Below are 83,643 nucleotides of genomic sequence, written 5' to 3'. Positions count from 1 at the left end.
GCGATTGACAACTTCTTTGCGAAGTTCTTCCGAAAAGATCAGCTGAACTCTAAATGATGTTTTTTTCATGTTTCTTCTTGTTTAAAAAGAAGAAAGATGTGTCAACTTTTTTCAGGCACCGTCAGTATTAGGTAAGAGGTTAGGAAAAAGTTAAAATAGCATTCAACTTTAAAGACAATTTTCAACTTTAAAGACAAAACAAGCAATTAAAGTTTAATTTTTTATCAAAAAAGTTATATTTTTAATAAGTTGGTATATAAAATTTGTTTTTAAAAATTGGTTTTTAAATATTGGAAGAGATTTTAACTCTAACCAACTATTCCTATGAAAACCAAACACCTTTTCTCCACCGTTTTAATTAAATCACGCCAATCATTACAATTAACACAACAACAAGTTGCGAGTGCAATAGGAGTAAGTCAAAGTGCTTATAATTACTGGGAATCTGGCAAACATTATCCAAACGCAACGAAAATATTCCAATTGGTTGAGGTTTTAAAAATACCCATAGAAGAAGTTTTCTATAAATAACCAAGAAGGAAATGAAGTATTAAAGCAAGAGTTAGCGTAGGATGTGAAAACATTCTGACTAACTCTTGGTTTTGAATTCAATCAATTATTACCTTTGGTTTTCAAACATTCAACTATGATTCAACAAATTATACAATACTTCGAACACATACCTAGTAGTCATCGGGCTCTGATTTTAGCAGGTGGCATTTCTATTTTCTGGATTATTGAAGGTGCTATACCACTTGTTAATTTTCGATACAAAAAATGGAAACATGCTAAACTGAATTTTATTTTTACATTTTCCACCTTGATCATCAACTTTCTATTTGCAACCTTAATCGTTATGGCGAGCGATTATACTACTGCCAACCATTTTGGATTGTTGCATATAGTAGTCCTTCCTGATTGGGCATTTTTATTGATAGGTTTGATGCTGTTAGATTTAGTCGGCGCTTGGTTCATCCATTTTATCGAACATAAAATAAAGGTTTTATGGAAATTTCATATCATTCATCATGCCGATACACAAGTTGACACAACCACCGCCAACAGACATCATCCAGGCGAAAGTGTTTTCAGAGCTATTTTCACCATTTTAGGTGTTTTAATCTGTGGAGCACCCATTTGGTTAGTGATGCTTTATCAAAGTTTAAGCGCCGCATTTTCCCAATTCAATCACGCCAATATTCGTCTGCCTAAAAAATTGGATCAATTGATCAGTTTTTTGATCGTATCACCCGATATGCATAAAATACATCATCATTTTGAACGACCACAAACAGATACCAATTTTGGAAATATCTTCTCCATCTGGGATCGATTATTTGGTACATTTGATGCAACTCCCATTGAACAAATTCAATATGGTTTGGATGTTATCGATAATTCAAAGGATGAAGATTTATCTTACCAAATTCAAATACCTTTTGACAAATCCGTAAAAACAGATTATTAAGTCCATGTTGTTGATTTCCATTCTTACATTTTTGGGACTTTTTACTGAAAAACCGAAGCAACAACTTTTGGTAGGTTCTTATACAAAAGATAACCCAGGCATTGAAATTTTCGATATTAGCCATTTGGACAATATCCAAAAAATCTATTCACTGTCGGTTCAAAACGCCTCCTATCAGACATTGTCCGAAGATGGCAAATACTTGTTTTCAGTCACAGAAAAAGGTTTGGAGCAATCGAGCGTTTCCGCCTTTCGAAAAAATTCCAAAGGAAGATATGAGTTCATCAATCGTCAATCAACTCAATCCGCTGACCCTTGTTATGTTTTGTATCGAAAAGCTAGCCAAACCATTTATACGGCTAATTATTCAGGTGGAAGCGTGAGTGTTTTTAAAACAAAAAATGGCACAATATTGCCGCTTGCTCAAAAAATTCAATACGAAGGATCCGGACCTATCAAAGACAGACAAGCATCCTCTCATGCGCACAAGGTTGTCTTATCTCCCAATCAAAAGGAATTATTTGTCACTGACCTTGGAACTGATAAAATATATCAACACCAAATTTTATCAGATGGGACATTGAGCCCGACTTACAAAACCTTCATCGTTAAACCCGGAAAAGGCCCACGACATCTTATTTTTCATCCCAATGGGCAATTCGTTTATGTTATCAACGAATTAAATGGTACGGTGGACGTCTTTCGATATTTAAACCATCAACTGACAGAAATTCAAAGCATTCAAGCAGATTTCAGTCAAGCGGAGGTAAAAGCAAGTGCAGACATTCATCTCTCAAAAGATGCTAAATGGCTAATTTCATCAAATAGAATCACAAGCAATAGTCTTTCTATTTTTAAGGTTGAACAAGACGGGAAACTATTGTTTGATCATGAGGTGCAGGTGGGTTCTAAACCCAGAAATTTCTCGTTTGACCCAAGTGGAAAATATGTGTTTGTTGCGAGTAGCGGTGACAATCAAGTACAAATATTTTCCTTTAATCAGGTAACGGGTCAACTGATTGATACAGGGGAAATCATTGAGGTACAAAATCCAGTTTGTTTGACATTCATTCCTTAAAGGTGTAAAAAAGATATCCTAAAAAATCGTGAACTTTGTGATTTAACCCATCAAATACCAAAAATTCTCAAAAGGAAAATGAATGTATATTTTATGACAAATTCTTGGAAGGTATTTTCTGCATGATAAATGCCGATACTAATAAAGGAAGTGAAAATACAACAAAGCGAGTGAGAATGCTGTAATCTTCATCCGCCATGATACCAAAAAGCGTAGGTCCAACAATTGCCCCGAAACGTCCGATTCCCATTGCTAAACCAACACCTGTAGAACGGACATTATCTGCATAAATACGAGTCGAGGCTGGGTAAAAAATATTGAATCCTCCTTGGACAAAAAAACCGATAAAAAAGGTCAAAATGAATCGAGAAGTATAATTCAAATCCAAACTTCCATACAAAACCATCAAGGAAAAGGCCAAAAGCATAAAAATCAACATTACTTTCCGGATACCCCATTTACCGATACTTATTCCCATGACAAATACGCCAATAAAAGCACCTAGATTCAATGTTGCGCCCACGTAAGTTGATAACTCATAAGGCATTCCCGCTGATTTCGCTAAGGTGGGAACCCAACTTAATACCGTATATAAGGTTAAAAAACCAAAAAATATTCCTGTCCAAAGCAAAATAGTCGACGTTCGATATTCTCTCGAGAGTACTATTTTTAATGGTTTTTGGCTTATTTCCTTGTTGATTTTTTTTGATAAATAGGCCGGAGACTCGCTCAAAAATAATAAAACTACGATGAACATTACCGCAGAAAAAATACCTGCACACAAAAAGGCAAATCGCCAGCCAAATTCAGGAACTACCCAAGCTGCTACAAAACCGGTGAGTATAGCTCCCAAAGGCCAACCCGCCTGCACAATACCTACATTGAAATCTTTGTTTTTTTGATTGGAAAACTCAGAGGCAACTGTCGCTAAATTGGGTAAAATACCACCAATTCCGAAACCCGTGATAAAACGAAACAGTAACATTTGAGAGAAATTTTGAACAAAATAGACCAAAATCATTCCCAAGCTAATTAAAAACAAGGATATCAAAAACGTTTTTCTTCTGCCAATGGAATCACCATAAGGTGCTAACAAAAAACAGCCGATGGTCATACCTGCTAAACCGGAACTAAACACATAGCCCATTTCAGCATTCGTTAATTGCCATTCTGCCGTTATTTCAGATGCCGCAAAAGACACTAAAAAAACATCGATTCCATCATTGAAATTTAAAATAAAACAAATGGCAACAATCATCATTTGACGCCAAGACATGGCTTGCCCATCTCCTATTTCAACTCCTTTATTTAGTGTCTGAGACATTTTTCATTATTTTGGTTCGATGATGATTTTACCAGCATGTCCAGAAGAAGCTAATTCCAAGGCTTCTTGTAAACTAGACAATGGCATTCGTTGACTAATAATTAAACTCGGGTTAATCACATGGGATTTCAATAATTCTATCACTCGAAGAAAATCAAAAGGATGATCGTAAATGATTGAACCTTTGATTTGAATTCCTTCCCGCGTAATTTTCAAAGGTTGGTAAGTGGCTAATTTTTCTGATAATCCCAGTAATATAATTTCTGATCCTCTAGGAGCTATTTCTGCCGCAAAACTTGCTGTCTTTTCATTTCCTGCACATTCAAATATAACTTGGATATCCTTTTGAGTTAAAAAAGCATTAACTTTTTCATAATCTGTATCATAAAATCTTTGTGCACCTAAATCACAAGCCTTGTTCAGAAGAATAGCATTAAGTTCATGCACAAATACTTGATAACCTAAATTAATGGCCAAATGAGTTAATAACATACCGATTGAGCCTAAACCAATTACGGCAATCGAGTCGCCCGGTTTAGCTTGAGAAGAAAAAAGGGCATGATAGGCCACTGCCATGGGTTCAATGCAAACCGCATCATCATCCGAAATTTGATCTGGAAGGTTAAAAACAGCAGAATTTGAAACACAGACATACGCTGCAAAACAACCAGGTTCAGTTTGACCTATGATTCGTTTATTTACACAGATATTCCCCTTTCCTCGTTTACAATAATTGCATTTTCCACATATAATATTCGGATCAATCACGACACGTTGACCCAATTTCCTATTTTCTACACCCTCACCTATTTTATCAATGTAACCGATCGCTTCATGCCCCAGGATGGTTGCTTGGCTCAACTTCCGATGCCCCTGAAAAAAGTGCACATCTGAACCACAAATACCTGCTTGTTTAATCTTTATTCTGACTTCACCCAACCTAGGTTCAGGCAAGTTCAATTCCTGAATTTCAATATGTTGTGGACTATTTAAAATCGCAATTTGCATGGTTGTGTTCATTAATTTAGGTCAGAAACATCATCTAAATAATAACAATGTTCATGTCTTTTCATCCCAATTTTAGGATAATATCTCTCTGCTGCGGGAGCCGCCAATAAAATCACTTTGGTTCGAGGAAGAAATTGCTTTACCTCCAAAATTAATTTTTTTCCAATCCCTTGGTGTTGATATTCCTCATCTACTGCTAAATCCGCTAAATAAGTCGTGTACGTAAAGTCAGTCATACAACGAGCCAAACCCACCAATTTATCTGCATCATACGCACCAATATAAACATTGGCATGGTCTAACATGGATTGCATGGCTTCCAAATCTGCCAAAGGACGACGTAGTCCCAAAGTGGAACGGTCTAAAATGGAAATCAGATCTTCGACGGTTAAACTTGGATTGATTTGATAGGACAGATTCATGAAGAAAAAATAAATAGGACTTAAAGGATTAGAATTATCAAAATTAAAAGGATTTTTTGCTTTTTAAAGCAATCTGGGCATTTTCATTCATTGAAAGTTTATCTTTGCAGGCTCAATTTTACCCATGACATGCACAATTTAGAAGCTATTTTTTCCAACATCATTTCCCATTCAGACACACATGCTAAGTTTTTGAATACACTTTCATTGATGGAAAATGTAGGCGCTAGAAAAATTTCCAAATTTGAGCCGAAATTAGACGTCGGATTAATGGTGTTGAAACATGCCGCGGAAGAACATCGCCATGCTTTTTATTTGAAGAAACAAATTACCAAATTAATAGATGGTGGATTCGAATCTTATCAAGATGAATTTCTGTTAAGCCCGAAGACTTCCAAATTTTATTTAGATTTTCTAGATGTAAAGGTTTGTCAGTATGCTCAAAAGTCCTTAGGTTTAAAAGGTGCAGATGTTAAATGGGCCGCTTATTTATTAGTTACTTATGCCATTGAAGTACGCGCAGACGAATTATATCCCATTTACCAAAAGGCATTGAGTGCTCAAAAATCTAAAGTTCAGGTTAAATCCATCATATTGGAGGAGGAAGGCCATTTGGAAGAAATGATTAAACAATTAAAAGCATTTTCGCCAGATTGGGAAATACATGCTCAAAAAGCCATCGAATTCGAAAGGGAATTATTTAATGACTGGATTCAATCTATACAGGATTTAGTTGTTTGTTGAGATGATCGATTAGAGGATAAGAGGTTGCAGAAATTGATATTATTTTGATTAAATTCACTTCTTCAACACCTTATCGACATGAAAAAACTTTTATTCCTATTATTTTTCCCCCTTTCATTATTTGCGCAAGACAGACCCAGTGGTAAATTATGGGCAACAAGATCTGAGGTTATTGCTCAAAATGGAATGGCTTGCACATCCCATCCTTTGTCTACCCAAGCTGCATTAGACGTATTAAAAGCAGGAGGAAACGCCATTGACGCAGCCATTGCGGCAAATGCGATGGAAGGCGTTGTGGAGCCTCATGTAAATGGAATCGGAGGCGATTTGTTCGCAATCGTTTGGGATGCCAAAACAAAAAAATTATATGGTTTAAATGGTTCAGGAAGATCGCCTAAATCCTTAACATTGGATGAATTCAAAAAGCGTGGATTAAAACATATTCCAAGCACAGGCCCACTTCCTATAAGTGTTCCGGGCTGTGTTGATGCTTGGTTTGAGCTACATCAAAAATTTGGCAGTATGCCGATGAATAAAGTATTGGAAAAAGCGATTAGCTATGCTAGAAACGGATTTCCTGTGCATGAAGAATTGGCCTCCGCCTTACAAAAAGTTCAGGCGAATTATGGGAAATTTCCCAATGTTGCTGAACATTATTATCCCAATGGAACCGTACCTGTTCGTGGAGATATATTCAAAAATCCACATTTGGCCAACACTTTAGAAAAAATTGCTAAAGGAGGTAGAGATGCATTTTATAAAGGAGAAATCGCTAAAACGATGGATGCTTTTATGAAAAAAAATGGTGGATTTCTTTCGTATGAAGATTTATCCAGTCATACTTCTACTTGGATTGAACCCGTTTCCGTTAATTACCGTGGTTTTGATGTGTGGGAACTTCCTCCCAATGGTCAAGGTATTGCAGCATTGCAGATGTTGAATATTTTGGAAGCCTATGACTTCTCTAAAATTAAATTTGGCTCTGCGGAACACATCCATTTGTTTACGGAAGCTAAAAAATTAGTCTTTGAGGATCGAGCTAAATTTTATGCAGATATGGATTTTGCTAAAGTTCCAGTAGCCAATTTAATCTCTAAAGAATATGCCAATGAACGTAGAAAATTGATTAAAGATAGAGCTTCCAGACATTATGATGCAGGTAATCCAGCGCTGAAGGATGGTGATACGATTTACTTAACTATTGCTGATAAAGAAGGCAACATGGTTTCGTTGATACAAAGCAATTATCGTGGTTTTGGAAGTGGAATGTTACCAGATGGTCTAGGATTTATGTTTCAAGATCGAGGAGAACTATATAGCTTGAAAGAAGGTGAAAACAATACCTATGCGCCAGGAAAAAGACCATTTCACACCATTATTCCAGCATTTATGACGAAGAATGGCGAACCGATCATGAGTTTTGGTGTGATGGGTGGTGGTTTTCAACCCATGGGACATGTCCAAATAGTGATGGATGTAGTGGATTTCGGAATGAATATCCAAGAAGCAGGCGATGCACCACGAATCAATCATGAAGGCTCTTCTGAACCTACAGGCGAAGGTATGGAATTAACAGGTGGAACCATCACCTTAGAAAGTGGATATCCTTACGAAGTTATTCGGGAATTAATGCAGAAAGGGCATCAAGTAGGATACATGAATGGCGTTTATGGTGGTTACCAAGCCATTCGTTGGGACCCTGTTCGAAAGGTCTATTTTGGAGCCTCCGAATCCAGAAAAGATGGACAAGCGGCAGGTTGGTAATTTTTTCATGACAAATTCAATTCCTTATGCAAATTATTTCAGCCAATAAAATATTCACCGGCCATGAATGGCTCTATGAACAAGAAATCCATGTGGATCAAGGTCGGATTATTGCGATACAACCCATAACAGCAAATTCAAAGGTTCAATATTCAGACGGATTTATTTGTCCAGGCTTCATCGATTTACAAGTTTATGGCGGAGGAGGCATTTTGTTTTCCAACCATCAAACTGCGGAATCCATTCAAAAAACCTATCAGGAGCACGTAGAAACTGGTACGCATTTTTTTCAAATAACCCTCAATTGCTCTTCCAAAGAATCCATGTGGAAAGCCATTGATGCCTGCCAAGAATATATCAATAAAGGAGGAAAGGGATTGATTGGACTACACTTGGAAGGACCTTTTTTCAACCCCATCCGCAGAGGAGCCCACAAAGAAGAATTTGTTCAAAAACCCACCATCCCATTTATCCAAGAAATCATTGATCGAGCCAAATCATTACCCATTTATATGACCATAGCTCCTGAGATGTTCGAAGAAGATGTATTGAATTTTATCATTCAAAGTCCAATTATGCTTTCTATTGGACATTCGGATGCCACACAGGAACAAGTTCAACAAGCATTTGACCTAGGAATCAATAAAGTAACTCATTTGTTCAATGCACAATCGCAATGGCAAAGTAGGGCCTTAGGGATTGTAGGGACAACGTTTATCAATGACGCATGGGCGAGCATCATTGTTGATGGATTGCATTGCGATTTTCAGTCAGTTCGTTTGGCAAAAGAATTAAAAGGTAAGAAATTATTTTTGATTACAGATGCTGTTACGGAAGACAAATCCGGTCCATATTACTTTTCCAAAAAAGATCAAAAATTCACCAATGACCAAGGTGTTTTATCAGGTTCGGCACTGACGATGCGAGAAGCCATTGAAAATTGCGTGAATCAAGCGGGCATTCCTTTGGAAGAAGCCATTCGTATGGCCACGGTTTACCCAGCGGAAGTAGTTCATTTATCCCATGAGATAGGCAGCATAGAGGTGGGGAAAAAGGCATCTTTCTTTCATTTTAGAAATTTTTAATCTTTTTGTACTTAGTGTTAAAAACAAATTCAAATATTTTAACACTAAGAACACAAAGATATCTATCTGCCAAAATCATCTTGCAACCTAACAATGTCCTCTTCATCGGAAGGATGATTCACATCCGTATGTTGCCAAATTTCGGCGACTAGTCCCCAATTAGCTAAACCGATGAGGCGATGTCTTTTTCCGATATCCAATTTCACAAAATCACCATCTTCATACATTCCAGGTTCATTTTGTTCATCAGTATCAGACATAGCAACTCCAACGGGCCCTGAAACCACCTTCCAAATCTCTGCACGGCGAAAATGATATTGCCAGGATAGTCGCTGATTAGGTGCTACCAATAAAAATTTAGGGCTTAATTTTTGAGTAATTTGAATTTGCTCAAAACTCAATTCAGGAAAAAATTCCTCTGCAAATTTGGATGCCTGCTCTTCTGACAATACAAAGAAAGCACCCCAAGGTCTATCCAAATCTTTTGTTACAATCTCATATCCTTTGGAAAGAATATAGGCTTCAACTTCGGAAAAAATGGATGAGGGATTCTTTGAATGATTGAGCATGTTGATTTTTTTACAAAAATAAAAAAAGACGGGATAACCTCCCGTCTTTTAATGTTAAAACGTATTATTTAATTATGTAGTGTGAATTAAGTATTGAACAAAAATTCACCAATCATAATTCTATAGCTTCCATCCTGCTCTGTATTCTCTACGAACAAATTGATTAGCGGGGTCAAAGTTCGTGATACGCATATTGGCAGCATCCCATGTCAACTTCTGACGACCAATGTATTTAGCTGTTCTTCCTTCGCCTTCACGCAACATGTAGGAACGGATAGCAAGGTTTCCCATTAATACCGATTCCGTAAACGGCCCTGCATAATCAAAAGGAGAACTAACTTCCATTTTACCGAAACCAGCTTTACAAGCCTCTACCCATTGCGTATTATGACCCGCGTCTCCTCTTTCGACACGTGGAATACTTGCTTTTGGTAATTCTTCTTCTGGAACTTGTTTGCCATTTTTGAATACTTTTGGATACATACCGTAGGTTCCACAAGTCATGATTCCTTTGGTTCCGATCAATATAACACCATTTGAACCATCTGGATCACCGATTACTTCAGTGGATGGAATGCCATCTGGATGTGGAGCACGAAGACCACCATCATACCAAGTTAATTTCACTGGAGAGTTATTTTTCTTCGAAGGACCATAATTCAGCGTAACCATAGACGATGGTGGACATCCTTCTGGAATCCACTCTGGAGTCCAATCTTTTAAGAAAACTGATCCAACCGAGCATTCAACATCTATGGCATCACGAATACCTAACACTTTGAAAGGAGGATCTAATAAATGGCATCCCATATCTCCTAATGCGCCTGTACCATAATCCCACCAGCCTCTCCATTTAAATGGAACGAATGCTGGATTAAACTCGCGGTATTTAGCAGGTCCTAACCATAAATCCCAATCCAATTCTTTAGGCACTTCAAAGCCAGCAGAAGGATATGCTATTCCTTGTGGCCAAACTGGACGATTTGTCCAAACTTGAACTGTATGAACTTTTCCGATGACACCACCTTCAAACCACTCAACCATTTTACGTACGCCATCTCCAGAAGAACCTTGGTTTCCCATTTGAGTAACCACTTTCATCTCTCTTGCTTTTTCAGCTAGGATTCGAGCCTCATAAATATCATGAGTTAAAGGTTTTTGAACATACACGTGCTTGCTACGGCGCATCGCTTCCATGGCAATTGTAGCATGGGTATGATCTGGAGTAGAAACAATAACCGCATCTACGTTATTTCCTTCTTTTTCTAATGCCTCACGGAAATCTCTGTAATAATTTGCTTTAGGGTGATCTGCTCTGGCTTTAACCGCCTGACGATCATCCACATCTACAATGGCTACAATATTTTCAGCCCCTTTGTTAAATGAATTTGTGATATCACTGTAGCCTTTACCGCCACCACCAATACCCATGATGTTCAATTTGTCTGAAGGAGCTTTGTAACCTTTGCCTAGGACATGGCGAGGAACAATGTAGAAACTGGCAGCTGCCACTGAAGCGCTTTTGATAAAATCGCGCCTAGAATTATTACTCATAGTATTTTAGTTTAGAAATGTTTACTACCAAAGATGACTTTAAAAAAGACAAAAGTAAATTTGGTCAAAATTCTCCAAAACACAAATCAATTTCTTGAAATTTTAATAAATGATATGGAGCAAATTTCCGATTATCGTTTTTTTGTCAACAATAAATAAGGTACCTCCTCTTTGTTATACAAATTCAAACAACGAAGGTCTGGATAAGCATGGTCTCCCACAAATAAAATGCTATCATACAAGCCTGGTTCCTTTTCCAAACGTTTTAAGGCATATTTGATCGTACTGGCAATTCGATAAAATTGATCAAAAGCATGTTCATTATCATTAAAATCTTTGAGAAGGATTTTTTTTGTGATTAAATACTCTTTTCGATTAACCCTGGACATATCCAAATTAAAAGGGGTATGCGTATTAATCGTTAAACCATAGGCAAATACCTTAACATAATTCCTGCTTTCATTCATTAATGTATCAATCATATCTTCATCAAATACAGAAGTATAACCATTTTCATAATTTACTTTTGCCGTTTTGTTTTTAATCAATTCTTCATAATAAGACCTGCTATCAAATTGAAGTTTTTTTCGAAATCCTTCCGCATTACTATGGTTACTCCCATATTGTTTAGACGCAGGAAAAGAAGCAATAGTATGATAACCTGATTTTAATTTACTGGCGACGATATTGTATTTGGAGGTGTGAGAAAATTCAAGAAAGGCCCTGTAAGACTCCTCATTATTCATATTTAATAATTCCCTGGCTTCTGCTGAAGAAGTATTTCCATGAAAACAAGTTTGTCCAAATTGAATATCGTATTGCGATGAAAGTATCTTTGAGTCTTGAATGTATTGATTCAAATATTCCATACATTCCTTCTGATTGATGGGATTAAAAAGTTCTCCCCAACTTTCCATAATCAATAACAATTCTTTGTTATGTGAATTATCTCCCATAAATCGAATGGTAGGACTAATAGCAGCTTGATTGTTACAGGTAAAGTTTTGAATAGCATTAGCACCTTGCCGATAAAGGTCGTAATCATCTCTAAACATATCCAACTTGTTTTCATTCACCCCCTTAACATAAAAGGCAAACCCCATTCGGTCAACAATTTTCAAATGGACAACCAATCGAAAGCAAACTAAAAAAACAAATAAACAAGTGATTTCATATGAGTAATTTAAATGATCTTTTACCAAATTAAATTGTGCTTTGGCTAATACATAAACCACAAACAAAGCAAAAATGAAATAGATAAATATTAAGGAAAACTCTTTAGGTTTTAGCCAGACATAATTAATCCTACCCAAAAAACTATATATATTAAAAAAGTAAAAATGAGGTAAAAGTGCTACCAAAAAAACAATAATACTCAAAACTTGAAATAAATAGAATAGCTTAAAATTTGCTTTCCAAAATAGTAAAGAGGTATTAATTAAAAAAAGAAACGATAATGACAAATGGACATTACCATCAAACAAGGGCATTTTAATGGAATTTTCAATCAATAATTGGATTGAAAAAAATAATGCCCAATGTAGCCAAGCTTTGTATAGATTCATTGAAAATTGAGAGTGAACACAAGTTCAAGTTCGTATAATTCTCGAATAAAACCTATGAATTAACAATTAGGATATTAAATTAATCGACAAATCAAGTAATCATATTTATATAATTCAACTTTTTGTCCATGAATTCAATTGGCGTTTGAAAAAATCCATGACAAAACATATTTCGAAAAATTGCAGATGTCATTTTTTAAAGATAATTTAGAACAAATTGAAAATTTACCAATAAACCTAGCATGAAACTCGGATTAGAAACCCTCGATTACACCATATTTTTTATCTATTTTGTTGTGGTAGCCTCTTACGGTTATTGGATTTATAAAAACAAAGGAAGCAAATCAGACAGCAGTAAAGATTTCTTCTTGGCAGAAGGTTCATTGACTTGGTGGGCCATCGGAGCATCCATCATAGCTTCTAATATTTCCGCGGAACAATTTATTGGCATGAGTGGCCAAGCATTTCAATTAGGAATCGCCATTTCGGTATATGAAATTTTTGGTGGTGTGGTTTTATTAATTGTTGCAACCTATTTCTTGCCCATGTATCTCAATAACAAGATATACACGATGCCACAATTTCTATCCAAACGATATAATGACCAATTAGCCACCATGATGGCCATTTTTTGGCTGTTTTTATACATCTTCGTTAACCTTACTTCCATTATATATTTAGGGGGATTAAGTTTAGAAAAAATGACGGGATTCTCCTTCATGAGCTGTGCTATTTTCCTAACCATATTTGCGGTAATCATTACCCTCGGTGGCATGAAAGTCATAGGATATACCGATGTCATTCAAGTAGTTTGCCTTATTTTCGGCGGATTAGCCACCACCTATTTGGCTTTGGAATTATTGTCGAATCGAGTTGGAACAGGTGCCGGCATTTGGGAAGGAATTTCATTGATTAAGGAAAAAGCTGATAGTCATTTACACATGATGTTCAGTCCAAATCAATACCAAGTATATGATGGAAAAGGAGGTTTTATTGACGCTTACAAACAATTACCTGGGATAATGATGTTTGTCATCGGGGGCCAATGGATCAATAATTTGAATTATTTTGGCTGTAATCAATACATGACCCAAAGAGCATTGGGAGCAGATATCAAAACGGCTAGAAATGGGGTTATGTTCGCTGGATTTTTGAAAATGTTGATGCCTATTATTGTGGTACTACCCGGACTTGCTGCTTACGTTATTTTTCAAGAAAATGCAGAGCCAGCCATCGTGAATGGAATTACGCAAAATGGAATCATCAAGCCGGATAATGCCTACCCCGTTCTCTTAAATCTACTACCAGTTGGCTTAAAGGGATTGGCCTTTGCTGCACTTACGGCTGCTATTGTCGCAAGTTTAGCTGGTAAAGCCAATAGTATTTCGACTATTTATATGTTAGATATTCACAAGAAATTTTTCAACCCTAATTTATCCGAAAAAAATACTGTTTGGGTAGGCAGAATTGCCATTGTGGTTGCCTTTGCTATTGCTTTAGTGATTAGCCCACAATTGAAAAACCTTGGACAAGCCTACGAATACATTCAAAAATACACGGGATACATCTCGCCAGGTATTTTATCTATCTTCTTATTAGGATTCTTTTGGAAGAAAAATAGTACGCAAGGTGCCATTGTAGCAGCTATTTTAAGCATTATTCTTTCCACTTATTTGGAAATTGGCTTCCCAGAAATGCCATTTTTAAATCGAATGGGAATTGCTTTTTGGATTTGCGTATTGGTTCAAGTGATTATTAGTTATTTAGTTCTAAAAGGAGAAGATCATCCCAATGCATTTGAAGTAAAAAGAGAATGGTTCAACGTATCTAAATCATTTAGAATTGGATCCATTGCCATTATTAGCTTCTTTATTTTAATCTATGTTATTTTTTGGTAAAATGAAAACAAAGACACTTTTAGGAATCTTAAGCATTATTTCTGTAATATTTTCTTGTTCTGACAATCAGAAACCTGCCGCACAAATTAGTAAGGAAGCTTGGGGTCAATTGGCGAATGGACAACAGGTGGATTTGTACACGTTGACCAATCAAAACGGCATGACCGTGAAAATAAGCAACTATGGAGGAACCATTGTTTATTGGACAGCAATTGATAAGAATGGAACATATGACGACATAACTCTTGGCTGCGATTCCTTATCCGACTATATCAAAGGAGTACCCTATTTTGGGGCTTTGGTAGGAAGGTACGGAAATCGAATTGCAAAAGGAAAATTCATTTTGGAAGGTCAACGTTACACGTTAGCCGTGAACAATGGAGAAAATTCTTTACATGGAGGCTTAAAAGGTTTCGACAAGGTAATTTGGAAGGCAAAAACAGTGGAAGGTGAAGAACCCAAATTGGTATTAAATTATTTGTCGAAAGATGGAGAAGAAGGTTATCCAGGGAATTTAAATGTTCAGGTTGTTTATACCCTAAAAAAAGATGATGCATTAGAAATTGCTTATACGGCCACAACGGATAAATCCACTGTCGTCAATTTAACCAATCATGCCTACTTCAATCTTTCCGGGAATTTTAAGCTGCCTATTTTGAATCACGAATTGACTATCAAGGCAGATAAATTTTTACCCATCGACAAAGGCTTAATTCCAACGGGCTCCGCAAAAGAGGTAAAGGACACTCCATTTGATTTCACCAAAACACATAAAATCGGTGAACGGATCAATCTTAAAGATACTCAACTGGAATACGGAAAAGGATATGACCATTGTTGGATTGCCAAAGATACGAGTTCATTGCATTCCATTGCGGAAGTATATGAGCCAAACTCGGGTAGGTTTATGGAAGTCATAACGACTGAACCTGCTGTGCAATTTTATTCCGGAAATTTTCTAGATGGAACAGTCAAAGGAAAATCAGGAAACAAGTTTCAACATCGGACAGGTTTTTGTTTAGAAACGGAACATTATCCTGATTCTCCCAATCATTCTCGTTTCCCCAAAACGGTTTTAAAGCCCGGAGAAACCTATCGCTCAAAAACCATTTACAAATTCAGTGTTTTATAATTCAATTGTTGACAAATTCAATCATGCAAATTTCTTCCCAAGCATTTGGCACAAGTCGTAACGGCGAATCCGTCGAACTTTATACACTAAGCAACTCACATGGCCTTGAAGTACAAATCATGACCTATGGCTGTATTATCACTAAAATACTTGCACCAGATAAAAATGGCTTAATAGAAGATGTCGTTTTGGGATTTGACACCTTGGAAGAATATGAAAAAGATAGTCCATTTTTCGGAGCAGCAGTAGGCCGATATGCCAATCGAATTGCAAAGGGTAAATTCACTTTAGAGGGGCAAGAATATCAATTAGTTGCACAAAACAAAGGAAATCATTTACATGGTGGCTTAAAAGGATTCGACAAAGTGGTTTGGAAAGTACTAGAAGCGAGTAGCGATGAAAGAGAAGCGAAGTTAGTTTTGACCTATCTTTCCAAAGATGGAGAAGAAGGATATCCAGGGAATTTAGACGTTCAGCTAACCTACACCTTGAAAGAAAATAATGAATTCGATATTCATTATGAGGCGAAGACTGACAAGACAACCATTCTCAATTTAACACAACATACCTATTTCAATTTAACTGGGAATATCAAAGGAGGTATTATGGATCATGAAGTACAAATTCATGCCAAACATTTTGTACCTGTGGATGAAACAGTCATTCCAACCGGAGAACTAATGCCCGTTGAAGGGAATGCCTTTGATTTCACTCTGCCGAAAAAAATCGGTTTAGAAATAGACGCAGACCATGATCAAATAGCCAAAGGTGGTGGTTATGATCATTGCTATGCTTTTGAAAAATCCCTAAATGCATTTGAATTAGTAGCGAGTGCCTATGAACCAATATCTGGGAGAACCTTGGAGGTTCGAACCACCGAACCAGGGATGCAATTTTATACGGGAAACAACCTAGATGGCCGTTTAACTGGCAAAATGGGCATCAATTATGCTCGTAGAATTGCTTTTTGTTTTGAAACCCAACATTTCCCAGACTCCCCTAATCAACCTCAATTTCCAACAACTGTTTTACGCGCTGGGGAGAAATTTGATTCCATCACCAGCTACTCATTTAGTATTCAAAATATCTAATTCCTGATTTTAAATATCAGTTTTTATCATCAATAAATACTAGTATTTATCTTTTTTTGCAAAATCAAATTAATCAAAGAAGGATAAAAAATGTATGAAAATGATATTGTAAAAAAGGTCATAGACCTTTCATTTAAAATTCATAAAACTTTAGGACCCGGTTTATTGGAAAATGTGTAACAAAACTGTTTGGTCTATGAACTACAAAAATTAGGGTACATAGTAGAGAAAGAAAAAACACTGCCTGTCATCTACGAAACAATCAAAATGGAATGTGGATATCGGGTAGATATATTGATTGAAAATAAAGTAGTGATTGAAGTAAAATCTACTAGTAGTATTCTGGACATTCACCTAGCCCAGTTATTGACTTATCTAAAAATCGGGAAATTCAAATTGGGTCTATTAATCAATTTCAATAGTCCTCTTTTAAAGGATGGAATAAAAAGAGTTATTAATTAGTAAACACAAAGGCACAAAGTTTGAAACAATATTTTGTGTTCTTGTTTCAAACTTTGTGCCCTTTGTGTTTTGAGGATTGATTACTCAGCTTTCTTAGATTTTTTCTCTAATTTTTTGATCGCTTGTTCTCTTTCAGCGCCTTCCATTTGCTCTTTTAAAGCAGATAGTGCACCGATATCTCCCATCGTAGATTTTTCAGCTGCAACAGTTACTTTTTCAGTAGCTTTAGCCGCTTTTTTCTTCTCTGGTTTTGCAGCAGCAGTAGCAGCAGCAGTTTCTTCTGCAGTTGCTTCTGTGAACGTACGAGTGTGTGAAAGAATAATCTTACGATCATCTTTTTGGAATTCAGTTACCACGAAATCCAATGACTCACCTACTTCCGCAGTCGACTCATCTGCTTTCACTAATTGTTTGAATGGAGATAATCCTTCAATACCGTAAGGTAACTCTAAAACAGCCATCTTGTCATTTTTAGAAATAACAGTTGCTTTGTGAGTTGATCCTACTGTGAAAACGCTTTCGAAAGTATCCCAAGGATTCTCTTCTAATTGCTTATGTCCAAGAGCTAAACGACGATTCTCAGCATCTAATTCGATAACGATAACGTCTAAAGCATCTCCAACTTTAACAAACTCAGATGGATGTTTGATTTTCTTCGTCCATGATAAATCAGAAACGTGTACTAAACCATCAATTCCTTCTTCTAATTCTAAGAATAAACCGAAGTTCGTTAAGTTACGAACGGTTCCTTTATGTTTTGTTCCAACTGCATACTTAGAAAGTAAGTCAGTTTTAGTCCAAGGATCTTCTGTTAATTGTTTAACACCCAATGACATCTTACGCTCAGCACGATCCAATGTTAATACAACAGCTTCCATTTCATCACCTACTTTTAAGAAATCTTGTGGATTACGTAAATGTTGTGACCAAGACATTTCTGAAACGTGAATCAAACCTTCAACGCCAGGCAATACTTCTAAGAAAGCACCGTAATCTGCAACGTTAACAATTTTACCTTTCACTTTAGATCCAACTTCAACATCAGTAGCTAATGCTTCCCAAGGATGAGCTTGTAATTGCTTCATGCCTAAAGAAATACGCTTCTTGTTTTCGTCGAAATCTAAAACTACTACTTGGATTTTTTGATCTAACTTCAACACCTCTTGTGGATGGTTGATACGTCCCCACGAGATATCTGTAATATGAAGTAAACCATCTACACCACCCAAATCGATGAACACACCGAAATTAGTCATGTTTTTGATTACACCTTCTAATACTTGACCTTTGTCTAAGTTAGTTAAGATAGTTTGACGTTGAGCCTCAAGATCTTTTTCGATCAATACTTTATGAGAAACAACTACGTTATCATTTGTGTGGTTGATTTTAACCACTTTAACTTCCATATTTTTACCAACAAAAATATCGAAATCACGGATAGGCTTAACATCGATTTGTGAACCTGGCAAGAATGCCTCGATTCCAAAAATATCAACAATTAAACCACCTTTTGTACGACGTTTAACGAAACCATTGATGATTGTATCTTCTTCTAACGCTCTTTCGATGTTAGTCCAAGCTCCCATTACCTTCGCTAATTTACGAGAAAGAATCAATTGTCCATTTGAATCTTCTTGATTCTCAATGTACACTTCAACTTCGTCTCCTGCTTTCAAATCCGGCATATCGCGGAATTCAGAAGCAGATACTAAACCGTCAGACTTAAATCCGATGTTTACGATAACTTCGCGGTCTGTTTTACTTACAACAATACCTTTTACTACTTCTTTTTCAGTAACTGAATTCAATGTAGCCTCAATTGCGGCTTCCATTTGTGCTTTTTGATCAGCAGAGTAATTTCCACCGAATCCTTTTCCTTCAACTAAATCCCAGTCGAAATCTTTTGGTTGTTTTGACATATTTGTCGCCCGAATTACATCAACATGTTGGGCTAACATGCTGAACTTTAGTTAATAATCAATTTTTATTTGGGGTGCAAAATTAAGAAGAAAATAGGAAAGAGAAAAGAGAAAAGTGAAAAAAGATAATGAAAAGAGAGAAGTAAGAAAATTTTCTAATGAATTAAAGTTCTATTCATAGTGCACAATCGGCACATCCGAGCGCTTTTTCTCTTTTCTCTCTGCTCTTTTCCAGTTTTCTCTCTTCTATCTTCTTCAGCGGTGCCTTCGAGAGCCTCAGGCACCGGTTGGTAGGGTGATTTTTATTATATTCTTCAATTTTTCTCTTTCCTAGTTTTCTATCTTCTATTCCACTTTCATCACCCCGTTCATAATTCTCCAGTGACCCGGGAAAGTACATAAATAAGGATAATTGCCTTTAGTAGAAGGAGCTTTGAATACCACTTTTACCACCCCATCCGATTCCACCAAGGTGGTGTAAGCCAACACTTCTGGCATTTCAGGAACATAATTTTTCGCTAAACCATCCGCCGAAGTAATCATCTTGTCTGCAGCTGCACCAATTTTTTCCATGCTTCCCATTGCTCCCAACACCCAGTTGTGTTGCATTGCATCCACATTTTCAAAAATTATTTCCACTTTTGATCCTGCTGGCACGGAAAATTCTTTTAAATCGTATTTCATTGCCTCACGAACCGTTTTTAAATGAATACGAACTACATTGACATCCAATTTCTTCGTTTCAATCTTCCAAACAGATGCCAAACGATCCAAATGCTCCGCATCTACCGGACGAACTTTTTCGACCAATTGCTGAATGAATTCTTTAGAACTAGTAGACAAGCCTGGATCTTTTTTATTATTCCAAACTGCAGCGCCTTTCAAAGCAGCTCCAAAAACTGGACTTCCTACTTCTTGGATGCGCTTTAAATTTGCTACCATCTCCTCACCCGACCAAGCGTTCGCACCACCTCTGAAAATCTTTTCCACTGCATAAACATTCAAACTAGGACCTTTCGCAACTTCAATTGCTAAATGATATTTGTTGTTGGATAAATCCGATTCGCCTAATACCGCACTTCTATCCAATTGGACTTCCAATTCATATTTTCCAGGCGCATCAGCTGTCCATCCCAAATTCCCTACCCAAGGTCCATTATTATTTCGAGTCACAGAAACCGTTTCTCCTGAAGCAATTCCATCCACAAATGTATATGACTCATAATCCATTCTTCTGCCTTGACCTTCAATTTTCACCACTAATGGAACAGGAGTTCCTTTCGCAATAGCCACCTTTCCTCTATTCTTCACACGGATGACAAAAGTGCTATATTCTCTTAATTTGAAACTTCCTCTTTGAATCTGCACTTCCTCAACAACTAAATCTATGCCTTCAACCAATCCATCTATCTTCGGATTGTTACCTGCTTTCGCTAACCTTTCTGCTACTACAGCACCTTTTTTTGCACCTTCTTTTGCCAAAAATGCCATTTTACGAGTCTCACCATGTGCCATCAAATAAGCAGTATAGGCTTCTGGTAACCAACGATCCTTGTTTTCTTGCTCTTTGATAATTTTCGCCATAACGGCTGTTTCAATGGCTGAACTGTTAGGCATTTCGATGAAGGCTAATACCGTATTCAATACGACCAAAGAATCTTTGTCTGCCAACAAATTTTTGCTCAATAATACATTCGCCCAAGCCGCGGTTCTTGGCAACACCTGCACGGCATTTTTACGAACGGCAGCAGATTTATGCGTCAATGCTGCAGTTAAAGCTACTTTCACTCTTATATCCTCCAAAGCACCCAAGCCTTCTAAGGTTCTTAAAGCATGAATCGCAGCTGGAGCTAGTCCAATTTCATCTATTTTGGAATTTTGCAACACTGAAATCAAGGCAGGAACAATATCCTTTTGGCCTCTTTCTACCAATAAGCGTTGGGCTTGTAATCTCCAAAACAAATTCGAATTACCTAACGCAGCGATACAGCCCTCTGGAGTAGATAAATTCGGCGCGGTGTATTTCGGTGCTTCGTTGTAGGCCACTCGATAAATTCTACCATGGGTAAAATCTCTTAAATCGGTTTCATAGGCATTTCCTGACCCATTGTCGTATCCTTTAGGTACTGGATTGTGCTGAATAATAAAGGAATACCAATCCGCAATCCAAAGTGCTCCATCTGGTCCTACCTGAGCAAATACAGGCGAAACCCATTCATCAGCACTTGCCAAGAAATTAAATCCTTCTTTATCATTGAAATCCGTACCTGTCGCCACCATGTTATTTTGGTGAACTACGTGGCCTGTTGGTTCTGTTACGAAAGCCATTTTATTCCAATATTTTTTTGGGAAAGCTCTCGCCGAATAAAAATTATGTCCAGCTGCAGCTGTATAACCACCAAAAACATCCACCTGACGCACTCGCTTTGTAATGGTTTTCATGTCTTTGTGCGTATCTGTACTTTTACTGCCACTTAAAGTAAATGGTGCTTGCCAAATATTTCTATTAGGAATTGGCATGTACCAACCATGTGAATTATTGGCAGTTGATCCAAAAACATCTCCAGCTTCGTTGAAATCAAAACCCCAAGTATTATTGGATGTATTGGTCATGAATTCCAATTTGGAACCATCGGCTTTGAATCTAAAAAAGCCTTGAGAGAATTTCAAACTGTCTTCTCCTACTTTTCCAACAAATCCCGAATAACCCACTGAGCCCCAAATCCAGTTATCAAATCCATAATGCAAATTGGATGGACCCGCATGTGTGTCAAATGTTCCAAAGCCCGTAATGATTTTCTTTTTCTCATCTGCCACCCCATCTCCATTGGTATCTTTCAATAACAAAATGTGAGGCGCTTGTGAAACCACTAAACCTCCATTGGCAAAAACCATTCCAGTTGGAATACTTAATCCATCCGCAAATCGGGTAAATTTATCAGCTTTCCCATCACCATTGGTGTCTTCGCATCGTAAGATATAATCGCTTCCACCCGTTTCCTTGCGTTCATTCGGATAATCTTTGGTAATCAACACATACAATAATCCTTTTTCATCCCACGTCATAGCGATCGGGTGCATGACATTGGGTTCTGCCGCAAAAACCTCTAAACTAAAGTCGACAGGCACTTGCGTAAATTTAACCGATTCTTCAGGACTCAACGGAAGTTGCTGCAATTGTGGACCCTGTCTTTTTTCGTAATTCGGTAGTTTAGCTTCACGGAAATTCAAGTTGACTAAATTTAATTTTTCAACCAATGCTCTTTTTTCAGCACCAACTGCATGTAGAATACCTTGGGTAATCAAATGCTGAAAAGATTCCGTTTCCCAGGTTCTTTCATCATGTCCATAAGCCGTGTAAAATACATTTCCTTTACCATAGTTTCTCACCCAAGTATAAGGCTCAAGGCTTTGACCAGGTTTGTCTTTCGATTGCTCTTTTCCAATGATTCTCGACTGAAGAACCACATTATCCGCTTGTAATTGACTATGCAAATAGGTTTCATCTACGGTTTTGATTTCTTGATAACCTTTTAACACTGGATGATTAGGCAAATCATTTTTGACACGAATGGAATCCATTTTATGGCGCCAAAACTGTCCACCCACCATTTTAACAAACTCTTTGGAGTTTCTAAAGCAAAAAGATGCGCAGTGAATCGCTACCAAACCATGGCCGGATGCTACATAATTCAATAAAGCCTTTTCTTGAATGGCTGGAATAGAATCATGGTTGGCAAAAATGATCAAAGCATCAAATTTGTTTAAATATTTTTCGTTCAAATCTCTCAAAGATTCGGTATAGGTAACGTTCATTCCTTTTACACCCACAGCAGATTGCAAAGCAGGGTAGCGGTCAAATGGTTTGTGATGACCATTGTCGCCCAAAAACAACAATTCTAAACGACGTTGAGAAAAAGCCAAAGTTGGCAAAAGAAGCAAAAATAATGCAAGTTTTTTCATAGGTTTAGTATATAAAATGCTCCTCATTTGTCATAAGGAGCATTTATTAAATTTAAAATTTAGGAATTTCAATCAAAGCGCCACCTTGTAAAGCCGACTCATGGGCTAAAATACCCACTGACGTCCAGTTAGCAGATTGTGGTGCATTTGGGAAAGGATCACGATCAGCAGCCAATGCTTGTAGAAATTCATTCACTAAATGCGGGTGAGAACCACCGTGGCCTCCACCTTGGGTAAATGACAAGTGTGTATTATCCGATTCGTCATAAACACCTTTGGTAGTAAAACGTTGAATTTCTTCTGGTAAGTAATGGGCAAAATCAGGGGTTGGCACCTTTTCTGGAATTTCAGGTTCTGGTTTTTTGGCTGTATGTACAACTAATTCTTCGCCTTCAATCAGTGGCCATTCCACCGATTTTTTGGAACCATATACCTCAAAACTTTCTCTATATTGACGAGCCACATCAAATAATGAGCGATACACATGGGCGCTCAAATCGGAATCGCGGAATTTAATATGTGCTGATTCGATGGCAAAAGGTGAGTTATAATGTGAAATTAATTCTTCTCGGATAGTCCCTGAACCAAAGCAAGAAACATATTCTGCTTCTAAGCGTAATAATCCAGCCACAGGTCCCACGCAGTGTGTAGCATAATGCATCGGAGGTAAACCCGGCCAATAATCTGGCCATCCATCCATGTCTTGTTGGTGGGTAGCTTTCAGGAATTGCACTTTCCCTAATTCGCCTTTTTCGTATAATTCTTTGATGTACAAAAATTCGCGGGAATAGACCACGGTTTCCATCATCATGTATTTTTTGCCCATTTTTTTACTTGCTTCCACAATAGCCTTGCATTCTTCCACGGAGGTAGCCATCGGAACGGTACAAGCCACGTGTTTTCCGGCTAAAAGTGCAGCAATAGTTTGTTGAGCATGTAAATGTATCGGGGAATTGATGTGCACCACATCCACCAAAGGATCTTGAATTAGCTCATCAAAGTCGGAATATCTTTTATCAATTCCATAGGCATCACCAATGGAATGTAGTTTTTCTTCGTTTCTTTGGCAGATAGCATACATATTTGCCAAAGGGTGTTTCAAGTAAATAGGAATAAATTCGGCACCAAAACCTAGGCCCACAATGGCCACATTGTATTTTTTCATCGTTTAAATAGGAATTAAAATTCTAATTTAGGAAGAAAAGAGAAGAGAGAAAAGAGAAAAGAGAAGAAAAGAGAAAAGAGAAGAAAAGAGAAAACAAGAAGAGAGGAAACTAGAAAAGAGAAAACTAGAAAAGAGAAAAGAGAAGAAAAGAGAAAAGAGAAGAAAAGAGAAAACAAGAAGAGAGGAAACTAGAAAAGAGAAAACTAGAAAAGAGAAAAGAGAAGAAAAGAGAAAAGAGAAGAAAAGAGAAGAAAAGAGAAAACAAGAAGAGAGGAAACTAGAAAAGAGAATACTAGAAAAGAGAAAAGTGAAGTGAGAAAAAAACCATTGATTATCTATCCCGAATCTCATTGGATAAAATCTAAAAGGAACAATGCAAAAAAGCTTACCTTTATCAAGCGTTTTATTTCATTAAACATTGGGGTAAATTAAACAACCGATGGACATTGATATAATGGGTCATTAGATATTGAAAAGTTCTAAATTAAAGCAGATGAAAAATGTAATTGTTCTAGGCGGAGGTGGTTTCATTGGGGGGCATTTAGCTAAAAAATTAAAAGAAAACGGATGTCACGTTCGAATTGCTGACATTAAAAATCACGAATTCTTCCTTCATGATGAAATTTGTCATGAATTCATTCAATGCGACTTAACTGATCCAAAATCTGTTGAATTGGTCATAACCGAAGATTGTGATGAGGTGTATCAATTAGCAGCCGATATGGGTGGAGCGGGGTATTTGTTTACAGGCTTTAATGATGCCAATGTCATGCATAATTCTGTTTTAATCAATTTGAATGTTATACATGAAAGTGTCAAGAAAAAAGTAAAAAAAATCTTTTATTCTTCTTCCGCTTGTATCTATCCAGAACATAATCAATTAGATCCGGATAATCCCAATTGCAAAGAATCAACGGCTTATCCAGCAAGTCCCGACTCTGAATATGGTTGGGAAAAACTATTTAGTGAACGCTTGTATTTTGCCTATCAAAAAAATTATCAGCTGAATGTCCGAGTGGCTCGATTTCACAATATTTTTGGCCCTCATGGAACTTGGAGAGGTGGTAAAGAAAAAGTACCTGCAGCATTGTGCAGAAAGGTTGCAGAAGCGAATAATGGAGAATCCATAGAAGTATGGGGAGATGGCTTACAAACTCGAAGCTTTTTGTACATTGATGAATGCGTTGAAGCAGTTTTGAGATTGATGGAAAGTGATTTTGCCGGACCTGTCAATATTGGATCAGAAGAATTACAATCGATTAATCAATTAGCTCAAATGTCGATTGATATTTCGGGCAAACAAATTAAGATCCAAAATATCTGCGGGGAGGATTTTATCCAAAAATACGGCTTCCCTTGCCCGATGGGAGTTCGTGGCAGAAATTCGGACAATACATTGTATGCAGAGAAAATGGGCTGGTCGGTTTCGCACCCCTTGGTGATTGGTTTAAAGCAAACCTATGATTGGGTAAAGTTGCAGGTGGAGGGGAGTGGTTTTTTTAGTTATTAGTTGTTAGTGTTTAGTTATTAGAAAAGAGAAAACGGGAAAAGAGAAAACAGGAAAAGTGAAAACTGGAAAAGAGAAAACTGGAAAAGAGAAAAGTGAAAAGAAGAAACATAACTAAACACTAATAACTAATACCTAAATACTAATCCCTTTTCCCTAAAAACTCCCCCATGGTAGCATGGTCTTTGGAGTTAATGTCTTTTCGTTGGATAACATTCAAAAGGGTTTTGAGCAGTATTTGACAATCCAAGAGAAAGGATTGTTGTTCCACATATTCCACATCGAATTCAAATTTCTGTTCCCAAGTGATGGCATTTCGTCCATTAACTTGTGCTAGGCCAGTTATCCCTGGACGAACATTATGTCTTTTTGATTGTTTTTCTGAATACCTCGGTAAATATTTCATCAACAAAGGTCTAGGCCCCACCAAACTCATGTCGCCCTTCAAGACATTCACCAATTGCAACAGCTCATCCAAAGATAAAGCGCGCACCTTTTGACCGATCCAAGTTAGTCGTTCTGAATCTGGCAATAAATTTCCATTTGTATCTTTTGCATCCGTCATGGTTTTTAACTTAATGATCCGAAAAGGCTTACCATGTAAACCTGGCCTCATTTGAGTAAAAAATACCTGCCCCTTGTTAGTGATGAATAAAATGAATATGGTTACCCCAATAAATGGCGATAGCACGATAAGTAGAACTAGTGAAATAAGAAAATCGAAAGAAGGCTTAAATAATAGCTTATACACTATGGATGAATCTGCGTTTTTTGTTCAAAATATCTGCCAAATTTAACATGAAAAGAAAAGAACAAATTTCTTAACTTGAAAAATGCTTTTGACTGCACAAAACTAGGAATTAATAAAAGGATATAAAACTTTCTTGTTATACTGATGTTCGATAACAATAATTTCAGATAACCTTTCCGGTACTTGTCCATCAAGATTTTAAAAAGTACATCTTCTTCAGGAAAATGGAGTTTCAGTTTAATAGAATCGCTTATGAGAAGTTTTAAATAGGCAAACATTGTTTCGTTGACCAATTTTGAATCCTTTACATGTTGAAAATAATCGATTCTAATTTCAAATACCTCATGTTTCTTAAAATTTTTCAAGGAAAACGGCTTATTGGATTCGCTACCCATTCGAATCAAATAAAAATAAAGTGGTTTTGTCAAATAAACAATTTTATCTGCCCGATAGGCCAGAAGATAATTAATAGATTCATCTTCAAACATTTGCCTCACAGGAAATCTTAGTCCTTCGAATATTTCTTGTGCGTATAATTTTCCGTTTACCGTAACAAATGTATTTAGATTATTTGTTTGATAAAAATTCAATATCACTTCTTGAGGGCTGAACACAATTTCACTATTTGGGAGATCATAAGTGTTTTCCGAAATAATTTCATCACTTGCAAATGTTTTATAATTCACGAAGGAAATCTGCGATTTCGTTTCCAATAAGGCTGCAACAGAAAGAGAAACAAAATCAGTGTGTATAAAATCATCCGCATCAACAAAAGCAATAAAGGCACCTTTAGCAATGTCCAATGCTACATTTCTGGCCGAAGATATTCCCCCATTTTCTTGATTAATGATAACAATTCGGTCATCTATTTTGGCAAAAGATTCACATATTTCCAAGCAGTTATCTGAGGAACCATCATTTACTAAAATAATTTCCAAATGCGGATACGACTGTCCTACTAAACTTGACAAACATTTAGGTAAATACGCTGCTACATTATAAATGGGAACAATAATGGTTACAAATAATGGGGATTTCATAGAAAAAACATAAATTCAGAACAGTCAAAAATAAAATAAAAAAGCGTTTAAAACACTTTATCCAAAGCTGATTCAATTCTTTGCCATTCATCCTCGGTCAAGTTAGAACCACTTGGCAAACAAAGTCCCATTTCGAATAATTGATCTGAAACTCCTGTCAAAAAACGAGGTGCATCCTGAAATACAGGTTGTTGGTGCATAGGTTTCCAAAGTGGGCGGCTTTCGATCTGATCTTTTTCCAAACTAAGACGCAAATGCTCCCTTGTTATTCCATTGTTCCTTACAGGATCAATAAGAATACAGGTCAACCAGCGATTGGAAAAATATCCATGTGGTTCCATTTGAAATTCAATATGAAATCCTTGTTGATTTTTCTTTTCAAAAAAAGATTGGTATCTGTCAAAATTAGCTCTTCTAGCCTTCACACGATCATCCAATACTTCCAATTGGCCTACACCAATACCTGCACAAATATTGGACATGCGGTAATTATAACCGATGTGAGAATGTTCATAATGCGGTGCTGCATCACGGGCTTGCGTCGCTAAAAAGCGAGCTTTTTCAATAACTTCTTTTTTATTGGATAACAACGCTCCTCCACCCGATGTAGTAATAATTTTGTTTCCATTGAAACTATAAATCCCAAAATCTCCAAAAGACCCGCAGGACTTTCCTTGAATGTTAGACCCTAATGCTTCTGCAGCATCTTCAATGACAGCTATGTTATATTCAAGTGCAATACGCATGATTTCAGGCATATTGGCAGGCATACCATACAGGTGAACAGGGATGATGGCTTTGGGCTTCTTACCGATGGACAAATAATGCACAATGGCTTTTTCTAAAGCGATGGGACACATATTCCAAGTATCTTTCTCTGAGTCAATAAAAACAGGAATGGCTTTTTGATAAGCGATGGGATTGGCAGAGGCCGAAAAAGTAAAACTTTGGCAAAGGACAATGTCACTTTGTTCCACTCCAGCTAAAATGAGTGCCAAATGAATGGCAGATGTTCCGCTAGACAATGCCGCTACATGACTAACTCCACTATATTTAGCTAGGTTTTCTTCTAATAAATTTACCCAAGGCCCCAAAGGAGCCACCCAATTACTTGAAAAAGCTTCTTGAACATATACTAATTCACTTGAACCGAGATGAGGAGAAGAAAGCCAAATTTTATTCTGAACCATAACAAAATACATATTAAATCAGCTATAAATTTCTGACTCACAAAAATAAAAAATAAAGACGCATTATTTTGATGAATGTAGGTAATTCTTAATTTCTAAGATTAAATCTTTATCAACCTTTTCATCAATTTTTCTAGCAAATAGAAATGGAGAATTTTTCATATACTCCCAATCCGTTAACCTCCATGTATACGGACTACTCCCATCCCTTCTAGACCAATCAATTAAGCGCATATTTTGTGAATCAGGAAATTCAATTTCTATTTCATTGCCTTTAAATGAAGAATATTTTAACTCTGTTTGAATGAAAACCTCCGTACAACAAAGTGTGTATTTATATGAATTTTCAATTGACTGCTTTTTAGATAAAATATAGGAAGCAAATTTGGAAGTAATGGAAACCCATTGAGCCCCATGATAATAAGTTTGAAATTCTCTTTTTCTTTCAAAGCCAAGCCATTTTTGTGTTAACATCAAGCCCAACCTCAACATCTTATAAATTCTATTCCCTCTGTAATTATAGCCTTCTACAAAAAAATGGTAATATTTCGACTTCCAATCGGCGTAAAATAAATTTTCTTGATTGTATCCAACATATTCTAAATCAGTATGTTTAAAAAAATCATGAATTTCATCTTGAGTTTTAATTGGTAAATCTAAACCCGACAATAAATGCAAATAATGGTAGTTATCTTCCTTTAAGGCACATTCAAATAAAATCAATTCCGCTTGAATCTCGCTCAATCCACCCCAAAACAAGTGTTTTTTTTCTTGATTAGATATAATGAACTTTGATTTTTTTGGAATATACGTTAATTGCTCAACTGACAGATTAGATTTACCATCGATAAATAGAAAAATATCATTTCTTTCATCGTCGATTAATTCTAACAAGATAGATAGCTGCCAAGGATTCATGTGAGCCATCAACAGATAGGCATGTTTTTTGGTTAACATTCAATCCTAACTTTTATTTGTTAAGTGATTTTTAATTTCCGTGATTAAACTTTTATCAACCCTTTCGTCAATCTTTCTAGCAAATAGAAATGGCGAATTTTTCATGTATTCCCAATCAGATATCCTCCAAGTATAAGGACTACCTCCATCAGCTCTAGACCAATCAATTAATCGCATATTTTGCGAATCAGGAAATTCGATTTCTATTTCATTGCCTTTGAATGAGGAATATTTCAATTCCGTTTGCGCAAAAATTTCATCAGCACACTTAGTGTATTGGTAAGTCTTTATTAGAGATTCTTTTCTCGATAAAAGATATGACGCAAATTTTGAGGTAATGGAAATCCATTGTGCCCCATGGTAGTAGGTTTCGAATTCTCTTGTTCTGGCATACCCAATCCATTTTTGAATGAACATGAAAATCAATCTACACCTTCTAGCAAACTTATTGGCTCTATAATCAAACCCTTCCACAAAAAAATGGTAATATTGGGTCTTCCATTCAGCTTGGTCTAATTTCCCATAATCATAACCAATATATTCTAGATCGGTATTTTCAAAAAATTGGTGGATTTCATCTTGTGTTTTAATGGGCATATCTAAACCTGATAAAACATGTAAATAATGATACTCACCTTCTACCAAAGCTCTTTCAAACAATTTCAATTCTGCAAGCATTAAACTAATCCCAGCCCAATACAAGTATTTTGATTCCTCATTCGCCAAAATGAATTTTGATTTTTTAGGAATATACGTCAATTGATCAACTGACAAACTGGATTTACCATCAATAAAAAGAAAAATATCATTTCTTTCATCATCTAATAATTCCAACAAGATAGATAGTTGCCAAGGATTAATGTGAGCTATCAATAGATAGGCATGTTTTTTGCTTACCATTCAAAACTAACTTTTATCTGTTAAGTGATTTTTAATTTCGGTGATTAACCTTTTATCAACACTTTCATCAATCTTTCTAGCAAATAGAAATGGCGAATTTTTCATGTATTCCCAATCTGACATCCTCCAGGTATATGGACTATTACCTTCACGTCTAAACCAATCAATCAATCGCATATTTTGTGAATCGGGATCACCAATTTGGGTTTCATTTCCTTTGTATGAAGAATATTTCAATTCCGTTTGAATAAATATTTCGTCAGCACATATCGTATATTGGTAAGTCTTTAAAATAGCTTCTTTCCTTGATACGATATAAGAAGCAAATTTTGAAGTGATAGATACCCAATTAGATCCATGGTAATAAGTTCCAAATTCTCTTTTTCTCTCAAATCCAAGAATTTTTTGAGTATACATCAGAACTACCCTTAAGACCTTAAAAAGAATATTTCTTCTATAATCGAACCCTTCTACAAAAAAATGATAATATTTAGTCTTCCAGTCAGCAAAAACTAAATTTTCATCATTATATCCAACATATTCTATATTCGAATGTTCAAAAAAATCATGAATCTCGTCTTGCGATTTAATAGGCAAATCCAATCCTGACAATAAATGAAAATAATGATATTGATCTTCTGCCAATGCTCTTTCAAATAAAATCAATTCTGCAAGTATACCGCTAACCCCTCCCCAGGAAATATGCAAGGAATTTGTATTGGCCAAAATGAATTTTGATTTTTGGGGAATATAGGTCAGTTGATCCTCTGACAAATTTGATTTACCATCAATGAAAAGGAAAATATCATTTCTTTCATCATCAAGTAATTCAAGTAAGACAGATAACTGCCAAGGATTGATGTGCGCTATCAAGAGATAGGCATGCTTTTTTGTCATAATTCAGAACGGGTTCTGCAAATATAACAGAAAAAAACATGCTACTTACCCTTTAACAAAGGCAATAAGATCATTTAGAACAGAAATTGTGTGATTAGGCAAATTATTTTTGGGGACATGCCAATCTTGTGGATGCACATTTTTACCGTTGTCTTTCAAACAGATTGTTTTCCAACCCAACTGATTTGGGCTGATAAAATCTTTCTTGATATTATCAGCAATGTAAAAAAATTGAAAATCAGGATATTTTTCTGTGAAATACAGATAGTTATCAGGGTTTGGCTTTTCACTTCCAAATTCCTCTGATATGATAATTTCTTGAAAATAATGCTCTATTCCCAAGGCCTTTATTTTATTTCGTTGGGTCTTAGAACGGCCATCGGTTAACAAAGCCAATGTTACATTTTCTAGTTGAAAAAAGGCTTCCAAAGTATTTTTAGTAACACTATCAAGTGAGATTTTTGGTACATGCAACCGATACATTTCAATTAAATCGGTTAATTGGATCGGTAAAGCATATTGATCTATAAGTTCTTGAAAGACGTTTTTTTTCTCAAAATAGCTTTTTACCATATCTTGATAAACCGTATGGTCTAATTGGAAAGTATCACAAATAAATTGATATCCCGATTGAAGAAAATCCACTTCCTTATACAATGTATCATCCAAATCAAAAACCAATAATACCTTGTTATTAACCATCATAATCGCGCACAATAACTTCATCATCGTAGCGAAGCATCAAGGTGTTTTCATCCCACGCTTCAGAATATACGAAAGATTTATTTTCTACATATTCCTCTAAAATCAATTTAGCAAAATTCGCCCCTGCCTGATAACTCAATGGATATCCCCCTCCAAATCTAGGATTGATTTCAATTCCAAAAATCTCTCTGCTTTGAAGATTCAAAAATACTTGGATCGTCAAACAACCTCTTGCTCCTTCCAAATAAGAAAGCTTATTTTTCATCCAATCCAATACTTCATTTTTCCTCGTTACCCCTTTACTTATTTCTCCTGCGCGAACCTGAATTCTTTCTCTGGGAACTGCCATCACTAATTGATAGCTTTGATCATAATAGGCATCTATGGTGAATTCCTGATAATGCGCCTTGTCAAAATATTCCATGAAAACAAAGTTCTCCTCTGAAAAGTCAGTTGGATTAAAATCATCGGATTGATGAAAAACATGTAAATTTTGACTTAAACTTCCAGAGATAGGCTTAACAAATAATGGAAATTGCACGTCATGTTTTGAAAATTGTTTAGGATAATTTATCCCCAATTGATCAAATAGTCCGATGGTCCATTTTTTATTTCTGCAACTTTCAATCAGTAAATCATCTGAAAGAATTAATTGAATACCATGTTGCACAAAAAGCGCTATATTTTTGGATAAAACCAGCAGTTCCGTATCGATCGTTGGAACAATTATTCCGACATTATTTTGGGTACATATGTCGATCAACTGAGAAATATAATCTTTATCTAGAACACTTAATACTTGAAATGCCCGGTCTGAAATCTCACACGCAGGAGAAAGTTTGGGTTGCATATCCGTTGTAAAAACGAGTGTTTTATACCCTTTTGCTTTGAACGATTTTTGAAAAATTCTGACCAAAGAAACTCGCTGACCTGCAGAAGTTATGAGTAAATTTCGATGCATAGGAAACGCTTTATTTATTCAATTAGGTAATTTTTTACTATTACCAATTTCTAATTTTTTCATGATTAATTGAAACGAATGTCCAACTAAATATTTCGACTCTAATAATTTCCTAGCATTTTGACCTAAAACCTCTATTTCATCATGTTGAATAATTTTTTCAATGGCCGAATTCATTTGATTTATATCCCCTGAAAATACCTTATATCCACATTTTGCTAATTCTAATTCATCACCAACATCCGAGTTTACATCAGTTGCGGCAATGACAGGCTTTGATTTTTCCAAATAGGATAACAAACGTGATGGGAAATTAGGGATAAGAAAGTTTTTGTTCAAAAAAATCAAACCCACATCGCAGCTCTCTAAAATGATGTCATAATCCGCCTTGGGCAGCCCATGGATTAACTTAGCATTTAGGGGTTGATGTATTTCAAACCAATTTTTCAACATCCCATATTCCGTTCCATTCCCAATGACTAAAAAATATGCCTTCCCCGACTGATTAGTTGATATTGTATCAATCAAAAATTCAATTCCCTGCGGTTTCCCCAAGTTTCCTCCATAAATAAAAATGGTTTTATCCAATGGCAAGGAATATTTTTTTCGAATTTCTAATTTATCTAAAGTGGAAAAATTGGAAAATATGGGATCTATCGAGTTGGGGTTAACTTCAACTTTTGCGGAATCAAGATAAGGATGAACCGTTAAAAGATAATTTACATTGGCATTCGACATACATCCAATCCAATCAGAGACTTGATATAAACGCTTTTCTTTCTTTTTAAAAAATTTGTGCAAAATTCCATCTTTTTTAAACATGTTCAAATCAATGGCATTTTGAGGAAATATATCTTTTAATAGCAAATAGGATATAGCATTATCCCGTTTTTTAAAATAATGTATGACTTTTTCAAAAGTGATGGGAGGTGTTGAATAAAGTATTAAATCAAAATGAGTATTTTTTAAATATTTTTTTGCCGCACGTAAATATTGGTATTCCACCGCTAACGTGCCTATACCTTTTTCAACTATAGACGTTTTTTGAATATTAAACGTTTTTACCTGTAATATAGTAGCACCATTACTGTAAAGTATTCTAGTTGGGATTTTCTTTCTTCTTTCGACGGACGTTATTATGGTTACCTGATGACCATGATGGATAAACTCTCGAATTAAATCTTGATATATCCCTCTCTGGTCAAGGTCATTTATTTCCACTAATGTCAAAAAAAGTAAATTCATTACTTAACTTCTTTTTTCCAAACTATACGGTTCACATAATCTGTATAACTAATAATGATTCTAACTACTTTTTCTGAAACGTTCGGCATGGAATAATCAGCAACCTTTCTAAAATTTCTATCATTTCCTGTTTTTTGAAGGGTCAATTGTTCCAAACCTTGCATAATGCGAGTGGGATTCAAACCTACCATCATAACAGATGCTTCTTCCATTGCTTCTGGTCGCTCATGGGCCTCTCTTATATTTAAAGCCCTAAAATTCAAGGTGGAAGATTCTTCTGAAATAGTACCGCTATCGGATAATACAGCAAATGAATTTACTTGTAATGCATTGTAATCATTGAATCCCAAGGGTTTTAAAAATTGAATTTCAGGCCTCATCGAAACTTTTTTCGCTTCAATGACATTTCGCGTTCTAGGATGCGTACTGACGATAATAGGCAATTGGTACTTTTCTGCAATTAAATTTAAACTTTCCAAAAAAGAACTAAAGTTTTTATCATTGTTTACATTTTCCTCTCGGTGACAAGAAACCACAAAATATTGGCCTTTTGTCAAATGTAGTTTTTCTAAAACAGTTGATTCATTGATGCTATCTGCATAATGAGTCAATACCTCAAACATGGGCGAACCTGTCTTTATAATACGGTCAGCAGGCAATCCTTCTCTCAACAAATATTCCCTAGCAATGTCACTATAAGTTAAATTGATATCTGAAATATGATCGACTATTTTTCGATTTGTTTCTTCAGGCACACGTTGATCGAAACATCGATTCCCTGCTTCCATATGGAAAATCGGGATTTGACGTTTTTTGGCCGGAATTGCGCATAAACAGCTATTGGTATCACCTAAAACCAAAAATGCATCTGGTTTAATTTGCTCCAACAAAACATCTATTTTAATTAAAATATTACCGATGGTCTCAGTAGCCGTTTTACCAGCAGCTTCTAAAAAATAGTCGGGTTTACGGATTCCCAAGTCTTCAAAGAAAATCTGATTTAATTCGTAATCGTAATTTTGACCTGTATGAACAATGATATGCTCTATAGCTGGTGAGGCATCCAATGCTGCTAATACTCTAGACAATCGAATGATTTCTGGCCTTGTTCCAACGACGGTTGTTACTTTTAATTTCATGTTATTATAATATAAATATACCTATATTTCTCGCAGATTAACGCAGATTTATTTCTCGCAGATTTACGCTGATTAATAATCGCAGATGTTCGCTGATTTATTTCTGCGTTAATCAGCGCTTTAAAAATCTGCGCAAATCTGCGAGAAACATCTGTGCAAATCAGGGAGAAAAAAATCTCCGTATATCTGCGAGAAAAAAATCATTCGAGAAATATCAACTACTTGGCAATTTACTTCATTACCAACTTAATTTCAAAAAGGAATTCTATTTTTGGAAAATTCATTACAATGACCGAAAACGAAATTTCCTATATTGTCCGCGGAGCGATCTTTAATGTCCACAATAATCTTGGTCCAGGTTTATTAGAATCCGCTTACGAAGCTGCCCTAGTGTATGAACTTGAAAAAGCCAAATTATCCGTCCAACCCCAAAAAGGACTGCCTTTTAAATATGAAAGCGTTTATCTACCTACGGGTTATCGAGTCGATTTACTTGTAGAAAATAAGGTTATCATTGAATTAAAATCTGTAGAACATTTAATCGATGTGCATTACAAGCAACTTCTTACTTATTTAAAATTGTCTGGATTGAAACTGGGTTTATTGGTTAATTTCAATTGCTCTAATATCAATGAAAATATCAAAAGGGTGGTTTATCATTTGTAAAAATTTATTTCTCGCAGAATTAATTTCTCGCAGATTAAAAAGCGCAGATGGTCCCAGATAGTAATTGAAAAAAATCAGCGTAAATCTGCGAGAAAAATCTGCGAAAATCTGCGAGTAACATCCCCGAAAATCTGCGAGAAAAATCTGCGCTAATCTGCGAGAAACATCTGCGAGTAACATCCCCGAAAATCTGCGAGAACCATCTGCGCTAATCTGCGAGAAATAAAATCTGCGAGAAATAGAAAAAACTTTACACCACCTCAAAATACGTATCCGGATCACTTTCATCATAAAACTCATTGATCCAAAAATTCGTATACAACACCTCTTCCCCTATATTTTTGATATTATGCGTGTACCATACCGGCATGTCCACATAGGATGGATTCTCCCCATCTAAATAAAAATCCAAAACTTCGGCACTTCCAATTTTTCTCAACTGAATCAAAGCCTTCCCCTTGATCACCGAAAAACGTTCAATCTTTCTCGTATGAAAATGATTCCCTCGTGTGATGCCCGGAACAGTCGTGGAAAATGAAACCTGCCCCCCCACTTCCAAACGAATAATTTCCACAAAAGTGCCTCTAGGATCCGTATGCTGAATGTAATTCTTTGGAAAATAAGCCTCCAAATCCATGAAACTTCTATAGGTATTAAACAGCTGAACCTCAAATGTATTAACAAGTGAAGGAATTTGGCCACTTTCTAAATAAACCATTTTAAAATACTCCAACTTACTCAAAACCTCTGACACCTTTATTTTAACAGATGCAGGTACTATATGCAAATGATCATTTAAGTCCCGATCAATAACATCTATCATCGAATGGACCAAATCCCCAACATAAATCAATTCTACTTCACTATCGGTTAAAATACTTGGATTCTCATTGTGTGTTAACTTATAACAAAAAGTAGAGATGAATGAATTGTAATTGGGTTTCCCAAAGGGCCCAAAAACATTCGGAACCACCATTCCAACCAATTTGCCACCCGTATTTGCCGCCCAATTCGCTAATTTTTCTCGACTCAATTTTTTTGACAAACCATAATCACTCCCATTTTCCTCCTGGGTAGAAGAAGAAAAAACAATTTGAGCTTTGGACTTGGTCGCAAGCAATGCCTCGATCAATTTATCCGTTAATTCAATATTGGTATCATGAACTACTCTGGTATCTGAATGTCGGTTCATCGCGGCTAAATGCACAATGACATCACATTGAGAAACGAATTTATTCAGTAAATCCTCCTCCGAAAAAAATGATTTTTCAAATTCAATGCATTGATATTTTTCTGGCGACAATTTCAGCGTTTGATAAAGGTGATTACCCACAAATCCATGCTGCCCTGTTATTCCTATTTTAATCATTTCAGTCAGATTATTATACCAACAACTCTTTGACGTCTTCACCAAATACCTCTTTTTTGATATAAGGCAAATTAGATAGCAAAGCAATCATTTTTTCTGCATCCAATTGTTCGGTGTTGGATGAATGATAATCTTCTATCTGAGCCATTTGGGTAGCCCCTTCCGAAAAATATTGGTTGTAATTCAAATCTCGGTTGTCGGCAGGAATACGATAAAAATCTCCCATATCTTCTGCTTTTAACATTTCTTCTCTCGTACAAAGTGTTTCATACACTTTTTCACCATGCCTAGTTCCAATGATTTGGATAGGATTGTCTGCTTGGCAAATTGTCAGCAAGGCTTTGGCTAAGTCACTAATTGTCCCAGCGGGAGCTTTATTGACAAACAAATCACCCGCATTTCCATGCTCAAAGGCAAATAATACCAGCTCCACCGCATCCTTTAATGACATCAAAAAACGCGTCATGTTGGGATCTGTAATAGTTAATGCTTGACCAGATTTAATTTGATTGACAAACAAAGGAATAACAGATCCTCTGGAAGCCATCACATTTCCATAACGAGTTAAACAAACAGTTGTGTCCCCAGCATTCCGAGAAGCCGCCACCGCCACTTTTTCCATCAACGCTTTGGATATACCCATGGCATTAATGGGATAAGCCGCCTTATCAGTACTTAAACATATCACTTTTTTCACTTGATGTTTGATAGCAGAATCAATCACATTCTGCGTACCAAATACATTGGTTTTTGTGGCTTCCAAAGGAAAAAATTCACAAGAAGGCACTTGTTTCAATGCCGCTGCATGAAATACAAAATCCACTCCTTGCATAGCTTTATCCACACTAGCAATGTCCCTAACATCTCCAATATAAAATTTCAGTTTCTCATTTTTCAAGGAGATCCGCATATCATCCTGCTTCTTCTCATCTCTACTAAAAATACGAATCTCTTTGAAATGATCCGTATCCAAAAATCGATTTAAAACGGCGTTTCCGAAAGAGCCTGTTCCGCCGGTTATAAGGAGTATTTTATTTTTCATTATTAACTTGTTTCATTAAATCAATTAATTCTTCAACTTTGTTATATATTTTTTTTGTCGTCAATTTACCCTTTTTTTGTATTGCCATATCTAGAGCAAGGCTAATACTTTCGCTAGAAAAAGGGTCAAATAAATAACTTGGATTACAAACTTCATGCGTATAAGGCAAGTCAGCCGCAATCACTTGACATCCGCAATTAATAGCCTCTAGAAGCCCCAAGCCGAAGCTTTCCTCTAAAGAAGGGTAAACCAAATATTCTGCTTTATAATAATGTTTAAACAACTCATCCCTGTCACTAACATATCCTAAATTTAAAATTGGATATCCTTTTTCTTTTAGATTATCAATTTTTTCTAAAAGCTGGGTATAATACTTTTCATCAAGCGTAATAATCAATTTTCCTAATTTAAATTTATCATAAAAATCACAAAATGCATGTATCAATCGAATATGATTTTTATGAGGAGAACCGCTGCTCACATACAAGAATGTATTTGCCTCTCTTAATAAATTAAATTTGTCTGTATTATCTTCATAAATTGGTAACACTAATGTTCGAGAACTTGAAAGTTTGAATTTATCCATCAAACTCGACTTGATCAAATTCGTTTGAACTAAAAAATAATCAGAATTTTTTAGCAAAAATTTAAAGATGTTTTTTTTTAAAAAAAATCTTAGTTTATTAAAATTATCCAAATATAATGCCCCATTTAAATACATAGATTGATGAAAATAGGTATAAACAGGAATATTTAATCTTATAGAAGGAGCCAAATTCGCAAAACATAAAACTGCAGAAAATTTATTTTGATTTTTCAGATAAAATAAATGTCTACTAATTATTGAAGAATCTACATATATTTTTCTTTCGTTAGGAATAAAATCATAATTAACCCTTGAATCAAATAAATAATAAACATTTAAATTTTCTGATTCAAATTTAGAAATCACATAGTCTAACAAGATTTTGCCACCTCCATTATTCGTAATAAACATACTGTCTAGTAAAATCATAATCAATTATTAAATAATTTCGACAAATTCTCTAAAACCTTTGAGGTTTGGTTAATTGCCGTTTTGTTATTAAAAATAAATTTTCTTGCCGAAGAACCCTTTTGAATCAACTCATTTTTGGGAGAATTGGATAAATTGAAAATTGCCTCGTGTAAATCTTCTATCGCATCTCCCTCGATTACATAACAATAATCAAAATATACGGCAGGCACACCTGGCAATCTATACATCAATGTTGCGGTACCCGATGCAAAATACTCCATTGTTTTAGAAGGAAAAGAATACTTTGTGAATTCCTCATTACCTTTCCTAGGATTAATTAATAAATCAGCATTCGCTTGTAACTCACGTACTTCACTTACTTCTAAATTGCCTAAATAAATAATTCTATCGTCAACATTTGAGGCACTTTCTACGACATTAGAATTAGTACCTGATCCACATATCACTAATTTCACCTTTTCTTTTTTCAACAATGAAAATGCCTCTAGTAATTCAACTATTCCACTTCTATTATCCAAAGATCCTGTATATAATATTGTAAAAAAATCATTTGAATTAGTTGATTTCTCTACCGGCTTTTGATTATCATCATATAATCCCTCAATAACAACATATGGCTTATTCAGTTTATTCAACTTTTGATTCATCATCTCAGTTAAAAAAACAAATCCATCAACAGATTTCAATAGTTTATTCACCCGATTATTTTCAAATAGCCGAATATACAATCGATATAAATAAGTTGAATCAGAAGGGAATTCAGGTAGATCAGGAACAATTAAACATATCTTAACTGATTTATGTTTTTTTTGAATTTCAATGGCAGCCTTTAAATAAACCCAATTGAGCGAATATATAATGATGGTAGAATTGGGTTCGCTTTTGACCAACTTATTAAGTTGCTTAAACAAATTGACATATTTTGCAAAATTTTTAATGATGGGTAAATTGATAAAACCAACACATATCCCATTTTTTTCATTTAAAAATTCAAAATATCGAGCTTTGAAAAATAATTTTTTATAGAAAAAAGGATAATATCCTATAAATGGAGCTGTTATTAAAAATAAGTTGTTTTTCAAATGAAATTCCAATCCTTTTATGAAAGCCAATTGGAAATTATTGGCGGCAACTTGAATAATATTTTTTGAATTGTCTATTATTTCCCGTTCTAATTCTCTTGGAAAAAATCCTCCCAAAAATATCACTTTATTCATACTTGTATGGTTGATTAAAAATCATCAACTATTTTAATTTTTGAAATAAATAATTCTTTCTTTCCAGTTGAAAAATAGAATCTACTATAGAAATTGAGGTTTAAACTATGGCGCGTCCGAATGTCTTTTTTTGTTTTATCATTAAACCAGCTATGAAGCAATGAACTAAAAAAAACAAGTACATACCGTCTAAGATAGGCTCAACCATAAATACCACTGAAATAGATACCCAAAATACGATGAAATAATCTCGAAGAAAACTAGGCAATTTGAAGTAAATGGATTTCAAAAAAAATAAGGTTAATAAAAATGAAAAAATGACCAAGATTAAAAACGGTATTAACCCGCCCACTCTAGCTACGTCTAACCATAAATTATGAGCATAGCCGTATCTCGCTAATGGCCATCCAAAAGGGTCAGTGAAAAGAGAGCCAATACTCCCTGTCCAACGGCCTATTCTTCCTCCAGCAGTTGCAAACCCATTTTCATCAGAATCCATTCTGTCTGAGAAAAAAAATAAAATTTCTTCGTTATTGGAAATGAATTGAGAAATCAGTCCTATGGAGAAAATCAAACCAACAACGATGATCAAACGATTTATTTGCTTGTAATACTTGAAATTCTTTAAAATAATGACCCCTACACAAACAAAACTAATGAATAATTGCGTGCGACTTCCCAGACGTAGAACGCAAGCCAAAGAAATTAAAAAATGGATAAATATCCCAAATGAAATAAACTTCTCAATCTTACTTTTTCTATAGGAAAATATAAGAGCAAAAGAAGCCATACTAAAGGTAAAATATGATCCTAAACCTGTGGCTGAAACTACTAAATCCTCATTCCATATTAAGTTCATATTTCTTGATCCCACCAAAAAAGAATTATCTGAAATTTGCTTTAGTATTGAAATAATAGGGATAATAGAAAATGATAGAGAAATTATAAAGAGAAGAAATACAAATGCTGAAGGGGAATAATTTTTTGATGTTAGGACTTTTGCCGCCGCATATACAATAACAGGCGAAACCAAATTAAACATAGAGGTAATTAGGCTGGTTTGGTCTGCTTCCTGTGAATTAAAATACCCCATGAACTCAAAAAACAAACTAAATATTCCTAGCAAAATCATGTAAATATCAACAGATTGCAAACTTTTTTTCAAGTTTAAAATCAAATAAATACTCATTAATACAATAATTCTGTACCCATAAAAATAGGGATTGATTAAAGCGGCAATAATAACAAACAAAAGGAAAAATTCCTTTTTAATAAAATCCTTAATTTCCTTCATTCCATATTTGGGAATAAATTTTCATCATATTTTGCAAATTTTCAGACCGATTGTGCCTGAAGGAAGCAATTTCAATCCCACCCTCGGATAATTTCGATGAAAGAGCTTGATCATTAAATATTCTACGTATACAATCTGCCAACATTTCTACTTCTTCAAAACGATACAAAAGTCCACTTTCCCCATCTTTTATCATATCAGGTACACCACCACTATAAGATGCTATTGTTGGCACCCCTAACAATTGCGCTTCACCTACAGAATTTGGACTATTTTCTATAGATGATGGACATATAAATACATTGGCATTTTGGTAGGCTTTTACCATATTATCTGTATCTAAAATTCCTAAGAATGACAAATGATTTTCCAACCCATGTTGTCTAACTAATTTGCCAATGTATTTCCCATAACCCGTGAACTTAATTTTTTCTAAGAAGCTTTTTCGTTGAATAATATTTGATCCTGCAACATTTATTTTGATCAGTGGAAACTCCTCCTTTAATAAAGCAATAGCTTTTATGACTTGATGAAGACCTTTTATTGGGTAACTGGCTTGGCTCAAAAAAATAGAATATCTGAAGCAACTTGAATTTGACCACTTTTCTGCCTGATAAAATGGAACTCGTAGGGACTCATTGCAAAAATGATAATGAACTAATGGATTCAAAGTTTTAACATGCACGGCATCCCAATTGGTTCGACCTATGACATGTTTGGATTTGCGTATTAATTCTTTTTCTATCTGCCCCTTTTTTTCAAATAACTTGCGACCTTGGAAGATGGATGCATTCCTAACAATATCGTAAAAACTAATATTGAATAGTATTTCTAAATTAGACAAACCCGATTTATAATACTTTTCATAAACACTGACTAAACCTTGAATAGAGACAACAAATTTTGCTTCAGGAAAAACAGAGGTAAATACATAACCATGCGGATATTCTGATCCATGAAGATGTACCAAATCAGGCCTAAAGTGATGGTATACTTTTTTCCACATTTCTTCTAATTCTGGCGAATTTGGCTTGTTAATATGGTTGGGAATTAAATAATAATCAACTTGATCTATAGTCATGGATCGAAATTCCTTACCATGATAAATAGAAGCCACAGCTATTTCAATTTGGCTATTTTGCAAATCTTGAAACAAACTAAACATCCAACCACCAAAACTAGGTATAGGAATACCCAATTCTTTGGAAGGAGCGGGAAAAATCAAATTTGTTATCCAAAGTACTTTCATTTCAATTATAATACCTTTTTCAGGACGGAAAGTTGATAATTAGGATTATAATATTGATCAATTTTAGCATAAGCCCTGTCTCGAACTGCTTCTCTTCGTCCCTTTTCAAGTCCTAACCATTTTTCCATTTTAAGTGCCAAATCTATAGCGTCGTTTTCAATAAAAAAATCACCCGTTTCCCCTTCTTCGATTACTTCAAATTCTGGCATTTGAAATTTAAAATTGTTATGTGTAATACATGGAGTACCATAGGATAATGAATGGACAGAGGTTAAGCCTATATTTCCAGGAGAAACACAAACATCGGAATTGTAAATTAAATCACCCAATATATTTTCGTCGTAACAAGGGCCATATTCCCAAAGGCATGCTTCTAAATTTACTCCTGCAGAAAAATCCAACCTAAAATCTTCCATTTTTTCACCTAAAAGGACCAAATTACAAAATACATTGCGTGTATGTAATAAGTTCATGGCCTCTAAAATTAAATCAATTTTTTTGACTCTTTGCAATCTCCCAACATAGATAATGACTGGAAAATTGTTCCCAAAATGTGAAGAATAAACATCGGACTCATTCAATTTAGAACGAACCTTTAATTGAAGCTCATGGTGCAAGGAATTATAAATAACCTCTAATTTCTCTACCTTAAATCCTTCTGAAATCATCAACTTTTTACCATAATTGCCATACAATAAGATTTTATTTGACAAATAATAAAGTGGATAGTTTATTAATTTCCCCGTGAAAGTTAAAGGTTGTTGCATTCCATGGGTCCAAATTATGACTTTTTTATTGAGTAATCTGGCAAAAATGGCAATCAGCCAATTAGATAAAATACTGGAATCACCGGTCAATAGGAATGTTTTATATGATGGTTTAAAAACCAGTTTTAAGACATTTTTTTGCCAGATAAAAAATGTATTTCCCAAATAACAATTTTCAATCTCTTGTTTAAAGCCTTTTAGTTCGCCATAATTTAATTTTTTAATAGGCGTAGATGATTTATCCCCAAAATAAAAATCACAATCTAGTTCCTTCCCCATTAATTCATAAATGGAGGACCGATAATGAGGTGCAAAATTGAAAATACAACAAATTTTACTCACTCCACCTTTCATTTTTCGATTGAGAAATAAAATCCAAGGCCTTATCTTTTAGGAGATACAACTCTGGTATTTTCAAGTAGTGAACAGCAGGAAAATAAATCAACATCCCAACAATCAAACTAACAATAATCTTTAAATAATTATTTTCGATATAAAATATTGCGGCAAAGATCGATAAAGCCATCAGAATGGAAGCAAATAAAATGGGCAAACAATCTCTGATTTGCTTCAAAGGGCCATAACTTAAAAATTTACCTGGGTAATAGGTGTTAATAAAAAAATGTACCATAGTTGAAAGAACCTCAGCAATAGCTACCGCAATGATACCATGTCGAATCGCAATTAAGATAAAAAGTACCCGAACTGTTAATTTAACGTATTGCTGTTTTAAAATTAAGTCACTTCTTCCAATGGAATAAATCAAATTAACGTTCACTCCTGATATCAAAGTAATCAATCGCGCAAAACAAAATAATTGAAGAATCGGGACAGCCTCCAACCATTTTTCTGTCAACAATGTTACCACAATGGGTTTTGCTAATAGGGCCAAACCGAAAAAAAATGGCATGGTAATCAAGGAAACTGACTTTATCGTCGATTTTGTCAAAAAAATTAATCGACTTTTTTCTGTTTGAATGGAAGAAAAGGAAGGGAATAATACACCATCAATTACGGAACTAAACGTTCCATACAAGATATCTACAAACTGAGTACCGCGGGTATAAAAACCCAAATTTTTGGTACTAAAATATTTGGCAATGTATAAATTCGAAACGTTATTAATGAAAATATTTAATACTGCTCCTATCAAAATTTTAGACCCGTACCCAAACATAGATTTTAATGAAAGTAAAGAAAATTCCAACAAAGGTTTCCATCGGACATAATACCACATCAACATCAATAATGAAACAGATTTGATAATGGTTTGAAACACTAGCGCCCACACTCCATATCCTTCATAAGCGAAATAAACTCCACAAGCACCACTCAATGTAATGGATATTAAATTGACTTTCGTTATCGTTTTAAATTCAAATTTCAGCGACAATAAGGTTTGTGGAATTGAAAAAAAAGCATTGATAGGCATGATGATTGCTAGCACCCGTATCAAATTGACGATTTCGACATTTTGATAAAATTCGGCTATAAGAGGAGCAGCGAAATAGATGATTCCATAGAGTAAAACTCCAACCCCTAAATTAAAATAGAAAATGGAAGAAATGTCTACTTGGGTTCTGTCTTGCTTTTGAACCAATGCTTTTGAATACCCAAAATCAACAAACACTTGCAAGAATGCAATGATAACCAATAATATTCCCATTAATCCATATTCGGAAGGAGATAATATCCTAGCCAAAACCACACCAAATGAAAATTGAACCGCCTGAGATAAGACTCTTTCAAGCATGCTCCAAATCATTCCATGAAAAATTTTATGGGTTAAACTCAAAACAATATAAAATTATGTAAGGACTTACGCCATTTCTATTCTAAAAGTGGGCAAGCATTTAATATAACCGATGCTGTTTAAACAGCTAAGGATAGTTCTACTAGACTCAAAGGTCCAATATTGGACCCCTAATTAATTTTATGGCATCTTTTTTAAAAAAGGATATTTCTTCAAACGAGTCAGAAATTGCAAATATTTCATAACCATTACGTTTGAATGAACTGATAGCTTGCTTAGATTTCAGATTCCCATTTTCGAAAAATCTATCATGAAACTCTATCAGTATTTGAGTAATCGAAATTTTCGCGTTTAAAATATTTTCAATTACGTCGTATTCAGAACCTTCGATATCCATTTTTAAAACATCAATATGAGAATGCCCCATCTCAGTCATAATCTCTTCTAAACACTTCATTTCGACACTGACTTTTTTCATTGTGTCAACATTTTTTTGAGAGATGACACTACCTGATACGTATTCAGGGTTAATAGGAAGATAAAAATCAACGTTACCACTTTTATCACTAATTCCAAATTCATAAAAATGAAATTCCTTCGGCAAATTCTGACCTTTAATCCAACTTATTGATTTTGGAGTTGGGTCAAAACCAAAGACTTGACAATTATGATTTTGAATTACAGCCTTATCAAATGATATATCTTCTCCTATACCAAAAGAGTAAACAATAGAGTTTTGATCAAGTAAATCAGGACAAATGTAAAATCCCCCATATGTGTTACCATACCAAGTGTGATTCAATTTTACATTCTTTTTTATGTGATGAAATTTTCTGATTAATTTTAAAACTAAAGGTCTAATTTTTGATACTAGTGACATAATGATTTTGGTTTATTTAACTTATAAAGATAATTAATAATTACTTTATCTTAACAAATACCTATAACCCTCTGTGTTATTATAACAATGCATTAACACTAGGTTTTTATAATCTAGCATCAACCAGTTCCCTATCCAACACCGATTTGATATCATAAATCACCGCTTCTCGGGTGTTTTTCAACTGATCAAAGTTTAACTTTAAAAATTCATCATGATATACATCTAAAATGATGCTATCATAACGCTCCAACGCGGGGGCCATGACTATACCATATTCATGAAAAACTTCTTCTGCATTTACATGGGGATCATAGACATCTACTTCTAATCCAAATTGGTTTAACTCGGTGTAAATATCCACTACCTTGGAATTACGGATATCTGGACAATTTTCCTTGAAGATAACGCCTAATATCAATGCTTTAGCACCTTTAATGGGCAATCCTTTATTGATCATCAACTTAAATACTTTATTGGCAACAAACATCCCCATGTTATCATTGACCCTTCTTCCAGATAAAATTACTTGAGGGTGATAGCCCAAACTTTCAGCTTTGTGTGCCAAATAATAGGGATCTACCCCAATGCAATGGCCACCTACTAAACCTGGCTTATATTTCAAAAAATTCCATTTGGTCCCAGCCGCTTCCAACACATCTTGGGTATCTATTCCAATACGGTCAAAAATCAAAGCCAACTCATTTACAAAAGAAATATTCACATCTCTTTAGGCATTTTCAATGGCTTTACTCGCCTCCGCCACTTTCATATTGGGAGCATTGTGTGTACCCGCCGTAATAATGCTCGTATATAAATTATCCACCTCTGTGGCAATTTCGGGAGTAGAGCCTGAAGTTACCTTTTTGATTTTCGTTAAAGTATTCACCTTATCTCCCGGATTAATTCGCTCTGGTGAATAACCACAAATGAAGTCGATATTAAAACGCAATCCGCTTTACTTTTCCAAAACTGGCACACATTCTTCCTCTGTACAACCCGGATAAACCGTCGATTCATATATAACGATATCTCCCTTTTTCAGTACTTTGCCCAAAATGGCCGATGCCTTTTTTAAGGGGATTAAATCAGGAGCTTTGAATTGATCGATGGGAGTAGGAACGGTATCAACATAAATCTGGCAAGCTTGAATATCTTGCAATTGATTCGTGAAAGTTAAATGGGTAGAAGATTTTATTTCAGCTTCATTGGATTCCAAGGTACGATCTATGCTAAGGCTTAACTGCTGAATCCTTTCTTGATTAATATCAAAACCAACTGTCGGATATTTCTTTCCAAATTCCACGGCCAATGGTAAACCTACATATCCAAGACCAATAATGGCCAGTCTTTTTTGTTCCATTTTTTAAATTAAATCTTGCTAAACTAAGTAAATTATACCTCTAATCGGACTAAAAATAGATGGTATTAAGCAAATTTAAAAACCAATAAAACCCGCTCCACCGGTAATTAAAATGTTCATCATCTAGTTAAAATCTTTCGTTTTTAGAAAAGAAAAGGTAGTAAGCATTCAAGCAATATTCAATCCATTTCGATTGATAGTGAACCCATTGTCCATTGTATAATTGCGGGGTTCCTCCAGAATGGCTTTTTGATTGGTAAATATGATCTAATTCAGCATTGGAAGGAGTAATTGTACCATAATCAAAAAATGAGACTCCTTTATTTTTCAAATAATCCATGATACTATCAATAATAAAATAGGCCGCTCCTACACTTCTAGATTCATCGCTGTTGGCGGCATATACATCATAAGCTAAATCAGCATGTACGTAAATAATACGACCGGAAACAGGCACCTGCTCTTCGTTATACACAAAAAAAAGCTTATAACTATTGGATTGAAAAAGTTTTATCAAGGAGGAAGATGAAATGGTATAAGGTAATTTTTTATTCACTTTCAAGTCTTGGAACAATTCACAAAATATGTCTAATTCATGATTGGTCGGTTTTTCAACAACACAAAACGACAATTTTGCCTGAGTCGCTAAACGAATGTTTCGATTCCAAGTTTTGTCTTTTTGATTAAAATGGTTGGCGGAAATGACCAAGGTTAATGGACTTAGAATCTTAATCATTGGTCTTAAAAAACCCGCTCTACGAATTCCAATTTCAAAGTCAATATTATAAAAAGAATAATTATTGATTTTAACAAAATTAAACCCCAACCGATAGATCTCTGAATAAAACTTTCTAATTTGATGCGAGCTCACATTGTTATTCATAGACTCGCCCGCAATAATTAAGTAATCTCCTAATAAAATGTTTTTATGTACAACTCCCCAACATCCCAGCTGCGGATATCCAATATCATCTAGTACAAAAACACACTGCGATTCTTTCAAATTTCGACTATCTAACCATGCTTCAGTTTGATTAAATGATACGTTGTCTATTCTTGCTTGTGCCTTAAAAAATTCTTGTCGTGTTGTAATCAAAATTTAATCAAAAAATCAGTAAACAAAAGATTGAAAATATCACACAATCTTTACTGCCACCTGCTCATCTAAGCGATTATAGGTCAAATAGGTATATTTCAGTTGACTTTCTTCTATAAACTCCTTAAATGCTTTGAATTCATCATTTTCCCAACCTGGAAAATTAAAGTATTCATCAAAGACATTCACGGTACCGGGTAATATTCTGCCCTTTAAATAGTGAAAAATGGTTTTTGTCGAACTATACAAATCGCAATCGATATGCAAATAAGCGACAGGTGCATCCCCAATTTTTTGAAGAAATTCGGGCAATGTTTGATCAAAATATCCTTTGACTAAAACGACATTTTGCTCCACCTTAGGTAAAGTATCCATGGCAAAAATACCTTTGTCAAAACCATCGCGCCAAAATTCAGGTAAGCCTTCAAAGGAATCAAATCCATAAACTATTTCGGAAGTACGCTTGGCAATATAATTCACCGTTTGCCCTTGATATACTCCAAATTCAAGAAAAAGACCGTTTAAACTTACTTCGGATAATGCATATTAATGTACGTTCCATTTTGAATCCTTTGAAACAACATCAGATATGTATTCTTCCACATAATCAACGGTGGTTTTTAAAGCTCTAACTTGTCGTTGAAATTGAATATTTTTAGCAAAGCGTTTTTCTATCCCTTTAGACAAGATATCAAATAATTGATTGGCAATTGAAAGGAATGTTTTTCTTAACATCATTTACGCTTTTCAAAAATTGCTTTAAAACTCAACTTGCCATTTTGTCTGAACTATGATTTTTCTGATTAAATGATTACAGTGATTTAAAAGTAAATAGTATGATTAAAAACAAAGAGTTATAATCATACAATCATATAAATCATAAAAATCATAGTTCAGACAATGGATGATGATTTATTTGATTTTCCCTCTTCCCGTTTTCTCTCTTCTCTTTTCTCTTTTCTAAAGCAGCTGCATTTTCTTATCCACGTCATCCAACATACCCAAAGAATATTCCAGAGGACTAATCAATGCCACACGGATTTTCTTTTGAATAAGAGGTTCTATTTTTTCTATCAATTGGTACAAATAGCTTTTATCAACATCACCCACCAAAACCAAATCTACAAAGGACGTATTTTTGCCTTCTGCCAAATCGCCAGTCAGGTAAACCTTTTCTAAGTCACCTACTTTATTCAGAATGTTTTCTATGATTTGATCCAAACCCACAAATTGAAGAATAATGCCTCTCAAAGATTGAAAGAGCGGGTGGGATTGGTTGATGGAATAATTCTTCACTTTGGAATTGTCCGGATCCTCGCTGGATTCTATCAATTTCAAATCGGACAATTTATTCAGCTCTAAGCGTACCGTATTGGAACTAACACCTAAATCCCGCTCCAAGCCACGCAAATAAACCTTGCTGGCAGGATTTAATAACAACTTGGTTAAAAGTTGTATGCGTATTTTACCGGTAAAGAGTTGTTCTAACATTAGGAGAGAGAGGAGAGAAAAGAGAAGAGAGAAAAGTGATGAGAGAAAACTCTTTTACCTTTTACCTATTACCTCTTACCTTTCTACGGCTTCGCCACTCTGACTCACAATAATAATTGAGCAGAGTGATACAATATTGAGTAGTAAATATACAAGATTTAACAGAATTTATGATTATTTGATTTGTCATTATATGTGAAAATGGGTGAATACAAATGAGCTTCATCTGAAAAAAATACCCTAAATTTCATTTTATTATGAAAAAATTGCAATTTGTCGGAATAGAATTATATAACCAATATGATCCAACGCAGAACATTTATCCAAAAATCCATTTTAGGTTCTACTGCTCTATTTACAAGCCCTCTATTATCCTTCCGTGGTTCTCCCAACGAAAAAGTTCTGATTGGTATCATGGGAACCAACAGTCGTGGAGCCTTTTTATCCAAATCCTTTTCCAAACTTCCCAACGTCGAAGTGGCTTTTGTTTGTGATCCTGATGCACAAGTTTTAGCCAAAACCATCGCAGATATTGAGAAGCAAACGGGAAAAAAACCGAAAGGTTACAGTGATATTCGGAAAATGTTGGAAGAAAAAGACATGGATGGATTAGCCATTTCCGCCCCGGATCATTGGCATACGCCAGCTGCGATCATGGGTTTACAAGCTGGTAAGAATGTTTATGTAGAAAAACCTTGTAGCCACAATCCTAGAGAAGGTGAACTGTTGGTAGAAGCTACTCAGAAATACCAAAAACTGGTTCAAATGGGAAGTCAACGACGTACCTTTGACAATGTACAAGACATGATTCAAAAATTGCATTCGGGAATCATCGGAAGAGTGTATTTCGCAAGAGCCTGGTACGTCAATAATCGTAAATCCATCGGAAAAGGACAAACCATTGCGCCACCTTCACATTTGAATTTTGATTTATGGCAAGGCCCTGCTCCAAGGAGAGAATTCAAAGATAATTTAGTGCATTATAATTGGCATTGGCGATGGCATTGGGGAACCGGAGAAGCGTTGAACAATGGAACACACGAATTAGATGTGGTTCGCTGGGGTTTAGGAGTAGATTATCCAAGTCAGGTCGTTTCCGCAGGTGGACGTTTCCATTTTCAAGATGATTGGGAAACACCAGATACCCAAACCATCACAATCAATTTTCCAAACAATACAGCTTGTACTTGGGAAGGTAGAAGTTGCAATGGCCATAATTCCGAAGGAAGCGGCAGAGGTGTGATTTTTTATGGAGAAAAAGGCACTGTGGAATATGGTGGAGCCAATGGATATCAAGTCTTTGATGCCGATAATAAATTAATTCTTGAGGTAAAAGACAACACGCCATTTGACCCTAAGAACGCTGTTAGCCCAACCGAATTACTGGATGGTTTACATTTGAAAAACTTCTGCGAAGCCATTCGCGGTAAAGAGAAAATCAATGCTCCCATTCTGGAAGGACATAAATCAACATTATTGCCACAACTGGGTAATATTGCTTATCGCGTAGGTCGAGTTCTAAAATGCAACCCTCAAAATGGACATATTTTAAACGACCCAGAGGCGATGGCATTGTGGTCAAGAGAGTATGCCAAAGGCTGGGAAATTAAACTATAAGTTATAACACATGAAAAAAGGACTACTTACCCTATTCATCCTAGGTTTTTTGACAAATATAATCTTTGCACAAAATTCAGGAAGTAAAATGCTAAAAGAAACACCTGGTGTCGTCTCATTTACTTTTAGAAAAGAATTTGCCAAAGATATGCCTGGTACATTGGATCTTATACAATCCATGGGCATCAAGAATATCGAATTTTCTAATTTGTTCGGAAAAACGGCCAAAGAAATTCGAGGCATGTTGGATGAACGAGGAATGGTTTGTACGAGTTATGGAGTCACTTACGATGCCCTAAGTAATAAAATGAACACGGTTATCGAAGATGCAAAAATACTCGGTGCACAATTTGTCCGAGTAGGCATGATACCGCACAAGTCTCCCTTTAACTTGGAAGCAGCTCAAAAGGCAGTGAATGATTTCAATAGCTTTGGAAAAACACTGAGACAAAATGGATTGGAATTTTGTTACCACAACCATGGATATGAATTTTTACCCTATGAAAATGGCACCTATTTTGACTACCTCGTTCAACAAACTGATCCCAAGTACGTATCCTATGAAATAGACATTTTATGGGTCCATCATTTTGGACAATCGCCAGCAGAATTACTCAAAAAATACTCGAAAAGATTCCGTCTGATGCATGTTAAAGATTTAAAAAAGGGGGTTTCCATTGGAATCGGTGTCGCCACCTCATCTGAAAACGATGTAGCCTTGGGGACAGGCCAATTAAATATCCCTGAAATACTTCAGTTAGCTAAAAAAAGTAAAATCAAATATTATTACTTGGAAGATGAAAGTTCTAATGCCCAAAAACAAGTTCCGGAGGGGTTGAGATTTTTGAAATAGGTAATAGGTCAGAGGTAATAGGTAAAAGGTAATAGGTAATAGGTAATAGGTAATAGGTAATAGGTAAAAGGTAAAAGGTAATAGGTATAACTTCTACATTCTTAATTCTACATTCTTAATTTCCTTTGGCTGAGCAGAAGCCAAAAGCGGAATGATTTCGTTTAGTAGTCTTCCGATAATAAAAAATCATGCACCTGAAAATGCTTTACGCCTTGTAGATCCTCTTTCCAAAAATCATCCATGGTAACCACATATTTGGGATATTGATCTGAAATTGCTAACAAAGGATTAAATTCTCGGTTCACTGTTGCATCACTATCAAGCTTATATGCTACTTGAACATAGATACGTTTTCCTTGTTTTTCGGCCATAAAATCTATTTCTCTTGTGTCTAACTTTCCAATGTAAACCTGATAATTTCTTCTTTTAAGTTCTAAAAACACTATATTTTCTAAAATGCCAGCTATCTGACGATCTCTGTACCCCATTGTTGCATACAAGAGGGACACATCACTTACAAAAAACTTCTCTTGTGTTTTGAGAATTTCTTTGCCCTTGATGTCGAAACGCGATACACGATACAAAATAAACGCACCTACTAATGCCGTCAAATAATTGTAAATGGTATTGACATCCGTTTTTCGGGATTGACTTTTAAAATAGTCTGCTATATTTTTCCCCGAAAATGTATTACCAATATTATCAAACGCAAAACGTAAAACGCGTTCAAGTAATTCGATATCTCTAATCTTGTAGCGCTGTATGGTATCGCGTAACAGGACGGATGCATAAATGTCTCTAATTACTTTGTAGGTAGCATCTTCATCATAATTGGCAATATGCACCACTGGAAATCCTCCTTTACGCAGATAGCTTACAAAATGGTCTTTTGTCGATAATATTGATTTTTGAACGACAGAATTAAAATCTAAATACTCCTTAAAAGACAAGGTATAAATGGGAATTTCGATATATCTCCCAGCTAAGTAAGTTGCCAATTCAGACGACAACAGATGTGAATTAGAACCCGTTAGATATATATCTACATCATAATCTACTAATAAAGAATTGACAACTTTTTCCCACTCATGTACCTCTTGAATTTCATCCAGCAATACATAAAACTTTTGTCCTTTAGTAATTATCGATGCTAAATGCGTATATAAGGATGTGGCATTTTTCAAGTGTTCTGTTGTAAAACTTTCAAAATTAATTGTAATAATATTCTTTTCCAGTATCCTTTTTTGTAACAATACTTCTTTTAATAACAATAACACAGTGGATTTACCGGACCTACGAATACCAGTTAAAATTTTAACAAGCGGTTGATCTATCCACTGTTGTAATTCTTTCAAATAGGAGGGTCGCAAAATCATTTTTATGTTTTAAAGCACAAATATATTATAATTTAAAGAGTTTTTACGTACATATCCATAAAAATTATTAATTCAGAATACTTCAACCGCGATGGTTGAGCACGGTTACTGAGCCTGTCGAAGTATCGAAGCCAAAAGCGGCGTTGATGTGTAATAGGTAATAGGTAAGAGGTAAGAGGTAAGAGGTAAATTTTACATTCTACATTCTTTAAAACACGAAGACACAAATAAAAAACTGTGTCTTAGTGTTAAAACATAGAACACAAAGACACAAAGACTTCTCTATTTAAGACTATCTTGCACAATCGGAAACACCACTTTCGTGCCGTTGTCGATGTGTAAATTGGGGCGGAGTTTTTTCAATCGAGCTACGCCAGCGTCTGTGACTTTGCTTTGCCAAACATATAAATTACGCAAGGTTTTTAGCTTGGCTAGTTGCAGAATTCCAGCATCCGTAACGGCAGTTCCATACACATTCAAGGTTTCTAAATGGGCTGCGTTTTGCAAGGCATCCAAACTTTTATCTGTAATTTTGGTATGCCCCAATTGCAAATTGATTAATCTGGGATAAGCTGCCAAGTCGGACACAAAGGCATCTGTAACTTGGGTATTGGTCAATTTTAAGGTGATCAATTGTTCTTTGATGGAATTGATTTCTTTCAAATCATTTTCACTTATTTTCTTGGCATTGATTGCATTGACCTCTAAAAAAGCTTGGTCTTTAAAAACAGGTAAAACCAATAATTTTAGCTGTAACAAAGTTTGAATATCCGACTCGTCGGCCACATCTATTTCTTCCTTCAAAACTGGTGAAATATAAGGCCCTCCTTCACTCGTTCCAGCACTGTATTTAGCCAAAATACTTTTCACTTTGGCGTCGGAAGTCAATGTTTTCACCTTCTTTTTGAAATCGGCGCCACCTTGTATCCACCAATGCAAAATAGCAATTTCATCTTCAGTCATGCCCGTTTTCCCTTTTGGCGGCATGTGGTGTTCATCGCTTTCTTCCAACAATAAACGCTTGATCATTTCACTTTTTGCAGGATCTCCCGCTTGTACAATTGCGCCATTTTCACCGCCTTTCAGTAAAAAATCGGGACTATCCATTCTTAGTTTACCTTTTTGCTTTTCCGCATTGTGGCAAGACCAACATTTTTGTTTCAACATGGGTTGAACCAAATCTTGGTACACCAAAGCTTCATTGATATTGGCAATTTTAACGACAGCGTTCTTCCCTTCGGTGGAACTTTGCTTTTCAGGCAATCCGAACCATTCTCTAAAAGGGGATGGTAAATTCTGAGTTAAATAATCAGAACCGTGGGTTAAATTTCCTCCCAAATGTCCTGTAAGCGTAAGCAAGAGTAATGCAAGTGTTAATGTAGGAGTAAACAACTTCCGCATATTGGCATCTTTGGACCAATATTGAGAAGTATAAGCCAAGAGAAATGAAATAACGGCAACTGATATCCCTAAATATTGATGAAAAAGCAAGGTTTCCTCATCGTATTCCCCTGATTGCGAAAGCGCAAAACCCATTGCGCAAGAGAATGTTGCGGTAATCCCAGCCCAAAAGAAAAAAGGAGCAAAGGACTTTTGTTTCGCCTCTACATCCTCCGTTTTAGAGAAAAAATACATCAATCCCACCAACACCAGCATTCCAATAGGCAAGTGAACCAACACTGGGTGAAAGTGGCCGAAAAATAGAAACCAAGTAGACATAAAAATGATGAATTATGAATGATGAATTATGAGTTGAATTATCAGTATTCATAATTCATAACTCATAATTCATCATTCAATTAAATTCTCTCCAATTTAATCGGATAAGTCTTTTGACTAGCCCATTGAGCTACATATAAGTTGTGATCGGAATCTGCGTAAACGTCATGAGGATGGATGAACACTTTATTTTCATCATCCTTGTATTGCCTTTGTAATACACCGTTCTTGTATATTGGCTCCGAACCACCTAAAGTAGAAACCGCTTTCATGTCCTTATCTAAAATTTGAACATAACCTGAACCAGCCCAACCTGCGTCGGTGCTGCGGTAACATGCTGCAACGATGTTTTCACCGTGCAAAACTGGGCGACAAATAAAAGAACCAGGATAATGATAGCGAGTGATGAATTTACCATCCAACGTATATCGTTTTAAACTGTTATTCATTCGGTCAGTCACCAACAATGTCCAATTATTTGCATCGCGGGTATCCACTAAGACACCATGACAGCAATTGAATTTATCGTCTGCATATTCAGAGGTTTTTCCTCCAAAATGGCGGATATATCTTCCTTTGGAATCGTATTGAATCACATAATTGGCACCATACCCATCGGCAACATAGATATCACCATTTTTGGGATTCACTGCTGTTTCTGTTGGTACAAATTGATTCGGAGAATCGTAGACCCCTGTTTCTTTAGGGTATTCAATTTTAAAGATTTCTTTGCCTTTCAAGTCGGTTTTAATGACTTGATGGCGAGCATTGTCGCAAATTAATAAAAATTGTTCCCCACCTTCATTCAAAATGCTTAATCCATGAGCACCTGGATAAGTATGTCCCCAAGAATCCAATAATTTTCCAGATTTATCGTAAATCAAGATGTTGTTTTTGGTTTCATTGGTGGCCAAAAACAAACGTCCTTTGGCATCTTCTACCATTTCATGGCAATCGTTCACTGGATTTTTCCCAGCATCCAAAACACCCCAATTAGGGACCACTTTATATTTGAAATTATTATGTCCTAAGACAATTTCACCTGGTTTGGGGGCTATTTTTTTCATGGAATTATTCGGTAAAAGGCTTGCTCCCAATAAAATAGAGCTGGATTTAATAAAGTCTCGCCTTGGTAAATGCTCGTTCATAGTTTAGGTTTTTTTTGGAGAGAAGAGAGAGAAAAGAGAAAAGAGAAGAGAGAAAATTTTCTACCTTTTTCTTTATCTCTGTTAATATTTTCCCATTATATTATCATTCATCCATTTCAATTTCTTTTCTCCTATTCGTTTTTTATTTTTTTCTTAACAAATTACTTTTCTCTCTCCCCTCTTTTCTATCTTCTATTTTCTCTTTCCTCTTTTCTCTTTTCTATCTTCTCTTTTCTCTTTCCTCTTTTCTATCTTCTCTTTTCTCTTTCCTCTCTCCTCTTTTCTATCTTCTCTTTTCTCTTTCCTCTCTTCTCTCTCCTCTTTCCTCTTTTCCTTTAATCCATAATCGCTCTCCCCTTCGTTTCTGGAAGATAAATTACCCCCACGATAACCGTGATAGCAGCTAAGGTTATGGGATAAAAAATTCCGGAAAAATTGGAATGTGTAATAGCACCCAACCAAGTAGCTACAAATGGTGCACATCCTCCGAAAACGCCATTTGCGAAATGGTAGGGAATCGACAAGGAGGTATATCTAATTTTGGTAGGAAATAATTCCACTAAAAATGCGGCGATGGGACCATAGGCCATGGCTGCAAAAGTCACCAATAACATGCAAATAAAGGCCAATTGGCATTGACCATAGAAAGTCAAATGAACGGCGTCATTGATGAGTGTACCCTCTTGCTCAACAATAATTGACATCCAAGAAAACAAAGGATAATAAAAAATAGCGGCTAATGCCATTCCTCCCAACATAATAACCTTTCTACCCAAACGGTCTGACAATGCCCCAAAAACGACAAAAAGAGGTGTCCCAACAACCAATGAAACTGCAATGACCAGATTAGTCGTGGTAAAATCCACTTTCAATATTTTATTGATGAAAATTTGGGCATAAAATTGGCCAGTATGCCAAACAACCCCTTGTCCAACAATTGCTCCAAACATGGCAATCAACATCAAACGGCGATTGGCCTTGCTGGCAAAAGCTTCTCGAAGCGGATTTTCGGATAAACGCCCTTCGCTTTTCAATTTGGCAAACAATGGAGATTCATGCATATTTCGTCGGATGAAATAGGATACAATTACCAAAATACCCGAAAGAGCAAAGGGTACTCGCCAACCCCACTCCTTGAACTCTGCATCTCCAATTAATTTTTGACAAACCAATACCACAATAATGGAAACAAAAAAGCCCAAAGTAGCAGTTGTTTGAATATAAGCTGTGTATTTTCCACGGTGTTGATCTGGTGCATATTCTGCCACATACGTAGCTGCACCACCGTATTCACCACCCAAAGCCAAGCCTTGAATAATTCTCAACAATAGTAAGATAGCAGGAGCCACCAAGCCAATTTTGGAATAACTAGGTATAAAGGCAATGGCGAACGTTGATCCTCCCATTAAAAGCAGAGTTAATAAAAAGGTGTATTTTCGACCGATTCGATCACCTAATCGACCGAAAATGACTCCACCAAAAGGCCGTGCCACAAAACCAGCTCCAAAGGCAGCTAAAGTAGAAATAAAAGCGGCAGTCGGATCGTCTTTGGGGAAAAAAGACAAGGAAATAATGGCTGAAAGACTACCAAATATGTAAAAATCATACCATTCAATGACTGTCCCAACGGAAGAAGCCATGATCACTTGCCAAAGTTTTTTAACAGGAATCTTATTATTATCGAATTCAGGATTCGAAGTATTCATAGAAATATAGATTAAGCTTGAAATTAATAACAGGATTTAAAAAATCCTAATTTATATCAAAATTAGCTAAATTAGTAGAAATTTACCTCTAAATCTCTTACAAGATGCAATCAAGTTTACTATCAACCGTCATATTACCTATAGCACTTGCTGTTATCATGATGGGCTTGGGCTTATCATTGAAAGTCGAAGATTTCCAACGCATAGCCAAGTACCCCAAAGCAATGATTATTGGATTATTGTGCCAAATGATTTTATTACCTGCCATTTGTTTTTTAATTGCTAAGAGCATGCTCGCTAGCCCCGAATTGGCGGTGGGACTCATGTTAATCGCTGCGGCACCGGGAGGACCATCGGCGAATTTATATAGTCATATTGCCAAAGGTGATGTTGCCCTAAATGTATCACTAACAGCATTAAATAGTGTTTTGTCCATATTTTCCATTGCCATCATCACCAATTTTGCGATGAATCAATTTTTACAAACAGACCAAGTTGTACCCCTACAATTTGGGAAAGTAATGGAGGTTTGCATGATTGTCATTATCCCGATATCCATTGGAATGATTATCCGAAATAAAGCTACCCAATTGGCAGAACAATTAAGTAAACCGGTCAAAATTGGTTCAGCTATATTTTTAGCAACAGCGATTATTTTAACAGGTTTGCAAGAAAAAGACCATTTATTCAATGATTTCAAACAGGTAGGAATGGCAGCCTTCATTTTCAATCTTTTATGTTTAGGATTGGGCTATTACATCCCCCGCTTGTTCAATCTTTCTAAACCTCAAGCGATTGCGATTGGAATGGAAATTGGTATTCACAACGGAACCCTGGCTATTTTCATTGCCTTGACTGTCATTGGCAACAGCTCCATGGCTATCCCTGCCGTTATTTACAGTTTTATTATGTTCATTACCGCTGGGCTATTTGGCTGGCTGGTGAACTCAAAGAGGAATTAATTTATGTGAGGAAAGAAGAAAACTAGAAGAGAGTTGAGATGCTTCGACAGGCTCAGCAACCAAAGAAGAGCAAAAATCGTTGGCTGAGGCTCTCGAAGCCAAAAACAGAAAAGAGTCATTACCTAATTTTATCAAACAACTGAATTTTTAAACCATTAAATTGCAGGGGGTAAGGGGCCCCATTCCCCATAAAAAATGGACATCGTTTTTGCTAATTGAAAACTTATATTTTTTATCAATTGACTGATTATTCTCTATTTGAAATATTAAGGAGCAAGGTGGGATGAGAAGAGGTAATAATGTGAATTAACTGTTAAAACTTCTAATTAATTTTTTCTTGCTGCTCTTTGTAACAATCATTATAAACATGGCTTCGATAATTCGCTAAGCTCATTAACCATACTTTGACAAGGTCAGCAACCGCTTACAGCCACAGTTCGTAATCACAAAGAGGTTTGCCCTTAAAGCTAATTATATCTCGATACTAACGGTTAATCCGCCGAAAGAAACGAAATAAATTAGGAGGTATGAATTATGAGTTATGAATTTCAAAAAACGCTCATAATTCATCATTAAATTGATTCGTTTTGGATTAACTGGCAGAAAATGAGTTTTTTTGTTTCTTTTTTTCTAAAAAAAGAAATGCCTTAGAAAATGAATTAGCCAATAAATTGCATTGATAGGTAATAGATATTAGTCTTTAGTTATTAGTGTTTAGTGAAAATTCCTATTACCTATTACCTTTTACCTATTACCTTTTACCTAATACCTAATACCTACTTTCTATTACTGATAAAAAATTTCTTCAAAGTCAGCGGGCTGATTTTTTTGTCTTCTAGTAATCCGAATCGATTAACTAAATAAAAGGTTGGATTAGAAAAAGCATCATAAGTAGTACGAATTTCATTATTATCTGCCATGTTAACATGTGCATAATTCTCTGTCAATTTATATTTTTTGGTAAAATTGACCCATTCTGATTTAGGTAATCCACTTTCATTACAAATAGCATAACGACCAATTTTCAATTTAAAGGATTTCTCTAATTGCTTGATAGTACTATCCATCAAGGGCACCTCAACCTGACAATGATCGCAAGTAGGCGCATAGAATATAACGACCGTGTAATCATATTTTTTTGCAAAGTCGTGCAAATCCTGTACTTTATCTGTTGAATCTTTTAAACTAATTTTCGGACTTAGTTGGCCTATGATTAATTGTTTTGCACTTGAATTAAGGGTTTTTAACAGCTCAGCTTTTTTGTCTTTTTTCAAAAAATCGCATTTAGCATTTGCCACATATTTTGTCAGGTAGCGGCTATATCCATCCGCATTATTTTGAATATTCCTATTTCGTAAAATACTACCAAAATAATCAAAAACATAAGAGTAAGCTTTTGACTTACAGTCTAATTTACTCATAACATGATCAACGCCCACTTGCAAAGAATCTGAATTCAATGGGAAATAGGACAAATATTCGTACAGAATATTCTTCATTTCAGGCGTAAATAATAGCTTGGGATTTGTTAAATCAAAAGGCTTAAGAAATTCTTTTCGTTTAACGATATCCCTTCTAGAAGGAATGGACTGATCCAACAGATTAAGTGATTTAAAATACGTATACAGAACATCCTCGGGCTTCAAAGAAATCAATGCATTTGTTCTAAATTCAACCAAAGCTGCTGTTTTTGTTCTAAAAAATTCAGCCTTTTGAGCGAAGTTAAATTTTCTGCCATATTTAACCTGTTCATTGAAATTGGAATCTAGGTCGGCAAATTGAGTAATCAACCGCTGATAATTTAGAAAAATAATATTTTTGGGAGAGGTAATTTCAATGGTTTTTAAATAATCTTTTTCGGGTATATTGATATCAAATACATCATTATCTTCTAAGCTCAGATAAACTTTTTCTTTTGTTTTAGGGAAATACAAATAATATATCCCACCCACGATGGATTTTTTTGACCGAATGAATTTAACTTTTCCATTCAACTTAATGGTATCTTTAGGTATGTAATTTTTGTCGTCAAAAAGAGTCGATCGTAAAAATACCTCGTTATTAGTTGAAGAAATTTGTGTGCTGACTTTGATCGTGTATTGGGCAAAAGTTATTAGCGGAAAAATAAAAAAGCTAATTATTGAAAATAATTTTTTCATTTGGTTATTGTATGATATAATTTAAAATTGGTCCGTAAAAATAGCTTGGCTAAGTCGTAAAATTATTAATTAATTAGTACATTTTTAAAAAAATCAGTTCACTATTGGAATTTGTATTCATAAATTTGATAAAGATAAAACAGTTGACGTTTCAACCACCAAAGTTTAATTTGGTCTATAAAGCTTCTATAATGGTCTCAAAACTTCGAGCTTCCATCCTAAACTTACAAACTTGAATAAATTTCAGAATCGTCTGTGCTCAAAGCTTTCCATATATCTAAGGAATATGACTTCAGAGGATTTGAAAAAAGTATTAAACCCTAAAAATATATATTGAAATGAAAAAAAAACTATTACTTGGACTGATTGTGGTACTGATTGCCATTCAATTTGTACCTACGGAGAAAAATGAGTCGAATGATATGCAATATGACATATCTACCAAGTACACGATTCCAGCAGATGTCAATGTCGTTTTGAAAAATGCTTGTAACGACTGCCATACCAATACTACTACCTATCCTTGGTATTCGAACATTCAACCTGTAGGTTTTTGGTTAGATCATCACGTGAATGATGGAAAAAAACATTTGAATTTTTCTACTTTTACCAAAATGCCCATCGCTGTTCAAAATCATAAATTAGAAGAAGTTATTGAGCAAACAGAAGCAAAAGAAATGCCAATGCCTTCTTACACTTATTTCGGTTTACATTCAAATGCCAATTTAAGTGAAGAACAAAGAGCTTTAATTATCAATTGGGCGAAAGGTGAAATGGCTAAATTGAAAGCTGCCTACCCGGCGGATAGCTTAAAAATGAAGCCTAGAAAAAAAGCATAAGTAATTAGCATCTTCAATCATGAGTCTCCCCTATTTAGTTGATCAAGTATTTGAAAAATATTCTACTGCTACCCAAGTTTTAGCCATAGGTGAATATGAATCTTGTACTTTTAAAAATTGCGATTTGGGATCTCAAGATTTATCCTCTTTTATTTTTACAGATTGCACCTTTTTGAATTGCAATTTGAGTTTAGCAAAAATTCATAAAACAGCATTCAGAAAGGTGCATTTCAAAGAATGTAAACTACAAGGTTTGCATTTTGAATTAGCTAATGATTTTCTCTTCGAAGTTAGCTTTGACTATTGTAGTTTGAACTTATCTTCGTTCTATCAAATGAGCCTAAAAAAAGGCATTTTCTCTCATTCTCAATTACACGAAGTGGATTTTACAGAGGCAAATTTAAGTCAAAGCAAATTTGCCAATTGCGATTTAATGAACGCCATTTTCCAACAATGTAACTTAGAAAAAGCCGATTTTTCAGAAGCCTATCATTATTCCATTGACCCTAGAAATAATAAAATCAAGCAAGCCATATTTTCAAAAGAAGGGCTCAGTGGCTTATTGGATTCTTTCGGAATTAAAATCGTATAATGACACCAATTGTTCTATTTTAAGGCAAAAGCCACGTATTGATTTCCTTTGGGGGTCCCTAATTTTGTGCCTCCGCAGGCAATGACCACATATTGTTTTCCATTGGCCATATACGTTGAAGGGGTGGCAAATCCTGCAGCTGGCAATTTCTTTTTCCACAATAATTGGCCATTGTTCACATCAAATATTCGGAAAAATCCATCCTTCGCAGCAGCAATAAAAAGTAATCCGTTGGAGGTTATGAGTGGTCCTCCGTAATTTTCAGCACCAGTATTAACTATGCCCTTTTTAGCCAATTCTGGTTCAACTCCAAATGGAATTTTCCAAAGATATTTACCAGTATTCAAATCTATGGCACTCAATGTTCCCCAAGGTGGACTAATAGCAGGTAAGCCTTTATTGTCCAAAAATTTATTATACCCTGTCATTCGATAAGGGATGAAAGGTCCTTTGACACCTTCATTTGTGGCAACCTCTTTGGGAACTTCGTTCATGATAAAGGAGGCAATATTCTCTTGTTCCTCCTTGCTTAGGTGAGAAAAACCGGGCATCATTCCTTTGCCTTGAGCAATTATTTGCTTAACAAATATTTTGCTTCGCTTTTGATGTAGCTCCAATAAACTTGGATAACCACTCGCCACATTCCCTTTACGATCTTCTTTATGACAAGTCATGCAATTTCGTTGATACGCTTTTTCTCCACTACTTGCCAACAGATTTTTCGTCTCCGTCGCGACCATGGTTTGTACCCAAGCCATTTCATTAGAATTGACATACAATAAGCCTTTTTCCGGATTTGCTCCAGCACCACCCCATTCGGCGCCGCCATCAAATCCAGGTAAAATCAGAGTTCCCTCTAAGCTAGGAGCATCATACCAGCCTTTCCTCATTTTGCTTAATTGGGTTTTCAACTCTTCTCGATTTTCAGCATAAGGACTTATGTCATTTTCTGTCAATTCATCGGATTGTCGGGCATAAGGTTTTGGTAAAAGAGGATATGGTTGCGTTGGCCAAGCAGATTCACCGATTAAGGTTGATTTCCCAACTAGGCGCTCTTGAATGGGAAATAATGGTTTGCCTGTTACTCGATCAAATACAAAAACAAAACCTTGTTTCGTGACTTGGGCAACCGCATCGATCATTTTGCCATTTTTCTTTATTTGTATCAAATTGGGCGGTGCCGGCAAATCGCGATCCCAAATATCATGGTGAGTCATTTGAAAATGCCATAATCGTTTCCCCGTTCTGGCATCTAAGGCAATTAAACAATTGGCAAATAAGTTCGTTCCTTTACGATTACCTCCCCAAAAGTCGAAACCAGCCGAACCTGTTGGAACAAATAAAATTCCACGTTTAAGATCTACTGACATACCTGCCCAATTATTGGCAGCTCCAACAAATTCATTCTTGTAGGCATTTTTTGAAAAAGTTTGATAGCCAAATTCACCGGGATAAGGAATGGTATGGAATGTCCAAGCTAATTTTCCAGTGATTACATTAAATGCCCGTATATCTCCTGGTGCGGCATCGGCACCCTCTGATAAGCGCAAAGGCATGATAATCAAATCCTTATAAATTGTGCCTGGAGTATTCGAAATCACAAATTTATTTTGAGCAATTGCGGGTAATCCTGTATGTAAATCTACTTTTCCATGGTTTCCAAAGGTTTCAATGGGTTTTCCATTTTTCGCATCTAAAGCCCAAAGATTAGGACCTGCTGTAAATAATATTCGTTCCTCCGAACCATTGGTCCAATAAGACACCCCTCGACTGGTACTTGCCCAATTTTTAAGAGGATCACCAAAGTGCCAACGTTCTTGTCCTGTGGCTGCATCCAAAGCAAACGCTTGCACAGAAGAGCTTATTCCATATAAAATTCCATTGATAATAATCGGGTTGGATTGCATTTGGCCAGAGTCTGGCATGGCATATGTCCAAGCTACTTCTAAATTTTGAAGATTCTCCTTGGTTATTTGGTTCAACTTGGAGAAATGATTTCGATCTGCACCACCCAAGTATTCAGGCCAATCGTTTGAAGAAAAATGGAAAGCCGCAATGGCAAAAAAACCAAAAAGTAGAGCTGTTTTCTTCATGGGTTCACATGGATTGATACTTTAAATTAGTCGCTGAAGTTCTGTCCAAACTTCCTCCAAAGATAAACCATTTGCAGGGCCGGATTGATTAAAAAGAACTTTTGTTTTTACTTGATCTTGATAAAAACCAGAATAAGGCATGTAATTTTTAAAAAATGAAAACTCGCCGCATATAATTACCCCTTGAATTTGAAAGGCATTTGCCATATGAGTGGGACCAGAATCCAATCCAATGAAAAATTGAGATGATTGAATAATTTTCATCATATCCATCAAACTTGTTTTTCCAACTAGGCTTTTAAAATTCGGATGCTGATAATTCAAAGGATTAATTCGACCAATTTCTACCATTTTTATATCATAGCGATCCATGATTAAATCAAGTAATTGTATCCATTTTTCATCTGTCCAATCGCGCCAACCCTTATTTGATTTGGTATGAATCACCCAATAAGGCTCTTTCCAAGGCAAATTGAAATTATGGGAATCCAAATACAGATGCGGTTGTCCTTTCAACTTTCCAAGATCGGCTAATTGAGATGATACTTCCAATAAATTGTTTTGAAAATAATAATTAGACAAAGTCAAACCCAATTCGTCTGCCCGAGGATTATGGATTCGCGTATTTGTTACAAAATCTTTACGAAAACCACTTAAATGCAAGGAATAATGAACATGAAAAGGGTTGGAATGAATCAATAAATGACTCAATAAGGTATATTTTAGATCTAAAAATAGGTTAATCAATGGGTGATGCTGAAGCAAAGGCTGATATTGTTGAGAAGCAATCCAAGTAATATGTACCTCGCCGAACTTTTCCTTTAAAGCCCCTAATACAGGCTCAGAGGCAATAATATCTCCATAATCGCCATCCATAGAAATACCTATAAAGGTTTTCTTTGGCGTCAAAACCCTTAAAAAAAGGATATGCGCAAAAAGTCGAATAAAGTACGCAAGCACTTTTAGTCGATACAAGAAAATTTTCAAGGTAATAGGTTTAAATCGACCTAAAGATAGAAATAAAAATGATAGAAAGGAGAATCAGGGGAAGAGAGAGAAAAAAGAGAAAAGAGGAAAGAGAAGAATAAAAATCAGGAAATTATAAATTAAAAAAAGCTTTCATCAAGGGGACATTTCTTCTTGAAATTCCAATAGCAAAATCATCTTGCATGATGATGGATTTTCTTGATTTCAATTCGACCGATTTTATGTAAGCGGTATGAACTAAATAAGATTTAGATGGGCGGATAATTTGTATGTCTTTTAAAAGTGCTTCATAATATTTTAACGTACGGCAAGAAAGTTTTTTTTCGCCATTGATGAAATGGATAATGGAATAATTACCCTCTCCTGCAATATATTTGATCTTTGAGGCATCATAAAACTCACCCCCTAATTTGAATGATTTTGCATTTTTAGGAAGAGGTTTCTTAAGTTTGATCATAGAGTGAAATAGATTTAGAAATAATCCAATATAAAGCTATCATTGAAAAAACTGTTACTATAATTAAATTGAGTTAATTGCGTGAGAAACGTATTTTTACACATTTTTCACTGATTTGGAACTAGATTTTGTGTGACAGATTTTACAAAATCCTTGTAAATAATTTACACGATTATTAGATTAATGAGCCAACAGATAGATTAAAAAAAAAGATTTGATACATTTGGAAATTAATGCAAAAAATAAAATGGAAAAAAGAGTATTTGGAAAAACAAATTGGGAAATAAGTGAGATTGGGTATGGAATGTGGGGTTTAGCAGGATGGACAGGATCAGATCAGGATGAAGTAAGTAAATCATTGGAATTGTCGGTTGAATTAGGTTGTAATTTCTTTGATACCGCTTGGGGTTATGGGGCTGGATTAAGTGAGCAAATTTTGGGTGATTTGTTAAAAAGACATGCCAACAAAAAATTGTATGCTGCCACAAAAATCCCTCCTAAAAATTTCATTTGGCCTTCCAAATCTCATTTTACTTTAGAAGAGTGTTTTCCTGCAGATCATATTATTGAATACACCGAAAAAAGCTTAAAAAATTTAGGGGTAGAACAAATAGATTTACAGCAATTTCATGTTTGGGAAGATGCATGGGCAGAACATGATGAATGGAAAAGAGCCGTTGAAAAACTAACCCAAGAGGGCAAAGTGGCGCATTGGGGAATCTCTGTGAATCGCTGGGAACCTAATAACTGTTTAAATTCCTTGAAAACAAATTTGTTTTCATCTGTTCAAGTGATTTATAATATTTTTGATCAAAATCCAGAAGATCAATTATTCCCATTGTGCAAAGAATTAAATGTAGGGATTATAGCCCGTGTTCCATTTGACGAAGGTAGTTTAACTGGTTTATTGACCAAAGAAACCGTATTCCCTGCAGATGATTGGCGTTCTACTTATTTTGTGCCTGAAAATTTACATTCAAGTGTTGAACATGCAGACGCCTTAAAACCGATGGTACCTTCGAACATGGATATGCCTGAAATGGCTTTACGTTTTATCTTATCGAATCCAAATGTAGGAACTATAATCCCAGGGATGCGCAAAATCAAACATGTTCAAAGCAATATTGCTACCTCAGATGGAAAGGGGCTTGAAAAATCTTTGGTTGAAAAGTTAAATCAACATCGTTGGGAAAGACAACCGACCGTTTGGTCACAATAAAATTTGAAATAATCAACCATGGAATATCGAAAATTAGGAAAAACCAATGAAATGGTTTCGATTCTAGGATTTGGGGCATCACCGCTTGGTAATGTTTTTGATGAGGTAGATGAGCAAGAAGGTATTAACTCCGTTCATTATGCAATCGATCATGGCGTTAATTTCTTTGATGTTTCTCCTTTTTATGGAATTACCCTAGCTGAAACCCGTTTAGGAAAAGCATTAATTGGTAAAAGAAAAGAAGTATTTCTAGCTACCAAATGTGGGCGCTATGATTTGCGTTCTTTTGATTTTTCTGCCAAACGCATCGAAGCAAGTATTGATGAATCGCTTCATCGCTTGCAAACAGATTATGTAGATTTGTTTCAATTGCACGACATCGAGTTTGTTTCAAAAGAGCAAATTTTACAAGAAGCCATGCCGGCGATTGAAAAAATAAAAGCTTCCGGGAAAGCAAGATTCATTGGAATTACGGGATTACCTGTTCGTTATCTAGCTGAAATTGCCCGACAAGTGGAACTTGACACCGTTCTTTCGTGGGCACATTACAATTTATTGCAAGATGAATTGAACGATGAACTCGTTCCTTTATCGAAAGAAAAAGGATTTGGATTAATGAACGCTGCGCCCTTAATGCAACGAATCTTATCCGATGCAGCACTTCCTGAATGGCACAATGCCCCTAAAGAAATGTTGGCCATTCAGCCTGTTTTGTTGAATATTTGTCAAAAATATGGTGTGCGATTAAGTGATGTCGCCATGCGATTTGCCATGGATCATCCAGCGATAGCAACAACCATTGTCGGCATGTGCCGAATGACTTCCATTCAAAAAAACATCGCCTCTTTGGATTTTAAAATACCTGCAGGCCTATTGGAAGAGTTAACTGCAGCCATAGAACCTGTTAAAAATTTAATGTGGTTCGAAGGAGAAGAAGTCAATAATATACCTCGTTCAAAAGCCTGATATGAAAGCACTATTTCTGACAAAAATTGGAGAAACGGAAATTCGAGAAGTAGAAAAACCCATTCCTGGCCCGGAAGAGGTTTTGGTTAAAATTGGCATGGTTGGGTTTTGCGGTGGCGACTTAAATGGCTTCAAAGGTCTTTTTGAACTTCAAGAATATCCCAATATTTTGGGCCATGAAGTAGGTGGAACAATTGAATCCTTGGGTTCATCGGTTCCAAATGAATTTCATATAGGTCAAAAAGTCACTATATATCCTTATCAAAATTGCGGAAAATGTATTTCTTGTCGGAAAGGACGCCGAAATGCATGCCAGGACAACAAAACCATGGGAGTCCGACGCCCTGGAGCCATGACCCGCTACATTGCCATTCATTACCAAGATTTGCACCTTTCTACCCAACTTTCTTTAAAAGAATTGGCATTGGTAGAACCCTTAACTGTTGGATTCCATGCAGTTACCAGAGGCCGAGTTAGTCAAAATGATACCGTGGCGGTCATTGGTTGCGGAATAGTAGGTTTTGGGGCGATTGCTTCTGCAGTAAACAGAGGGGCAAAAGTGATTGCCATTGATATTGATGAGTCGAAAATGGAAATTGCAAAAGCAATTGGTGTGGCACATACCATCAATACTTCCAAAGAAAATTTACATGAAGCTCTTTCTAACATTACCGACGGTGATGGTCCAGATGTGATTATTGAAGCTGTGGGAAATGCCATAACCTATCGTGCAGCCGTTGAGGAAGTGGCATATACAGGTAGAGTCGTTTGCATTGGTTATGCCAAATCTCCCGTAGAATTCAATACAGGTGTATTTGTTCGAAAAGAAATTGAAATTTTAGGGTCCAGAAATTGTACGGACGAATTTCCAGAAGTAATTAGCTATTTGGAAACCGGGAAATTCCCAGTAGACCAAGTAGTTTCCAAAGTTGTTTCTTTGGAAAAAGCGGGAGAAGCTTTGGCAGATTGGGCAAAAAACCCACAAGGAATAACCAAAATTATGGTTGATTTAGAAACTAGCTTATGATAAAATCTTGCGCGACCATTGCCTTGGTTCCGGAAATCACTTCAGGTCCATGGATTTATTGGAATGATTTGGAAAAAAGCATGGCCCATGCCTCTGCTTTAGGATTTGATGGCGTTGAATTATTTACCGCATCACCGGATGCCATAGAACTCGCTCAGCTAACAGATTTAATAGACAAATACGATTTGCAATTAGCAGCGGTGGGGACTGGTGCAGGGAAGGTTATTCATGGATTGACATTAGCAAATCCTGATGAAAATATCCGAAAAAAAGCAATCGAATTTATCATGCAAATGATGAATTTTGGGGCAAAATTGAACGCGCCAGCTATTATCGGTTCGATGCAAGGACAAGTGTTAGCTGGTGAAAACCGCGAACAAGCCCTTGAATATTTAGCCGAAGGTTTAAGCGTTTTAGGAAAACACGCTGGTTCATTGGGTGTAAAATTGATTTATGAACCATTGAATCGGTATGAAACCAATTTAATGAATACCTTGGGTGACGCTTCTTTATTTTTGACAAAACATCGTATTCAGAACGTTGGTTTATTAGCGGATTTGTTTCACATGAACATTGAAGAAACCGATTTAGCGGCAAGTATTTTAGAAAATAAAGATTCCATTATACATGTACATTTTGCGGATAGTAATCGGCGACCTGTAGGAAATGGGCATTCTGCATTAACGAATGTGGCCAAAACCTTACAAGAAATCAATTATCAAGGTTTTGTTTCAGCGGAAGCCTTTCCTTGGCCAAATTCAGAAGCAGCTGCAGAACAAACCATTACTTCTTTTCAACACTATTTTACTAATTAATATGCAACGATTTTGTTTAGCCCTTGATTTGATTGATGATCCCGAATTGATCAAAGAATATGAGCAGTACCATGCAGAAGGAAGTGCATGGCCAGAAGTAACCCAACATGACATTGATGCGGGAGTATTAAACATCGAAATTTTCCGAACTGGCAATCGAATGTTCATGATTTTAGAAACGGTAGATGATTTTACTTTTGAGAAAAAAGCAGCATTTGATGCAACCAATCCTAAAATTGCAGAGTGGGAAAAACTCATGTGGAAATTTCAATTACCTCTTCCTTGGGCCAAAGATGGGGAAAAATGGATGCTCATGAATCGAATATTTAAATCCTAATGAATCATTAACATGTTAAAAAACTATCTATTGAAAACCTTATTAACGTTTATCCTATTTTTATCTATCCCACCATTGGTGTGGAGCCAATCAATTGATAAAATCATTCAAAAATCTGAAACAGAACGCATTGAGCGGTATCTGTCTTCAGATGAATTAGCAGGAAGAAAACCATTTACACCAGGAATTGAAAAAGCAGCTCAGTTTATATCCGACGAATTTGCTAAAAATAAATTGACTTTTTTAGCGCCAAATAAGTCGTATTTACAAACCTTTAACCTTTACCAGCCTAAATTACTATCCTCTCAAATCACATTGGATCATCAGGAATTGGATGCTAAAAAAGTAGCCATTTTTACCAAAGAAGAAAATCTACAAATTGATGAAAAATCAGGTTATCAACTTGCAGAAATCAAAAAAGGAGAAAATCTCTTTCGTTCTGTTTATCAATTTCTATCATCCAAAACACCTCAAATCGTTTTAGTAGATGAAAGTTTTGCTAATAATTTTGGCCGATTGGTCAATAGAAATCCCTTAAGTGAAAAGCAAGTAAATGTCATTTTCATATTGACCAATAAAATTCCAAGTAGCTACAATATCCAAGCAAAACATTCCATTCAAGCATTGAATTTATCGAATGTAGTTGCCATGATTCCTGGCAAATCCTTAGCAAATGAATACGTCATTTTTTCTGGACATTATGATCATTTGGGAATCGGAAAACCCATCAAAGGCGATTCGATTTATAACGGCGCCAACGATGATGCCGCCGGCACCACTGCCATGATGATGTTGGCCCATTATTTTAAGAAGAAAAAAAACAATGAAAGATCCTTGATTTTTGTGGCCTTTACGGCAGAGGAAAGCGGAGGATTTGGCTCTAAATATTTTTCCGAACAATTGAATCCGGAAGAAGTGAAAGCCATGTTCAATTTAGAAATGATTGGCACCGAAAGTAAATGGGGTAAAAATAGTGCCTACATTACTGGTTTTGAGAAGTCGAGTATGGGGGAAATTTTACAGAAAAATTTGAAGGGAAGTGCATTCAGCTTTTACCCAGATCCTTACACGGAACAAAATTTATTTTATCGATCGGACAATGCGACTTTAGCACGCTTAGGTGTACCTGCTCATACGATTTCCACGTCAAAAATGGATGATGAACCCAATTATCATCAAGCAAGTGATCAAATTGAAACACTCGACTTGGACAATATGAATGAAATTATAAAAGCAATTGCCAAAAGCGCGGAATCCATCATTTCAGGGAAAGATACCCCTTCGCGTGTCGACACAAGTCAATTAAAATAATTTTATTCCATAATTTTTTATACATTGAGGCGTTTTGCAACAATTAAACCCTTAAAAAAGCCTAATAAAATGGAAAACAAGATCAAAAGAAATGAATTTTTAAAATCACTTGGTTTAAAAGGAGCCTCCTTAATGGCGGTTTATTGCGGTGTTAGCACCTTAAGTTCTTGCTCCAAAGATGAAGAAAGTATTACTCCAGCATCTTCTGTTGATTTTACGCTAGACTTAAGTCAGGCATCTAATTCAGCTCTTTCAAAAGATGGCGGATATGTAATCAGCAACCGAGTGGTGGTAGCTAGAATCTCTGCTTCCAAATATGTAGCAGTAACCCAAATTTGTTCTCATGAAAATAAAGCATCCGTCATTTATTCAAACAGTGGATTTTACTGCCCAGAACATGGTGCTACTTTTGACACAACAGGTAAAGGAACGAATGAAAATGGGTCAAGGGGATTAACTGCCTACAAAACTACTTTGACTGGGACGAGTTTGAGAGTGCAATCTTAAGAAAGTAATAGGTAATAGGTAAAAGGTAAGAGGTAAAAGGTAAGAGGTAATAAGGTAAAAGGTAAGAGGTAAAAGGTAATAGGTAAAAGGTAAGAGGTAATAAGGTAATAGGTAAAAGGTAGGAGGTAAAGAAAAATGAAAACAAAAACTGCTTTGATGCTGGAATTGTGGATTGAAGCGAGGACTCGTTTGACTAAATTATTACCCCTGATTAAGCCGGAGGATGTTGGAAAAAAATTAGGTGACTCTCCCAATACCATTGGATTTTTGATTCGACATATCGGAGAGGTAGAACTATTATTTGCCAAAAATGTTTTTGGATCAACTGATGTAAAAGTCATTGCCAAAACAGTCATTGCACAAAAAGATTCTGGAGAATGGACAGATTTACCAGAGCTACTCCAGTATGTTGATGAATCCTTTTCGGCACTTCATAAAATCGTATCAGCCCAAAGCGATGAAGATTGGGAGACAATCGTTACCACCAAGGAATTTGGCTCAAAAACAAAAGCTGAAGCATTTGGTCGCATTGTATCTCATACCTCCTATCATGCAGGCCAATTGGCCTTGTGTGTAATATACGGAAGATGAAAAAAATTATACTCTTCATATTCATCTCTTTTCAATTATTTTCACAAAAGCCATTAAACTTTCAATGGCTTTCGCATCCAAGTTCCATCCAATCATTAGATAGTTTGATTCAACATTCAACTCGAATGGGTTTGAATAATTCAGATTATCCTCATCGTCTGCTACAATTAGCACACAAAATCAATACACAATCGGATTCCATACAGGTTGAAAAACAAATCCAACAAGTAGCATCTCGATTTTTTAAACACCTAGCCTACGGCAATCGAGTGCCCCATTTTGATTTCAATGGTATACCAAATCAATTATTTAATTATCAAATTGACCGTCAAATCACTTTCCATATTACCCAAAATTCATTAGGAGAATTAGCCCAAAACCTCCTTACATCAACCAAAGAAGTTGATATACTGCATCAATCTTTAAATAAATTGATGGATTCTACTCCACATCAAACAAAAAAAATTGCTTTGTTAAAAAAGGCTCTCAATGAATATCGTTGGCTATCGGCCTTGAAAAAAAAATATTCGAAATTTATATTGGTTAACATTCCATCAACTCAATTAAGAACCTATACATTTGGAAAAGAGGAGCTCCGAATGAAAGTGATTGTAGGTCGTGCTAAAAGACCCACAAGAACCCTTGTGAGCAAGATTGACCAAATTATCTGCAATCCCTATTGGCATTTACCCAAAAAAATATCGGTTGAGGAATACCTTCCAAAGATTCAAAAGGACATTCATTATTTAGAAAAAAACCATTTTCAAGTTCTAGACCAAAATTATCAATCGGTTGATCCCCAAAAAGTTAATTGGAATCATTTAAATACTCGTAATTTTCCATACCGATTAAGGGAAAATCCTTCTGAAAAATCGACATTGGGATTTTTAAAATTCGAATTTTATAGTCCTTTTCTGATTTATTTACATGATACCTCCGATCGATATGTATTTCAGACAAAACATTTTTTTCGAAGCCATGGCTGTGTACGTGTAGAGAAACCATTTGAATTAGCCCGTTATATCTTGTCCGACCTACCGAATATATCCGATGAAATAAGTCAAGAAAAATTACAACTAAAAACAAAACCCAAAAACATCAAAACAAGTAAAATAACCCCTATTGTCATTTGGTATAGTTTGGTTGATTTTGATGCGGATGGTAAAGTGAAATTTTATAAAGATGCTTATTTAGGTAAGAGGTAAAAGGTAATAGGTAATGGGTAAGAGGTAATTATGCGAATCAAGGGTTAAAACTTCTAATTTAAATTTCATATCATTCCGCCCTTCCAGCGAAAAAGCCTGTCGAAGAAACAAAGTCGGAGGAAAGGTATATAAATGATGTATAAAATAGCTCTTAATTCAAAATCCTTACTTCATAATTCATCAATACTTGATATTGGAAGAGTGTATTAGATTTTTGAATCTTTTGGCTTATCCATCATTTTTTTCCAAAAACTTGGACTATATTTTTCCCAAGCGTGGCATCCAAAGGGTAATTTTTCTTGATTCATTTCAAAAGCTAGTCGTGGATTTTTTTCAAAGCCGAAAGCCAAGGCTTGTTTCCAAGAGGGCAATTTAAGCATAAATCGCAAGGGAAAAGATCGGCGATGGTATATCGAAAATAAAGAATCTTCGTTGGCAGGCCATTGATTGTACAATAAATGGTACCATTTTAAAAATCGGATGATGGGTTGGATTTTTCTCAATGAAAAGCCACCGTTCAGTAATACAGGGTCTACAATGGGCCAATTAATGGTCTCATTATTTTCCCAATGTTTGCGGCGCAATTTGGGACTTCCAATGTAATCAAATCCTTTGGCACACCATTCTTTCAATTCATCTCTGAAGACGTAAGCGTCCAATTGATAAATCAAAATATAGTCAAAATCACTAAAACGCTCGTAAAATTCAACACTAATTAAAAGATGATTGTAGGTTTTAGTACTTTGGAAAAAATGAGAAGGGAATCCGAAAAATGAAGCATTGGGGATGTTATCGATGTAATTTGTTTGTAATTCATCTGGCCCAACAAAAATAATGGGGTAATGTCCTAAAATTTTTTGGCATTGAGCAAGCGATTGTTCTTCATTGGAATTTAATTCCGACTTATAAACAGGAATGACTATTGCAACTTGCTTTTTCATTTTATTCCAAAATATCTCCCAAAATCGGGTGCCACCATTTACCGCCGTCTTGCAATTTATAATTTCCTTGCATTCCTGCCGATAAAACAGGAAAAATTCTTTTCAATCGATTATTTGGTAAACCCGATCGCATTTGATAATGCGAGGTTCTTTTTTGCAATTTTTGAATAATAAATAGGGGTACTTCAGGCCGGTTGGATAAGTAATTCAATAAGGATTGACTATCGATAAACTTCTTTCTGATTTTAGTGATTTTTTCCTCTCTATTTCTGGTAAATCGATCCCATAGGGTAACAAATTTACTTTTGCCTTTCAATCCAACTTGTTGAGAAGCATGTTCTCGGTATTGAATTAAGGTATCATTCAAAAATCCTATTCGATTTTGGATAGATAGCCAAAGTGAAATCCAGCCATCATGAATTAATTCATCAATTATACGTGGAACAGGGAATATTTCCGGAAGGATTCTAGAGCGAATAGCTAAAGTAGCACCTGTCACCACATATCCACGAAGAAGAATATCAAAAGCCCCACCATTATTCCACAATTCTTGAAATTGATCTACAAATTGAATTTGCTCAAATGAGGTCATTCCTGTGGGTTGACCCGATTGATTGATCATTGTCGCATTGGAAAAAACAGCATCTTTTTCAGGATGTTCCATCAAAAACTCGAGCTGTTTTTCTACTTTTTGGGGTTCCCAAACATCATCTTGGTCACATAAAAAAATAACATCTCCCGTGCATGCTTTCATGCAATTCTCAAAATTTTTGCAACTTCCTAAATTGATTGTATTTTGATGAATCGAAACATTAAAAGGAACTTTTGTTTGAAAGTTGTTTAAAATTTCAATTGTTGAATCGCTTGACAAATCGTCAAAAACAATCAATTCATCAATCATTTTTGTTTGATGAAGAATGCTTAACAACTGTTTTTCCAGAAATTTTTCACCATTATAGGTGCAAAGCGCTACGGAAATTAAAGGATTCAAATCGAATGTTATTTGTTAAAATTACTAAAAGAAAATTACATTGGGACATAAACGAGTTTCTTCGTTTCAAAAAATTCCTCTTCAAAAAACTCATATAATTCGTGTAATTTATGCTTCTTGCCAAACTCTGCGAGCTCCTCGCTAAGGTCTCCTCCCTTCAAACACAACATTCCATTGCGCATGGTATGGAAATGATTGGGACTTACTTTTTTATTGACCCAATAATAAAATGGGGTTAATTGAGTGACTGCCCTGCTGACAATAAATTCAAAATCTTGATCGATATCTTCTGCTCTGCCATGAATGGCTTTTACATTGGTCAATCCCAAAGAATCTGATACACCTTGAACCACCTTGATTTTCTTTCCAATGCTATCAATAAGGGTAAATTGGCAGTTTGGAAATAAAATAGCTAAAGGAATTCCTGGAAAACCGCCCCCTGTACCTACGTCCAAAATTTCGGTTCCATCTTTAAAAGTAATTAATTTAGCAATGGCCAATGAATGCAAGACATGGTGAAGCATCAAATTATCGATGTCTTTTCTAGAGATTACGTTGATTTTTTCATTCCATTCTTGATACAAAGGCAATAGCATTTCAAATTGATCCAATTGCTGCTGTGTGATTGATGGAAAATATTTTTTGATAATCTCTGCTTTCATAATGCTTATTTTTTCTTTCTTCTCGCTTTTTTGGCTTCCGAAAGTAATTTTTTTGCTTCCGTATGCTGGCTTGATTTTTTTTCTGCCTTGTCGATAACTTCCTTACAAAGATCAACGGATTTATCGAAATCGTTTTGCTGAAAAGCAACGCGAGCTAAGCCTAATAAAGAAGCCCAATAATATCCTGAATCTTTAGTGCCCGATTGCTCACTAAATTCGACACATTGATTAAAGTATTTTTTTCCTTCTTCTAGATTTTTAAAGATGTACAATTGGTAATAGCCTAAAATATAACTGGCATATCGACCAGAAACAGCCTCGTAACCAGGTTGGTGTTGATCAATTTTGGCAAGAATACTTTTACAAATTGGAATGGCTTCATCCAATTTCCCTACCATGTAAGCTGAGCGGGCGTGGTATCTTTCAAAAAATGGATTATCCGGAAAATTCTCATGCGTATATTTCGCCAATTCATAGGATTTTTCGGACATACCTTCCATGGCATAAATTTGCAAAAGGAAATACCTCGCTTCTGTTCTGGTATAGAACGCTTGGTAACTTACTTGTTCCAACTGCTTGATTCCTTGGTTTTTATTGGCTTTCGGGAAGAGCCATAAAACGGGCCGAAGTAAAGGGAAATTTTGTTTGATGAAGTGATAATAATAATTGTATAGTCCATCCCCAAACATCAATTCAGGACTAAATTCGGCAAAATTTCTAGAATTTTCGAGGTATTTCAACGCATTTTTAGCGGCCAAAGTAGCCCTTGTCCAATGCTTACGTTCTGCATGTAATCGGCCTTTAAATCCATAAGCAGCGGCTAAGAAAAAAGCTGCTTCAGGATTTTCGGTATCGTCCCAAATGGTTTCTGCTTTTTCAATGCTTGCATCCATATATTCTACCAAACGGTCATCATAGACTTCATTGGCCGGATTCGGAACTATTTTCCACCATTGAATCAATCCTAAGAGAAAATCGGGTAAAGGATGTGTTGGATATTTGATTTTTAAATAATTGAATTCCCTTTCAGCTTCAGGAAATTTAAAATTGTACATCAAATTGATGGCGTTAGTCGCCTCGATTTGAACTTCGGCGGTTAGAAGAAGCATCCCTTTAGAACGTTCTTTTTCAGCTTCCTCTGTCCTCTTCCACCATTGCCCTTCAGAATGAAAGGATAATGGAAGAAAACAGATGATTAGAAGCCAATATTTAAGATGATAATTCAATTTCTTCTCCATTTTTATTCAGGAATTTGAAATCCGTAATGCCTAGAGATGAATCTTCCATAATATGAATCCAAGTTTTGTAAGTCATAAACCATTTCATTCGAATCGAAGGAAATCCCTTGGTAAAATAGGCACTTAAAAATGGATGAACTAAAACAGTTAATTTTCTCTCATTTTGTTTACTCACCAGGTGATCCACATGTTGAGCAATAATTTCAGATACAGCAATACTTGCTGTAATTGTTCCAGTTCCACCGCAACTTGGACAAACTTCATGTGTTGCCACATTCATTTCTGGTCGCACGCGTTGGCGAGTAATTTGCATTAAACCGAATTTGGTCAAAGGCAAAATCGTGAATTTTGAGCGATCTGTTTTCATTTCATCTCGCATGATATCCTGAATCAATTTCCGATTATCAGGTTTTTTCATGTCAATAAAATCAATCACAATGATACCACCCATATCACGTAATCTTAATTGTCGAGCAATTTCTTTAGCCGCTTCTCGGTTAACACTTAAAGCAGTTGCTTCTTGATCTTCCTCTGAATTAGACTTATTTCCGGAGTTTACATCAATCACATGAAGTGCCTCCGTATGTTCAACAATTAAATATCCTCCACCTGGTAAAGATACAGAACGACCGAAAAGCATTTTTAATTGTTTTTCGATACCTACTTGTTCAAATAATTTGGTTTTACCAGTATGAAGCTTAACAATTTTTTCTTTCTCAGGAGCAACGGTATGTACATAATTTTTAGCTTCATTGTACAAATCCGGGCTATCGACGATAACATTATCAAAATCATTATTCAGTAAATCGCGAAGCATGGAAGTTGCGCGACTCATTTCACCAATGATGCGGTCTGTCGATTTTGCATCCACTAATTTCTTAATTCCTTCCTCCCATTTGGCGATGGAATCATACAAATCACGTTCCATTTCCTCAACGGCTTTTCCTTCCGCTACGGTACGAACGATGACACCAAAGTTTTTAGGTTTGATGGAAGACATTAATTTTAGCAAGCGAGACCTTTCTGCTTTGGAGGTTATTTTTTTAGAAATATTGACTCCATTGGCAAAAGGCACTAATACTAAAAATCTTCCTGCGATGGAAATATCGCAAGATAAACGAGGTCCTTTGGTAGAAATAGGTTCTTTGACTACCTGAACAAGTACGGCTTGATTCCGCGTTAAAACTTTATCGATTTTACCTAATTTATCGATTTCTTCTTCAATCTTATAATTTTCAATCTTAATGTTTTTGCCTTTTTTGGTCATTACATCACGAGTGAATTTATGAAGGGTACTTAAATTAGGTCCTAGATCTTGATAATGCAAAAATGCATCCTTTTCATATCCAATATCAATAAATGCAGCGTTTAATCCAGAAACCAGTTTTTTAACGGTTCCCAAATATATGTCGCCAACGGAAAATTGAGGTTCTGATTGCTCAATATGATACTCTACAATCCTTTTGTCATGCAAAAGGGCAATTCTATCTCCCTTGGGGGTAGAATTAATAATTAATTCATTACTCACAATAAGTTTACGAGAAGAATGTTCATGGGCGTTTTGCCCCAATAGCTAAATTACGCACGAATTTAAACACCAAAAACAGGCCATTTATTTGATAAAATGCCTGTTCTTGGGTTACCAATTACATATCCAAAAGAATAGGTAATTTGACTAACTATTTTTTCTTATGACGATTCTTACGTAGACGTTTTTTTCTTTTGTGAGTTGAAATCTTATGACGTTTTCTTTTTTTTCCGCAAGGCATACCTTTGAGCGTTTAATGTTTAAAATAAATTACGAGGATTGATTTTCAACCTCAATGTTTTTGCATTTCTGCAAGCAATTCTTGAGCTGCTTTTTGTTCTTCTGCGTCCTTACTTTGTTTCAGGACACGATTAAGTACTTTTTCAGCTTCATCGTGTTTATCTAACTGTGCCAAACAAAAGCCGAGATTTAACGCAGCTTTAAAATTATTGGGTTCCAGCTTCAATATCTGTGTGAATCTTTCTTGACCTTTGCCAAATTGATTCGATTTAATAGATAACAAACCTAAATTAAACAAGGCAGGCACATATGTCGGCTCTTGTTCAATCACCTCCCTTAAAAGCGTAATACCTTTCATCGGAGTAGGTGTATCTACGTAAGTCATCGCCATATTCGTCTTAACTAATAAGTTATTCGGATCAAGCGACAAAGCTTTTTCAAAATATTCCCTTGCTTTTTCACCCAAACGAGAACCCTTTTTGGAGTCGATTGCATAGGTTTGAGCCTCAAAATAAAGTTGGGCAGTCTTCAAAACATTCGGAAGTGATCCGTATTTATTTGAAAATTGTTCCGCAAAAAAAGCAGCACTATCAATTCGAGATGCATCCACAAAGCTTTTAATCAATTGATCCAAAACCTTTAGTTGTGTATTTTCCGAATTGGCAGCGGCTAATTTTAATTTCAAACTACTTATTTCCTTTTGCTGTTTTGCAGTTAAAGGAGCAGAATGAGATTCCTCATTTGGAGAAGATTTCACTTCTTCTTTCATGCCATTCGCGTCTCGATTGGCAGTGCCGGCTACGGCATTTTGTTTGTTACTCACATTTCCTTTTGGTAATTGAAATATAAGCGCAATTAATCCTAGGCCAATGATTAAAAGTATCGCAAGGGATTTTTTCATCTTTTTGGACCTTATAAATAATAGAAACTCTATTATTTGGCAGGGTCAGTGCTCGTTTTTACTTGTTCTACGAACACTTTTGCTGGCTTAAAGCTCGGCACATAATGTTCATCTATGGTAATCGCTGTGTTCTGAGAAATATTACGAGCAATTTTTTTAGCTCTTTTTTTGTTTATAAAACTCCCAAATCCACGAATGTATATATTTTCTTGTTTGGATAAATTCTCTTTTACTACCTCAAAAAAGTTTTCCAAAGTTTCGGAAACATCTTTTTTTTCAATCCCTGTTTTGCTGGAAATATCAGCAATTACATCTGCCTTGGTCACGATTATTAAATCTTTAAATTTTTTCTACTTAAATCTTAGTCTTGTTCCCCTTTTTAAAAGGGATACAAAAGTAGTATTTTTCTTTAAGAATGTAAAATGTTCAGGGAAAATATCTTTTTTTTAGGTAAATGTGAAACGAGGTAAAAGTTAAATAGGTAAAAGAAGAGAGAAGATAGAAAAAAGAAAAAACTTGGTGACCTTAATCTTTCAATGTATGCTTTAAAACCAAGGGTCACGGAGATTTTCAATTTGTCCACCTAATGTGTATTATTTTTTCATTAGATTTTTGGGCAGCTTGATGCTTTATTTTCGCTGGCTGAGGCCCTCGAAACCAAAAACAAAAAAGAGTTACAGCCTAATTTTATCAAACACTTGAACTTTTAAAGCTTTAAATTGCAGGGGGTAAGGGGCCCCATTCCCCATAAAAAATGGCATGGATAAAAACTAAAAGACAACTTATATTTTTCACCAATTATCTGATTTTCCATTAAAATTTTCAAGATGTTAAATTCTCCGCGCTCATAGTCTAAACCATTATTTATTATTTAGTTAATAGGTATTAGTGATTAGTGACAGTTTTACCTATTACCTTTTACCTATTAATGCGAATTAAGGGTTGAAATTTCCAATTATTAATCTCTTCCTTTACAGCTCTTGGCTTCGATAATTCGGCAAGCTCATTAACCGAAATCAGCGAACGTTATATATTTTTAGATCTTATCAATGAAATTGCGGTTAATCCGACGAAAGATTTGAGCGAAGCGATAGGCGGAGCTTTGACAATGGGCCTGGGCGATGTGCGTCAGAGTCAAAGAAAATAGCCGAAAGCGAAGTGAAAATCGGTCAGCTTGCTGATTCGTCTTGGATTAACTGGTAGAAAATAAGTTTTTTTGTTTCTTTTTTTCTAAAAAAAGAAATGCCTTAGAAAAAGAATTAGCCAATAAATTGCATTCATAGGTAAAAGAGACAAGGCAAAAGCGTTTTCAAGAAAGTTCTTAACTTTACCATTTCATTTATCATCATAATTCATAATATTTATGCATCCCTTCTCCAGCACCATCATACATTGGTACAAAGATCACGCGAGGGATTTGCCATGGAGAAAGACAAATGACCCTTATGTTATCTGGTTATCCGAAATAATTTTGCAGCAAACCAGAATCGCTCAAGGATTGCCTTATTTTCATCAACTATTAGAAGTATTTCCAACAGTTCAGGACTTAGCCAAGGCCGAAGAAGATGTATTATTTCGAAATTGGCAAGGTTTGGGATATTACTCTAGGGCCAGAAATTTGCATAAAACAGCGAAATACGTATCTAATGAACTACAAGGAAAGTTCCCGAACTCCTATGAACAACTTATCAAATTACCCGGAGTTGGTCCTTATACCGCAGCGGCCATTGCATCCTTTGCTTTTAATGAACCCAAAGCAGTAGTAGATGGCAATGTTTACCGAATACTCTCGCGTTATTTTGCATTAGAAACAGATATTTCCCACGCTTCCGCTCGAAAGATATTTACCGATTTAGCAGAAGATTTAATTCCACAAAAACTACCTGCAACATTCAATCAGGCCATCATGGAATTTGGTTCACTTCAATGTTCGCCGGTACCCAATTGT

At 35.6% G+C, this 83,643-nt stretch carries 73 protein-coding genes and 2 pseudogenes (1 of these 75 cut by a window edge); 27 read left to right on the top strand and 48 right to left on the bottom strand.

The features are described 5' to 3' along the window. Positions 1-324: 324 nt before the first annotated feature. The 3 genes from V7S76_RS11565 to V7S76_RS11555 all read left to right on the top strand — a co-directional run bounded on the left by V7S76_RS11565 (position 325) and on the right by V7S76_RS11555 (position 2,546). On the top strand, positions 325-531 hold the full coding sequence (locus V7S76_RS11565; protein WP_459510266.1) for a helix-turn-helix transcriptional regulator: 207 nt from the start codon (positions 325-327) through the stop codon (positions 529-531). A 115-nt stretch (positions 532-646) separates the two neighbouring features. Next, a complete protein-coding gene (locus V7S76_RS11560) occupies positions 647-1,468 on the top strand; it encodes a sterol desaturase family protein (RefSeq protein WP_459510265.1) in 822 nt (273 codons plus the stop codon). A gap of 4 nt (positions 1,469-1,472) precedes the next feature. Then, positions 1,473-2,546 carry a lactonase family protein gene (locus V7S76_RS11555; protein WP_459510264.1) on the top strand — a complete coding sequence of 358 codons (1,074 nt, stop codon included), beginning with the start codon at positions 1,473-1,475 and terminating at the stop codon, positions 2,544-2,546. Between the two features lie 91 nt (positions 2,547-2,637). Here the strand turns inward: V7S76_RS11555 and V7S76_RS11550 are convergent, their stop codons facing one another. Genes V7S76_RS11550 through V7S76_RS11540 form a run of 3 tightly spaced genes read right to left on the bottom strand, consistent with a single transcriptional unit; the run spans position 2,638 to position 5,300 of the window. After that, positions 2,638-3,870 (bottom strand): MFS transporter, encoded by a 1,233-nt coding sequence (locus tag V7S76_RS11550; RefSeq protein ID WP_459510263.1) that lies wholly within the window; start codon positions 3,868-3,870, stop codon positions 2,638-2,640. Positions 3,871-3,876: 6 nt separating this feature from the next. Beyond that, on the bottom strand, positions 3,877-4,890 hold the full coding sequence (locus V7S76_RS11545; RefSeq protein WP_459510262.1) for a zinc-dependent alcohol dehydrogenase: 1,014 nt from the start codon (positions 4,888-4,890) through the stop codon (positions 3,877-3,879). Next, positions 4,890-5,300: a GNAT family N-acetyltransferase gene (locus V7S76_RS11540; protein WP_459510261.1), complete on the bottom strand. Its 411-nt coding sequence runs from the start codon at positions 5,298-5,300 to the stop codon at positions 4,890-4,892. Before V7S76_RS11540 ends, V7S76_RS11545 begins: the two co-directional genes overlap by 1 nt. 129 nt (positions 5,301-5,429) lie before the next feature. On the opposite strand from V7S76_RS11540, the gene V7S76_RS11535 reads away from it, so the two are divergent. The 3 genes from V7S76_RS11535 to nagA all read left to right on the top strand — a co-directional run bounded on the left by V7S76_RS11535 (position 5,430) and on the right by nagA (position 8,893). Continuing rightward, a complete protein-coding gene (locus V7S76_RS11535) occupies positions 5,430-6,044 on the top strand; it encodes a hypothetical protein (protein ID WP_459510260.1) in 615 nt (204 codons plus the stop codon). A 78-nt stretch (positions 6,045-6,122) separates the two neighbouring features. Continuing rightward, a complete protein-coding gene (gene ggt, locus V7S76_RS11530; protein ID WP_459510259.1) occupies positions 6,123-7,808 on the top strand; it encodes a gamma-glutamyltransferase in 1,686 nt (561 codons plus the stop codon). A gap of 26 nt (positions 7,809-7,834) precedes the next feature. Then, positions 7,835-8,893, top strand: coding sequence for an N-acetylglucosamine-6-phosphate deacetylase (nagA, locus tag V7S76_RS11525; protein WP_459510258.1), 1,059 nt, complete (start codon positions 7,835-7,837; stop codon positions 8,891-8,893). A 62-nt stretch (positions 8,894-8,955) separates the two neighbouring features. Here the strand turns inward: nagA and V7S76_RS11520 are convergent, their stop codons facing one another. The 3 genes from V7S76_RS11520 to V7S76_RS11510 form a co-directional block, all read right to left on the bottom strand. Beyond that, a complete protein-coding gene (locus tag V7S76_RS11520; protein ID WP_459510257.1) occupies positions 8,956-9,462 on the bottom strand; it encodes a cupin domain-containing protein in 507 nt (168 codons plus the stop codon). A gap of 120 nt (positions 9,463-9,582) precedes the next feature. Then, the gene (locus V7S76_RS11515) at positions 9,583-11,016 is read right to left on the bottom strand and encodes a Gfo/Idh/MocA family protein (protein ID WP_459510256.1); all 1,434 of its coding nucleotides are present in this window, start codon (positions 11,014-11,016) and stop codon (positions 9,583-9,585) included. 131 nt (positions 11,017-11,147) lie between these two features. Beyond that, positions 11,148-12,581, bottom strand: a complete 1,434-nt coding sequence (locus tag V7S76_RS11510; RefSeq protein ID WP_459510255.1) for an LTA synthase family protein — start codon at positions 12,579-12,581, stop codon at positions 11,148-11,150. Positions 12,582-12,823: 242 nt separating this feature from the next. Here V7S76_RS11510 and V7S76_RS11505 point away from each other — a divergent pair, with 242 nt between their 5' ends. From V7S76_RS11505 to V7S76_RS11490, 4 genes are all read left to right on the top strand, one after another. After that, positions 12,824-14,479, top strand: coding sequence for a sodium/sugar symporter (locus tag V7S76_RS11505; protein ID WP_459510254.1), 1,656 nt, complete (start codon positions 12,824-12,826; stop codon positions 14,477-14,479). Between the two features lies 1 nt (position 14,480). After that, positions 14,481-15,611 (top strand): aldose epimerase family protein, encoded by a 1,131-nt coding sequence (locus V7S76_RS11500; protein ID WP_459510253.1) that lies wholly within the window; start codon positions 14,481-14,483, stop codon positions 15,609-15,611. Between the two features lie 23 nt (positions 15,612-15,634). Beyond that, a complete protein-coding gene (locus tag V7S76_RS11495) occupies positions 15,635-16,702 on the top strand; it encodes an aldose epimerase family protein (RefSeq protein WP_459510252.1) in 1,068 nt (355 codons plus the stop codon). Positions 16,703-16,891: 189 nt separating this feature from the next. Beyond that, positions 16,892-17,164: a GxxExxY protein gene (locus V7S76_RS11490; protein WP_459510251.1), complete on the top strand. Its 273-nt coding sequence runs from the start codon at positions 16,892-16,894 to the stop codon at positions 17,162-17,164. An 80-nt stretch (positions 17,165-17,244) separates the two neighbouring features. Here the strand turns inward: V7S76_RS11490 and rpsA are convergent, their stop codons facing one another. The 3 genes from rpsA to V7S76_RS11475 form a co-directional block, all read right to left on the bottom strand. Continuing rightward, positions 17,245-19,083 carry a 30S ribosomal protein S1 gene (gene rpsA, locus V7S76_RS11485; protein WP_459510250.1) on the bottom strand — a complete coding sequence of 613 codons (1,839 nt, stop codon included), beginning with the start codon at positions 19,081-19,083 and terminating at the stop codon, positions 17,245-17,247. 345 nt (positions 19,084-19,428) lie between these two features. After that, positions 19,429-23,046 (bottom strand): PVC-type heme-binding CxxCH protein, encoded by a 3,618-nt coding sequence (locus V7S76_RS11480; protein WP_459510249.1) that lies wholly within the window; start codon positions 23,044-23,046, stop codon positions 19,429-19,431. Between the two features lie 52 nt (positions 23,047-23,098). Continuing rightward, positions 23,099-24,211, bottom strand: a complete 1,113-nt coding sequence (locus V7S76_RS11475; protein WP_459510248.1) for a Gfo/Idh/MocA family protein — start codon at positions 24,209-24,211, stop codon at positions 23,099-23,101. Positions 24,212-24,704: 493 nt separating this feature from the next. Here V7S76_RS11475 and V7S76_RS11470 point away from each other — a divergent pair, with 493 nt between their 5' ends. Further along, a complete protein-coding gene (locus V7S76_RS11470) occupies positions 24,705-25,721 on the top strand; it encodes an NAD-dependent epimerase/dehydratase family protein (protein WP_459510247.1) in 1,017 nt (338 codons plus the stop codon). A gap of 139 nt (positions 25,722-25,860) precedes the next feature. On the opposite strand, the gene V7S76_RS11465 is transcribed toward V7S76_RS11470, so the two are convergent. From V7S76_RS11465 to wecB, 10 genes are all read right to left on the bottom strand, one after another. Then, on the bottom strand, positions 25,861-26,469 hold the full coding sequence (locus V7S76_RS11465) for a sugar transferase (protein ID WP_459510246.1): 609 nt from the start codon (positions 26,467-26,469) through the stop codon (positions 25,861-25,863). Then, the gene (locus V7S76_RS11460) at positions 26,469-27,509 is read right to left on the bottom strand and encodes a glycosyltransferase family 2 protein (RefSeq protein WP_459510245.1); all 1,041 of its coding nucleotides are present in this window, start codon (positions 27,507-27,509) and stop codon (positions 26,469-26,471) included. The genes V7S76_RS11465 and V7S76_RS11460 overlap by 1 nt, the downstream gene beginning before the upstream one ends. 47 nt (positions 27,510-27,556) lie before the next feature. After that, complete coding sequence (locus tag V7S76_RS11455) at positions 27,557-28,699, bottom strand: DegT/DnrJ/EryC1/StrS family aminotransferase (protein WP_459510244.1); 1,143 nt, start codon at positions 28,697-28,699, stop codon at positions 27,557-27,559. A 63-nt stretch (positions 28,700-28,762) separates the two neighbouring features. Next, positions 28,763-29,656 (bottom strand): beta-1,6-N-acetylglucosaminyltransferase, encoded by an 894-nt coding sequence (locus V7S76_RS11450; protein WP_459510243.1) that lies wholly within the window; start codon positions 29,654-29,656, stop codon positions 28,763-28,765. Between the two features lie 6 nt (positions 29,657-29,662). Then, the gene (locus tag V7S76_RS11445) at positions 29,663-30,556 is read right to left on the bottom strand and encodes a beta-1,6-N-acetylglucosaminyltransferase (protein WP_459510242.1); all 894 of its coding nucleotides are present in this window, start codon (positions 30,554-30,556) and stop codon (positions 29,663-29,665) included. 6 nt (positions 30,557-30,562) lie between these two features. Continuing rightward, positions 30,563-31,453, bottom strand: a complete 891-nt coding sequence (locus V7S76_RS11440) for a beta-1,6-N-acetylglucosaminyltransferase (RefSeq protein WP_459510241.1) — start codon at positions 31,451-31,453, stop codon at positions 30,563-30,565. 45 nt (positions 31,454-31,498) lie between these two features. Next, positions 31,499-32,158: an HAD family hydrolase gene (locus tag V7S76_RS11435; RefSeq protein ID WP_459510240.1), complete on the bottom strand. Its 660-nt coding sequence runs from the start codon at positions 32,156-32,158 to the stop codon at positions 31,499-31,501. After that, the gene (locus V7S76_RS11430; RefSeq protein WP_459510239.1) at positions 32,148-33,119 is read right to left on the bottom strand and encodes an ATP-grasp domain-containing protein; all 972 of its coding nucleotides are present in this window, start codon (positions 33,117-33,119) and stop codon (positions 32,148-32,150) included. The genes V7S76_RS11435 and V7S76_RS11430 overlap by 11 nt, the downstream gene beginning before the upstream one ends. A gap of 18 nt (positions 33,120-33,137) precedes the next feature. Next, the gene (locus V7S76_RS11425; RefSeq protein ID WP_459510238.1) at positions 33,138-34,364 is read right to left on the bottom strand and encodes a glycosyltransferase family 4 protein; all 1,227 of its coding nucleotides are present in this window, start codon (positions 34,362-34,364) and stop codon (positions 33,138-33,140) included. Further along, a complete protein-coding gene (gene wecB, locus V7S76_RS11420; RefSeq protein ID WP_459510237.1) occupies positions 34,364-35,503 on the bottom strand; it encodes a non-hydrolyzing UDP-N-acetylglucosamine 2-epimerase in 1,140 nt (379 codons plus the stop codon). The genes V7S76_RS11425 and wecB overlap by 1 nt, the downstream gene beginning before the upstream one ends. 288 nt (positions 35,504-35,791) lie before the next feature. On the opposite strand from wecB, the gene V7S76_RS11415 reads away from it, so the two are divergent. Further along, positions 35,792-36,169: a GxxExxY protein gene (locus tag V7S76_RS11415; protein ID WP_459510236.1), complete on the top strand. Its 378-nt coding sequence runs from the start codon at positions 35,792-35,794 to the stop codon at positions 36,167-36,169. 250 nt (positions 36,170-36,419) lie between these two features. Here the strand turns inward: V7S76_RS11415 and V7S76_RS11410 are convergent, their stop codons facing one another. From V7S76_RS11410 to V7S76_RS11345, 14 genes and pseudogenes are all read right to left on the bottom strand, one after another. Further along, a complete protein-coding gene (locus tag V7S76_RS11410) occupies positions 36,420-37,538 on the bottom strand; it encodes a polysaccharide biosynthesis C-terminal domain-containing protein (protein ID WP_459510235.1) in 1,119 nt (372 codons plus the stop codon). A 13-nt stretch (positions 37,539-37,551) separates the two neighbouring features. Then, positions 37,552-38,580, bottom strand: coding sequence for a polysaccharide biosynthesis protein (locus tag V7S76_RS11405; RefSeq protein WP_459510234.1), 1,029 nt, complete (start codon positions 38,578-38,580; stop codon positions 37,552-37,554). Beyond that, positions 38,570-39,595 (bottom strand): glycosyltransferase, encoded by a 1,026-nt coding sequence (locus tag V7S76_RS11400; protein WP_459510233.1) that lies wholly within the window; start codon positions 39,593-39,595, stop codon positions 38,570-38,572. The genes V7S76_RS11405 and V7S76_RS11400 overlap by 11 nt, the downstream gene beginning before the upstream one ends. Positions 39,596-39,597: 2 nt before the next feature. Next, on the bottom strand, positions 39,598-40,815 hold the full coding sequence (locus V7S76_RS11395; RefSeq protein WP_459510232.1) for a glycosyltransferase family 4 protein: 1,218 nt from the start codon (positions 40,813-40,815) through the stop codon (positions 39,598-39,600). 100 nt (positions 40,816-40,915) lie between these two features. Continuing rightward, a complete protein-coding gene (locus V7S76_RS11390; RefSeq protein ID WP_459510231.1) occupies positions 40,916-42,109 on the bottom strand; it encodes an O-antigen ligase family protein in 1,194 nt (397 codons plus the stop codon). Then, positions 42,096-43,358, bottom strand: coding sequence for a glycosyltransferase family 4 protein (locus V7S76_RS11385; protein WP_459510230.1), 1,263 nt, complete (start codon positions 43,356-43,358; stop codon positions 42,096-42,098). The genes V7S76_RS11390 and V7S76_RS11385 overlap by 14 nt, the downstream gene beginning before the upstream one ends. Positions 43,359-43,363: 5 nt before the next feature. Next, complete coding sequence (locus tag V7S76_RS11380) at positions 43,364-44,467, bottom strand: glycosyltransferase family 4 protein (RefSeq protein ID WP_459510229.1); 1,104 nt, start codon at positions 44,465-44,467, stop codon at positions 43,364-43,366. Next, positions 44,460-45,890: a lipopolysaccharide biosynthesis protein gene (locus tag V7S76_RS11375; protein ID WP_459510228.1), complete on the bottom strand. Its 1,431-nt coding sequence runs from the start codon at positions 45,888-45,890 to the stop codon at positions 44,460-44,462. The genes V7S76_RS11380 and V7S76_RS11375 overlap by 8 nt, the downstream gene beginning before the upstream one ends. 136 nt (positions 45,891-46,026) lie before the next feature. Next, a complete protein-coding gene (locus V7S76_RS11370) occupies positions 46,027-46,758 on the bottom strand; it encodes an FkbM family methyltransferase (protein WP_459510227.1) in 732 nt (243 codons plus the stop codon). 106 nt (positions 46,759-46,864) lie between these two features. Then, a pseudogene (locus tag V7S76_RS11365) lies at positions 46,865-48,121 on the bottom strand (nucleotide sugar dehydrogenase). A gap of 127 nt (positions 48,122-48,248) precedes the next feature. Continuing rightward, positions 48,249-49,217, bottom strand: coding sequence for a hypothetical protein (locus V7S76_RS11360; RefSeq protein ID WP_459510226.1), 969 nt, complete (start codon positions 49,215-49,217; stop codon positions 48,249-48,251). 39 nt (positions 49,218-49,256) lie between these two features. Then, positions 49,257-49,715: pseudogene (locus V7S76_RS11355) on the bottom strand (TylF/MycF/NovP-related O-methyltransferase); the annotation flags it as partial. Between the two features lie 48 nt (positions 49,716-49,763). After that, entirely contained in the window at positions 49,764-49,955 is a 192-nt protein-coding gene (locus tag V7S76_RS11350; protein WP_459510225.1) for a hypothetical protein, read from the bottom strand. Between the two features lie 222 nt (positions 49,956-50,177). Beyond that, positions 50,178-50,708 carry an ArsR family transcriptional regulator gene (locus V7S76_RS11345; protein ID WP_459510224.1) on the bottom strand — a complete coding sequence of 177 codons (531 nt, stop codon included), beginning with the start codon at positions 50,706-50,708 and terminating at the stop codon, positions 50,178-50,180. Between the two features lie 300 nt (positions 50,709-51,008). Here V7S76_RS11345 and V7S76_RS11340 point away from each other — a divergent pair, with 300 nt between their 5' ends. Both V7S76_RS11340 and V7S76_RS11335 read left to right on the top strand, forming a co-directional pair. Beyond that, complete coding sequence (locus V7S76_RS11340) at positions 51,009-52,325, top strand: Gfo/Idh/MocA family protein (RefSeq protein WP_459510223.1); 1,317 nt, start codon at positions 51,009-51,011, stop codon at positions 52,323-52,325. 10 nt (positions 52,326-52,335) lie between these two features. Continuing rightward, positions 52,336-53,178, top strand: a complete 843-nt coding sequence (locus V7S76_RS11335; RefSeq protein WP_459510222.1) for a sugar phosphate isomerase/epimerase family protein — start codon at positions 52,336-52,338, stop codon at positions 53,176-53,178. A gap of 161 nt (positions 53,179-53,339) precedes the next feature. Here V7S76_RS11335 and V7S76_RS11330 read toward each other — a convergent pair whose 3' ends face one another. The 4 genes from V7S76_RS11330 to V7S76_RS11315 all read right to left on the bottom strand — a co-directional run bounded on the left by V7S76_RS11330 (position 53,340) and on the right by V7S76_RS11315 (position 59,127). Further along, on the bottom strand, positions 53,340-54,554 hold the full coding sequence (locus V7S76_RS11330; RefSeq protein ID WP_459510221.1) for an ATP-binding protein: 1,215 nt from the start codon (positions 54,552-54,554) through the stop codon (positions 53,340-53,342). Positions 54,555-54,836: 282 nt separating this feature from the next. Further along, positions 54,837-56,273, bottom strand: coding sequence for a c-type cytochrome domain-containing protein (locus tag V7S76_RS11325; protein WP_459510220.1), 1,437 nt, complete (start codon positions 56,271-56,273; stop codon positions 54,837-54,839). An 80-nt stretch (positions 56,274-56,353) separates the two neighbouring features. Beyond that, positions 56,354-57,421 (bottom strand): NHL repeat-containing protein, encoded by a 1,068-nt coding sequence (locus V7S76_RS11320; RefSeq protein WP_459510219.1) that lies wholly within the window; start codon positions 57,419-57,421, stop codon positions 56,354-56,356. Positions 57,422-57,756: 335 nt separating this feature from the next. Next, positions 57,757-59,127, bottom strand: a complete 1,371-nt coding sequence (locus tag V7S76_RS11315) for an MFS transporter (protein ID WP_459510218.1) — start codon at positions 59,125-59,127, stop codon at positions 57,757-57,759. Between the two features lie 104 nt (positions 59,128-59,231). Here V7S76_RS11315 and V7S76_RS11310 point away from each other — a divergent pair, with 104 nt between their 5' ends. Then, positions 59,232-60,089 (top strand): bile acid:sodium symporter family protein, encoded by an 858-nt coding sequence (locus tag V7S76_RS11310; RefSeq protein WP_459510217.1) that lies wholly within the window; start codon positions 59,232-59,234, stop codon positions 60,087-60,089. Positions 60,090-60,865: 776 nt separating this feature from the next. On the opposite strand, the gene V7S76_RS11305 is transcribed toward V7S76_RS11310, so the two are convergent. Beyond that, entirely contained in the window at positions 60,866-62,248 is a 1,383-nt protein-coding gene (locus tag V7S76_RS11305; RefSeq protein ID WP_459510216.1) for a TlpA family protein disulfide reductase, read from the bottom strand. Positions 62,249-62,586: 338 nt separating this feature from the next. On the opposite strand from V7S76_RS11305, the gene V7S76_RS11300 reads away from it, so the two are divergent. Both V7S76_RS11300 and V7S76_RS11295 read left to right on the top strand, forming a co-directional pair. After that, on the top strand, positions 62,587-63,087 hold the full coding sequence (locus V7S76_RS11300) for a heme-binding domain-containing protein (RefSeq protein ID WP_459510215.1): 501 nt from the start codon (positions 62,587-62,589) through the stop codon (positions 63,085-63,087). A 19-nt stretch (positions 63,088-63,106) separates the two neighbouring features. Next, entirely contained in the window at positions 63,107-63,679 is a 573-nt protein-coding gene (locus V7S76_RS11295; RefSeq protein ID WP_459510214.1) for a pentapeptide repeat-containing protein, read from the top strand. Between the two features lie 14 nt (positions 63,680-63,693). Here V7S76_RS11295 and V7S76_RS11290 read toward each other — a convergent pair whose 3' ends face one another. The 3 genes from V7S76_RS11290 to V7S76_RS11280 all read right to left on the bottom strand — a co-directional run bounded on the left by V7S76_RS11290 (position 63,694) and on the right by V7S76_RS11280 (position 67,216). Further along, complete coding sequence (locus V7S76_RS11290) at positions 63,694-65,772, bottom strand: outer membrane protein assembly factor BamB family protein (protein ID WP_459510213.1); 2,079 nt, start codon at positions 65,770-65,772, stop codon at positions 63,694-63,696. Between the two features lie 21 nt (positions 65,773-65,793). Next, positions 65,794-66,759 carry a glycosyltransferase family 9 protein gene (locus V7S76_RS11285; protein WP_459510212.1) on the bottom strand — a complete coding sequence of 322 codons (966 nt, stop codon included), beginning with the start codon at positions 66,757-66,759 and terminating at the stop codon, positions 65,794-65,796. A 112-nt stretch (positions 66,760-66,871) separates the two neighbouring features. Continuing rightward, positions 66,872-67,216: a LytTR family transcriptional regulator DNA-binding domain-containing protein gene (locus tag V7S76_RS11280; RefSeq protein ID WP_459510210.1), complete on the bottom strand. Its 345-nt coding sequence runs from the start codon at positions 67,214-67,216 to the stop codon at positions 66,872-66,874. A gap of 247 nt (positions 67,217-67,463) precedes the next feature. On the opposite strand from V7S76_RS11280, the gene V7S76_RS11275 reads away from it, so the two are divergent. The 9 genes from V7S76_RS11275 to V7S76_RS11235 all read left to right on the top strand — a co-directional run bounded on the left by V7S76_RS11275 (position 67,464) and on the right by V7S76_RS11235 (position 75,194). Beyond that, a complete protein-coding gene (locus tag V7S76_RS11275) occupies positions 67,464-68,435 on the top strand; it encodes an aldo/keto reductase (protein ID WP_459510209.1) in 972 nt (323 codons plus the stop codon). Between the two features lie 18 nt (positions 68,436-68,453). Continuing rightward, positions 68,454-69,401: an aldo/keto reductase gene (locus V7S76_RS11270; RefSeq protein ID WP_459510207.1), complete on the top strand. Its 948-nt coding sequence runs from the start codon at positions 68,454-68,456 to the stop codon at positions 69,399-69,401. 1 nt (position 69,402) lies between these two features. Beyond that, positions 69,403-70,428, top strand: a complete 1,026-nt coding sequence (locus V7S76_RS11265) for a zinc-binding alcohol dehydrogenase family protein (RefSeq protein WP_459510206.1) — start codon at positions 69,403-69,405, stop codon at positions 70,426-70,428. Further along, positions 70,425-71,243 carry a TIM barrel protein gene (locus V7S76_RS11260; protein ID WP_459510205.1) on the top strand — a complete coding sequence of 273 codons (819 nt, stop codon included), beginning with the start codon at positions 70,425-70,427 and terminating at the stop codon, positions 71,241-71,243. The genes V7S76_RS11265 and V7S76_RS11260 overlap by 4 nt, the downstream gene beginning before the upstream one ends. 1 nt (position 71,244) lies before the next feature. Next, the gene (locus tag V7S76_RS11255; protein WP_459510204.1) at positions 71,245-71,580 is read left to right on the top strand and encodes an L-rhamnose mutarotase; all 336 of its coding nucleotides are present in this window, start codon (positions 71,245-71,247) and stop codon (positions 71,578-71,580) included. A gap of 12 nt (positions 71,581-71,592) precedes the next feature. Then, positions 71,593-72,891 carry a M20/M25/M40 family metallo-hydrolase gene (locus V7S76_RS11250; RefSeq protein ID WP_459510203.1) on the top strand — a complete coding sequence of 433 codons (1,299 nt, stop codon included), beginning with the start codon at positions 71,593-71,595 and terminating at the stop codon, positions 72,889-72,891. A 69-nt stretch (positions 72,892-72,960) separates the two neighbouring features. Then, positions 72,961-73,398: a Rieske 2Fe-2S domain-containing protein gene (locus tag V7S76_RS11245; protein ID WP_459510202.1), complete on the top strand. Its 438-nt coding sequence runs from the start codon at positions 72,961-72,963 to the stop codon at positions 73,396-73,398. Between the two features lie 135 nt (positions 73,399-73,533). Continuing rightward, positions 73,534-73,989, top strand: coding sequence for a DinB family protein (locus V7S76_RS11240; protein WP_459510201.1), 456 nt, complete (start codon positions 73,534-73,536; stop codon positions 73,987-73,989). Next, complete coding sequence (locus V7S76_RS11235; RefSeq protein ID WP_459510200.1) at positions 73,986-75,194, top strand: L,D-transpeptidase family protein; 1,209 nt, start codon at positions 73,986-73,988, stop codon at positions 75,192-75,194. Before V7S76_RS11240 ends, V7S76_RS11235 begins: the two co-directional genes overlap by 4 nt. 206 nt (positions 75,195-75,400) lie before the next feature. Here V7S76_RS11235 and V7S76_RS11230 read toward each other — a convergent pair whose 3' ends face one another. From V7S76_RS11230 to V7S76_RS11200, 7 genes are all read right to left on the bottom strand, one after another. After that, complete coding sequence (locus tag V7S76_RS11230; protein WP_459510198.1) at positions 75,401-76,135, bottom strand: DUF5672 family protein; 735 nt, start codon at positions 76,133-76,135, stop codon at positions 75,401-75,403. 1 nt (position 76,136) lies between these two features. Next, complete coding sequence (locus V7S76_RS11225) at positions 76,137-77,126, bottom strand: glycosyltransferase (protein WP_459510197.1); 990 nt, start codon at positions 77,124-77,126, stop codon at positions 76,137-76,139. Between the two features lie 35 nt (positions 77,127-77,161). Further along, positions 77,162-77,788: a 16S rRNA (guanine(527)-N(7))-methyltransferase RsmG gene (gene rsmG / locus V7S76_RS11220; RefSeq protein ID WP_459510196.1), complete on the bottom strand. Its 627-nt coding sequence runs from the start codon at positions 77,786-77,788 to the stop codon at positions 77,162-77,164. A 5-nt stretch (positions 77,789-77,793) separates the two neighbouring features. Continuing rightward, positions 77,794-79,026 (bottom strand): tetratricopeptide repeat protein, encoded by a 1,233-nt coding sequence (locus V7S76_RS11215; protein WP_459510195.1) that lies wholly within the window; start codon positions 79,024-79,026, stop codon positions 77,794-77,796. Next, positions 78,998-80,554, bottom strand: coding sequence for an Rne/Rng family ribonuclease (locus V7S76_RS11210; RefSeq protein WP_459510194.1), 1,557 nt, complete (start codon positions 80,552-80,554; stop codon positions 78,998-79,000). The genes V7S76_RS11215 and V7S76_RS11210 overlap by 29 nt, the downstream gene beginning before the upstream one ends. A gap of 292 nt (positions 80,555-80,846) precedes the next feature. Beyond that, positions 80,847-81,695: a tetratricopeptide repeat protein gene (locus V7S76_RS11205; protein WP_459510193.1), complete on the bottom strand. Its 849-nt coding sequence runs from the start codon at positions 81,693-81,695 to the stop codon at positions 80,847-80,849. Positions 81,696-81,727: 32 nt separating this feature from the next. Continuing rightward, positions 81,728-82,021: an HU family DNA-binding protein gene (locus tag V7S76_RS11200; RefSeq protein ID WP_459510192.1), complete on the bottom strand. Its 294-nt coding sequence runs from the start codon at positions 82,019-82,021 to the stop codon at positions 81,728-81,730. A gap of 1,037 nt (positions 82,022-83,058) precedes the next feature. Here V7S76_RS11200 and mutY point away from each other — a divergent pair. Next, positions 83,059-83,643, top strand: the 5' portion of a protein-coding gene (gene mutY / locus V7S76_RS11195; RefSeq protein ID WP_459510191.1) for an A/G-specific adenine glycosylase. 498 nt of this gene lie beyond the right edge of the window; only the first 585 of its 1,083 coding nucleotides appear in the window; it begins with the start codon at positions 83,059-83,061; its stop codon lies beyond the right edge, outside the window.

It is taken from the genome of Aquirufa sp. ROCK2-A2 (assembly GCF_054558485.1).
Note: the sequence above shows the minus strand (reverse complement) of the source record. Positions and strands in the feature narration are given on the sequence as shown.

Coding starts and splice junctions, on each gene's coding strand:
- V7S76_RS11330 (WP_459510221.1), bottom strand. CDS start 54,554: ATGATTTTGCGACCCTCCTATTTGAAAGAATTACAACAGTGGATAGAT.
- V7S76_RS11345 (WP_459510224.1), bottom strand. CDS start 50,708: ATGTTAGAACAACTCTTTACCGGTAAAATACGCATACAACTTTTAACC.
- V7S76_RS11510 (WP_459510255.1), bottom strand. CDS start 12,581: ATGAATCTATACAAAGCTTGGCTACATTGGGCATTATTTTTTTCAATC.
- V7S76_RS11310 (WP_459510217.1), top strand. CDS start 59,232: ATGCAATCAAGTTTACTATCAACCGTCATATTACCTATAGCACTTGCT.
- V7S76_RS11375 (WP_459510228.1), bottom strand. CDS start 45,890: ATGATTTGGAGCATGCTTGAAAGAGTCTTATCTCAGGCGGTTCAATTT.
- V7S76_RS11475 (WP_459510248.1), bottom strand. CDS start 24,211: ATGAAAAAATACAATGTGGCCATTGTGGGCCTAGGTTTTGGTGCCGAA.
- V7S76_RS11300 (WP_459510215.1), top strand. CDS start 62,587: ATGAAAAAAAAACTATTACTTGGACTGATTGTGGTACTGATTGCCATT.
- V7S76_RS11425 (WP_459510238.1), bottom strand. CDS start 34,364: ATGAATTTACTTTTTTTGACATTAGTGGAAATAAATGACCTTGACCAG.
- V7S76_RS11395 (WP_459510232.1), bottom strand. CDS start 40,815: ATGAATAAAGTGATATTTTTGGGAGGATTTTTTCCAAGAGAATTAGAA.
- V7S76_RS11350 (WP_459510225.1), bottom strand. CDS start 49,955: ATGATGTTAAGAAAAACATTCCTTTCAATTGCCAATCAATTATTTGAT.
- V7S76_RS11270 (WP_459510207.1), top strand. CDS start 68,454: ATGGAATATCGAAAATTAGGAAAAACCAATGAAATGGTTTCGATTCTA.
- V7S76_RS11500 (WP_459510253.1), top strand. CDS start 14,481: ATGAAAACAAAGACACTTTTAGGAATCTTAAGCATTATTTCTGTAATA.
- V7S76_RS11430 (WP_459510239.1), bottom strand. CDS start 33,119: ATGCATCGAAATTTACTCATAACTTCTGCAGGTCAGCGAGTTTCTTTG.
- V7S76_RS11215 (WP_459510195.1), bottom strand. CDS start 79,026: ATGGAGAAGAAATTGAATTATCATCTTAAATATTGGCTTCTAATCATC.
- V7S76_RS11230 (WP_459510198.1), bottom strand. CDS start 76,135: ATGAAAAAGCAAGTTGCAATAGTCATTCCTGTTTATAAGTCGGAATTA.
- V7S76_RS11560 (WP_459510265.1), top strand. CDS start 647: ATGATTCAACAAATTATACAATACTTCGAACACATACCTAGTAGTCAT.
- V7S76_RS11545 (WP_459510262.1), bottom strand. CDS start 4,890: ATGAACACAACCATGCAAATTGCGATTTTAAATAGTCCACAACATATT.
- V7S76_RS11390 (WP_459510231.1), bottom strand. CDS start 42,109: ATGAAGGAAATTAAGGATTTTATTAAAAAGGAATTTTTCCTTTTGTTT.
- V7S76_RS11265 (WP_459510206.1), top strand. CDS start 69,403: ATGAAAGCACTATTTCTGACAAAAATTGGAGAAACGGAAATTCGAGAA.
- V7S76_RS11400 (WP_459510233.1), bottom strand. CDS start 39,595: ATGATTTTACTAGACAGTATGTTTATTACGAATAATGGAGGTGGCAAA.
- V7S76_RS11370 (WP_459510227.1), bottom strand. CDS start 46,758: ATGTCACTAGTATCAAAAATTAGACCTTTAGTTTTAAAATTAATCAGA.
- V7S76_RS11445 (WP_459510242.1), bottom strand. CDS start 30,556: ATGGTAAGCAAAAAACATGCCTATCTATTGATAGCTCACATTAATCCT.
- V7S76_RS11520 (WP_459510257.1), bottom strand. CDS start 9,462: ATGCTCAATCATTCAAAGAATCCCTCATCCATTTTTTCCGAAGTTGAA.
- V7S76_RS11275 (WP_459510209.1), top strand. CDS start 67,464: ATGGAAAAAAGAGTATTTGGAAAAACAAATTGGGAAATAAGTGAGATT.
- V7S76_RS11250 (WP_459510203.1), top strand. CDS start 71,593: ATGTTAAAAAACTATCTATTGAAAACCTTATTAACGTTTATCCTATTT.
- V7S76_RS11480 (WP_459510249.1), bottom strand. CDS start 23,046: ATGAAAAAACTTGCATTATTTTTGCTTCTTTTGCCAACTTTGGCTTTT.
- V7S76_RS11405 (WP_459510234.1), bottom strand. CDS start 38,580: ATGAAAAATAAAATACTCCTTATAACCGGCGGAACAGGCTCTTTCGGA.
- V7S76_RS11565 (WP_459510266.1), top strand. CDS start 325: ATGAAAACCAAACACCTTTTCTCCACCGTTTTAATTAAATCACGCCAA.
- V7S76_RS11435 (WP_459510240.1), bottom strand. CDS start 32,158: ATGATGGTTAATAACAAGGTATTATTGGTTTTTGATTTGGATGATACA.
- V7S76_RS11335 (WP_459510222.1), top strand. CDS start 52,336: ATGAAAAAAGGACTACTTACCCTATTCATCCTAGGTTTTTTGACAAAT.
- V7S76_RS11205 (WP_459510193.1), bottom strand. CDS start 81,695: ATGAAAAAATCCCTTGCGATACTTTTAATCATTGGCCTAGGATTAATT.
- V7S76_RS11235 (WP_459510200.1), top strand. CDS start 73,986: ATGAAAAAAATTATACTCTTCATATTCATCTCTTTTCAATTATTTTCA.
- V7S76_RS11455 (WP_459510244.1), bottom strand. CDS start 28,699: ATGGTTCAGAATAAAATTTGGCTTTCTTCTCCTCATCTCGGTTCAAGT.
- V7S76_RS11410 (WP_459510235.1), bottom strand. CDS start 37,538: ATGATTAAAATAGGAATAACAGGGCAGCATGGATTTGTGGGTAATCAC.
- V7S76_RS11295 (WP_459510214.1), top strand. CDS start 63,107: ATGAGTCTCCCCTATTTAGTTGATCAAGTATTTGAAAAATATTCTACT.
- V7S76_RS11495 (WP_459510252.1), top strand. CDS start 15,635: ATGCAAATTTCTTCCCAAGCATTTGGCACAAGTCGTAACGGCGAATCC.
- V7S76_RS11325 (WP_459510220.1), bottom strand. CDS start 56,273: ATGTCTACTTGGTTTCTATTTTTCGGCCACTTTCACCCAGTGTTGGTT.
- ggt (WP_459510259.1), top strand. CDS start 6,123: ATGAAAAAACTTTTATTCCTATTATTTTTCCCCCTTTCATTATTTGCG.
- V7S76_RS11540 (WP_459510261.1), bottom strand. CDS start 5,300: ATGAATCTGTCCTATCAAATCAATCCAAGTTTAACCGTCGAAGATCTG.
- V7S76_RS11385 (WP_459510230.1), bottom strand. CDS start 43,358: ATGAAAGTACTTTGGATAACAAATTTGATTTTTCCCGCTCCTTCCAAA.
- V7S76_RS11505 (WP_459510254.1), top strand. CDS start 12,824: ATGAAACTCGGATTAGAAACCCTCGATTACACCATATTTTTTATCTAT.
- V7S76_RS11280 (WP_459510210.1), bottom strand. CDS start 67,216: ATGATCAAACTTAAGAAACCTCTTCCTAAAAATGCAAAATCATTCAAA.
- V7S76_RS11290 (WP_459510213.1), bottom strand. CDS start 65,772: ATGAAGAAAACAGCTCTACTTTTTGGTTTTTTTGCCATTGCGGCTTTC.
- V7S76_RS11535 (WP_459510260.1), top strand. CDS start 5,430: ATGCACAATTTAGAAGCTATTTTTTCCAACATCATTTCCCATTCAGAC.
- V7S76_RS11320 (WP_459510219.1), bottom strand. CDS start 57,421: ATGAACGAGCATTTACCAAGGCGAGACTTTATTAAATCCAGCTCTATT.
- nagA (WP_459510258.1), top strand. CDS start 7,835: ATGCAAATTATTTCAGCCAATAAAATATTCACCGGCCATGAATGGCTC.
- wecB (WP_459510237.1), bottom strand. CDS start 35,503: ATGAAATTAAAAGTAACAACCGTCGTTGGAACAAGGCCAGAAATCATT.
- V7S76_RS11240 (WP_459510201.1), top strand. CDS start 73,534: ATGAAAACAAAAACTGCTTTGATGCTGGAATTGTGGATTGAAGCGAGG.
- V7S76_RS11340 (WP_459510223.1), top strand. CDS start 51,009: ATGATCCAACGCAGAACATTTATCCAAAAATCCATTTTAGGTTCTACT.
- rpsA (WP_459510250.1), bottom strand. CDS start 19,083: ATGTCAAAACAACCAAAAGATTTCGACTGGGATTTAGTTGAAGGAAAA.
- rsmG (WP_459510196.1), bottom strand. CDS start 77,788: ATGAAAGCAGAGATTATCAAAAAATATTTTCCATCAATCACACAGCAG.
- V7S76_RS11260 (WP_459510205.1), top strand. CDS start 70,425: ATGATAAAATCTTGCGCGACCATTGCCTTGGTTCCGGAAATCACTTCA.
- V7S76_RS11555 (WP_459510264.1), top strand. CDS start 1,473: ATGTTGTTGATTTCCATTCTTACATTTTTGGGACTTTTTACTGAAAAA.
- V7S76_RS11470 (WP_459510247.1), top strand. CDS start 24,705: ATGAAAAATGTAATTGTTCTAGGCGGAGGTGGTTTCATTGGGGGGCAT.
- V7S76_RS11460 (WP_459510245.1), bottom strand. CDS start 27,509: ATGAAATCCCCATTATTTGTAACCATTATTGTTCCCATTTATAATGTA.
- V7S76_RS11255 (WP_459510204.1), top strand. CDS start 71,245: ATGCAACGATTTTGTTTAGCCCTTGATTTGATTGATGATCCCGAATTG.
- V7S76_RS11415 (WP_459510236.1), top strand. CDS start 35,792: ATGACCGAAAACGAAATTTCCTATATTGTCCGCGGAGCGATCTTTAAT.
- V7S76_RS11315 (WP_459510218.1), bottom strand. CDS start 59,127: ATGAATACTTCGAATCCTGAATTCGATAATAATAAGATTCCTGTTAAA.
- V7S76_RS11450 (WP_459510243.1), bottom strand. CDS start 29,656: ATGTTAACCAAAAAACATGCCTATCTGTTGATGGCTCACATGAATCCT.
- V7S76_RS11440 (WP_459510241.1), bottom strand. CDS start 31,453: ATGACAAAAAAGCATGCCTATCTCTTGATAGCGCACATCAATCCTTGG.
- V7S76_RS11245 (WP_459510202.1), top strand. CDS start 72,961: ATGGAAAACAAGATCAAAAGAAATGAATTTTTAAAATCACTTGGTTTA.
- V7S76_RS11305 (WP_459510216.1), bottom strand. CDS start 62,248: ATGAAAAAATTATTTTCAATAATTAGCTTTTTTATTTTTCCGCTAATA.
- V7S76_RS11515 (WP_459510256.1), bottom strand. CDS start 11,016: ATGAGTAATAATTCTAGGCGCGATTTTATCAAAAGCGCTTCAGTGGCA.
- V7S76_RS11550 (WP_459510263.1), bottom strand. CDS start 3,870: ATGTCTCAGACACTAAATAAAGGAGTTGAAATAGGAGATGGGCAAGCC.